The organism is Pseudomonas sp. 32_A, from assembly GCF_017490905.1.
Classification (GTDB): Bacteria; Pseudomonadota; Gammaproteobacteria; order Pseudomonadales; family Pseudomonadaceae; genus Aquipseudomonas; species Aquipseudomonas inefficax.
This window is the reverse complement of sequence record NZ_JAFGYI010000006.1, coordinates 57,103-164,626: the sequence shown is the minus strand read 5'-3', so window position 1 is coordinate 164,626 and position 107,524 is coordinate 57,103. Positions and strand designations below refer to the sequence as shown.

The 107,524-nt window shown below is 62.7% G+C and carries 122 protein-coding genes, 4 tRNA genes, 2 rRNA genes and 1 pseudogene (1 of these 129 cut by a window edge); 75 read left to right on the top strand and 54 right to left on the bottom strand.

The features are described from left to right. The 3 genes from J5M58_RS06305 to J5M58_RS06295 form a co-directional block, all read left to right on the top strand. Window positions 1-224 (top strand): 23S ribosomal RNA (locus J5M58_RS06305); the annotation flags it as partial. 143 nt (window positions 225-367) lie between these two features. Next, a 5S ribosomal RNA gene (gene rrf, locus J5M58_RS06300) occupies window positions 368-483 on the top strand. A gap of 278 nt (window positions 484-761) precedes the next feature. After that, window positions 762-2,570 carry an ABC transporter ATP-binding protein/permease gene (locus J5M58_RS06295; RefSeq protein ID WP_207877569.1) on the top strand — a complete coding sequence of 603 codons (1,809 nt, stop codon included), beginning with the start codon at window positions 762-764 and terminating at the stop codon, window positions 2,568-2,570. On the opposite strand, the gene J5M58_RS06290 is transcribed toward J5M58_RS06295, so the two are convergent. Continuing rightward, window positions 2,567-3,796, bottom strand: coding sequence for an MFS transporter (locus J5M58_RS06290; protein WP_207877568.1), 1,230 nt, complete (start codon window positions 3,794-3,796; stop codon window positions 2,567-2,569). The genes J5M58_RS06295 and J5M58_RS06290 overlap by 4 nt on opposite strands. A gap of 301 nt (window positions 3,797-4,097) precedes the next feature. Between J5M58_RS06290 and J5M58_RS06285 the strand changes: the two genes are divergently transcribed. Together J5M58_RS06285 and J5M58_RS06280 are read left to right on the top strand one after the other, a co-directional pair. Next, entirely contained in the window at window positions 4,098-6,332 is a 2,235-nt protein-coding gene (locus tag J5M58_RS06285; RefSeq protein WP_207877566.1) for a TonB-dependent siderophore receptor, read from the top strand. Window positions 6,333-6,503: 171 nt separating this feature from the next. Beyond that, the gene (locus J5M58_RS06280) at window positions 6,504-7,043 is read left to right on the top strand and encodes a histidine phosphatase family protein (RefSeq protein WP_207877564.1); all 540 of its coding nucleotides are present in this window, start codon (window positions 6,504-6,506) and stop codon (window positions 7,041-7,043) included. 3 nt (window positions 7,044-7,046) lie between these two features. On the opposite strand, the gene J5M58_RS06275 is transcribed toward J5M58_RS06280, so the two are convergent. Together J5M58_RS06275 and J5M58_RS06270 are read right to left on the bottom strand one after the other, a co-directional pair. Beyond that, complete coding sequence (locus J5M58_RS06275; RefSeq protein WP_112252290.1) at window positions 7,047-7,832, bottom strand: sulfite exporter TauE/SafE family protein; 786 nt, start codon at window positions 7,830-7,832, stop codon at window positions 7,047-7,049. Between the two features lie 262 nt (window positions 7,833-8,094). Next, window positions 8,095-8,688, bottom strand: coding sequence for a helix-turn-helix domain-containing protein (locus J5M58_RS06270; protein ID WP_112252292.1), 594 nt, complete (start codon window positions 8,686-8,688; stop codon window positions 8,095-8,097). A 113-nt stretch (window positions 8,689-8,801) separates the two neighbouring features. On the opposite strand from J5M58_RS06270, the gene J5M58_RS06265 reads away from it, so the two are divergent. From J5M58_RS06265 to J5M58_RS06255, 3 genes are all read left to right on the top strand, one after another. Continuing rightward, window positions 8,802-9,938 (top strand): FAD-binding oxidoreductase, encoded by a 1,137-nt coding sequence (locus J5M58_RS06265; RefSeq protein ID WP_207877562.1) that lies wholly within the window; start codon window positions 8,802-8,804, stop codon window positions 9,936-9,938. A 12-nt stretch (window positions 9,939-9,950) separates the two neighbouring features. Next, window positions 9,951-10,328, top strand: a complete 378-nt coding sequence (locus J5M58_RS06260; RefSeq protein ID WP_085593503.1) for a RidA family protein — start codon at window positions 9,951-9,953, stop codon at window positions 10,326-10,328. A 242-nt stretch (window positions 10,329-10,570) separates the two neighbouring features. Continuing rightward, window positions 10,571-11,635: a hypothetical protein gene (locus tag J5M58_RS06255; protein WP_112252294.1), complete on the top strand. Its 1,065-nt coding sequence runs from the start codon at window positions 10,571-10,573 to the stop codon at window positions 11,633-11,635. 112 nt (window positions 11,636-11,747) lie between these two features. On the opposite strand, the gene mcpA is transcribed toward J5M58_RS06255, so the two are convergent. Both mcpA and J5M58_RS06245 read right to left on the bottom strand, forming a co-directional pair. After that, window positions 11,748-13,634 (bottom strand): methyl-accepting chemotaxis protein McpA, encoded by a 1,887-nt coding sequence (mcpA, locus tag J5M58_RS06250; RefSeq protein WP_207877560.1) that lies wholly within the window; start codon window positions 13,632-13,634, stop codon window positions 11,748-11,750. Window positions 13,635-13,776: 142 nt separating this feature from the next. Further along, window positions 13,777-14,655, bottom strand: coding sequence for a LysR family transcriptional regulator (locus tag J5M58_RS06245; RefSeq protein ID WP_112252296.1), 879 nt, complete (start codon window positions 14,653-14,655; stop codon window positions 13,777-13,779). A 101-nt stretch (window positions 14,656-14,756) separates the two neighbouring features. Here J5M58_RS06245 and J5M58_RS06240 point away from each other — a divergent pair, with 101 nt between their 5' ends. Next, window positions 14,757-15,185 carry a PACE efflux transporter gene (locus J5M58_RS06240; RefSeq protein WP_112252297.1) on the top strand — a complete coding sequence of 143 codons (429 nt, stop codon included), beginning with the start codon at window positions 14,757-14,759 and terminating at the stop codon, window positions 15,183-15,185. 124 nt (window positions 15,186-15,309) lie between these two features. Here J5M58_RS06240 and J5M58_RS06235 read toward each other — a convergent pair whose 3' ends face one another. The 7 genes and pseudogenes from J5M58_RS06235 to J5M58_RS06205 all read right to left on the bottom strand — a co-directional run bounded on the left by J5M58_RS06235 (window position 15,310) and on the right by J5M58_RS06205 (window position 23,427). Next, window positions 15,310-16,362 carry a hypothetical protein gene (locus tag J5M58_RS06235; RefSeq protein ID WP_207877558.1) on the bottom strand — a complete coding sequence of 351 codons (1,053 nt, stop codon included), beginning with the start codon at window positions 16,360-16,362 and terminating at the stop codon, window positions 15,310-15,312. Between the two features lie 153 nt (window positions 16,363-16,515). Further along, window positions 16,516-17,184, bottom strand: coding sequence for a GntR family transcriptional regulator (locus J5M58_RS06230; protein WP_133970990.1), 669 nt, complete (start codon window positions 17,182-17,184; stop codon window positions 16,516-16,518). Between the two features lie 16 nt (window positions 17,185-17,200). After that, window positions 17,201-17,905, bottom strand: coding sequence for a FadR/GntR family transcriptional regulator (locus J5M58_RS06225; protein WP_112252301.1), 705 nt, complete (start codon window positions 17,903-17,905; stop codon window positions 17,201-17,203). Window positions 17,906-17,929: 24 nt separating this feature from the next. Next, window positions 17,930-19,260: pseudogene (locus tag J5M58_RS06220) on the bottom strand (C4-dicarboxylate transporter DctA). 262 nt (window positions 19,261-19,522) lie between these two features. Beyond that, entirely contained in the window at window positions 19,523-20,002 is a 480-nt protein-coding gene (locus J5M58_RS06215; protein ID WP_112252302.1) for an Lrp/AsnC family transcriptional regulator, read from the bottom strand. A 162-nt stretch (window positions 20,003-20,164) separates the two neighbouring features. Beyond that, the gene (locus J5M58_RS06210) at window positions 20,165-21,229 is read right to left on the bottom strand and encodes an ornithine cyclodeaminase (RefSeq protein ID WP_207877556.1); all 1,065 of its coding nucleotides are present in this window, start codon (window positions 21,227-21,229) and stop codon (window positions 20,165-20,167) included. A 449-nt stretch (window positions 21,230-21,678) separates the two neighbouring features. Continuing rightward, window positions 21,679-23,427, bottom strand: a complete 1,749-nt coding sequence (locus J5M58_RS06205; protein WP_207877554.1) for a sigma-54-dependent Fis family transcriptional regulator — start codon at window positions 23,425-23,427, stop codon at window positions 21,679-21,681. A gap of 224 nt (window positions 23,428-23,651) precedes the next feature. Between J5M58_RS06205 and J5M58_RS06200 the strand changes: the two genes are divergently transcribed. From J5M58_RS06200 to J5M58_RS06175, 6 genes are read left to right on the top strand one after another with little or no spacing between them, the layout of a single operon-like run. Next, window positions 23,652-24,746: an ABC transporter ATP-binding protein gene (locus tag J5M58_RS06200; protein WP_207877552.1), complete on the top strand. Its 1,095-nt coding sequence runs from the start codon at window positions 23,652-23,654 to the stop codon at window positions 24,744-24,746. Then, the gene (locus J5M58_RS06195; protein ID WP_112252306.1) at window positions 24,746-25,855 is read left to right on the top strand and encodes an ABC transporter ATP-binding protein; all 1,110 of its coding nucleotides are present in this window, start codon (window positions 24,746-24,748) and stop codon (window positions 25,853-25,855) included. Before J5M58_RS06200 ends, J5M58_RS06195 begins: the two co-directional genes overlap by 1 nt. Then, window positions 25,852-26,715, top strand: a complete 864-nt coding sequence (locus J5M58_RS06190; protein ID WP_112252307.1) for a carbohydrate ABC transporter permease — start codon at window positions 25,852-25,854, stop codon at window positions 26,713-26,715. Before J5M58_RS06195 ends, J5M58_RS06190 begins: the two co-directional genes overlap by 4 nt. Before the next feature lie 3 nt (window positions 26,716-26,718). Next, window positions 26,719-27,519 carry a carbohydrate ABC transporter permease gene (locus tag J5M58_RS06185; RefSeq protein ID WP_112252308.1) on the top strand — a complete coding sequence of 267 codons (801 nt, stop codon included), beginning with the start codon at window positions 26,719-26,721 and terminating at the stop codon, window positions 27,517-27,519. 12 nt (window positions 27,520-27,531) lie between these two features. After that, the gene (locus J5M58_RS06180) at window positions 27,532-27,804 is read left to right on the top strand and encodes a DUF2160 domain-containing protein (RefSeq protein ID WP_207877550.1); all 273 of its coding nucleotides are present in this window, start codon (window positions 27,532-27,534) and stop codon (window positions 27,802-27,804) included. A gap of 39 nt (window positions 27,805-27,843) precedes the next feature. Beyond that, a complete protein-coding gene (locus tag J5M58_RS06175; protein WP_112252310.1) occupies window positions 27,844-29,583 on the top strand; it encodes an ABC transporter substrate-binding protein in 1,740 nt (579 codons plus the stop codon). 185 nt (window positions 29,584-29,768) lie between these two features. Here the strand turns inward: J5M58_RS06175 and folD are convergent, their stop codons facing one another. After that, window positions 29,769-30,623 (bottom strand): bifunctional methylenetetrahydrofolate dehydrogenase/methenyltetrahydrofolate cyclohydrolase FolD, encoded by an 855-nt coding sequence (folD, locus tag J5M58_RS06170; protein ID WP_013971879.1) that lies wholly within the window; start codon window positions 30,621-30,623, stop codon window positions 29,769-29,771. Window positions 30,624-30,894: 271 nt separating this feature from the next. Here folD and J5M58_RS06165 point away from each other — a divergent pair. The 11 genes from J5M58_RS06165 (at window position 30,895) to J5M58_RS06115 (ending at window position 40,917) form a co-directional block, all read left to right on the top strand. After that, window positions 30,895-30,971 (top strand) — tRNA-Arg (locus J5M58_RS06165). Window positions 30,972-31,011: 40 nt separating this feature from the next. After that, a tRNA-His gene (locus tag J5M58_RS06160) sits at window positions 31,012-31,087 on the top strand. A gap of 52 nt (window positions 31,088-31,139) precedes the next feature. After that, window positions 31,140-31,224 (top strand) — tRNA-Leu (locus J5M58_RS06155). A 37-nt stretch (window positions 31,225-31,261) separates the two neighbouring features. Beyond that, window positions 31,262-31,337 (top strand) — tRNA-His (locus tag J5M58_RS06150). Window positions 31,338-31,893: 556 nt separating this feature from the next. Further along, entirely contained in the window at window positions 31,894-32,193 is a 300-nt protein-coding gene (locus J5M58_RS06145) for a DUF6388 family protein (RefSeq protein ID WP_207877548.1), read from the top strand. Window positions 32,194-32,440: 247 nt separating this feature from the next. Further along, window positions 32,441-33,754: a trigger factor gene (tig, locus tag J5M58_RS06140; RefSeq protein WP_112252312.1), complete on the top strand. Its 1,314-nt coding sequence runs from the start codon at window positions 32,441-32,443 to the stop codon at window positions 33,752-33,754. 91 nt (window positions 33,755-33,845) lie between these two features. Then, window positions 33,846-34,487, top strand: coding sequence for an ATP-dependent Clp endopeptidase proteolytic subunit ClpP (gene clpP, locus J5M58_RS06135; RefSeq protein ID WP_003259400.1), 642 nt, complete (start codon window positions 33,846-33,848; stop codon window positions 34,485-34,487). A gap of 108 nt (window positions 34,488-34,595) precedes the next feature. Continuing rightward, window positions 34,596-35,879, top strand: coding sequence for an ATP-dependent Clp protease ATP-binding subunit ClpX (gene clpX / locus J5M58_RS06130; protein ID WP_025338419.1), 1,284 nt, complete (start codon window positions 34,596-34,598; stop codon window positions 35,877-35,879). A gap of 163 nt (window positions 35,880-36,042) precedes the next feature. Beyond that, window positions 36,043-38,439 carry an endopeptidase La gene (lon, locus tag J5M58_RS06125; protein ID WP_087501118.1) on the top strand — a complete coding sequence of 799 codons (2,397 nt, stop codon included), beginning with the start codon at window positions 36,043-36,045 and terminating at the stop codon, window positions 38,437-38,439. Between the two features lie 151 nt (window positions 38,440-38,590). Beyond that, window positions 38,591-38,863 carry a nucleoid-associated protein HU-beta gene (gene hupB, locus J5M58_RS06120; protein ID WP_003250246.1) on the top strand — a complete coding sequence of 91 codons (273 nt, stop codon included), beginning with the start codon at window positions 38,591-38,593 and terminating at the stop codon, window positions 38,861-38,863. Window positions 38,864-39,045: 182 nt separating this feature from the next. Beyond that, a complete protein-coding gene (locus J5M58_RS06115; protein WP_207877546.1) occupies window positions 39,046-40,917 on the top strand; it encodes a SurA N-terminal domain-containing protein in 1,872 nt (623 codons plus the stop codon). A gap of 176 nt (window positions 40,918-41,093) precedes the next feature. On the opposite strand, the gene J5M58_RS06110 is transcribed toward J5M58_RS06115, so the two are convergent. Beyond that, a complete protein-coding gene (locus tag J5M58_RS06110) occupies window positions 41,094-42,134 on the bottom strand; it encodes a patatin-like phospholipase family protein (protein ID WP_112252434.1) in 1,041 nt (346 codons plus the stop codon). A gap of 179 nt (window positions 42,135-42,313) precedes the next feature. Between J5M58_RS06110 and J5M58_RS06105 the strand changes: the two genes are divergently transcribed. The 3 genes from J5M58_RS06105 to J5M58_RS06095 all read left to right on the top strand — a co-directional run bounded on the left by J5M58_RS06105 (window position 42,314) and on the right by J5M58_RS06095 (window position 44,264). Next, window positions 42,314-42,592 (top strand): hypothetical protein, encoded by a 279-nt coding sequence (locus J5M58_RS06105; RefSeq protein ID WP_003259403.1) that lies wholly within the window; start codon window positions 42,314-42,316, stop codon window positions 42,590-42,592. A 17-nt stretch (window positions 42,593-42,609) separates the two neighbouring features. After that, window positions 42,610-43,389: a CHAD domain-containing protein gene (locus J5M58_RS06100; protein WP_112252313.1), complete on the top strand. Its 780-nt coding sequence runs from the start codon at window positions 42,610-42,612 to the stop codon at window positions 43,387-43,389. A 77-nt stretch (window positions 43,390-43,466) separates the two neighbouring features. Further along, a complete protein-coding gene (locus J5M58_RS06095) occupies window positions 43,467-44,264 on the top strand; it encodes an acyl-CoA thioesterase II (RefSeq protein WP_207877543.1) in 798 nt (265 codons plus the stop codon). A gap of 135 nt (window positions 44,265-44,399) precedes the next feature. Here the strand turns inward: J5M58_RS06095 and J5M58_RS06090 are convergent, their stop codons facing one another. From J5M58_RS06090 to J5M58_RS06080, 3 genes are all read right to left on the bottom strand, one after another. Further along, window positions 44,400-44,768, bottom strand: a complete 369-nt coding sequence (locus J5M58_RS06090) for an Mpo1-like protein (protein WP_085600188.1) — start codon at window positions 44,766-44,768, stop codon at window positions 44,400-44,402. Window positions 44,769-44,843: 75 nt separating this feature from the next. After that, entirely contained in the window at window positions 44,844-46,322 is a 1,479-nt protein-coding gene (locus tag J5M58_RS06085) for a methyl-accepting chemotaxis protein (RefSeq protein ID WP_207877541.1), read from the bottom strand. Between the two features lie 254 nt (window positions 46,323-46,576). Further along, the gene (locus J5M58_RS06080) at window positions 46,577-47,374 is read right to left on the bottom strand and encodes a TatD family hydrolase (RefSeq protein WP_112252435.1); all 798 of its coding nucleotides are present in this window, start codon (window positions 47,372-47,374) and stop codon (window positions 46,577-46,579) included. Window positions 47,375-47,531: 157 nt separating this feature from the next. On the opposite strand from J5M58_RS06080, the gene J5M58_RS06075 reads away from it, so the two are divergent. The 4 genes from J5M58_RS06075 (at window position 47,532) to greB (ending at window position 50,504) form a co-directional block, all read left to right on the top strand. Continuing rightward, window positions 47,532-48,938 carry a transglycosylase SLT domain-containing protein gene (locus tag J5M58_RS06075; RefSeq protein ID WP_207877539.1) on the top strand — a complete coding sequence of 469 codons (1,407 nt, stop codon included), beginning with the start codon at window positions 47,532-47,534 and terminating at the stop codon, window positions 48,936-48,938. A gap of 113 nt (window positions 48,939-49,051) precedes the next feature. Beyond that, complete coding sequence (locus tag J5M58_RS06070) at window positions 49,052-49,489, top strand: DoxX family protein (RefSeq protein WP_085663149.1); 438 nt, start codon at window positions 49,052-49,054, stop codon at window positions 49,487-49,489. 221 nt (window positions 49,490-49,710) lie between these two features. Beyond that, the gene (locus J5M58_RS06065; protein ID WP_025338428.1) at window positions 49,711-50,019 is read left to right on the top strand and encodes a hypothetical protein; all 309 of its coding nucleotides are present in this window, start codon (window positions 49,711-49,713) and stop codon (window positions 50,017-50,019) included. A gap of 11 nt (window positions 50,020-50,030) precedes the next feature. Then, window positions 50,031-50,504, top strand: coding sequence for a transcription elongation factor GreB (gene greB / locus J5M58_RS06060; protein WP_063914016.1), 474 nt, complete (start codon window positions 50,031-50,033; stop codon window positions 50,502-50,504). A 126-nt stretch (window positions 50,505-50,630) separates the two neighbouring features. Here the strand turns inward: greB and J5M58_RS06055 are convergent, their stop codons facing one another. Together J5M58_RS06055 and J5M58_RS06050 are read right to left on the bottom strand one after the other, a co-directional pair. Further along, window positions 50,631-53,138, bottom strand: a complete 2,508-nt coding sequence (locus tag J5M58_RS06055) for an ABC transporter permease (RefSeq protein ID WP_112252317.1) — start codon at window positions 53,136-53,138, stop codon at window positions 50,631-50,633. Next, window positions 53,138-53,821 (bottom strand): ABC transporter ATP-binding protein, encoded by a 684-nt coding sequence (locus tag J5M58_RS06050; protein ID WP_016714756.1) that lies wholly within the window; start codon window positions 53,819-53,821, stop codon window positions 53,138-53,140. The genes J5M58_RS06055 and J5M58_RS06050 overlap by 1 nt, the downstream gene beginning before the upstream one ends. 10 nt (window positions 53,822-53,831) lie before the next feature. Between J5M58_RS06050 and J5M58_RS06045 the strand changes: the two genes are divergently transcribed. The 3 genes from J5M58_RS06045 to J5M58_RS06035 all read left to right on the top strand — a co-directional run bounded on the left by J5M58_RS06045 (window position 53,832) and on the right by J5M58_RS06035 (window position 55,875). Further along, complete coding sequence (locus J5M58_RS06045) at window positions 53,832-54,437, top strand: arylesterase (protein ID WP_112252318.1); 606 nt, start codon at window positions 53,832-53,834, stop codon at window positions 54,435-54,437. A 58-nt stretch (window positions 54,438-54,495) separates the two neighbouring features. Further along, the gene (locus J5M58_RS06040; protein ID WP_013971899.1) at window positions 54,496-54,786 is read left to right on the top strand and encodes a hypothetical protein; all 291 of its coding nucleotides are present in this window, start codon (window positions 54,496-54,498) and stop codon (window positions 54,784-54,786) included. A 111-nt stretch (window positions 54,787-54,897) separates the two neighbouring features. Then, on the top strand, window positions 54,898-55,875 hold the full coding sequence (locus J5M58_RS06035) for a L,D-transpeptidase family protein (RefSeq protein WP_112252319.1): 978 nt from the start codon (window positions 54,898-54,900) through the stop codon (window positions 55,873-55,875). A gap of 132 nt (window positions 55,876-56,007) precedes the next feature. Here the strand turns inward: J5M58_RS06035 and oprI are convergent, their stop codons facing one another. Next, window positions 56,008-56,259: an outer membrane lipoprotei OprI gene (gene oprI / locus J5M58_RS06030; protein ID WP_003259780.1), complete on the bottom strand. Its 252-nt coding sequence runs from the start codon at window positions 56,257-56,259 to the stop codon at window positions 56,008-56,010. Between the two features lie 508 nt (window positions 56,260-56,767). On the opposite strand from oprI, the gene J5M58_RS06025 reads away from it, so the two are divergent. Continuing rightward, window positions 56,768-57,049, top strand: a complete 282-nt coding sequence (locus J5M58_RS06025) for a GNAT family N-acetyltransferase (RefSeq protein ID WP_025338432.1) — start codon at window positions 56,768-56,770, stop codon at window positions 57,047-57,049. Between the two features lie 127 nt (window positions 57,050-57,176). Here J5M58_RS06025 and J5M58_RS06020 read toward each other — a convergent pair whose 3' ends face one another. Then, window positions 57,177-58,253, bottom strand: coding sequence for a 3-deoxy-7-phosphoheptulonate synthase (locus tag J5M58_RS06020; protein ID WP_013971901.1), 1,077 nt, complete (start codon window positions 58,251-58,253; stop codon window positions 57,177-57,179). 231 nt (window positions 58,254-58,484) lie between these two features. Between J5M58_RS06020 and J5M58_RS06015 the strand changes: the two genes are divergently transcribed. The 3 genes from J5M58_RS06015 (at window position 58,485) to cysB (ending at window position 61,158) form a co-directional block, all read left to right on the top strand. Then, complete coding sequence (locus J5M58_RS06015) at window positions 58,485-59,432, top strand: putative 2-dehydropantoate 2-reductase (protein WP_207877537.1); 948 nt, start codon at window positions 58,485-58,487, stop codon at window positions 59,430-59,432. Between the two features lie 124 nt (window positions 59,433-59,556). Further along, a complete protein-coding gene (locus J5M58_RS06010) occupies window positions 59,557-60,054 on the top strand; it encodes a universal stress protein (protein WP_015269711.1) in 498 nt (165 codons plus the stop codon). A gap of 129 nt (window positions 60,055-60,183) precedes the next feature. Next, window positions 60,184-61,158, top strand: a complete 975-nt coding sequence (gene cysB / locus J5M58_RS06005) for an HTH-type transcriptional regulator CysB (RefSeq protein ID WP_207877535.1) — start codon at window positions 60,184-60,186, stop codon at window positions 61,156-61,158. A 128-nt stretch (window positions 61,159-61,286) separates the two neighbouring features. On the opposite strand, the gene J5M58_RS06000 is transcribed toward cysB, so the two are convergent. The 5 genes from J5M58_RS06000 to J5M58_RS05980 form a co-directional block, all read right to left on the bottom strand. Next, entirely contained in the window at window positions 61,287-62,021 is a 735-nt protein-coding gene (locus tag J5M58_RS06000; protein WP_085624684.1) for a phosphoadenylyl-sulfate reductase, read from the bottom strand. 194 nt (window positions 62,022-62,215) lie between these two features. After that, window positions 62,216-63,559, bottom strand: coding sequence for an aminodeoxychorismate synthase component I (gene pabB, locus J5M58_RS05995; RefSeq protein ID WP_112252322.1), 1,344 nt, complete (start codon window positions 63,557-63,559; stop codon window positions 62,216-62,218). 211 nt (window positions 63,560-63,770) lie between these two features. Next, the gene (locus J5M58_RS05990; protein ID WP_112252323.1) at window positions 63,771-64,751 is read right to left on the bottom strand and encodes an alpha-L-glutamate ligase-like protein; all 981 of its coding nucleotides are present in this window, start codon (window positions 64,749-64,751) and stop codon (window positions 63,771-63,773) included. After that, window positions 64,751-66,286 (bottom strand): inactive transglutaminase family protein, encoded by a 1,536-nt coding sequence (locus tag J5M58_RS05985; protein ID WP_112252324.1) that lies wholly within the window; start codon window positions 66,284-66,286, stop codon window positions 64,751-64,753. Before J5M58_RS05985 ends, J5M58_RS05990 begins: the two co-directional genes overlap by 1 nt. Before the next feature lie 5 nt (window positions 66,287-66,291). Then, complete coding sequence (locus J5M58_RS05980; RefSeq protein ID WP_046615736.1) at window positions 66,292-66,828, bottom strand: ATP-dependent zinc protease; 537 nt, start codon at window positions 66,826-66,828, stop codon at window positions 66,292-66,294. A gap of 329 nt (window positions 66,829-67,157) precedes the next feature. Here J5M58_RS05980 and J5M58_RS05975 point away from each other — a divergent pair, with 329 nt between their 5' ends. The 6 genes from J5M58_RS05975 (at window position 67,158) to prpD (ending at window position 75,700) form a co-directional block, all read left to right on the top strand. Continuing rightward, the gene (locus tag J5M58_RS05975) at window positions 67,158-67,874 is read left to right on the top strand and encodes a GntR family transcriptional regulator (protein ID WP_112252325.1); all 717 of its coding nucleotides are present in this window, start codon (window positions 67,158-67,160) and stop codon (window positions 67,872-67,874) included. Continuing rightward, the gene (gene prpB / locus J5M58_RS05970; RefSeq protein ID WP_112252326.1) at window positions 67,871-68,761 is read left to right on the top strand and encodes a methylisocitrate lyase; all 891 of its coding nucleotides are present in this window, start codon (window positions 67,871-67,873) and stop codon (window positions 68,759-68,761) included. Before J5M58_RS05975 ends, prpB begins: the two co-directional genes overlap by 4 nt. Before the next feature lie 165 nt (window positions 68,762-68,926). Then, window positions 68,927-70,054, top strand: a complete 1,128-nt coding sequence (prpC, locus tag J5M58_RS05965; protein ID WP_112252328.1) for a 2-methylcitrate synthase — start codon at window positions 68,927-68,929, stop codon at window positions 70,052-70,054. A gap of 163 nt (window positions 70,055-70,217) precedes the next feature. Beyond that, window positions 70,218-72,806, top strand: a complete 2,589-nt coding sequence (acnD, locus tag J5M58_RS05960; protein ID WP_207877575.1) for a Fe/S-dependent 2-methylisocitrate dehydratase AcnD — start codon at window positions 70,218-70,220, stop codon at window positions 72,804-72,806. Between the two features lie 48 nt (window positions 72,807-72,854). Next, the gene (gene prpF / locus J5M58_RS05955) at window positions 72,855-74,045 is read left to right on the top strand and encodes a 2-methylaconitate cis-trans isomerase PrpF (protein WP_207877531.1); all 1,191 of its coding nucleotides are present in this window, start codon (window positions 72,855-72,857) and stop codon (window positions 74,043-74,045) included. Between the two features lie 170 nt (window positions 74,046-74,215). Continuing rightward, window positions 74,216-75,700, top strand: a complete 1,485-nt coding sequence (gene prpD, locus J5M58_RS05950; protein WP_207877528.1) for a 2-methylcitrate dehydratase — start codon at window positions 74,216-74,218, stop codon at window positions 75,698-75,700. Between the two features lie 176 nt (window positions 75,701-75,876). Here prpD and acnB read toward each other — a convergent pair whose 3' ends face one another. After that, entirely contained in the window at window positions 75,877-78,486 is a 2,610-nt protein-coding gene (gene acnB / locus J5M58_RS05945; RefSeq protein ID WP_112252331.1) for a bifunctional aconitate hydratase 2/2-methylisocitrate dehydratase, read from the bottom strand. Window positions 78,487-78,892: 406 nt separating this feature from the next. Here acnB and J5M58_RS05940 point away from each other — a divergent pair, with 406 nt between their 5' ends. Together J5M58_RS05940 and J5M58_RS05935 are read left to right on the top strand one after the other, a co-directional pair. Then, a complete protein-coding gene (locus J5M58_RS05940) occupies window positions 78,893-79,360 on the top strand; it encodes a DUF1289 domain-containing protein (protein WP_207877573.1) in 468 nt (155 codons plus the stop codon). A 72-nt stretch (window positions 79,361-79,432) separates the two neighbouring features. Continuing rightward, window positions 79,433-80,695 carry a hypothetical protein gene (locus J5M58_RS05935; protein WP_207877527.1) on the top strand — a complete coding sequence of 421 codons (1,263 nt, stop codon included), beginning with the start codon at window positions 79,433-79,435 and terminating at the stop codon, window positions 80,693-80,695. A gap of 40 nt (window positions 80,696-80,735) precedes the next feature. On the opposite strand, the gene queD is transcribed toward J5M58_RS05935, so the two are convergent. The 9 genes from queD to J5M58_RS05890 all read right to left on the bottom strand — a co-directional run bounded on the left by queD (window position 80,736) and on the right by J5M58_RS05890 (window position 84,900). Then, on the bottom strand, window positions 80,736-81,092 hold the full coding sequence (gene queD, locus J5M58_RS05930; protein WP_112252437.1) for a 6-carboxytetrahydropterin synthase QueD: 357 nt from the start codon (window positions 81,090-81,092) through the stop codon (window positions 80,736-80,738). Between the two features lie 63 nt (window positions 81,093-81,155). After that, complete coding sequence (locus J5M58_RS05925) at window positions 81,156-81,368, bottom strand: AlpA family transcriptional regulator (protein WP_207877526.1); 213 nt, start codon at window positions 81,366-81,368, stop codon at window positions 81,156-81,158. Between the two features lie 24 nt (window positions 81,369-81,392). Continuing rightward, window positions 81,393-81,569 (bottom strand): hypothetical protein, encoded by a 177-nt coding sequence (locus J5M58_RS05920; protein ID WP_207877524.1) that lies wholly within the window; start codon window positions 81,567-81,569, stop codon window positions 81,393-81,395. A 38-nt stretch (window positions 81,570-81,607) separates the two neighbouring features. Further along, on the bottom strand, window positions 81,608-82,105 hold the full coding sequence (locus J5M58_RS05915; RefSeq protein ID WP_207877522.1) for a hypothetical protein: 498 nt from the start codon (window positions 82,103-82,105) through the stop codon (window positions 81,608-81,610). Window positions 82,106-82,156: 51 nt separating this feature from the next. After that, window positions 82,157-82,354 (bottom strand): hypothetical protein, encoded by a 198-nt coding sequence (locus J5M58_RS05910; RefSeq protein ID WP_196171147.1) that lies wholly within the window; start codon window positions 82,352-82,354, stop codon window positions 82,157-82,159. Window positions 82,355-82,397: 43 nt separating this feature from the next. Next, window positions 82,398-82,976, bottom strand: a complete 579-nt coding sequence (locus J5M58_RS05905) for a hypothetical protein (protein ID WP_207877520.1) — start codon at window positions 82,974-82,976, stop codon at window positions 82,398-82,400. Further along, window positions 82,973-83,176, bottom strand: a complete 204-nt coding sequence (locus tag J5M58_RS05900; protein ID WP_207877577.1) for a hypothetical protein — start codon at window positions 83,174-83,176, stop codon at window positions 82,973-82,975. The genes J5M58_RS05905 and J5M58_RS05900 overlap by 4 nt, the downstream gene beginning before the upstream one ends. Beyond that, complete coding sequence (locus J5M58_RS05895) at window positions 83,173-83,892, bottom strand: hypothetical protein (RefSeq protein ID WP_207877518.1); 720 nt, start codon at window positions 83,890-83,892, stop codon at window positions 83,173-83,175. Before J5M58_RS05895 ends, J5M58_RS05900 begins: the two co-directional genes overlap by 4 nt. 84 nt (window positions 83,893-83,976) lie before the next feature. Next, the gene (locus J5M58_RS05890) at window positions 83,977-84,900 is read right to left on the bottom strand and encodes a DNA cytosine methyltransferase (RefSeq protein ID WP_207877516.1); all 924 of its coding nucleotides are present in this window, start codon (window positions 84,898-84,900) and stop codon (window positions 83,977-83,979) included. 52 nt (window positions 84,901-84,952) lie between these two features. Here J5M58_RS05890 and J5M58_RS05885 point away from each other — a divergent pair, with 52 nt between their 5' ends. Then, complete coding sequence (locus J5M58_RS05885; protein ID WP_207877514.1) at window positions 84,953-85,234, top strand: hypothetical protein; 282 nt, start codon at window positions 84,953-84,955, stop codon at window positions 85,232-85,234. A 63-nt stretch (window positions 85,235-85,297) separates the two neighbouring features. On the opposite strand, the gene J5M58_RS05880 is transcribed toward J5M58_RS05885, so the two are convergent. Then, entirely contained in the window at window positions 85,298-85,711 is a 414-nt protein-coding gene (locus tag J5M58_RS05880) for a hypothetical protein (RefSeq protein WP_207877512.1), read from the bottom strand. A gap of 667 nt (window positions 85,712-86,378) precedes the next feature. Between J5M58_RS05880 and J5M58_RS05875 the strand changes: the two genes are divergently transcribed. Further along, window positions 86,379-86,630: a hypothetical protein gene (locus tag J5M58_RS05875; protein ID WP_182336962.1), complete on the top strand. Its 252-nt coding sequence runs from the start codon at window positions 86,379-86,381 to the stop codon at window positions 86,628-86,630. Here J5M58_RS05875 and J5M58_RS05870 read toward each other — a convergent pair. The 17 genes from J5M58_RS05870 to J5M58_RS28295 form a co-directional block, all read right to left on the bottom strand. Then, complete coding sequence (locus tag J5M58_RS05870; protein ID WP_207877510.1) at window positions 86,607-86,942, bottom strand: hypothetical protein; 336 nt, start codon at window positions 86,940-86,942, stop codon at window positions 86,607-86,609. The two genes, J5M58_RS05875 and J5M58_RS05870, sit on opposite strands and share 24 nt — an antisense overlap. Further along, entirely contained in the window at window positions 86,917-87,282 is a 366-nt protein-coding gene (locus J5M58_RS05865) for a hypothetical protein (protein WP_207877508.1), read from the bottom strand. The genes J5M58_RS05870 and J5M58_RS05865 overlap by 26 nt, the downstream gene beginning before the upstream one ends. A gap of 72 nt (window positions 87,283-87,354) precedes the next feature. Beyond that, a complete protein-coding gene (locus J5M58_RS05860; protein ID WP_207877506.1) occupies window positions 87,355-87,873 on the bottom strand; it encodes a hypothetical protein in 519 nt (172 codons plus the stop codon). A 7-nt stretch (window positions 87,874-87,880) separates the two neighbouring features. Continuing rightward, window positions 87,881-88,498 (bottom strand): lambda exonuclease family protein, encoded by a 618-nt coding sequence (locus J5M58_RS05855; protein WP_207877504.1) that lies wholly within the window; start codon window positions 88,496-88,498, stop codon window positions 87,881-87,883. Between the two features lie 3 nt (window positions 88,499-88,501). Next, complete coding sequence (locus J5M58_RS05850; protein WP_207877502.1) at window positions 88,502-89,260, bottom strand: ERF family protein; 759 nt, start codon at window positions 89,258-89,260, stop codon at window positions 88,502-88,504. A gap of 7 nt (window positions 89,261-89,267) precedes the next feature. Then, on the bottom strand, window positions 89,268-90,395 hold the full coding sequence (locus J5M58_RS05845) for a hypothetical protein (protein WP_207877501.1): 1,128 nt from the start codon (window positions 90,393-90,395) through the stop codon (window positions 89,268-89,270). A 284-nt stretch (window positions 90,396-90,679) separates the two neighbouring features. Further along, on the bottom strand, window positions 90,680-90,895 hold the full coding sequence (locus tag J5M58_RS05840; RefSeq protein WP_186674270.1) for a hypothetical protein: 216 nt from the start codon (window positions 90,893-90,895) through the stop codon (window positions 90,680-90,682). After that, complete coding sequence (locus J5M58_RS05835; RefSeq protein WP_196177931.1) at window positions 90,892-91,095, bottom strand: hypothetical protein; 204 nt, start codon at window positions 91,093-91,095, stop codon at window positions 90,892-90,894. The genes J5M58_RS05840 and J5M58_RS05835 overlap by 4 nt, the downstream gene beginning before the upstream one ends. After that, on the bottom strand, window positions 91,092-91,511 hold the full coding sequence (locus tag J5M58_RS05830; RefSeq protein ID WP_207877499.1) for a hypothetical protein: 420 nt from the start codon (window positions 91,509-91,511) through the stop codon (window positions 91,092-91,094). Before J5M58_RS05830 ends, J5M58_RS05835 begins: the two co-directional genes overlap by 4 nt. A gap of 20 nt (window positions 91,512-91,531) precedes the next feature. Further along, the gene (locus tag J5M58_RS05825; protein ID WP_207877497.1) at window positions 91,532-91,903 is read right to left on the bottom strand and encodes a DUF551 domain-containing protein; all 372 of its coding nucleotides are present in this window, start codon (window positions 91,901-91,903) and stop codon (window positions 91,532-91,534) included. After that, complete coding sequence (locus J5M58_RS05820) at window positions 91,900-92,124, bottom strand: hypothetical protein (protein WP_207877495.1); 225 nt, start codon at window positions 92,122-92,124, stop codon at window positions 91,900-91,902. The genes J5M58_RS05825 and J5M58_RS05820 overlap by 4 nt, the downstream gene beginning before the upstream one ends. Window positions 92,125-92,230: 106 nt before the next feature. Then, a complete protein-coding gene (locus tag J5M58_RS05815) occupies window positions 92,231-92,719 on the bottom strand; it encodes an HNH endonuclease (RefSeq protein ID WP_207877494.1) in 489 nt (162 codons plus the stop codon). Between the two features lie 247 nt (window positions 92,720-92,966). Next, window positions 92,967-93,170 (bottom strand): hypothetical protein, encoded by a 204-nt coding sequence (locus J5M58_RS05810; protein WP_176509786.1) that lies wholly within the window; start codon window positions 93,168-93,170, stop codon window positions 92,967-92,969. 66 nt (window positions 93,171-93,236) lie between these two features. Beyond that, window positions 93,237-93,422 (bottom strand): hypothetical protein, encoded by a 186-nt coding sequence (locus J5M58_RS05805; RefSeq protein ID WP_207877492.1) that lies wholly within the window; start codon window positions 93,420-93,422, stop codon window positions 93,237-93,239. Next, a complete protein-coding gene (locus J5M58_RS05800) occupies window positions 93,419-93,604 on the bottom strand; it encodes a hypothetical protein (RefSeq protein ID WP_207877490.1) in 186 nt (61 codons plus the stop codon). Before J5M58_RS05800 ends, J5M58_RS05805 begins: the two co-directional genes overlap by 4 nt. A gap of 492 nt (window positions 93,605-94,096) precedes the next feature. After that, window positions 94,097-94,339: a hypothetical protein gene (locus J5M58_RS05795; RefSeq protein ID WP_207877488.1), complete on the bottom strand. Its 243-nt coding sequence runs from the start codon at window positions 94,337-94,339 to the stop codon at window positions 94,097-94,099. Then, the gene (locus J5M58_RS28295) at window positions 94,336-95,064 is read right to left on the bottom strand and encodes a helix-turn-helix transcriptional regulator (protein ID WP_207877486.1); all 729 of its coding nucleotides are present in this window, start codon (window positions 95,062-95,064) and stop codon (window positions 94,336-94,338) included. The genes J5M58_RS05795 and J5M58_RS28295 overlap by 4 nt, the downstream gene beginning before the upstream one ends. A 108-nt stretch (window positions 95,065-95,172) precedes the next feature. Between J5M58_RS28295 and J5M58_RS05785 the strand changes: the two genes are divergently transcribed. The 25 genes from J5M58_RS05785 to J5M58_RS05670 all read left to right on the top strand — a co-directional run. Further along, window positions 95,173-95,352 (top strand): Cro/CI family transcriptional regulator, encoded by a 180-nt coding sequence (locus J5M58_RS05785; RefSeq protein ID WP_207877484.1) that lies wholly within the window; start codon window positions 95,173-95,175, stop codon window positions 95,350-95,352. A 28-nt stretch (window positions 95,353-95,380) separates the two neighbouring features. Continuing rightward, on the top strand, window positions 95,381-95,575 hold the full coding sequence (locus tag J5M58_RS05780; protein ID WP_207877482.1) for a hypothetical protein: 195 nt from the start codon (window positions 95,381-95,383) through the stop codon (window positions 95,573-95,575). Between the two features lie 49 nt (window positions 95,576-95,624). Beyond that, the gene (locus tag J5M58_RS05775) at window positions 95,625-95,816 is read left to right on the top strand and encodes a hypothetical protein (protein ID WP_207877480.1); all 192 of its coding nucleotides are present in this window, start codon (window positions 95,625-95,627) and stop codon (window positions 95,814-95,816) included. A 116-nt stretch (window positions 95,817-95,932) separates the two neighbouring features. After that, a complete protein-coding gene (locus J5M58_RS05770) occupies window positions 95,933-96,841 on the top strand; it encodes a hypothetical protein (RefSeq protein WP_207877478.1) in 909 nt (302 codons plus the stop codon). Beyond that, window positions 96,831-97,634, top strand: coding sequence for a hypothetical protein (locus J5M58_RS05765; RefSeq protein WP_207877477.1), 804 nt, complete (start codon window positions 96,831-96,833; stop codon window positions 97,632-97,634). Before J5M58_RS05770 ends, J5M58_RS05765 begins: the two co-directional genes overlap by 11 nt. Continuing rightward, window positions 97,634-97,825 (top strand): hypothetical protein, encoded by a 192-nt coding sequence (locus J5M58_RS05760; protein ID WP_207877475.1) that lies wholly within the window; start codon window positions 97,634-97,636, stop codon window positions 97,823-97,825. The genes J5M58_RS05765 and J5M58_RS05760 overlap by 1 nt, the downstream gene beginning before the upstream one ends. Further along, on the top strand, window positions 97,825-98,142 hold the full coding sequence (locus tag J5M58_RS05755) for a hypothetical protein (RefSeq protein WP_207877473.1): 318 nt from the start codon (window positions 97,825-97,827) through the stop codon (window positions 98,140-98,142). Before J5M58_RS05760 ends, J5M58_RS05755 begins: the two co-directional genes overlap by 1 nt. Further along, window positions 98,139-98,399, top strand: a complete 261-nt coding sequence (locus tag J5M58_RS05750) for a hypothetical protein (protein ID WP_207877471.1) — start codon at window positions 98,139-98,141, stop codon at window positions 98,397-98,399. Before J5M58_RS05755 ends, J5M58_RS05750 begins: the two co-directional genes overlap by 4 nt. Then, window positions 98,392-98,790, top strand: a complete 399-nt coding sequence (locus J5M58_RS05745) for a recombination protein NinB (RefSeq protein ID WP_023379904.1) — start codon at window positions 98,392-98,394, stop codon at window positions 98,788-98,790. Before J5M58_RS05750 ends, J5M58_RS05745 begins: the two co-directional genes overlap by 8 nt. Next, window positions 98,790-99,392 (top strand): recombination protein NinG, encoded by a 603-nt coding sequence (locus tag J5M58_RS05740; protein WP_207877469.1) that lies wholly within the window; start codon window positions 98,790-98,792, stop codon window positions 99,390-99,392. The genes J5M58_RS05745 and J5M58_RS05740 overlap by 1 nt, the downstream gene beginning before the upstream one ends. After that, window positions 99,389-99,511, top strand: coding sequence for a hypothetical protein (locus tag J5M58_RS28290; protein ID WP_306795233.1), 123 nt, complete (start codon window positions 99,389-99,391; stop codon window positions 99,509-99,511). The genes J5M58_RS05740 and J5M58_RS28290 overlap by 4 nt, the downstream gene beginning before the upstream one ends. Beyond that, the gene (locus tag J5M58_RS05735) at window positions 99,508-99,903 is read left to right on the top strand and encodes an antiterminator Q family protein (RefSeq protein ID WP_207877467.1); all 396 of its coding nucleotides are present in this window, start codon (window positions 99,508-99,510) and stop codon (window positions 99,901-99,903) included. Before J5M58_RS28290 ends, J5M58_RS05735 begins: the two co-directional genes overlap by 4 nt. After that, window positions 99,900-100,226, top strand: a complete 327-nt coding sequence (locus tag J5M58_RS05730; RefSeq protein WP_207877465.1) for a hypothetical protein — start codon at window positions 99,900-99,902, stop codon at window positions 100,224-100,226. The genes J5M58_RS05735 and J5M58_RS05730 overlap by 4 nt, the downstream gene beginning before the upstream one ends. A gap of 167 nt (window positions 100,227-100,393) precedes the next feature. Continuing rightward, entirely contained in the window at window positions 100,394-100,729 is a 336-nt protein-coding gene (locus J5M58_RS05725) for a phage holin, lambda family (protein ID WP_207877463.1), read from the top strand. Continuing rightward, a complete protein-coding gene (locus J5M58_RS05720; RefSeq protein ID WP_207877461.1) occupies window positions 100,726-101,148 on the top strand; it encodes a structural protein in 423 nt (140 codons plus the stop codon). The genes J5M58_RS05725 and J5M58_RS05720 overlap by 4 nt, the downstream gene beginning before the upstream one ends. Continuing rightward, the gene (locus tag J5M58_RS05715; protein WP_368857197.1) at window positions 101,145-101,600 is read left to right on the top strand and encodes a lysis system i-spanin subunit Rz; all 456 of its coding nucleotides are present in this window, start codon (window positions 101,145-101,147) and stop codon (window positions 101,598-101,600) included. The genes J5M58_RS05720 and J5M58_RS05715 overlap by 4 nt, the downstream gene beginning before the upstream one ends. Next, on the top strand, window positions 101,597-101,854 hold the full coding sequence (locus tag J5M58_RS05710; protein WP_207877459.1) for a hypothetical protein: 258 nt from the start codon (window positions 101,597-101,599) through the stop codon (window positions 101,852-101,854). Before J5M58_RS05715 ends, J5M58_RS05710 begins: the two co-directional genes overlap by 4 nt. Before the next feature lie 3 nt (window positions 101,855-101,857). Further along, complete coding sequence (locus J5M58_RS05705; protein WP_207877457.1) at window positions 101,858-102,484, top strand: hypothetical protein; 627 nt, start codon at window positions 101,858-101,860, stop codon at window positions 102,482-102,484. Beyond that, window positions 102,444-103,901: a terminase family protein gene (locus tag J5M58_RS05700; protein WP_207877455.1), complete on the top strand. Its 1,458-nt coding sequence runs from the start codon at window positions 102,444-102,446 to the stop codon at window positions 103,899-103,901. Before J5M58_RS05705 ends, J5M58_RS05700 begins: the two co-directional genes overlap by 41 nt. Before the next feature lie 11 nt (window positions 103,902-103,912). Next, window positions 103,913-104,176, top strand: a complete 264-nt coding sequence (locus tag J5M58_RS05695; RefSeq protein ID WP_207877453.1) for a hypothetical protein — start codon at window positions 103,913-103,915, stop codon at window positions 104,174-104,176. Between the two features lie 2 nt (window positions 104,177-104,178). After that, window positions 104,179-105,867: a portal protein gene (locus J5M58_RS05690; protein WP_207877451.1), complete on the top strand. Its 1,689-nt coding sequence runs from the start codon at window positions 104,179-104,181 to the stop codon at window positions 105,865-105,867. Then, a complete protein-coding gene (locus J5M58_RS05685) occupies window positions 105,868-106,173 on the top strand; it encodes a hypothetical protein (RefSeq protein ID WP_207877450.1) in 306 nt (101 codons plus the stop codon). Window positions 106,174-106,175: 2 nt separating this feature from the next. Next, window positions 106,176-106,655, top strand: a complete 480-nt coding sequence (locus J5M58_RS05680) for a Gp49 family protein (RefSeq protein WP_207877448.1) — start codon at window positions 106,176-106,178, stop codon at window positions 106,653-106,655. Beyond that, a complete protein-coding gene (locus J5M58_RS05675; protein ID WP_207877447.1) occupies window positions 106,652-107,314 on the top strand; it encodes a hypothetical protein in 663 nt (220 codons plus the stop codon). Before J5M58_RS05680 ends, J5M58_RS05675 begins: the two co-directional genes overlap by 4 nt. Window positions 107,315-107,331: 17 nt before the next feature. Then, on the top strand, window positions 107,332-107,524 hold the beginning of the coding sequence (locus J5M58_RS05670; RefSeq protein WP_207877445.1) for a major capsid protein. The gene runs 803 nt beyond the window's last position; the window shows 193 of its 996 coding nt (coding positions 1-193); it begins with the start codon at window positions 107,332-107,334; its stop codon lies beyond the right edge, outside the window.

Below are 107,524 nucleotides of genomic sequence, written 5' to 3'. Positions count from 1 at the left end.
CTCTGGTGTTCCGGTTGTCACGCCAGTGGCATTGCCGGGTAGCTATGTTCGGAAGAGATAACCGCTGAAAGCATCTAAGCGGGAAACTTGCCTCAAGATGAGATCTCACTGGGATCTTGAATCCCCTGAAGGGCCGTCGAAGACTACGACGTTGATAGGTTGGGTGTGTAAGCGCTGTGAGGCGTTGAGCTAACCAATACTAATTGCCCGTGAGGCTTGACCATATAACACCCAAGCAATCTGCTACGCAGATTGCGGTGGTGAAGACGAAACGAACCGAAAGTTCGCACTGTTCACAAAAGCACCACAGATATCGCATATCCGAATTCGCTGGGCTGTCCATCTGGACATTCTGGCAACAGAATTTCTTGACGACCATAGAGCATTGGAACCACCTGATCCCATCCCGAACTCAGCAGTGAAACGATGCATCGCCGATGGTAGTGTGGGGTTTCCCCATGTGAGAGTAGGTCATCGTCAAGATTCATTTCGCAAAACCCCTATCTGCGCATGCAGGTAGGGGTTTTGTCTTTGTGGCCCGGAAGTCCCGGGCCGGCACAACCCTTCTCTGTGGGAGCGGGTTCACCCGCGAACACCGGCAAAGCCGGTGCCATCCACCGCGCTGCCTGCTTCGCGGCTAAAGCCGCTTCCACAGGGGCCCGCGTAGCTCTCAAAAGCAATCATGAAATGTGCGTCATTTATGCCTGACGAATCACAGGTCGATGCTACGCTCGCGGAAATACTCAGCACGGATACCCATCATGGAAATGAACTGGCACCAGGCGCTGGAAGAGAGCCTGAGCTGGCTGGCAATCGCCTCGTTCATCACCCTTGTCTGCTTCACGGCAGCCGCCGCACTGGCCGTACGTTATACGCGTTGGGGCAGCCAGTTCTGGCAGCTTGCCGGGCCCTATTTCAGTTTCAGGCGCAGTTGGCGGCCGTTGCTGGTGTTCGCCCTGCTGCTGGTACTGACGCTATTCTCCGTGCGCCTGAACGTGCTGTTCTCGTTCTGGTACAACGGCTTCTATAGCGCCTTGCAGGGCCTTGACCAAACTGCCTTCTGGTACCTGCTCGGCGTTTTCGCGGTGTTGGCCACAATCCATGTGCTGCGTTCGCTATTCACCTTCTATGTAAGCCAGGCGTTCAGCATCCAGTGGCGGGTCTGGCTGACCGAGCGCCTGACCGAGGACTGGATGCACGGCGATGCCTACTACCGTGGCCAGTTCCTCGCCCAGCCCGTAGACAACCCCGACCAACGTATCGAACTGGACGTCAACGCCTTTGTCAGCAATTCGGTGACCCTTGCCCTGGGCGCGGTCAGTGCGCTGGTTTCGCTGGTGGCATTTACCGGCATCCTCTGGGGGCTGTCGGCGCCGCTGGCTGTTGCCGGTGTGGAAATTCCCCGGGCGATGGTGTTTGCCGTGTACCTGTATGTCATCGTCGCCACCTGGATCGCCTTCCGTCTCGGGCGACCGCTGATCCGCCTGAACTTCCTCAACGAAAAGCTCACTGCCAACTTCCGTTACGCGCTGATGCGCCTGCGCGAGAACGCCGAGAACATCGCTTTCTACCAGGGCGCGCAGGTCGAGCGGGGAACCTTGCTGGGCCGCTTTGGTGCCTTGATCGTCAATGCCTGGGCGCTGGTGTTCCGGAACCTGAAATTCAGTGGTTTCAACCTGGGCGTGAGCCAGGTAGCGGTAGTGTTCCCGTTCATTCTCCAGGCACCGCGCTTCTTCAGCGGGGCGATCAAGCTGGGTGATGTCATGCAGACCTCCCAGGCCTTTGGCCAGGTGCAGGATTCGCTGTCGTTCTTCCGCGAGTCATATGATGCGTTTGCCCAGTACCGGGCTACCCTCGACCGTCTGACCGGCTTCCTCGATGCCAACGAGCAGGCGAGTGCTTTGCCGCGCGTCATCACCAAGGACCAGGAGCATGCCTTGGCGATAAGCCGTCTGCAGGTGCTGCGCCCGGACGGGCATGCCCTTATCGCCAACCTGGACCTTGACCTGCATGCCGGTCAGGCGCTGTTGATCAAGGGGCCGTCGGGCAGCGGCAAAACCACGCTGTTGCGTGCGCTGGCGGGCCTCTGGCCGTACGCCGAGGGTGAGGTCAGGCGGCCGCTGGGCCACCAGGCGCTGTTCCTGTCGCAGCGGCCCTACCTGCCGCTGGGTGACCTGCGCGCCGTTATCGCCTACCCAGCGGCCGGCAAGCCTGAGGATGAGTCGCGGATGCAACAGGCCTTGTGCCAGGTCAACCTGGCCCACCTGGCCGAGCGATTGGACGTCAGCTGTGACTGGTCACACATTCTCTCGGTCGGCGAGCAGCAGCGCCTGGCATTTGCCCGGGTGCTGTTCAACCGGCCACAGGTGGTGTTCCTCGACGAGTCCACCTCGGCCATGGACGAAGGGCTCGAGCATGCCCTGTATTCGCTGTTGCGCACGGAAATGCCGGCGGCGTTGCTGGTCAGTGTCGGGCACCGCAGCACGCTGGCAGGTTTCCATACCCATCGGCTGGAGGTGGATGGGCATGGTGGCTGGTCGCTACTGGAGCAGCAGCCAGTGCTGGCCTAGTTCGGCTTGCCGGTGATCGGCCCTGGCCTGAGCAATGCGACCCCGACCAAAGTGCTGCCGGCGCACGCTGCGCCAAGCAGGAATGTCGCCTTGAAGCCGACCCCGTCCCACAGCAGCCCGGCGACCACGCTGGCCGCCAGCAGCGCCACCCCGGTCAGCAGGTTGAACAGGCCGAAGGCTGTACCGCGCAGGTCGGCGGGGGCGCTGTCGGCAATCATGGCGGCAAACACGCCCTGGCTGAAGCCCAGGTGCAGCCCCCAGGCCGCCACCCCCAAGGCCAGGCCGCTCCAGCCCGGGAGCAGGGCCAGCAGCAGGTCGGCGGTAACCAGCAGCCCCAGCCCGGTCATCAGCACGCCGCGGCGGCCTACGCGGTCCGACAGTACCCCGGCGGGGTAGGCCGACAGCGAATAGGCCAAGGCCATGAGCACCAGCACCGCCGGCGCCCACAGCGGCGCCAGGCCCATGTCCTGGGCGCGCAGCAGCAGAAACGCCTCGCTGAAGCGGGCGAGGGTAAACAGCGTGGCCAGGCCGATCAACCGCCAGTAGGCCGGGCCCAGGCGGGCCAGCTCATGCAGCGCCAACGGTGAGCGCACTGGCCGGGTGGTGGCTGGCGTTTCAGGTTCGCGCACGAAGGCGATGAGGATGTATACCGCTACGAACGCCGGGATCACCGCCACCCAGAAAACCGTCTGAAAATGGCTCGCCGTCAGCCACATCAGCACGATCGCCAGCAACGGCCCCAGGAAGGCGCCCACGGTATCCAGCGCCTGGCGCAGGCCGAAGGCTGCACCACGCAGTTCAGCAGGCGTAACGTCGGCCACCAGCGCGTCGCGCGGCGCCCCACGAATGCCTTTGCCGACCCGGTCGACGAAGCGTGCCACGGTCAGCCACTCCAGCCCGGAGGCCATGGGGAACACCGGCTTGGTCAACGCCCCCAGGCCGTAGCCAAGCACCGTGAGCAGCTTGCGTTTGCCCAGCCGGTCGCTGAGGGCGCCGGAAAACACCTTGGTGATCGAGGCGGTCGCCTCGGCGATGCCTTCGATAAAGCCCACCGCCACTACCGAGGTGCCAAGCACGGTGACCATGTACAGCGGCAGCAGGGCGTGAATCATTTCCGAGGAAATGTCCATGAACATCGATACGAAGCCCAGCGCCCAGACACTGCGAGGGATCTTCGACAGGGACCTGGTGGCGTTCGTGGCGTGGCTTTCTTCATGGCTGCGCATCAGGAGGCTCGGCAGAGGGGCTACGATCGAAACTTTAGGAGCCCTCACGCAGGATGCAAATCGGCAGCTGCATGAAAGCACTGGTAGCCGGACTGCACCGCAGCGTCGGCAGCTCCATCGTGTCAGCAAAGTTCCGTTACAAACATGTAAACTTCGTAAATAAGATTTAAACTCATTTGCGAATCTCTATATTTACCATCCCTGTTGGCCACCAAACTGTGTTTGCGAGGCCGGTGGGCGAGGGCTCCCGGTTTCCGACAGGGATGTGCCGTTTCGCTCATGAATCGCAGGAGATGTACCCATGCAGTGCAAGACTTCACCCAACAGCCTGGCCCTGGCGTTCGTCGCGCTGGCGTCACCGGCCATGGTGGCCACCGTGGCCCAGGCCGAAGAACAGCGCACGGGTGAGGTGCTGGAGATGCCGGTTGCCGACAGCGCGCTGGTGATCCAGGACACCCTGGTCACTGCCGAGCGCGAGGCACGCCAGGCCCTGGGTACGTCGATCATCACCGCCGAAGACATCAAGCGCCATCCGCCGGCCAATGACCTGTCCGACATCATCCGCCGCGAGCCCGGGGTCAACCTGACCGGCAACAGCGCCAGCGGCGCGCGTGGCAACAACCGGCAGATCGACCTGCGCGGCATGGGCCCGGAAAACACCCTGATCCTCATCGACGGCAAGCCATCCAGCGCACGCAATGCCGTGCGCTATGGCTGGAACGGCGACCGCGATACCCGCGGTGAAACCAACTGGGTACCGGCCGAAGCGGTCGAGCGCATCGAGATCCTGCGTGGCCCGGCGGCCGCACGTTACGGCTCCGGCGCCATGGGCGGGGTGGTCAACATCATCACCAAGCGGCCCACCGACGAACTCAAGGGCAGCGTCAGCCTGTACACCCAGCTGCCGAAAGACAGCGCCGAGGGCGCCAGCCGCCGGGCCAACTTCAACCTCGGCGGCGGCCTGACCGACAACCTCGGCTTCCGCCTGTACGGCGGCCTGGCCAAGACCGATGCCGACGACCTGGACATCAACGCCGGGCATGCCACCAGTGCGCTGGTGGCGGGCCGCGAAGGCGTGCGCAACAAGGACATCAATGGCTTGCTGAGCTGGAAGCTGAACGACGAGCACCGCCTCGAGGCCAGTGCCGGCTATAGCCGCCAGGGCAATATCTTTGCCGGCGACACCATGAACAGCAACGGCGGTGGTGACGTCGAATTCGTGTCCAGCCTGTACGGCCACGAAACCAATGTGATGCAGCGCAGTACCTACGACCTGACCCACCTGGGCGATTTCACCTGGGGGACCAGCAAGACCGTGCTGGCCTACGAATACGTGCGCAACTGGCGCCTCAACGAAGGCCTGGCAGGCCGCACCGAAGGCGCCCCCAATGCCGAAGGCGCCGCCATGTCGCGCCTGCGCAACACACGCCTGAGCAGCGAAGTGAACCTGCCATTCGCCATGGGCAGTACCGAGCATGTACTGACCCTGGGCGGCGAGTACCTGTACGAAACGCTCAATGACCAGGGCTCGCTGCGCCCGCAAAGTTCGGACCCCACGGGTAATGACGGGCTTGTCGGTTTCGACCGTAGCAGTTCGAAGATGACCGCTCGCAGCTATGCACTGTTCGTCGAGGACAACATCATTGTCGGCGATACCACCATTACCCCGGGCCTGCGTTTCGACCACCACGAAACCTTCGGCGACAATTTCAGCCCCAGCCTGAACCTGTCGCACAAGCTGACCGAAGCACTGTCGGTCAAAGGCGGCATCGCGCGCGCCTACAAGGTCCCGAACCTGTACCAGTCCAACCCCAACTACCTGCTGTACAGCCGCGGCAATGGTTGCAGCGTGCAGCAGACCAACAACGGTGGCTGCTACCTGCAGGGCAACGCCGACCTCAAGCCCGAGATCAGCGTCAACAAGGAAATCGGCCTGCTGTACGACCGTGGCACCTGGCGCACCAGTGCCACGTACTTTCGCAACGACTACAAGAACAAGATCGTCGGTGATACCGATGTGCTGTACGCCATCGGCACCGGCAGCCGCGTGACCCAGTGGGACAACGCCGGCAAGGCGCGGGTGGAAGGTATCGAAGGCAACCTGTTCATCGAGTTGACCCCGGCCCTGGACTGGAACACCAACCTGACCTGGATGCTCGACAACGACAATCGCGAGACCGGCGAACCGCTGTCGGTGATACCGGAATACACCGTCAACACCACCCTCGACTGGCGCGCCACCGACAAGCTGTCATTCCAGGTGGCAGCGACCTACTTCGGCAAGCAGAAGTCGCCGACCTTCAATGACCGCACCCAGCAAGACTACGACAAGGCCGCGCAACAGGACGTGGAAGCCTACGGCCTGATGGATGTGAGCGCCGGGTACAAGTTCAACGCCAACTACGACGTACGGGTGGGGGTGAACAACGTGTTCGACAAACAGATCCTGCGTGGTGGCAATGCCAGTACTTCGGGCGCCAATACCTATAACCAGCCGGGCAGGGCGGTGTTCGCTGCGCTGAACATCAACTTCTGATCCAACGGGCCGCTGTGCGGCCCATTCGAGCGCATCGACCTCAAACCATGCGCTATCCCTGTGGGAGCGGGCGTGCCCGCGAACACCGGCGCAGCCGGTGCCATGTTGTTGCGGCAAAAAGTGCCAAGGCATGTTAAACCATGCGCCCCAACCCGCCGCGAGAGAAACCCGGTGAAAGCCGTCCGCCTGACCCTGATCTGCCACGCCCTTACCCAGGCCCAGAAGAGCGGGCGCCTGCACCGTGCCGACGATGGCATCCTGCCGTTGGGCCAGCAGCCTTTCGCCGACCTTTTCGGTGTGCGGGTGCTGACTGCACCAGAGCGGCGAGCCTGCGAGACGGCGGCGTGGTTTTCGGGGCCGGTGCAGGTCGAGCCGGCCTTGGCCGATTGCGACCTGGGGCGTTGGCAAGGGCTGACGCTGAAGCAATTGCAGGCCGAGCAACCGCAGGCGATGGCCGAATGGCTGCAGGCCCCGGCCAGTGATGTGCACGGCGGCGAGTCGTTCGCCGTGCTTTGCCAGCGCATCGCCGCCTGGCTGGCAGCCTTCGACAGGCCGGGTGAATGGGTGGCGATTACCCACCCGATGGTCGTGCGCGCCGCGCTGGTGCACGTACTTGGCTGCCCGATGAGCGCCAGTCAGCGGGTCGACGTGTTGCCGCTGTCGCGCCTGGAGCTGAGCTTTACCGGGCAGTGGCGCCTGCGCCTTGGCTGAAGCTCAGAACGCCAGCTTGTAGCCGATCAGCAGCAGCATCGCCGCCAGGCAAGGACGCAGCACGCGGTCGGAAATCCGCCCGGTGAGGTGGCTGCCCAGGTAGATGCCTGGCAGCGAGCCCAGCAGCAGGTAGCCCAGCAGCGACCAGTCCATGTTGCCCATGCCGGCATGGCCCAGGCCCGCCACCAGGGTAAGTGGCACGGCGTGGGCGATTTCGGTACCGACCAGGCGGCGGGTGACCAGGAACGGGTACAGCAGGAACAACGCCACGGTACCCAGTGCGCCGGCGCCGATGGAGGTGAGGGTGACCATCACCCCCAGCACCACGCCGGTGAGCACGGTAAGGGTGTTCAGGCTGCGGTCGCTGAGGTGGTAGTGGTCACCGGCATGGCGGCTGGCGAAGGCCTGCAGGCGCGATTTGAACAGGATGGCCAGCGCGGTCAGGATCAGCACCACCGCCAGGCCTTGCTTGATGATGGCGTTCAGCGCCGAGGTGTCGGTGTGCAGGGTGCTGAGGAACCACAGGGTCAGCGCCGCCGCGGGCACGCTGCCCAGGCTGAGCAGGCCGGTGATCTTCCAGTCGACGTTCTTGTTGCGCGCATGCACCCAGACGCCACTGGCCTTGGTGATGGCGGCATAGAGCAGGTCGGTGCCGACGGCCGTTGCCGGGCTGATGCCAAACCACAACAGGATCGGGGTCATCAGCGAGCCGCCACCGACGCCGGTCATCCCGACGATAAAGCCCACGACCAGGCCCGCAATGGTGAAACCGAAAGAACCTACATCCATACGCTACTCGACTGCCCAACTTTGCCCGTTATCGGATGCAGCCAGCATATAGATTTTTTTATAGCCAAATAGACTTGTTCGTTATTAGGTTATAACCGGGTCAGGGGTTGCAGAGGTTCCCTGTGGGAGCGGGTTTACCCGCGAAGCAGGCGCTGCGGTGGATGGCACGGGCTTCGCCCGTGTTCGCGGGTAAACCCGCTCCCACAGGGGATCTCGCCAGTTTTCAGATTTTCAGCTAGGCAGTTGCTCTCATGAAAGCCTGTCAACGATCAGTCATCACCACCATCACATGCGCATCTGCGCCATCGTCACTTTCCGACAGGTAGATATGCCCCACCTGGCTGTCGAAATACGCCGTCTCCTGCGGCCCGATGCTCACTGCTTCGCCGGTTTCGAACTCGATACGAACGCGACCGCTGAGCACCAACGCGAACTCTTGCCCGGGGTGGCGGATAAAATCGTCGAACTGGCCGCGTTCACGGGCAATGATGCGGGCATAGGCGGGTGTCATGCGCCTTTCGGGGAAGTCGCCGGCGAGCGGGTGATAGTCATAGGTGCCGGTCGAGTAACCCGCCGCCGCTGGCAGCGAATCGACCACCACCGTCACCGGCACTGGCGCCGTGACCGTGCCGCTGGCGCGCAATAACTGGGCAATGTCGACATTCAGCGCCCGGGCGGCGGCGGCGAGTTTTTCATAGCTGACCGACACCTGCGCCAGCTCCATCTTCGACAGGGTGGACAGCGGTACGCCACTGGCTTCGGACAATTGCTTGAGGGTCATCTGGCGCGCCTTGCGCACCTGGCGCAGGCGCTGGCCGACTACGGCACGGTCCAGCAGGGGTAGGGCAGCGGGCATTCGGGGTCTCGGTATGCGGCGTTGGTCGGGCATCTTACCTTGGACCCTTGCGTATTCGTAAATTCTCATATATTAGAATTCTCATAAATGATAATTTGCTGGCAGGAGCGTGCATGACCCCGATCTACGACACCCTGATCATCGGCGCCGGCATTGCCGGTGCATCCCTGGGTTATCGCCTGGCCGGCCGGCAGAAGGTGCTGCTGCTCGAGCGCGAGGCGCAGCCTGGCTACCATTCCACCGGGCGTTCGGCAGCCATGTTCATGGAGGCCTACGGTACCCCGCAGATCCAGGCGCTTACCCGCGCCAGCCGGGCCTTCTACGAAGCACCACCGCAAGGGTTCTGCGAGCACCCGCTGCTGGAACCGCGCGGCTGCCTGTACGTCGCCAGCCTGGAACAGCAGGCGCTGCTCGAGCAGACCCATGCGCAGAACCTGGCCAACGGCACCGAGGTCAGCCTGCTCGACCGCGACGCCGCCCTGGCCTTGGTGCCGAGCCTGCGTGGCGAGAACCTGGCCGGCGCGGTGCTCGAAGCGGGTGCCATGGACCTGGACGTGCATGCCCTGCACCAGGGCTTCTTGCGTGGATACCGCGCCGCTGGCGGCGAACTGCGCTGCAACGCCGAGCTGATCCAGGCGTGGTACCTGGATGACCTGTGGCAGGTGGAATTGGGCGATGGTAGCCGCGTGCAGGCACGCCAGTTGGTCAATGCCGCTGGCGCCTGGGCCGACCGTGTGGCCGAGCAGTGCGGGGTGGCGCGTATCGGCCTGCAACCCTGCCGGCGCAGTGCCTTCACTTTCCCCGGCCCGTCAGACCAGGACTTCGCCCACTGGCCGGCGGTAATCGGCGTGGACGAAAGCTTCTACTTCAAACCCGATGCCGGCCAGCTGCTGGGTTCGCCGGCCAATGCCGACCCGGTCGAACCCCAGGACGCCGCGCCCGAGGAGCTCGACGTGGCTTTGGGCATCTACAACATCGAAGCCATGACCACCCTGGTGATCCGCCGGCCAAGCCACACCTGGGCCGGGCTGCGCTCGTTCGTCGCCGATGGCGACTTGGTGATCGGTTTCGATGCGCACGCGCCAGCGTTCTTCTGGCTGGCGGCACAAGGTGGCTATGGCATCCAGTCGGCGGCGGGCGCCTCGCGCCTGGCCGCCGACCTGCTGCTGGGCCAGCCGCTGTGTCCTGGCCTTGTCAGCCAGGGGGTGGTGCCCGAGCGCCTGTCCCCGGCCCGTTTCCAGCAATCCTGAAAGGAGCATTCCATGAGCAATGATATCCAGCGTTTCCCCAGCAGCCTGCCGTTCCCGTTCTCCCGTGCGGTGAAAGCCGGCGGCTTCCTGTTCCTGTCCGGCCAGGTGCCGATGAGTGCTGGCGGCGAAGTGGTGCGCGGTGACATCCAGGCCCAGACCCGCGCCGCCTGCGAACGCATCGGCGAAAGCCTGGCGGCCTGCGGCGCGCGCTTCGACCAGGTGGTCAAGGCCACGGTGTGGCTGTCGGACATGAGCCACTTCGCCGGCTTCAACGAGGTGTACAAGGAGTTCTTCGGCGCAGCGCTGCCGGTGCGCTCGACCGTGGCCTCGGCATTGGCGCTGGGGGTGGATGTTGAGATCGAAGTGCAGGCGTTTGTCGGCGACGCCTGAGCGGGCAGAAATCTGCGCATGAACAACTGCTTGCGCAAAACCAGGAAGATTGCTTGGCCCTGTGGGAGCGGGTTTACCCGCGAACACCGGCGTAGCCGGTGCCATGCAGCGCGGTGCCTTCTTCGCGGGTGAACCCGCTCCCACAGGGCCAGCGCTGCATTCAAGGACAGTGGATTACCTGTAGGAGCGGCGGTCTGACTTGCCCGCCAAAAAGCAAAACAACAATAAATCCAGAGGTTCACATGCAAGAGCAGCTGAAGATAGCCGGCGCGTTTGTCGGCGTGATCGTGGGGGCGGGGTTCGCTTCGGGCCGGGAACTGTTGCTGTTCTTTGTCGATTTCGGTGTGTGGGGGCTGGTCGGTGCACTGGTAAGCGCAGCCCTGTTCACCTTCCTCGGTATGGCCCTGGCCGGGCTGGGCAATCGCCTGCAGGCCACTTCGCACAAGGATGTGATCCAGGCCATCTGCGGCCGTCACCTGGGCCTGTTCGTCGACTGGCTGATCACCTTTTTCATGTTTGCCGTCACCGTGGTCATGCTGGCAGGTGGTGGTGCCTTGCTGGAGCAGCAGTTCGGCATCCCGGCGCTGACCGGCAGCGTGCTGGTGACGCTGGTGGTGGTGGGTATCGTGTGCCTGGACGTGCGCAAGGTGATCCTTGCCATCGGTGCCATCACACCCTTACTGATCCTGGTGGCCTCGGCGATTGCGCTGTACGCCGTGTTCAGCCGGCAGCAGAGCTTCGCCCAGCTCGACCAGCTGGCCAGCCAGCAACAGGCGGGCACCCGTCACTGGCTGCTGGGGGCGTTCCTGTACGTGTCGTACAACATCGTTGCCGGCGCGCCGATCCTGGCCATCCTGGGCGGCTCGGCCAAGGGCGAGAGAACCGCGGTATGGGGTGGGCTGCTCGGTGGTGCAGCACTGGGTGGGCTGATGCTGGTGATGAGTGCCGGGCTGTTGTCGCGCCTGGACAGCGTGGCTGACTTGCCGATGCCGATGCTGTCGATCGCCAACGAAGTATCGCCACTGCTGGGGCTGGTGATGTGCCTGATCATCTTCGGCATGATCGTCAACACAGCGGTGGGTACGTTGTTCTCGTTCCTCTCGCGGCTGATGCCGGCGGGTACGGCGAAGTTTCGCTGGGGTTCGGTGGTGACCGGAGTGGTGGCGTTCGGCTGCAGCCTGGTGGGGTTCATCAGCCTGGTGGGTGAGGTGTACCCGCTGTTCGGCTACCTGGGCTTCGTGCTGATGGCGGCGGTGCTGCTGGCCTGGGTGCGGCGGGGTAAAGTGGTTAAAGCGGCGGTGGCGTAGGGGGCTGCTGCGCAGCCCTATCGCGACACAAGGCCGCTCCCACAAGGATCGCATGGCACCTGTGGGAGCGGCCTTGCGTCGCGATTGGGGCGCAGAGCGCCCCCCTGGGCCATCAGATCCTGAAGCTGCCTACCAGCTGCTTCAGTCGCCCGGCCTGCTGGGCCAGTTGGTCGCAATGGCGCAGGGTCTCGTTGAGGTTCTCCACCCCTTGCTGGTTCAGGGCGTTGATCTGGGTGATGTCCAGGTTGAGGCTCTCGACCACGGCGGTCTGCTCTTCGGTAGCGGTAGCCACCGACTGGTTCATGCCATCGATCTCGCCAATGCGCTGGGTCACGCTGGCCAGGCGTTCGCCTGCCTGGTTGGCCACCTGCACGGTCTGTTCGCTGGAAACCTGACTGGTATTCATGGTGTGCACCGCTTCGCGCGAGCCCACCTGCAGGCTGGTGATCATGCGGTGGATTTCTTCGGCCGATTCCTGTGTGCGGTGCGCCAGGTTGCGTACCTCGTCTGCCACCACGGCAAAGCCACGGCCGGCCTCACCGGCACGGGCCGCTTCGATGGCGGCGTTCAGCGCCAGCAGGTTGGTCTGCTGCGAGATGCCCTTGATCACGTCGAGGATCTTGCCGATCTCGTCAGTGCTGGCGTTGAGCGTTTCGATTTGCGCGCAAGATTCGCTGATGCGCTGCGACAGGGCGGTCATGGCGCTGATCGCTTCTTCGACCACTTCACGGCCACCGTGGGCCTGTTCGCTGGCTCCGCTGGCATGCTGCGAGGCATCGGCGGCGTTGCGGGCGATTTCCTGGGTGGCGGCCCCCAGCTCGTTGATTGCTGCGGCCACGCTGTTGGTGCGCATGCTTTGCTCTTCGGAACCGATGATCGACGCATTGGAGGCGTTGACCACCTTCTCCGACAGGTCGTGCACCAGGCGGGTTGCAGAGGACACTTCGCTGATCGAGGCATGAATGCGCTCGACGAAGCGGTTGAACGAAGTGGCCAGCTCGCCGAACTCGTCCTTGTTCTGCACCGTCAGGCGGCGGGTAAGGTCACCTTCGCCCTCGGCGATGTCGCGCATGGCGCGGCCCATGGTGGTCAGCGGGCTCATCAGCACCGGGATCAGCAGGCCAAGCAGGCCGGCGATGGCAGCCACGGCGATGAGCATGGCGATGATCGCCGAGGTGCGGAACTGGCTGAGCGCGGCGTAGGCCTTGTCCTTGTCGATCGACAGGCCGATGTACCACTGTGCCGAAGGCAGGCCGGCCACCGGGGCGAAGGAGATGATGCGGTCCTGGCCATTGAGGGTGACATCCTGCATGCCGGCGGCGACTCGCAGGTTGCTGCCCGGGTAGATGTCCTTGAGGTTCTTCATTACCTGGTCTTTGTCGGGGCTGACGATCACCTGGCCATTGCTGTCGGCCAGGAAGGCGTGGCCGATGCCGCCGAAATCGACCGAGTTGATGATCTCGACCAGGGTATCGAGGGTGACGTCGCCGCCGACCACACCGATCAGCTCGCCATTGCCCTTGCTTTTCACTGGCGTGGCGATGGTTACCATCAGGCCGCCGACAGCACCCTGGTACGGGGCGGTCAGCACGGTCTGCCCGGCGCTGGCCGCGGCGCCGTACCACGGGCGCTGACGTGGGTCGTAACCGTCGGGCATCTGCGTATCGGGGCGCTGGGTGAACACACCGTTGGCCTGGCCCAGGTAGGTGAACAGGAAATTACGCGTGTAGGACGGCTGCTCGATCAGCCCGGCCAGGGTATCGCCGGCGCCTTGCTGGGCGATGTCCTGGGCCAGGTTTTCCAGGACCAGGATGCGCCCGCTCATCCAGTTCTGCACGCTGCTGGCGGTCAACGCGCCGGACTGCTGCACCGAAGCTTCGATGTTCTGGCGGATGGTGTTGCGTTGCAGGTAGTCGTTGTAGAGCGTGAACAGGGCAAATGCCAGGACCACGACGCCGCAGGCGCTGAGCAGGATCTTGTGGCGAAATTTCAGGTTCATGTTTCGAGACCTTGAGCCAATGAGGGGAGGGCGCAGTGCGCTCATGACGCATTGCGCAACCTATCGTTCGGGATATCGGCTCAAGGGGTAAAAGATTGAAGTGCTTACAGAAATTTCTTACGGTCGTTTCGACAGACGGTATTCACTGGCTACACAACTGCTCGATCAACAGGCGTGCAGCCTGCTGCAGCGGTTGTTGCTTGCGCCAGAAGATGTGTACCGGCAACTGCAGCTCGTTGCGGGTGTTGCGAAAATCCAGGCGCACCAGGCGCCCGCTGGCCAGCAGCGGCGCGACCCGCGACAACGGCAGGTCGCCCCAGCCCAGGCCGGCCTCCACCATCTGCAGGGCGAGGTCGAAGCTGTCGGTTGACCAGTGCGTGGCGCCTATCAACGGGCGTGGGTCGGCCAGCGGCAGGTCACGGCTGCGCACCAGGATCTGGCGCACCCGGGTCAGGTCTTCCAGGTAGTGGATCCGCCCCTCACGCAAGGCCGGGTGGGTGGGGGACAAGGTGGCCACCAGCGACTCCATGCCGATGTGCTGGAAGCCGCGACGGGCATCGACCTGCAGCCCGGCAAAGGCCACGCAGAGGTCGGCGTGGCCGCTGTCCAGCAAGTGCACGGCCTCTTCCTGCGGGGCGCTGAGCAGGGCGATGTCCAGCAGCGGGTGCCGCTCACCCAGGCGTGCGATGGCCGCCAGCAACGGGCGGTGGTCGATGTCCGGCACCACGGCCAGCGTCAGGCTGCTCTCCAGCCCTTGGGACAGTTCCAGGGCATGCACCTGCAGCAGCCCCAGTTGCTCGGCGATCAACCGGGCATGGGGTTCCAGCGCCATGGCCTGGGCAGTCGGGCGAACTTCCCGTGGGCCACGCTCGAACAGGCTGTAGCCCAGTTCGGCCTCGAGGTTGCCGATGGCCATGCTCACGGCCGAAGGGACCCGCTGCAGAGCGCGCGCGGCGGCGGAAAACGAACCGCGGTCGAGCACGGCGAGAAACAGTTGGATATTGTCGCTGGAAAAGTTCATGGCAGCCTCCTGTCAGTCGATCTGACAGCTGCTGACTTTTGCTGTCAAGCACGATGAAGCATGATCGCGCCCCATCGCTTTGTCATTGGAGGTAATCCCGGGTGCAGGGAATCAAACGCAAATTGGTCTACGTGACTTTCTATGAACTGATCGGGCTGTGCATGTCGACCCTCGGGCTGGCCTACCTGTCGGATACCCAGGCGTCGCATACCGGGCCTCTGGCGGTGATGATCACCACCATCGCCATGCTCTGGAACCTGATCTACAACACCCTGTTCGAGCGGTGGGAGAGCCGCCAGGTCAAGCGCGGGCGCAGTGTGGCACGGCGGGTAGCGCATGCCATCGGCTTCCAGCTGACCCTGGTGGTGTATTTGATCCCACTAATTGCATGGTGGCTGGACATGACATTGCTGGAGGCGTTGCTGGTGGACATGGCGTTCATCGTGCTGGTGCCGTGCTACACCTTTGCCTACAACTGGGCGTTCGACCGGATCTTTGGCTTGCCCAGCTCTGCGTTGGCTACGGCCTGACACGTTACCTGTGGCGGCCTCTTCGCGGGTGAACCCGCTCCCACAGGGATATCACAGGCTTTGAATGCTGTGAACGACCCTGTGGGAGCGGGTTTACCCGCGAAGAGGTCGGAACAATCAACCACTAGGGTGGCAGGCGAATGATCAAAGGCTCCTGCTGCTTCACCTGCTGCTCGACCGGTTGCTCCGTCGGCCTCGGTGCACTGGCCAGCAAGCTGTCCTCGACCTGCCCCGACAGGTAGTACACCCCCGACATGGCCCCGCTCTGGCGATTCTCCATCAGTTCCTGCCACTCCTGGTTCAGCGCCACGTTGAGGATCACCCGCAACTGCTCGACCATCTGCGGGTGTTCGCGGTCATGGGTCATCATCCCGTAGCCAGCCGCCGCAATCGAAATCATCGCCCCCGCCACCTTGCCCACCGCCGACGCCACGGCACTGGCGATGCCGCGCGGTGCCAGGGTGGCGCCGAGCTTTTCGCTGGCCTGGTTGGCCACCGAGTTCAGCCCGACATCGGTTTTTCCGGGGCCTTTGCTGGCCTGCAGGTGCTGGCGCATGGCTTGCCACGCCGGTTGCTGGGCCAGCGACTTGGCCCGCAGCAGTTGGTACAGGCTGGCATTGCGCGCATCCGGCGGCCCCAGGGCGATGGCGGGAATGCGGTTGAGGCGCTGGCTGAACTGCTCGGGGGGCGCGTTGTAGCGGCTGATGATCGCTGGCAGCTGCTGGCCGAGGAGTTGCAAGTACAGCTCGCTGGCACGGTCGCGGATGCCTTCGGGGTTGATCTGCTCGGCCACCGGTTCGATCACCCGCTTGTGGTACTGCTCCTGCAGGTACAGCGCCAGGCGCTTTTCCGCCGGCTCCCGGCCTTCACCGCTGTCGATCTTGTACCAGGCCACCTTGAGGGTCAGCCACTGCTGGGTCCAGTAGCCGGTAAACCAGGGGATGAAGTCGCTTTCGGTGCGCTGCTGTACCTGTTCCTTCCACACCCGCATGGAGCGCCGCGCATAGTCGTTGGCCGAGCTGCCGGCGCCGACCGAGGCTTCGATCAGTTCCTGGTCGATGCGTTGCCAGGCGGCGGGGGTGAGCACCACCGGTGGTGGCGGCACAGGTGGGGCCTTGCCTGCGCAGCCGACCAGGGCCAGCAGCAGGCACAGCAGCAGGAGGGCTCGAATGCTCACGCAACCGCCTCCCTGGTAGAGGCTGGGATGGTTCTCGGAGTATAGGGTGGGGAGTGATGGGCTGCCGTGCAGCCTATCGGCCGTTCAGGATCAACGCAGATTTCTGCGTGAACGCGGTCCCACAAGGACCGCGTTCACCAGAAAGAGCATGGGTCATTCCAGGTCGAGCTTTTCTTCCAGGCGGTCGAGGTGCTTGTGCATCAGCCCCAGCGCCGCCTCGGCATCGCCGTGCTCCACGGCATCGATGATCGCCGCATGTTCCTGCCACGCGCAGTGATCGCAGCATGGCGACTCGTAGCGGGCGATGATCAGCGAGGTCATCGGCACCAGGCCATTGAGAAACCGCGCCAGTGGCGCATTGGCGGCCACCTGCGCCAGTTTCAGGTGAAACTCGCCACCCAGGCGGATCGCTGCACAACGCTCGCCGTTTTCATGGTGCTGGCGCTCGCGCTCCACCAGTTGTCGCAGCTGGCGAATCTGCGCCGGCCGGGCGCGTTGCGCAGCCAGGGTGATCAGCGTGGTTTCGGCCAGGCGCCGGGCGCTGAGTACCTGGCGTGCCTGCTCCGGGTCGGGCGCGGCCAGATGCGCAGTGTGGCTGGGGCGTTGCACCACAACCTGCTGGTCGGACAGGCGCCCGAGTACGCGGCGGATCACTGTACGGCTGACACCAAAGGCATGGCCCAGTGCCTGTTCGGGCAACAGGCTGCCAGGTGGCAGGCGCTGTTCGAGGATGGCATCGAACAGCCGCGGGTAGATCTGCTCGGCCGACAGGCGGGTTTCGCCGGCCGCGAGCAGGGCCGGCAAGTGAGGGGCGGCGTTCATGGTCGCTCTCCTGGGGTCATGGATGCGGGTGTTCTTCCGGGATGTTCAGCGGGATGCCCATGCGCAACCCTTCGGCCAGGATGTGCTGGCGCATCTGGGCACTGGCCTGGGCGCTGCTGCGCTCACGTATGGCGCGCACCACCGCTTCGTTTTCCTTCAGCCGCGCGGCCAGGTGCTCTGGCGAATTGCGCAGCATGTCGGCGCTCTGCTTGAGGGCATTGCCGGTCTGTTGCACCACGCTCTGGAAGATCGGATTGGTGGTCAGGGCGAACAGCGCTTCATGGAAGGCGATGTAGGCCCTGACGCCGGCTTCGCTGTCATCGGCCTCCAGCGCTTCACGCATGTCCATAAGGGTCAGGCGCAACTGGCCGATGTCCTGGCTGTTGGCCGACTGCGCCACCAGGCCGACGATGAAGGGCTCAAGGGTGTAGCGCAGCTCCAGTACGTCGGCCAGGCTGGCTGCGGTGCTGGTGTCCAGGCCCGGTTCCTGCGCGGCGGCATCGGCATCCAGTACCAGTACGCCCTTGCCCGGTAGCGAGCGCACCAGGCCCAGGGTTTCCAGCACAGTCACCGCTTCGCGCAGGCTGGGGCGGCTGATGCCCAGTTGTTCGGCCAGTTCGCGCTGGCCTGGCAGCATGTCGCCGGTACGCCATTGGCCTCGGGCCAGGGCCTGGCGCAGTTTTTCCACCACTGAGTTGACGACGGTCGATGAGCTGATCACGGTTCGCTCCTGGAAGGGCCGGCATCAGTGCCGGCCACGTTCGCTCAGAATTCCTGTTGATGAGGGTTGGGCTGCTTGCGTGGCGTGGGCGCGAAGCCGGGCTTGCCATCGAGCACGTTGTGCGCACGTTCCAGGTCGATGTCCTTCTCCCAGCGGGCAATGGCCACGGTGGCCACGCAGTTGCCGATCAGGTTGGTCAGCGCCCGGCCGATGCCCATGAACCAGTCCACCGCCAGTACCAGTACCAGGCCGACCACCGGGATCGCTGGCACGGCGGTCAGGGTAGCGGCGAGGATCACCAGCGCCGAGCCTGGGATGCCATGAGCACCCTTGGAAGTCACCAGCGACACCAGCAGGATGGTCAGCAGGTCGGTCATCGCCAGTGGCGTGCCGGTGGCGTTGGCAATGAACACGATGGCCAGGGTCAGATAGATGGAGAATCCATCGAGGTTGAACGAATAGCCGGTGGGGATCACCAGGCCGACGGTGGAGCTGCCGATACCCAGGTGCTCCAGCTTGCGCATGATCTGTGGCAGTACGGCGTCGGACGAGGCGGTGCCCAGCACGATGGTCAGCTCTTCACGCAGGTACTTGATCAGTGGCAGCAGCTTCAGGCCCGACAGGCGCATGACCGTGCCCAGTACGATCAGTACGAAGCCGGCACAGGTCAGGTAGAACAGCGCCACCAGCCCGCCCAGGTGTTGCAGCGATTCCAGGCCGTACTTGCTGGTGGTGAAGGCGATGGCGCCGAACACGCCGATCGGTGCCAGGCGCACGATCATGCCCATGATGCGGAAGATCACGTGGCTCAGTTCGTTGATCAGCCGCGAGATGCCGGCTGCCGAGTCGCCCACCAGGTTCAGCGCGCTGCCGAACAGTACCGAGAACAGCAGCACCTGGAGGATGTTGTTGTCGGCAAAGGCGCCGATCACCGAGGTGGGGATCAGGTCCATGAAGAATGCCGTGGCACCGTGGATATGCTGGCCACGCTCTGCCAGGCTGCTGGCGTCGGCGCTGGACAGCTGGTCCAGGTGGATGTTGGCGCCGCTGCCGATGCCGCTGGTGAAGGCGAACACCAGGCCGATCACCAGCGCCAGGGTAGTCAGCACTTCGAAGTAGATCACCGACTTCAGGCCGATGCGCCCGACCTTCTTCAGGTCGCCGGCACCCGAGATACCGCTGACCACCACGCAGAACACGATCAGGCCGATGAGCATCTTGATCAGCTTGATGAAGCCGTCGCCAAGGGGTTTGAGTTGCAGGGAGAGGTCGGGGAAGCTGAGACCGCAGGCGATGCCGAGGGCAAGGCCGAGCACGACTTGAAGGAAGATCGAACGCGAGCACCATTTGAGCATGGGAGGGATCTCTGATCGGTGTCCTTGCTTCGGTAGCCGCACGGGGCGAAAGAGCGCAGGACTTAATTATTGTGGTCTTACCGGTTTGTTCAGCGCGAAGCCATGAAAGCGCGAAAAATCTGACATTGCAAGGGTTTTCGGCCTTACCGGTCTGACCAGTTGTGGGGCGTTCCGGCCTGTCAGGCTCTAGTTCGGTGCGTGCCGTGAATGACTACACGTGAACCAGAGCAGGGTTTGGCCAGCGCCTGGGACACTATTGCAATCAGCGGGCCATTGACTGGACCTCGGCCAGCACCGGATGTGCCACCAGCTTGTCGATGTGCAGGGTGTCGTCGTTCATCCAGCTTTCGCTGAGCAGCCGGTAGTGCTCCATGTCGCGGCAGCGCAGGCGCAGGCTGTAGTCGAAGTGGCCGCTGATCAGCTGGCATTCGTGCACTTGCGGGCAGTTGCGCAGAGTGGCTTCGAAGGCCTTCTGCGCGGCCCGTCCACTTTGGTTGGACAGGGCGACCAGCACCAGCAGCGACACCCCGGGCGCGACCTTCTGCAGGTCGATGATCGCCCCGTAACCGCGGATCACGCCACGGCGCTCCAGCTTGCGTACACGCTCCAGGCAGGGGCGCGGGGTGAGGTGGACGAGGCTGGAAAGTTTCTCGAAGGTGATGCGGCCGTCGTGGCGCAGGATGTCGATGATCGCTTCGTCGATGCGGTCGAGGGGGTGGGCGTTGGCGTCCTTGGTGTCCATGCGCTTGGGCTTCGTTCGGAAGAGGGCATTGGACAGGTTAGGCGGTAAAGGGGGCCGCTGCGCGGCCCATCGCGACACAAGGCCGCTCCTACAAGGGATATGCGGTCCTTGTGTAGGAGCGGCCTTGTGTCGCGATGGGCTGCGCAGCAGCCCCAATGTCTATCAGGCGCAGACAGAACCAGCCTTGGGCACCGCCCGCAATTCCACCACCCGCGGCTGCAACAACCCATACAAATCCTTCGGATCCTCCAGCACCGGCACCAGCCCGATGTCTGTGCCGATATCCAGCGCTTGCGCCGTATCCAGCACGTAGCGCAACGCCGAATAATCCTCCAGTGCAAACCCCACCGAGTCGAACAGCGTCACCTGTTCGGCGCTCTCACGCCCGCTGGCCTCTCCGGCAACCACCCGCCAGAACTCGGTCACTGGCGAGTCCGCCGGCATCTGCTGGATCTCGCCTTCCACCCGGCTCTGCGGCTCGTACTCGACGATCACCCGGGCCCGCTCGACGATCGCCCGGTGCAGCTCGGTCTTGCCCGGGCAGTCACCGCCCACGGCATTCAGGTGCATGCCTGGCTCGATCATCTCCGGGATAAGGATGGTGGCGCAGGCCTTGTCGGCGGTAACCGTGGTGACGATATCGGCGCCGCGCACCGCTTCGGCCACGGAGCTGGCGATGCTCAGCTTGAGCCCGGGGCGGTTGGCCAGGTTGGCGACCAGTTTGGCCGAGGCGGCCGGGTCGATGTCGTACAGGCGGATTTCATCGATGCCCAGCAGGGTATTGAAGGCGATGGCCTGGAACTCGCTCTGCGAGCCATTGCCGATCAACGCCATGCTGCGACTGTCTGCGCGCGCCAGGTAGCGGGCGGCCAGGGCCGAGGTGGCCGCAGTGCGGATGGCGGTGGTCAGGGTCATTTCGCTGAGCAGCAACGGTGCACCGGTATCGACGCTCGCCAGGGCGCCGAAGGCCATCACCGTGGGCAGGCCATGGCGAGTGTTCTTCGGGTGGCCGTTGACGTACTTGAAGGCGTAGCGGCTGGCGTCCGAGATTGGCATCAGCTCGATCACGCCGTCCGCTGAATGGTTGGCCACCCGGGCGCATTTTTCGAAGGCATGCCAGCGTAGGTAGTCCTGGCGGATGTAGTCGGCCATTTCCAGCAGGCAGGTGGGCAGGCCTTTGCGGTTGACCAGGCGGGCCAGGTCTTGCACATCGATATAGCGGGTCATGAGGGGTCTCCCTGCGGCGACGCTTCCAGAGTGGGCTCTGGTTTCATTGTGCGGCGGAAGGGGAGGTAAAGCTGGCTGTAATGGGCTGTGGCAGCAGCGGCTTTGGCTGATTACGCTGCGCTGGCAGCCGAATCGGCTGTGGCTGCCTGTACCGGCCCTATCGCCGGCAAGCCGGCTCCCACAGGGATATCACCGGCCTTGAGAGCGCGCTGTAGGAGATAGCCCAGCCCTTTGGGCCGCGCTGTCGCACAGATAACTGAATTCGCAAGCGATCCTCGTACCCTGTGGGAGCGGCTTTAGCCGCGAAGAATCCAACGCGGTGCATGGCACCGGCTGCGCCGGTGTTCGCGGCTAAAGCCGCTCCCACAGGTCCCTGCTAATTCAATGACTTATGTGCAGTTCTATGAGAGCTGGCTTGCCGGCGATGAGGCCAGTGCAGGCCAAGGCAATCATCGCTCACGCAGCCGCTTGTACAGCGTGGTGCGGCTGATCCCGAGCCCGCGCGCCACCGCCGAGAGGTTGCCGTTGGCTTGCTCCACCAGCGTGTGCAGGTCCGCCTCTTCGGTCGCGACCGGCAAAGGCACCTGCGCCTCGGCGAGAAAACCCGCAGGCAGGTGTTCCAGGCCGACAGGCCCATTGCCCGCCAAGGCCAGCGCCACCTGCAGCACACTCACCAGTTCACGCATGTTCCCCGGCCAGGGGTGCCGATCGAGCAGCTCGATAACAGCCGCAGGCAGCCGAACTGGTTGCCCGGGGTCGCGGTAGCGCGCATGCACTTGCTCGATCAGCTGCCGGCGGTCACTGCGCTCGCGCAGCGGCGGCAACACCACTGCCAGCCCGGCGATGCGGTAAAACAGGTCCTGGCGAAAACGCCCGGCGCGCACTTCTTCGGTCAAGTCGCGGTTGCTTGCCGACACCACGCGGATATCCACCGCCACCGGTTCGCCGCTGCCCAATGGCTGGATACTGCGCGTCTGCAGCACGCGCAACAGGCGGGCCTGGGTGGGTAACGGCATGTCGCCGATTTCGTCGAGGAACAGGATGCCGTGGTGGGCCTTGCGGATCAGCCCCGGGTTGCCCTTCTGGTGGGCACCGGTGAACGCGCCCTTGTCGTAGCCAAACAGCTCCGACTCCACCAGCTCGGCCGGGATCGCCGCGCAGTTGACGGCGATCAGCGGCTGGCTGGCGCGGCTGCTGGCCCGGTGCAGGGTCTCGACGAATACCTCCTTGCCTACGCCGGTTTCACCCTGCACCAGTACCGGAATGTCCTTTTCCAGCAGCAGGCCGGCCTGCGCCAAGGCCTTCTCCAGGCGTGGCTCGGCGCTGCTGGCGGCGGGGCGGCCGGGGGCTTCGCGCGGCAGCTGCCACTGGCAATGAAAGCGGTTGCGCCCGATGGCTTGCAGGGCGAAGGGCTGTTGCTGGGGATGGCCGAGCAGCTGTTGCAGAGGCAACTGGAACAGTTGCGCGATGTTCTGCTGCAGCGGGTTGCCCCCAAGCAGGGTGTCGGCCCGGTGATTGGCGGCCAGAACCCGCCCGTGCTCATCGAACACCAGCAGACCGGCCCAGGGGCTGTCGAGGTTGTCGGAGGCGCTGTTGAAGATCAGTTGCGCGTGCTGGCCGGCATGCTCGGCGAGGATCAGGCGGTTCTCCAGGCTCTGGCCCATCATGCGTACCAGGCCCAGGGTCTGGCTGGCGGGCAGGTAGCCGTCGCTGGCCACATCGAGCACCCCGACCAGCTGCCGCTCGGCATCGAACAACGGCGCGGCGGCGCTGGACATATAGCGGTTCTGGCGCAGGAAGTGCTCGTCCTGACCCACATGGATCGCCTCGGCGCAGACCAGCGCGGTGCCCAGCGCATTGGTACCGACACCGCGCTCGTGCCAGTGGGCGCCGGCGCTGAAGCCGTGCTGCTGGCGCGGCTCGATGAAACGCCGCGAGCCCCAGCTGTCGAGCAGGCAGCCGCTGGCATCGGCCAGCATCACCAGGTAGCTGGCATTGCCCAGCAGGTGCGCATATTGCGGCAGCACCGCTTCGCGGGTCAGGCGTAGCAGGGCCTGGCGCTGCTCCAGCAGGGCGTTCAGCTCGGCGCGGGTCAGGCAGTCGAAGTCCGGGGCGTGCTGGGGTTGCAGGCCGTGGTCGCGGCAGCGGGCCCAGGAGGCCTGGATCAGTTGGGCATGGGGCGAAGCGGATGCGGCCATGGGCCTGTCCTGTGTGATTGTTGTCATGGGGCCGACCGCTGTTCAGTGTCGTGCACGGTTGTTCAATGTCAAACCGGCAAGTGTTCAGTTGTTCAGTGCTTGTGTTCACTTGTGAACCTGCGATTGGCCGGTGTTGCCAGCAAGGCCCCGGGCCAGACGGTCGCGGCGCAACTGGCACGAAACTGGCTGTGCCCGGCAGACAAAAACCACAAGAAGGCCACGCCATGTCCCTGGTGCTGGAACAGGTCAGCCGCAGCGTCGACAACCAGGCCTGGATCGTCGATGCCTCACTGCGTTTCGAACCCGGCTCGTTCAACGTGCTGCTGGGTCGCACCCTGGCCGGCAAGACCAGCCTGATGCGCCTGATGGCCGGGCTCGACCGCCCGGACCGGGGGCGGGTGCTGATGGATGGCCAGGATGTGACGGGCATGCCGGTGCGCCAGCGCAATGTGTCGATGGTGTATCAGCAGTTCATCAATTACCCGACTCTCAGCGTGTACGAGAATATTGCGTCACCGCTGCGCCAGGCACGCATGGCCGAGCCGCAGATTCGCCGGCGGGTTCAGGAAACTGCCGAAATGCTGCGTATCGAACACTACCTGCAGCGCCTGCCGCTGGAGCTGTCCGGTGGCCAGCAGCAACGCACGGCGATGGCCCGGGCGCTGGTCAAGGATGCCTCGCTGATCCTGTTCGACGAGCCTCTGGTCAACCTCGACTACAAGCTGCGCGAGGGCCTGCGCCAGGAGCTGCGCGAGCTGTTCGCGGCGCGCCACTGCATTGCCGTGTATGCCACCACCGAGCCCAACGAGGCGCTGGCTCTGGGCGGCACCACCACCCTCGTGCATGAGGGCCGTATCGTCCAGAGCGGGCCTACTGCCGAGGTCTACCAGCGCCCATGCAGCGTGCTGGCTGCCGAGCTGTTTTCCGAGCCACCGATCAACCTGGTGCCTGGTCGTATCAGCGGCAATGACGTGAGCCTGGCTCAGGCCGTGCACTTTGCCCGCAATGCCGACTTGCAGCCGCTTGCCGAGGGTGACTACCGCTTTGGCGTGCGGCCCAGCCACATCAGCCTGGTGCCGGCCCACGACGACGACCTGGAGCTGGCGGTGCTGGTGGAACTGGCCGAGATCAGTGGTTCAGAGACCTTCCTGCATGTGCGCAACGAACACTGGCGCATGATCCTGCACCTGCCAGGGGTGCACGAATACCAGGTGGACACGCCGATCCGCGTGTTCATCCCCACCCACAAGCTGTTCGTGTTCGACAGTGCCGGGGCGCTGGTGCAGGCCCCGGGGCTGCGCCAGGCAAGGAGAGGGTGATGGCCGAGATCCGCCTGCGCCAACTGGCGCACAGCTACAACCGCCAGCCCGCCAGCGAGGCGGACTATGCCCTGCACGCGCTGGAGCATGTGTGGGAGCAGGGCGGTGCCTACGCCTTGCTCGGGCCGTCCGGCTGCGGCAAGTCGACCTTGCTCAACATCATCTCCGGGCTGCTGACACCATCCCACGGCGAGGTGCTGTTCGACGGCAAACCGGTCAACCAGTTGTCACCGCAGGCCCGCAACATCGCCCAGGTGTTCCAGTTTCCGGTGGTGTACGACACCATGACGGTGTTCGACAACCTGGCCTTTCCCTTGCGCAACCAGGGGCTGGACGAAGCCCGGGTGCAGGCCCGGGTGGAGGAGATTGCCGAGGTACTCGACCTGTCGGCCGTGCTGCGCAAGAAGGCACGCAACCTCAGTGCCGACGAAAAGCAGAAGGTCTCCATGGGCCGTGGCCTGGTGCGCGATGACGTCTCGGCGATCCTCTTCGACGAGCCGCTGACGGTGATCGACCCGCACCTGAAGTGGAAGCTGCGGCGCAAGCTCAAGCAGATCCACGAGCAGTTCAACATCACCATGATCTACGTCACCCACGACCAATTGGAGGCCTCGACGTTCGCCGACAAGATTGCGGTGATGCACGGCGGGCGCATCGTCCAGTTCGGCACCCCGCGCGAACTGTTCGAGCGACCGCGGCATACCTTCGTCGGTTACTTCATCGGCAGCCCGGGGATGAACCTGATCGAGGTACGCGCCGAAGCGGACGGGGTGGCGTTCGGCGATATTCACCTGGTGCTGCCTGGGCAACTGCGGGAGCACCTGCGAGAGCGCCTGGCGGCCACAGGCGGTGGACGCCTGCAGGTAGGCATCCGCCCGGAATTCGTGCAGCTGTGGGACAGCCCGTTCGATGACGCTTACCCGGCCCGGGTGCTGGACGTCGAGGACCTGGGCACCTACCGCATCGTCACCCTCGAACTGGGCGGTGTCGCACTCAAGGCACGCCTGGGCGAGGACCGCCCGCTGCCGGTGGCCCAGGCCTGGGTCAGCCTGCCGGCGCAGTGGCTGATGCTGTACCTGGACGATGAGCTGCTGGAGGCCGGGCCATGAACAAGGTGCCGAACAACAAGGCCTGGTGGCTGGTGCTGCCGGTGTTCCTGCTGGTGGCATTCAGTGCGGTGGTGCCGATGATGACGGTGGTCAACTACTCGGTGCAGGATATCTTCGACCAGACCAACCGCTACTTCGTCGGCGCCGACTGGTACCGCCAGGTGCTGCGCGACCCGGCACTGCACGATGCGCTGCTGCGCCAGTTCATCTATTCCGCCTGCGTGCTGCTGATCGAGATCCCGCTGGGCATCGCCATTGCCCTGACCATGCCGACCAAGGGGCGCATGGCCTCGGTTTGCCTGATCGTCATGGCCATCCCGCTGCTGATCCCGTGGAACGTGGTCGGCACCATCTGGCAGATTTTCGGCCGGGCCGACATCGGCCTGCTCGGCGCCACCCTGGCCAGGCTCGGGGTCAGCTACAACTACGCCGGCGACCCGTTCGACGCTTGGCTGACCGTGCTGGTGATGGACGTGTGGCACTGGACATCGCTGGTGGCGTTGCTCTGTTATTCGGGGCTGCGCGCCATCCCCGACGTGTACTACCAGGCTGCGCGCATCGACCGCGCCTCGGGCTGGGCGGTGTTCCGTCATATCCAGTTGCCCAAGCTGAAGAACGTGCTGCTGATCGCGGTGATGCTGCGCTTCATGGACAGCTTCATGATCTACACCGAGCCCTTCGTGCTGACCGGTGGCGGGCCCGGCAACGCCACCACCTTCCTCAGCCAGACCCTCACGCGCATGGCTGTGGGGCAGTTCGACCTGGGCCCGGCGGCGGCATTCTCGCTGGTGTACTTCCTGATCATCCTGCTGGTTTCGTGGCTGTTCTACACAGCCATGACCCATGCCGACAAGGACTAGGCCATGAGCACGCGCAAATCGCTGGCCCTGCTGCTGTACTTCTTCTTCCTGCTGGTGCCGATCTACTGGCTGCTGAACATGTCGTTCAAGAGCAACACCGAGATCCTCGGTGGCCTGACCCTGTGGCCGCAGGCGTTCACCCTCGACAACTACCGGGTGATCTTCACCGATGCCAGCTGGTACAGCGGCTACATCAATTCGCTGTACTACGTGTGCCTGAACACGCTGATTTCGCTGCTGGTGGCGCTGCCAGCGGCATATGCCTTCTCGCGTTACCGCTTCCTCGGTGACCGGCACCTGTTCTTCTGGTTGCTGACCAACCGCATGGCGCCACCGGCGGTGTTCCTGCTGCCGTTCTTCCAGCTGTATTCGTCGATCGGCCTGTTCGACACCCATATCGCCGTAGCCCTGGCGCACTGCCTGTTCAACGTGCCGCTGGCGGTGTGGATCCTCGAGGGGTTCATGTCTGGTGTGCCGAAGGAAATCGACGAAACGGCCTACATCGACGGCTACAGCTTTCCGCGCTTCTTCGTGAAGATCTTCGTCCCGCTGATTGGCTCCGGCATCGGCGTGACGGCGTTTTTCTGCTTCATGTTCTCCTGGGTCGAGCTGCTGCTGGCGCGCACCCTGACCTCGGTGAACGCCAAGCCGATCGCCGCGGTGATGACCCGTACCGTGTCGGCCTCGGGCATCGATTGGGGAGTACTGGCGGCGGCAGGGGTACTGACCATCCTGCCGGGCATGCTGGTGATCTGGTTCGTGCGCAACCATGTGGCCAAGGGCTTCGCCCTCGGCCGGGTGTGAGGAGGGCAAGGCATGGAGTGGATGGCCTGGACCTTGCCGACGGCGCTGTTCTTCGCCGCCATTGGTGTGCTGCTGCTGGGCATGACCCTGCTCGAACTGCGCCGCCCCTGCGTGGAGCGACGCGGTTTCCTGCCGCTGGTCACCAGCCGTGGCGACCGCTTGTTCATCGGCCTGCTGGCCAGCGCCTACCTGCATTTGCTGGTGGTTGGCGTCAGCGAGTGGCCATTGTGGGTGGCCTCGCTGCTGTCGCTGGCGTGGCTGGTGGTGGTGCTGCGCTGGGGCTGAGCGAGCGGCCCTGTGGGATAACTGAAACGGGAGATCACAATGTTCGACAACAAGTACAACAGGCGACATTTGACCCTGGCCGCGTTGCTGGTACTGGCCAGTGCGCAGGGCACGGCCTGGGCCGACCAGTACGAGGACGCGGCAAAGAAGTGGCTCGGCAGTGAGTTCAAGCCTTCGACCCTCACCCCTGAGCAGCAGCTGGCCGAGTTGAAGTGGTTCATCAAGGCTGCCGAGCCGTTCCGTGGCATGAAGATCAACGTGGTGTCGGAAACCATCACCACCCATGAATACGAGTCCAAGGTGCTGGCCAAGGCCTTCAGCGAGATCACCGGTATCCAGCTGACCCACGACCTGCTGCAGGAAGGCGACGTGGTGGAAAAGCTGCAGACACAGATGCAGTCGGACAAGAACATCTACGACGGCTGGGTCAACGACTCCGACCTGATCGGCACGCACTTTCGCTACGGCAAGGTGGAATCGATCACCGACCTGATGGCCAACGAAGGCAAGGCCTACACCTCGCCGACCCTGGACCTGAAGGACTTCATCGGCATTTCCTTCACCACCGCGCCGGACGGCAAGGTTTACCAGTTGCCCGACCAGCAGTTCGCCAACCTGTACTGGTTCCGCGCCGACTGGTTCGAGCGGCCTGAACTGAAGGCCAGGTTCAAGGAGAAGTACGGCTACGAGCTGGGTGTGCCGGTGAACTGGTCAGCCTACGAGGACATCGCCAAGTTCTTTACCGAAGACGTCAAGGAAATCGACGGCAAACGCGTCTATGGCCACATGGATTACGGCAAGAAAGACCCGTCGCTGGGCTGGCGCTTCACCGATGCCTGGTTCTCCATGGCCGGTGGCGGCGACAAAGGTTTGCCCAATGGCTTGCCTGTGGACGAATGGGGCATTCGCGTGGAGGATTGTCACCCGGTGGGCTCCAGCGTGACCCGTGGCGGCGACACCAACGGCCCGGCTGCCGTGTATGCCACGCAGAAGTACGTGGACTGGATGCGAGCCTATGCGCCCAAGGAAGCCCAGGGCATGACCTTCTCCGAAGCCGGCCCGGTGCCGGCCCAGGGCAACATCGCCCAGCAGATCTTCTGGTACACCGCGTTTACCGCCGACATGACCAAGCCGGGTTTGCCAGTGGTCAATGCCGATGGCACGCCGAAGTGGCGCATGGCGCCTTCGCCGAAGGGGCCGTACTGGGAGGAGGGGATGAAGTTGGGCTACCAGGACACCGGTTCGTGGACCTTCTTCAAGTCTACCCCCGAGAAGCAACGCCTGGCTGCCTGGCTGTACGCCCAGTTCGTCACCTCCAAGACCGTGTCGCTGAAAAAGACCATCGTCGGCCTCACGCCAATTCGTGAGTCGGACATCAACTCCCAGGCCATGACCGAGCTGGCGCCCAAGCTGGGCGGGCTGGTGGAGTTCTATCGCAGCCCGGCGCGGGTACAGTGGACGCCAACCGGTACCAACGTGCCGGACTACCCGCGGTTGGCGCAGTTGTGGTGGAGCCACATCGCCGAAGTGGCCAGCGGCGAGAAGACACCGCAGGAAGCCCTGGACGGCCTGGCCCGCGACCAGGACCGGATGATGGAACGCTTGCAGCGCTCCAACGCCCAGGCGACCTGTGCACCGAAGCTGAACCCGGAGAAGGATGCCCAGTACTGGTTCGACCAGCCCGGTGCGCCGAAGCCGAAACTGGCCAACGAAAAGCCCAAGGGCGAGACGGTCAGCTACAGCGAGCTGCTGAAGTCGTGGGAAGCGGCCAGGAAGTGATCGGCTGAGACCTTCGCCGGCTTCTTCGCGGGTAAACCCGCTCCCACAGAGAGATCGCCATCTTCTGGGGCGGCGCGCATCCTGTGGGAGCGGGTTCACCCGCGAAGAGGCCGGCAAAGCCAATAAATAAATCACAGGCAAAAAAACGGCACCTGCCAGAGGTGCCGTTTTCATGTCACGCGGTATTACTTGTGCAGCTCTTCCGCCGCATACAGCGTGTTTTCCAGCAGGCACGCCCGGGTCATCGGCCCGACGCCGCCCGGCACCGGCGTGATCCAGCCTGCACGCGGCAGGGCAGTCTCGTAGACCACGTCGCCGACAAGCTTGCCGTCTTCCTGGCGGTTGATGCCCACGTCAATGACGATGGCACCTTCCTTGATCCACTCACCCTTGACCAGGCCTGGCTTGCCTGCGGCCACTACCACCAGGTCGGCGCGGCCGACATGGCCGGCGAGGTCCTTGGTGAAGCGGTGGCAGACGGTCACGGTGCAGCCGGCCAGCAGCAGCTCCATGGCCATCGGGCGGCCAACGATGTTGGAGGCGCCGACGATGACCGCGTTCATGCCGTACAGGTCCTGGCCTGTGCTTTCCAGCAGGGTCATGATGCCCTTCGGCGTGCACGGGCGCAGCAGCGGGATACGCTGGGCCAGGCGGCCGATGTTGTATGGGTGGAAGCCGTCCACGTCCTTGTCCGGGCGGATGCGCTCGAGCAGCAGCGAGGCGTCCAGGTGCGCCGGCAGCGGCAGTTGCAGCAGGATACCGTCGACGGCCGGATCGTCATTGAGGCGGTCGATCAGCTCGGTCAGGGCCTGCTGCGTGGTTTCGCTGGGCAGGTCGAACGCCTGCGAAATGAAGCCGACCTCTTCGCAGTCCTTGCGCTTGTGCGAGACATAGACTTGGGAGGCGGGGTCGGTGCCGACCAGGATCACCGCCAGGCCCGGCGTACGCAGGCCTTGCTGGCGACGCTCCACGACACGTTGAGCGATCTGCTGGCGCAGGCTGGCGGCGATCGCCTTGCCATCGATTAGGTGTGCAGTCATAGACGCGTGATTAACCATCGAGAAGGAAACAATTAAAGAGGGCGTATTCTCGCACGACACGGGCCAAGGGCAAAGGCGGGTGGTCGGGCAAATCCCCTAAGCCCTTAAATAATTTAAATTTTTTTGAGAAAGGTGTTGACGACTTTCAGGCTCGCCTATAAGATTCGCCGCACTTGTCGGGCACAGCCTAGCACTGGTTGGCTAAGTCGGGCAGAATGAGTGGTTTAACAGTTACCTGTTAAGGTCTCGTTCGGTTAGGCTTCAAGCTTAAGCGCCCGTAGCTCAGCTGGATAGAGCATCCGCCTTCTAAGCGGATGGTCGCAGGTTCGAGTCCTGCCGGGTGCGCCATTAGGCAGCTTTGGCAAGCAGGTAGTTGTAATGCAATATGGTGGGCGTAGCTCAGTTGGTAGAGCGCTGGATTGTGATTCCAGTTGTCGTGGGTTCGATTCCCATCGTCCACCCCATATTCTTCAAAGGCGCCTCGATAGCATCTGGCGCCTTTGTTTTAAGCGTTACGCGGACGTGGTGAAATTGGTAGACACACTGGATTTAGGTTCCAGCGGCGCAAGCTGTAAGAGTTCGAGTCTCTTCGTCCGCACCATGCTTCTGTAAAAGCTGTATCGCAAGACCGCAATATGGTGGGCGTAGCTCAGTTGGTAGAGCGCTGGATTGTGATTCCAGTTGTCGTGGGTTCGATTCCCATCGTCCACCCCATATTTTGAAAGGCGCCTTGGTCGTGAGATCGGGCGCCTTTTTGTTTTGGGCTTGTGTGGCTGCGGTGTGCATGTCTTGGGTGTTCTGGCGCCTGTGGGATCGAGCGCCGCCCGCGCGGCGCTTCGCGGGGCAAGCCCGCTCCCACATTTGTTGCAACGTGCCGAACTTGTCAGGCCATGGTTGTCAGCCTTGGTGGGATGGCTGTATTTCTGGGTTGGCGCTGCTGCCGCCTCACTGGTCTCAAGCCTTGCACCAAGACTGGCAACGCCTCTCCCACAGGCATGGCCACGTTGCAACAAATGTGGGAGCGGGCTTGTCCCGCGAAGCGCCGCGCGGGCGGCGCTCGACCTCACAGGCGCAGAAAGTGTCAAGGCGAATACCCGCGAAGCGCCGCGCGGGCGGCGCTCGATCTCCAAGGCGCCACAAGGCCCACGCCAGGAACTTAGCGTCCGCGACGCAATTCCCCCTTGCAATCCTCTGGTGGCACCCCAATAAAAGCTGTTAGATTTCAGCCGGTTGAAACACCGGCCCAGCTGGCCGGCAGAGGAACAACCCGATGATCGCAAAAGAAGCCCGTCAGGCCCTGGCGCTACAGCGCTTTGCCGAGGCCAATCCGCAGTTGCTCGAGGAGATCCGCGACCTGGATGCGCGCGAGCAGGCCCAGCAGATCGAGTGGGCGTTCGAGGATGCGGCCGAGGAGCAGGGTATCCAGCCTTGGGAGTTGGCCCTGCAACTGATCGCCGAAACCCCCGAGCAACTGCAGGCCATGCGCCTGGAGACGCACCGCGAGGTAGCCGAGGCGCTGGGGATGGAGTGGGAGGAGTACTGCCAGTTCAACGAAATCGATCCTGACTAAAGGAAGCGAATTCGTTCGTGGCAGTTGTTTGACAAGGTATTTCGGCTGCAGGTCGCCCCGGGCGTCGTGCGGCCCCCATTGAAGCAGGCTCGGTGCTATGTCATGCGGGCCTTGAAAGTTAATCGACCGGCGTGGTTTCCCGTCGTCCCGAGTGGGGTGACTTCTGCTGCGCGACTCACTAGAATGCTTGCCCTTGATTCTGGAGTCGGGCAAACGCCGGCTAACGTCTGTGCAACGAGGAATATCCATGCAAGTTTCTGTTGAAAACACTTCCGCTCTCGAGCGCCGCATGACCATCGCCGTTCCGGCCGAGCGCGTCGAGAACGAAGTCAACAAGCGTCTGCAGCAGACTGCCAAGCGCGCCAAGGTTGCCGGCTTCCGCCCAGGCAAAGTGCCGATGAGCGTGATCCGTCAGCGTTTCGAAGCCGATGCCCGTCAAGAGGCTTTCGGTGACCTGGTCCAGGCTTCCTTCTACGAAGCCATCGTCGAGCAGAAGCTGAACCCGGCTGGCGCCCCTGCGGTAGAGCCGAAGTCCTTCGAAAAGGGCAAGGACCTGGAATTCGTCGCCATCTTCGAAGTGTTCCCGGAGTTCACCGTTGGCGGCCTCGAGTCGATCAGCGTCGAGCGCCTGAGCGCCGAAGTGGCTGACGCCGACCTGGACAACATGCTGGAAGTGCTGCGCAAGCAGAACACCCGCTTCGAGGCCGTCGAGCGCGCCGCGCAGAACGACGACCAGGTCAACATCGACTTCGTCGGCAAGGTCGACGGTGAAGTGTTCGCCGGTGGTTCGGCCAAGGGCACTCAGCTGGTGCTGGGCTCCGGCCGCATGATCCCAGGCTTCGAAGACGGCCTGGTTGGCGCCAAGGCTGGTGAAGAGCGCGTTGTCAACGTGACCTTCCCTGAGGACTACCAGAACCTGGACCTGGCTGGCAAAGCCGCCGAGTTCACCATCACCGTCAACAGCGTTGCCGCCCCTGTGCTGCCAGAGCTGAACGAAGAATTCTTCGCCCAGTTCGGCATCAAGGAAACCACTCTGGAAGGCTTCCGCACCGAAGTTCGCAAGAACATGGAGCGTGAACTGCGCCAGGCCATCAAGGCCAAGGTGAAGAACCAGGTAATGGATGGTCTGCTGGCAGCCAACCCGATCGAAGTGCCGAAAGCCCTGCTGGAAAACGAAGTCAACCGTCTGCGCGTGCAGGCTGTTCAGCAGTTCGGTGGCAACATCAAGCCAGAGCAACTGCCAGCCGAGCTGTTCGAAGAGCAAGCCAAGCGCCGTGTGGTCCTGGGCCTGATCGTGGCCGAAGTGGTCAAACAGTTCGAACTGAAGCCGGACGAAGGCAAGGTTCGCGAAATGATCGAAGAAATGGCTTCGGCTTACCAGGAGCCTGAGCAGGTCATCGCCTGGTACTACAAGAACGACCAGCAACTGAACGAAGTCCGTTCGGTTGTGCTGGAAGAACAAGTTGTAGATACTGTTCTGCAGAAAGCGACTGTGACCGACAAGTCGGTCTCGTACGAAGATGCCGTTAAACCAGCACAGGCTCCAGCCGCCGCTGAGTAACGGGCTTCTCTCGTAGGAAACCCCCACAAGCCAGCCTTCGAGCTGGCTTGTGCGTATTCAAGCCATGACTATTTGGGAGTGAGCGCAGGACATGTCCCGCAATTCTTATATTCAGCAGAGCTCTGACATCCAGGCCGCAGGCGGCCTGGTCCCGATGGTTATCGAGCAGTCCGCCCGTGGCGAACGCGCTTACGACATCTACTCGCGCCTGTTGAAGGAGCGTGTGATCTTCCTGGTTGGCCCGGTAGAGGACTACATGGCCAACCTCGTCGTCGCGCAACTGCTGTTCCTTGAAGCGGAAAACCCGGACAAGGATATCCATCTGTACATCAACTCGCCGGGCGGTTCCGTCACCGCCGGCATGTCGATCTACGACACCATGCAGTTCATCAAGCCGGACGTCTCGACCATCTGCATCGGCCAGGCCTGCAGCATGGGCGCCTTCCTGCTGGCTGCAGGTGCCAAGGGCAAGCGTCACTGCCTGCCGAACTCGCGCGTGATGATCCACCAGCCGCTGGGCGGTTTCCAGGGTCAGGCCACCGATATCGAGATCCACGCCCAGGAAATCCTCAATATCAAGGCCCGCCTGAACGAGCTGCTGGCTTACCACACCGGCCAGGATCTCGAGACCATCAAGCGCGACACCGAACGTGACAACTTCATGAGCGCCTCGCGCGCGGCCGAGTACGGCCTGATCGACTCGGTCTACGACAAGCGGCAACTGGCCTCCTGAACCGGGGTGCCAGAGCAGGTGGGCGCGGAAAGCGCCTACCTGCGGACTTGAAAAAGCCCGCAATTGCCTTCATCTTGTGTTGCAAGCCTACCGGATTGGATCGATCGAATGACTGACACCCGTAACGGCGAGGACAGCGGCAAATTGCTTTATTGCTCCTTCTGCGGCAAAAGCCAGCACGAAGTGCGCAAACTGATTGCCGGGCCCTCGGTATTTATCTGCGACGAGTGCGTCGACCTGTGCAACGACATCATCCGTGAGGAGGTGCAGGAAGCCCAGGCCGAGAGCAGCGCGCACAAATTGCCTTCGCCGAAAGAAATCAGCGGTATCCTGGACCAGTACGTCATTGGCCAGGAACGCGCGAAGAAGGTGCTTGCCGTAGCGGTGTACAACCACTACAAGCGCCTGAACCAGCGTGACAAGAAGGGTGATGAAGTCGAACTCGGCAAGAGCAACATCCTGCTCATCGGGCCGACCGGCTCGGGCAAGACCCTGCTCGCCGAAACCCTTGCACGCCTGTTGAACGTACCGTTCACCATTGCTGACGCCACCACCCTGACCGAAGCCGGTTACGTGGGTGAGGACGTCGAGAACATCATCCAGAAGCTGTTGCAGAAGTGCGACTACGATGTGGAAAAGGCCCAGATGGGCATCGTCTACATCGACGAGATCGACAAGATCTCGCGCAAGTCGGACAACCCGTCCATCACCCGTGACGTCTCGGGCGAGGGCGTGCAGCAGGCTCTGCTGAAGCTGATCGAAGGCACCGTGGCTTCGGTTCCGCCGCAGGGCGGCCGCAAGCACCCGCAACAGGAATTCCTGCAGGTCGATACCCGCAACATCCTGTTCATCTGCGGTGGCGCCTTCTCGGGCCTGGAAAAGGTCATCCAGAACCGCTCCACCAAGGGTGGCATCGGTTTTGGCGCCGAAGTACGCAGCAAGGAAGAGGGCAAGAAGGTTGGCGAGTCCCTGCGTGAGGTCGAGCCGGACGATCTGGTCAAGTTTGGCCTGATCCCGGAATTCGTCGGTCGCCTGCCGGTACTGGCAACTCTCGACGAGCTGGACGAGGCTGCGCTGATGCAGATCCTCACCGAGCCGAAGAACGCCCTGACCAAGCAGTATGCCAAGCTGTTCGAGATGGAAAGCGTCGACCTCGAGTTCCGCAGCGATGCGCTCAAGGCCGTGGCACGCAAAGCCCTGGAGCGCAAGACCGGCGCCCGTGGCCTGCGTTCGATCCTCGAGGGCGTGCTGCTCGACACCATGTACGAGATTCCTTCGAAGAAGGATGTCAGCAAGGTGGTGATCGACGAGAGCGTCATCGATGGCACCTCGCAGCCGCTGATGATCTACGAGAACAGCGAGCCGCAAGCCAAGGCCGCGCCGGACGCCTGATCCAGGCAATGGCCGGTTGACGGTTGCAAGCAAGAAGGGGCCTACGGGCCCCTTTCTGCTTTTCCTGCGCTAGCGCTTGTAATTTCCCAAGCGTGCCCCCACATTAGGTCCAAGCATCATTTCCACCGGTTTCCGGCCATAAGGCCGCTGTAGAGGCGAAATCATGAAGACCACCCTCGACTTGCCTCTTTTGCCATTGCGCGATGTCGTTGTTTACCCGCACATGGTCATCCCGCTGTTCGTGGGGCGCGAAAAGTCCATCGAAGCCCTCGAGGCGGCGATGACGGGCGAAAAGCAGATTCTCCTGCTGGCCCAGAAAAACCCGGCCGACGATGACCCGGGCGAAGACGCCCTGTACCGCGTCGGTACCGTTGCCACCGTATTGCAATTGCTGAAACTGCCCGATGGTACCGTCAAGGTGCTGGTCGAGGGCGAGCAGCGCGGCGCCGTGGAGCGTTTCAGCGAAGTGGAAGGGCACATCCGTGCCGAAGTTTCGCTGATCGATGAAGTCGACGCCGCCGAGCGCGAGTCGGAAGTGTTCGTGCGCACGCTGCTGTCGCAGTTCGAGCAGTACGTGCAGCTGGGCAAGAAAGTCCCTGCCGAAGTGCTGTCGTCGCTGAACAGCATCGAAGAGCCGGGGCGCCTGGTCGACACCATGGCCGCGCACATGGCGCTGAAAATCGAGCAGAAGCAGGAAATCCTCGAAATCGTCGACCTGCCGACCCGTGTCGAGCACGTATTGGCGCTGCTGGATGCCGAAATCGACCTGCTGCAGGTCGAAAAGCGTATCCGCGGTCGGGTCAAGAAGCAGATGGAGCGCAGTCAGCGCGAGTACTACCTGAATGAGCAGATGAAGGCCATTCAGAAAGAACTCGGTGACGGCGACGAAGGCCACAACGAAGTCGAAGAGCTGAAAAAGCGCATCGAAGCTGCTGGCTTGCCCAAGGACGCACTGGCCAAGGCCCAGGCCGAGCTGAACAAGCTCAAGCAGATGTCGCCGATGTCGGCCGAGGCCACTGTGGTGCGCTCCTACCTTGACTGGCTGGTGCAGGTGCCGTGGAAGGCCCAGAGCAAGGTGCGCCTGGACCTGGCCAAGGCCGAGGAAATCCTCGATGCCGACCACTATGGCCTGGAAGAGGTCAAGGAACGCATCCTCGAATACCTTGCCGTGCAAAAGCGCGTCAAGAAGATCCGCGGCCCGGTACTGTGCCTGGTCGGCCCGCCTGGCGTCGGCAAGACCTCGCTGGCCGAGTCGATCGCCGCTGCCACCAACCGCAAGTTCGTGCGCATGGCCCTGGGTGGTGTGCGTGACGAGGCCGAGATCCGTGGCCACCGCCGTACCTACATCGGTTCCATGCCTGGCCGCCTGATCCAGAAGATGACCAAGGTAGGGGTGCGCAACCCGCTGTTCCTGCTGGACGAAATCGACAAGATGGGCAGCGACATGCGTGGCGACCCGGCCTCGGCACTGCTCGAAGTGCTCGACCCGGAGCAGAACCACAACTTCAACGACCACTACCTGGAGGTCGACTACGACCTCTCGGACGTGATGTTCCTGTGCACCTCGAACTCGATGAACATCCCGCCGGCATTGCTCGACCGGATGGAAGTCATCCGCCTGCCGGGTTACACCGAAGACGAGAAGATCAACATCGCCGTCAAGTACCTGGTGCCCAAGCAGGTCAAGGCCAACGGCCTGAAGAAGGAAGAGCTGGAGGTCGACGTTTCGGCGATCCGCGACATCATCCGCTACTACACCCGCGAAGCCGGTGTGCGTGGCCTGGAGCGGCAAATTGCCAAGGTCTGCCGCAAGGTGGTCAAGGAACATACCGGGCAGAAGCAGGTCAAGGTCAAGGTGGCCAGCGAGCAGCTGGAACACCTGCTGGGCGTGCGCAAGTTCCGCTACGGCCTGGCCGAGCAGCAGGACCAGATCGGCCAGGTTACCGGCCTGGCCTGGACCCAGGTGGGCGGCGAACTGCTGACCATCGAAGCCGTGGTCATCCCCGGCAAGGGCCAGCTGATCAAGACCGGTTCGCTGGGCGACGTCATGGTCGAGTCGATCACCGCCGCGCAGACCGTGGTGCGCAGCCGTGCCCGCAGCCTGGGTATCGCCGCCGACTTCCACGAGAAGCATGACGTGCATATCCACATGCCTGAAGGCGCCACGCCGAAGGACGGCCCAAGTGCCGGTATCGGCATGTGCACCGCGCTGGTGTCGGCGCTGACGCAGATTCCGGTACGTGCCGACGTGGCCATGACCGGCGAAATCACCCTGCGTGGCCAGGTGCTGGCCATTGGCGGGTTGAAGGAAAAACTGCTGGCGGCACACCGTGGCGGGATCAAGACGGTGATCATTCCCGAGGAGAATGTTCGCGATCTGAAGGAGATTCCGGAAAATATCAAACAGGATCTGCAGATCAAACCGGTCAAATGGATTGACGAAGTCCTGCAAATTGCGCTGCAATACGCCCCGGAGCCCTTGCCAGATGTGGCTCCGGAGATTGTCGCGAAAGATGAAAAGCGCGACGGCGATGCTAAGGAAAGAATCAGCACGCACTAGTAGTTTTTTGCTGGGGGGCTTTCCTTGACAGTTTTTTCGGGGCCTTGCTATAAAGCGGCACGCTATTGTCATCAGGCCACCCAGCGCACGTTTCATAAGCTTTTCATTACATACTTAGAAACAAACTCAATAGAGAATAAGGGGACTTAGAGTGAACAAGTCGGAACTGATTGACGCTATCGCCGCATCTGCTGACATCCCGAAAGCTGTAGCCGGCCGTGCGCTGGACGCAGTCATCGAATCCGTCACCGGCGCCCTGAAGCAAGGTGACGATGTGGTACTGGTTGGCTTCGGTACCTTCTCGGTCAAGGAGCGCGCAGAGCGCACCGGCCGCAACCCGCAAACCGGCAAGGCGATCAAGATCGAAGCCGCCAAGGTTCCAGGTTTCAAGGCCGGCAAAGGCCTGAAAGACGCCGTCAACTAAGTCGTCTTTCAGCCGGACCCGGCCCTGGCCAGGTCCGAGTACGGTGACGGCGGGGCGCAAACGTTCCCGCCTGACACGTTTGCTAAGCAAAGGCGCATCCTCGGATGCGCCTTTCTTTTATCAGGTTTCTACCCACGCTCCGCGGTTGTCGACGCAGTGGTACAGCCGTTTCTGGGGGACGCATGCTGCAAAATATCAGGGACAATTCACAAGGTTGGATTGCCAAGACCATCATCGGCCTTATCGTCGTGTTGATGGCGTTGACCGGCTTCGAAGCCATTTTCCAGGCCGCCACCCATAGCCAGGACGCCGCCAAGGTGAACGGCCAGACCATCAGCCAGAACGAGCTGAGCCAGGCGGCCGACATGCAGCGCCGTCAGCTGATGCAACAGTTGGGCAAGGATTTCGACCCGGCGCTGCTGGATGACAAATTGCTGCGCGAAGAGGCACTGAAGGGCCTGATCAGCCGCAAGCTGCTGCTGCAGGGTGCCGAAGATGCCAAGTTCGCCTTCTCCGAGGCCGCGCTGGATCAGGTGATCCTGCAGACGCCGGAGTTCCAGGTGGACGGCAAGTTCAGTGCGGACCGTTTCGACCAGGTCATTCGCCAGATGGGCTATGGCCGCATGCAGTTCCGCGACATGCTCGCCGAAGAAATGCTCATCGGCCAGCTGCGCACCGGCCTGGCCGGCAGCAGCTTCGTCACCGACCAGCAGGTCGATGCCTTTGCTCGCCTCGAGAAGCAGACCCGCGACTTCGCTTCACTGACCTTCAAGGCCGACCCGGCCGCGGTCAAGGTCAGCGATGAAGAGGTCAAGGCGCATTACGACAAGCACGCCAAGGAGTTCATGTCGCCAGACCAGGTAGTGATCGACTACATCGAACTGAAGAAGGCGGCGTTCTTCGATCAGGTCAAGGTAACCGACGAAGAGCTCAAGGCCCAGTACGAGAAGGAAATCGCCAACCTCGCCGAGCAGCGCCATGCCGCGCACATTCTCATCGAGGTAAACGACAAGGTCACCGACGCCCTGGCCAAGGCCCGCGCCGAAGAGATCGAACAGCGTCTGGCCAAGGGTGAAGACTTTGCCGCGCTGGCCAAGGAGTTCTCCCAGGACCCGGGTTCGGCCAATAGCGGCGGTGACCTTGGCTTCGCTGGCCCAGGCGTTTACGACCCGGCGTTCGAGGATGCGCTGTACAAGTTGCAGGATGGCCAGGTCTCGGCGCCAGTGCGCACCGAGTTCGGCTACCACCTGATCAAGCTGCTGGGCGTGCAGGCGCCGGAAGTGCCGAGCTTCGCCAGCCTGAAGGACAAGCTGACCCGTGACTTGAAGATCCCGCTGGTCGAGCAGCGTTACGTAGATGCCAGCAAGCAGCTGCAGGATGCCGCCTACGAGGCTTCCGACCTGGCCCAGCCGGCCCAGGACCTGAACCTGAAGGTGCAAACCTCCGCAGCCTTCGGCCGCGAGGGTGGTGAAGGCATCACTGCCAACCGTTCGGTTGTGCAGGCCGCATTCTCCGAAGAAGTGCTGGAGGAGGGTGCCAACAGCACCGCCATCGAGCTCGACCCGGAAACCACCGTGGTGCTGCGCGTCAAGGAGCACCGCAAGCCTGAGCAGCTGCCGCTGGAAGCCGTGGCCAGGAACATCAGCGAGCACCTGGCCAAGGAAAAGGCGACAGCCGAGCTCAAGGCCAAGGCGGACAAGCTGATTGCCGGCCTGCGTGACGGTTCCATCGCAGCGGGCAGTGTGCACGAAGGGCAGGGCTGGAAGGCCTATGAAGCAGTTACCCGCGGCGAGGACGGTATCGACCCGGCCGAGCTGCAGGCGCTGTTCCGCCTGGGCAAGCCGCAAGCCAAGGACAAGCCGGTTTATGGCAGCGTCGTGCTGCGTGACGGTAGCCTGGTGGTACTGCAGCTCAAAGGTGTCAACGAAGGCGCTGCTGCCACCGACGAAGAGAAGCAGCAAATTCGCCGCTACCTCGCGTCGCGTGCTGGCCAGCAGGACTTCGCGGCGTACCGCAAGCAGCTGGAAGCCAAGGCGGACATCACCCGTTACTAAGGTGATGGAAGCATGAACGAACAGGCCGCCCAGTGCGGCCTGTTTCGTTTCTGTTGTCTGTGCCGGCCTCTTCCGGGTAAACCCGCTCCCACAGGTTCAACACAGGTTTCATGTACTGTGGTGAACCTGTGGGAGCGGGTTTACCCGCGAAGAGGCCAGCACAAGCAGCACAAGGCCTAGCGCTTCACCCCTTCATAGCTATCCAGCGTATCCCGCGCAATCTCCCGCCCCAGGGCAATCAGCTCCGGCGCCTTGTAGAACTCGAAAAACCGGCACACCCGTTTGGGCACGTTGATCAGCACATCCGGTGGATAGCCGGCAATCTTGTATTGCGCCAACGAGGTCTGCATGACCTCGAAGCTCTGGTTGATCAGGTCCAGCAGTGAAGCGGGCCCCACGTTGTCGATGATGAACGAGCCGGTCGCCGACTTCGGCGCGCCCTCGCGCTCCGGCGCCGCCGCCGGTTGCTGGCCCTCCGGGTCGGCGGCATCGGCCAGCCACGGGCTCGGCGGCGCCAGCCCTTCTGCGACGATTTCCTGCTCGATGCGGATCAGCTCCTCCGCCGGCTTGCGCCGGAACGGCAAGCGCGAGCCCAGCGAGCTGAGCAGTGCATCGAAACGCATCTTGAACGCCGCCGGGCGCTCGATCACCGGTAACTGGTACTGCTTCTGGTTGGTGGCGTTGAGATTGACCGCGATGATCAGGTCGCAGTGGCTGGACACCACCGGCACGATCGGTAGCGGGTTGAGGATGCCGCCGTCGACCAGCATGCGGTTGCCTTGCATCACCGGGGTGAACAGGCTCGGGATGGCTGCCGAGGCACGCATGGCCTGGTGCAGGCAGCCCTCCTGGAACCAGATCTCCTGTTGGTTGGTGAGGTCGGCTGCAACCGCTGTGTAGGGGATGCGCAATTGCTCGATGTTGATCTCGCCGACGATCTTGCGGATTTGCCCGAACACCTTGTCGCCGCGAATTGCGCCGAGACGAAAACTGACATCGACCAGGCGCAACACATCCAGGTAGTCGAGGCTCTCGATCCAGTTGCGGTACTCTTCCAGCTTGCCGGCGGCATAGATGCCGCCGATCACCGCGCCCATGGAGCAGCCGGCGATGCAGGCAATGTCGTAGCCGCGGCGCTCGATCTCCTCGATCACTCCGATGTGTGCATACCCCCGGGCTCCACCCGATCCCAGTACCAGTGCCACGCGTTTGCTCATGAACATTCCCCGGCCAGTGCAACCATGGTCCTACAATGCACCCATCGCCACCTGTGCTTCAATGTGCATCGCGCTGAGCTACTGTAATAAAACTGGCTGGGCCAAGCCGGCTGGGCAGGGCACTTTTCAGCTGCCAGGGCGTCGAACAGCCAATGTTTTTTTCCATTGAGGTATTACTAATGAAAGCCTGGATCTGCCTTCCACTGATTGCCTTGGCCCTCGCTGGCTGCGCGGGCAAGACGGCCTACCGCGAGAGTTGCGCGACCCAACTGGATGCCGCCTGGAAGGAGCTGGACCTGGCCAAGGCCGAAGGCTTTGCCGGTGCCGTGAGCTACTCCAAGGCCTTGTCGCTGCTGACCGGGGCCAAGACCCAGCAGCAGTTCGAAGGTTATGAAAGTTGTACCAGAAAAGCCGAAAAGGCCCGTTTCTACATTCGTGAGTCTCGCGCCGGGCGCTGACCAAGGAGCGTCTTTCAATGTCTGCCATGCTCGATCATGTGGTTGCCCAGATAGTGGCCTTGCACGTGCGCCTGCTGGCCTGTCGCGAGCGCCTGGCTGCCGATACGGACAGCGAGGCCTTGCATGACCTGCGCACCACCCTGCGGCGCCTGCGCAGCCTGCTGCGGCCACTGCGTGGGTTACCGGGGGTGGAGCAGCTGGAGGACGCCGCCAGGTCGTTGGGTACCCTCACCACGCCGTTACGTGACCGTGAGGTGCTGGCGGCCGAACTGATCGGGCGTGGTTTTGCCGAGGCCGGGCAGCGGCGTCTGGAAGGGCGTGACAGGACCTTCGCCAGTGTTGCCGCCAGCCCGCAGCTGACCCGGGTGCTGGCGATTGTCGACGCGTTTCCGCTGTTCCTGCGGGCAGCCGGCCGCGAAGGGCTGGTCAAGGGGCTGGAAAAGCGTATCGACAAACGCCTGGTCAAACAGTGGCGCAAGTTGCACAAAGCACTGCAGGACCCGGCCCACGACCGCCACCGCCTGCGTTTGTTGATCAAGCGAGCGCGTTATGGCGATGAGGCTTATCCGCAGCTCGACCATGCGGGCAAACAGTTGCGGCGCTTGTTGAAGCAGGCTCAGGGCGACCTGGGTGACTGGCATGATCGCCTGCAATGGCTGCTGCAGGCTCGCGACCATGCCGACCTGGCACCATGCAAGGCCGCCTGGGAGCAGGAATTGCACGAGGCCGAGCGCCATTCGGATGTAACGCTGGATGCACTGCAGCAGGCGTTGGCGCGGCGAAAGCCCGAAAAATGACCGATATGCGGGCTGATCGGCAAGGGTTTGCTGGCTAGGATGGGCAGACCTTTTTCGCTGCAGGCAGGAGCCGGCCAATGAATTTCAACCAACTGCTCGACGCCGTGCGGGCCAACCCCGATGCTGTGAGCATCCCGCCAAGCTGGGCCCAGGGGCGCGCTGCCTTTGGCGGGCTGATGGCGGCCATGGTTTATGAAGCCATGCGCCAGAAAATCTCCGATGGCCGCCCCGTGCGTTCATTGGCCATCAGCTTTGTGGCGCCGGCCGCGGCGGATGTGCCAATCCGCTTCGACGTTGAGGTGCTGCGTGAAGGCAAGGCTGTCAGCACCTTGCTGGGCCGTGCCGTTCAGGGCGGCCAGGTGGTGACCCTGGTGCAGGGCAATTTCGGTGCAGGGCGGCCGTCGGTGGTCGATGTGCCGGCGTTGCCGGCGGCGGAAATGAAAGCGCTCGAAGACGCCGCTCCCGAGCTACCCCATATCAAAGGCGTTACCCCGGAGTTCATGCAGCATGTCGCCTTGCGCTGGGCGGTGGGCGGGTTGCCGTTCAGTGGCAATCAGTCGCGCCAGATGGGCGGTTGGGTACGTTTGCGCGGAGTGGCAGCAGAGCCGGTCAACGAGGCGCACCTGCTGGCGTTGGTCGATGCCTGGCCACCGAGCCTGATGCCGTTTCTCAAGCAGCCTGCTGCCGGCAGCACCTTGACCTGGACCATCGAATTCATGCAACCCACGGCGCAGCTGTCGACCCTGGACTGGTGCCGTTATTGTGTGGAAACCGAACATGCGCGGGATGGTTACGGGCATGCCGCCGCCGCGTTGAGGACGGCCCAGGGCGAATTGCTGGCCTTGAGCCGGCAGACGGTTACCGTGTTTGCCTGACCGAGCCCGGGAGCGCGTTGCGCTCCTATCGCGACACAAGGCCGCTCCCACAGGATCGCGTGAATCTCAGGAGATGCGCGATCATGTGGGAGCGGCCTTGCGTCGCGATTGGGCTGCAGAGCAGCCCCAATAGCATCAATGCCGATGCTTGTGTCGTTCCCGCCAGGCCTTCCACCAGGCCCCGCTCAGCAAGAAGCGCGGAAAGGTGATGAATTGCTCGGTCAGCAGGCGTTGCACAGCATCCTTGCGGTTGGCGAAGGGCTCGGGTTGCTCTGCTTCCAGGCGATGGCCCTGGCGCTGCAGGCCCAGGCCAGCGATCAAGGCAATGATGCCAACGGCAATCTGGCCCAGATCCAGGCCGAACAGCCCGGACAGAATCAGCAACGCGCCAAGGATGAACAACGGCACGGCGATCAGGTGCAGCACCAGGTTGGCCGGGTGGCGGTGGTTGTGGTGGTAGCCGCGCCATTGCCAGGCGGGCAGGTTGGGCAGGCGTTTGCTCATGGGCATTTCCTCTCGGTCATGCCCAAAGCTTAGTGCGCCCCCCAGGCGGGAGCCAATCGAGGCTGGCTATGGTGACTATAGCTTGAGCTGGCCAATGGCCTTGTTCAGTTCACCGGCCAGGGTTGCCAGTTCGCTGCTGGTGGTCGCGGAGCCCACGGTCTGTTGCACGGTCTGTTCGGTGACATCGCGAATGCTCACCACGGCGCGATTCATTTCCTCGGCCACCTGGCTTTGCTGCTCGGCAGCCACGGCAATCTGGGTATTGCTTTCGCGCATCTGTGCCACGGCACCCGTGATCTCGGCCAGTGCTTCGCCGGCTTCCTGGGCCTGCCTGACGCAGTCGTCGGCCTTGTACGAGCTTTCCTGCATGAACTCCACTGCATCGCGGGTGCCCGACTGCAGGGCCGAGACCATGGTGGTGATCTCGTCGGTGGAGGTTTGCACACGCTTGGCCAGGTTGCGCACTTCATCGGCCACCACGGCAAAGCCGCGGCCCAGGTCGCCGGCGCGCGCTGCTTCGATGGCGGCATTGAGGGCCAGCAGGTTGGTCTGCTCGGCGATGCTGTGGATCACACTGACCACGCCATTGATCTTCTGGCTGTCTTCGGCCAGTTGGCGAATCATCTCGGCAGTTTGCTGCACGCCGCTGGACAATCCGGAAATCGAGTCCTGCACTCGGCTGACCACCTCCTGGCCGCTACCGGCCAAGGTGTCGGCTGTTTGTGACAGATCACGGGTGGCGCCAGCATGCTGGGCGATGTGGTGCACCGTAGCCGACATTTCGTTGATGGCGGTAGCGGCCTGGTCGGTCTCGCTCTGCTGGCCGAGCATGCCGTGGCGCACATCGCTCATGCTCGCGGCCAGGCGAGCGGCGCCGGAGTCCAGTTGCGCAGCGGTGTGGGCGACGGTACTGACCACGCGGTGGTAGGTCGCCTGCATGGCATTGAAGGCCCCGGCCATCTGGCCGACCTCGTCGCCACAGGCCAGCGGCACTCGGGCCGAAAGGTCGCCGGTTTTTTCCACGTGCAGCATCACGTCCTTGAGGGTGTTGAGCTGGCTGAGCAGAAAGCGGATCAGCAGCTGCGAGGCGCCGAGCATGGCCAGCATCAGGATCAGTACACATACCGCGTAGTTGCTGAAGCGGTCGAAGAACACCTGGCGCAGGCTTGGCGACTGGGCCAGCACGGCCATTTGCTGATCGCCGTTGCGCAGTACCTGCGCGCCCTGTAGCGGGTTGTCGCCCAAGAGCCGGGCGGCGGGCAGCTCGACCCAGCCTTGGGCATCGCGCAGGGCTTCGAGGGGTTCGCCCGCGAAGGTGGGCGTTTGCCCGGCGGTCCAGCTGATGACGTTGGCCGGGCGGGGCAGCGGCTGGCCGGCCGGCCATGCAGCCAGCAGTTGTGCCTGTGCAGCTGCCTGGGCCTGCGCGGCCTCGGCGCGTGCGCGCTGCTCCAGGTGTACGGCATAGAGCACCAGCAGCAAGGTCGTGACAAAGGCCACCGCGTTGACGGCCCAGAACTTGTACTTCAGGGAAACATTGCTAAGCCAGGCACCCATGGGCAGGTCTTCTCTGAGTTGAGCGGAAACAATATTGGCAAGGTGCCATCATTGTGCCTGCGCAAGCCATGGCCTTTCTTGATATGTATCAAGAAAATTCCTGCGCCTGTAATAGGTTTTCTTGGGACAACTAATTTGTACTGCCTGTACAGGCCTCATCGCCGGCAAGCCAGCTCCCACAGGTACTGCACATGGCTTGAAGTCGATGCGATCGATGTGGGAGCTGGCTTGCCGGCGATAGTGCCCCTACAGGTTCAGGGGAGTTGGAAAAACGCCCGCGCCGTCGCTGTGGTATGCGCCGCCGTATGCTCGGCCGATTCACCCCGGTGCAAGGCCACTTCGCGCAACACCTCCGGCAGGAACGCCGGTTCGTTGCGCCCGTTCTTAGGCTTGGGCCGCAGGCTGCGCGGCAGCAGGTAAGGCGCATCGCTCTCCAGCATCAGCCGCCCCTCGGCAATGTTGCCCACCAGCGGGTGCAGGTGGGTGCCACGGCGTTCGTCGCAGATCCAGCCGGTAATACCGATGTGCAAGTCCATGTCCAGGTAGGCGAACAGCGCATCGCGTTCGCCGGTGAAGCAGTGCACTACTGCTCCGGTCAGGTGGTCGCGGTAATCCTTGAGGATCGCCAGCAGGCGTTCGCTGGCGTCGCGTTCGTGCAGGAACACCGGCAGGCGCAGCTCGGCAGCCAGCGCCAGCTGTGCCTCCAGGGCTTTTTCCTGGAGTGGGCGAGGGGAGAAGTCGCGGTTGAAATCCAGGCCGCATTCACCCACGGCGCGTACCCGTGGGTCACTCAACAGCTGGCGCAACTGGCACTCGCTGCCGGCATCCCAGGCCTTGGCATCGTGAGGGTGCACGCCTGCCGTGGCGAACAGGTGCGCGCCGCTGGCATCCAGTTGCTGGCAAAGCTCCAGCGCCTGTTCGCTGACCGCCAGGCTGGTGCCCGTGAGCACCATCTGCATGACCCCGGCTTCGAGGGCGCGCTCGACGATTGCCGCCTGCTGGTCGTGGAAACTGCTGTTGGTCAGGTTGACGCCGATATCGATCAGTTGCATGGTGCTACCTCGTGCCGCGGGGCGGCCAGCATAGCAAAAACCGTGTTTTTCTGAAAAAACCAAGAACTTCATGCTGTTGCCATGGTCTTTTGCCGTCATTTCTCTCCTGGCGATGCAACCCCATGGATGCCGCCCACCGACCACGGACACGTTTCGCATGCAGCGATGCTGGCTCATTTTCCTGCTGACGTTTGGGCTGACCTTGACCGGGCCTGTCCATGCACGCGCGCCGGGCCCGCAGCAGAACATTGCGCCGGCCAAGGTCCGTGACCTGCAACAGATTCGCACCAGCCAGGTGTTGCGGGTGCTGGTCAACCAGAGCCGCAACAGCTCCGGTGAGGTCAAGGGTGAGCCGGTCGGCATCGAATACTATCGCCTGCGTGCCCTGGAACATTATCTCAATGCCCGCGCCGCCGACGGCCAGGAGATTCAGCTCAAGCTGATCCCCCGGGCCAAGGAGCAGCTGCTGGGCGCCTTGGCCCGTGGCGAGGGTGACCTGGCCGCGCCGGGCGAGCTGCTCGACCCCGCTGTAGTGCGCGGGGTCAGCAGCAGCGCACCGGTGCTCGACCGGGTGCAGTTGCTGCTGGTGGGGCGCAAGGGCGAGCGCAGCTTCAGCCATGTCGAGCAGCTGTCCGGGCGTACCGTGGCCCTGACCAGCGCCAGTGCCGCCGGCCCGTTGATCCAGCAGGTCAACCAACAGCTGGCGCTGCGCAAGCGCGCGCCGATCAAGGTTGAGTGGGTCGACTCGACCCTGGCGGTGGAGGACGTGCTGGAAATGGTCCAGGCCGGCATCTATCACCTGACCATGGTCGAGCAGCCGATCGCCCGGCGCTGGGCCCGGGTGATGCCGCGCCTGCGCCTGGACAGCCGCGTGCAGCTGGGGGCGCCGCAAGCCATGCGTTGGTATGTTGGGCACGATGCGCCGCAGTTGCTGGCCACGGTCGATCGCTTTCTGCAGGGCTACCGCGCGCCGGACAACCAGGACGCCGCGTTCGAGCGCATCTACCGCCGCCAGTACCGGGTGCACGACCCGCTGGTCAGCAAGAATCGCCAGCGCCTGACCGCGCTGCGTGCCGTGCTGCAGAAGCACGGCGAGGCGCAGCAGATCGACTGGCTCAACCTGGCCGCGCTGGCCTTCAAGGAATCGACGCTCAACCCGGCAGCGCGCGGCACCGGCGGGGCCCATGGCCTGATGCAGATCACCCCATCGGCGGCGCAGCGCGTGGGGGTGAGCAACACCGCCACGGTGGACGGCAATGTCCAGGCCAGTGCCCGCTACCTGGCACTGATCCGGCGCAAATTCTTTGCCAGCGCCAAAATCAACGAACGCGAGCGCATGGCTTTCGTGCTGGCGGCCTACAACCTGGGCCCCGAACGGGTCCAGGCCATGCGTGCCGAAGCGCGGCGGCGCGGGTTGAATGGCGACCAGTGGTTCTTCCAGACCGAACGCATCGCCATGGAGCAGGTGGGCATGGGGCCCGTCAACTTCGTCAATAGCGTCAACAAGTACTTTGTAGCGTTCAATCGGGAGCGTGCTGCGCTGGAGCGTGTGGCGAAGCGCTGATAAATCGATTTTGTCGATTGTTATGTTGGGTTTTTTGCGATTTTCATATCTATTGAATCGATTATGATGACGCCCATCCCAACACAACTTTCCCGCTTCAAGGAGTCTTCGACATGAACAACGCTACCCTCAACGCTCTGTTCTCTACCCGCGCCGGTGCTGGCCTGAGCGTCATCCGTATCTTGGTCGGCATCATCTTCATCGCGCACGGTGCGCAAAAACTGTTCGGCATGTTCGGTGGCTATGGCCTGGAAGGCACCGGCCAGTGGATGGAGAGCATCGGCCTGGCCCCGGGTTACCTGATGGCGCTGCTGTCCGGTAGTGCCGAGTTCTTCGGTGGCCTGGCCCTGGTGATCGGCCTGCTGGCCCGTCCCGCAGCCCTGGTGCTGGCAGTGACCCTGGTGGTGGCCATCTTCTCGGTGCACATCGGCAATGGCCTGTTCATGTCCAACAACGGTTACGAGTTCGGCCTGGCCCTGCTGGCCGGTACCGTCGCGGTGCTGATTGAAGGCGCTGGCCGCTTCTCGCTGGACCGCCTGATCGCTCGCTGATACACCACGAACGCCAAGATACAAGCCTCAGGCCGATCACTTTCGGCTTGAGGCTTGTATCTTGGCGCTTGTAGCTCTAGCATACCGCCTGCGCCGATTTAAACAGCTACTTGCGGGGCGCAGGAAGCCCCCCCCGGGTCATCCGAAATACCGCTAAAGCGCTGGTTCGGTGACGCCTCCCACCGCTGCCCAGCGGGTTTCGCGAGGCGGAGAGAAGCTCCATGAGTTGCCCACGTACCAGTGTCTGTTTGAGCCCCTTGCCTGCCAGCCAGGCGTCCCGCACACCGCGCATCCTGCTCGGCGGCCAGCATCAACCCACGCTTTTACGTCACCTCGAAGGCCTGTCCCGGCGCAAGGGCCAGGCGCGTGCATTTCTGATCCAGTTCGCCGATACCGGCTGCCACCTCGCGCAGTATGGCAATGACCGTTTCGACCTGGCCGTGATCCAGGCTCCGGCACCGGACGAGGCCGCCGAAATCATCGGCCACCTCACCCGTATCGCGCGTCAGGGCCTGATTACCCGCCGCTGAGGAGCGCGCTGTTGAGTACCAACATCATCACCACGGAAGGCCATGAGGCGCTGAAGAAAGAGCTGGACCACCTGTGGCGAGTGTACCGCCCGGAAATTACCCAGAAGGTTACCTGGGCGGCATCGCTGGGCGACCGCAGCGAGAACGCCGACTACCAGTACAACAAGAAGCTGCTGCGCGAGATCGACCGTCGGGTGCGTTACCTGCGCAAGCGCCTTGAGGATGTAAAGGTAGTGGCCTACTCGCCGCAGCAGGAAGGCAAGGTGTTTTTCGGGGCCTGGGTGGAGATCGAGAACGATGAGGGCGAGACGATGAAGTTTCGCATTGTCGGTTATGACGAGATCTATGGGCGCAATGACTACATCTCGATCGACTCGCCCATGGCTCGTGCCCTGCTGAAGAAGGAGGAGGGTGACGAGGTGGTGGTGCACACGCCTACCGGTGAAGCGACCTGGTATGTGAACAGCATCACATACGGCCAGTGAGTTGATGTTGCCTGTGCTGGCCTCTTCGCGGGTAAACCCGCTCCCACAGGTCCAACACAGGTTTCAAGTACTGTGGCGAACCTGTGGGAGCGGGTTTACCCGCGAAGAGGCCGGCACAGGCTGTCATCAACTCTCGCGTAAAACCGCCAACGGGCTGGCATTCAACGCCCGCCGCGTTCCCAGCACCCCCGCACCACCCACCAACAGCGCCCCTGCCAGCGGCAACACCAGCAACCACACATGCGGGCTCCATTGCAGGTCGAAGGCATAGCGGTACAGCACCAAGGTAATCAGCTCGCACCCGACCGCCGCCAGCAAGCCGCTGGCCGCCCCCAGCAAGCCGAACTCGATCCGCCGTGCCTTGACCAGCAATGGCCGCGCCGCGCCCAACGCACGTAGCAAGGCACCCTGGCGAATGCGCTCGTCCAGCGTCGCCTGCAAACCAGCGAACAACACCGCCAGCCCGGCTGCCAGCACGAACAGCAACACATACTCCACTGCCAGGGTGACCTGGGCGAGGATGCTGCGCAGCTGATCGAGCAAGGCGTCCACCTGCAGGATGGTCACCGCCGGGAATGCGCGTGACAGCGCCACCACATCCAGGTCATGGCCCGGTGCCAGATAGAAGCTGGTCAGGTAGGTGGTCGGCAACCCCTGCAGCGTGCCGGGTTGGAATATCATGTAGAAGTTCGGCTGGAAGCTGTCCCAGTGCACGCTGCGCAGGCTGCTGACCCGGGCCTGGCGCTGCTGGCCGCCGATATCGAAGGTCAGCAGGTCGCCCAGTTGCAGCTTCAGGCTGCTGGCCAGTTCCGCCTCTACCGACACACCGGGGGTTTCATCTTCGGCGGGCAATGCCTGCCACCAGTTGCCGCTCGCCAGGGCGTTGCCTTCGGGCAGTTCGGCCGCCCAGGTCAGGCTGAGGTCGCGCTGCACGGCGCGTTCGCCTGCCGAGTCCTTGCTGACCACCTGCTGCACCGGTTGCTCGTTGATACGCACCAGGCGGCCAGGTGTTACCGGGTAAAGCGGCGCCGAGGTGGCGTTGACCTGCTGCAGGTGTCGGGCGAAGGGCTCACGGTCATCCGGCAGGATGTTCAGGGCGAAATGGTTGGGTGCATCCTTGGGCAACTGCGCTTGCCAGGTGTCGAGCAGTTCCGCGCGCAGCAGCGCGACGAGGGCCATGGCCAGCAGGATCAGGCCAAAGGCCAGAGCCTGGCCGGCAGCGGCCATGGGGTGGCGCAGCAGTTGGCCCAGCCCCAGGCGCCAGGTCAGAGGGGCCCCGGCCAGCAATTGGCGCAGGCTGCGCAAACCGAGCAGCAGCAGGCCACCGAGCAGCAGCGCGGCGACCAGGCCACCACCGAGCAGGGCGAAGGTGAGCAGCAGGTCGAGGCTAAGGCGCCACATGATCAAGCCCAGGGCGAACAGGGCCGCGCCGTACACCAGCCAGCTGCTGGGCGGTATCGGCAGCAGGTCGCGGCGTAGCACGCGCAGCGGTGGCACCTGGCCCAGCGCCGCGATTGGCGGCAGGGCGAAACCAGCCAGGGCCACCAGCCCGGTAGCGATACCGGCCATTGCCGGGACGATGCCGCCTGCAGGTACTACGCTTGGCAGCAGGCCATGCAGCAGGCGGAACAGGCCCAGTTGGGCCAGCCAGCCGAGCAGGGCGCCGGCCAGCGCGGCGACCAGGCCAAGCATGGCCAATTGCAGGCAGTACAAGCCCAGTGCCTGGCGGCGCGAAAGGCCGAGGCAGCGCAGCAGGGCGCTGGCGTCCAGGCGGCGTGCGGCATAGCGGCTGGCCGACAGGGCCACGGCGACGCCTGCCAGCAGCACTGCTACCAGGCTGGCCATGTTCAGGTAGCGCTCGGCCTTGCCCAGTGCGCCGCCGACCTGCTGGTTGCCATCGCGGGTGTCGCGCAGGCGCTGGTTGGCGGCCAGGTCCTTTTTCAGTGCCTCGCGGTACCGGGCCAACGTTTCGGCATCGCCGCGCCACAGGTCGCGGTAGGTGACCCGGCTGCCCGGCTGGATCACGCCGGTGGCATGCAGGTCGGCCAGGTTCATCATTACCCGTGGGGTAAGGCTGTAGAAATTGTTGGCGCGGTCCGGTTCGTAGGTCAGCACGCGGCTCATTCGCAGCGTCTTCATGCCCACATCGATGCTGTCGCCAACCTTCAGCCCCAGCGCCGCCAGCAGGCGTGGTTCAACCCATGCTTCCCCAGGTGCCGGGCCGCCTCCCGGGGTTTCTGCGCCATACGGCGCCGCGGCGCTACGCACTTGCCCGCGCAGCGGGTAGGCACCATCGGTAGCCTTGACGCTGGACAGCTGGATGCCGTTGTCGCCGCCGACCACGCTGGTGAACTCGACCACCTGGGCGTGGCGCAGGCCGAGCGCCTTGCCAGCCTCGATCTGCTGGTCGCGGGCCGGGGCGCTGCCCTGCAGCACCAGGTCGGCACCGAGGAACTCGCTGGCGCGCAGTTGCATGGCGCCGTTGAGGCGGGCACCGAAATAACCGATGGCAGTACTCGCCGCCACTGCCACCAGCAGGGCGAAGAACAGCACGCGCACTTCGCTGGCGCGAATGTCGCGCAGCAGCTGGCGCAGGGCCAGGCCGCACAGGCGGGACAGCGGCATGTGGGTCATCAGGCCTCCACCGGGGCCACCAGGCGGCCCGCATCCAGGCGGATCTGGCGACGGCAGCGCCGGGCCAGGCGTTCGTCATGGGTAACCAGCACCAGGGTGGTGCCGCGCTCCTTGTTCAGTTCGAACAGCAGGTCGCTGATGCGCTCGCCGGTGTGGCTGTCGAGATTGCCGGTGGGTTCGTCGGCGAACAGCACTGCCGGTTGCGCGGCGAAGGCGCGGGCGATGGCTACCCGTTGCTGTTCGCCGCCCGAAAGCTGGCGCGGGGTGTGGCTCAGGCGCTTGCCCAGACCGACCCGTTCGAGCAGGGTGCGCGCGTGTTCGCGGGCATCGCGGCGGCCGTCCAGCTCCAGCGGCAGCATGACGTTTTCCAGGGCGTTGAGGCTGTCGAGCAGCTGGAACGACTGGAACACGAAGCCCACATGCTCGGCGCGCACCCGCGCGCGTTGGTCTTCATCCAGCGGCCCCAGGTCGTGGCCAGCGAGGATGACCTTGCCGGCACTGGGCTGGTCGAGGCCGGCAAGCAGGCCGAGCAGGGTCGACTTGCCCGAGCCCGAGGCGCCGACGATGGCCAGGCTGTCGCCCTGGGCCAAGTCGAGGGACAGTGCGTGCAGGATGGTCAGGTCACCTTCCGCGCTGGGGACCACTTTGCTAAGGTTCTGCGCAACGAGAATGCTGGGGCCCATGGAGAATCCGATGCGAGTGTGGTGGTTGAGTGCCGGTCTGGCCCTGTATTGCCTGGCCCAGAGCGCGGCGGCGGGAACATTGCTGGTTGTCGGCGATAGTATCAGCGCCGGTTTTGGCCTGGATACCCGCCAGGGCTGGGTTTCCCTGTTGCAGACCCGCCTGAAGGATGAAGGTTTCGACGACAAAGTGGTCAATGCATCGATCAGTGGCGATACCAGTGCAGGTGGCCAGGCGCGGCTGCCGGCGCTGCTTGCAGCGCACAAGCCGAGCCTGGTGGTGCTGGAGCTGGGCGGCAATGATGGCCTGCGCGGGCAGCCGCCTGCGCAATTGCAACAAAATCTTGCCTCGATGATCGAGAGTTCGCGCAAGGCCGGTGCCAAGGTCGTGCTGCTGGGCATGCGTCTGCCACCCAATTATGGCGTGCGCTACACCACCGCCTTCGCCCAGGTGTATGAACAGCTGGCGAGAGAAAAACAGGTTCCGCTGGTGCCGTTCTTTCTCGAAGGGGTAGGGGGCGTGCCTGAGTTGATGCAGGCGGATGGCATTCACCCGGCTCAGGCCGCCCAGCAGCGCCTGCTGGAAAATGCCTGGCCAGCGATAAAACCCTTGCTGTGACGCTTTAAACGGCGCCGGCTTTCGGCTAATGTTGCGCCCCCCGTTTCGAGTGCCACCGATGCCGCGCCCTGCCTGGTCCCTGTATGCCTACCAACTGATCGAGCCTGATGAGCAGCTCGACCTGTTTGCCTGCCAGGAAATCCGCGTTCACCTCGTGGCCCGTCAGCTCGAGCTGGGCGTACCGGCCGACCGCACGCTGTGCGGTGGTCTGCTGCCGGCGCAACCACGCTGGTCGGGGGTGCCGCGCTCGATCTACCGTGACGGCCGCCTGTGCGACCTGTGCCGCGCCATCCTCGATGCCCAGCGGCGCGGCATGCGCCCGGTGTGGCCGGAGCTGCAGGGCGGCTGAACACCGCGCCTTTCATCATCTGAAACGCTTGCATGGCGCCAATGCCTCCCGCTTGCATCGGCGCGGGTGTACAATCGATTCTCTTGACCCACCTTTCGAAGGATTTACCGGATGTTGCCGCGCTTTCCTGCCGTCACCCGTAGCCTGTCCCTGGCCGCCCTGCTGGTAGCAGGCCCCGCTGTTGCGCTGGAGCTGCCACTGCCACCACCCGGTGAAGACATCATCGGCCAGGTGCAGGTTATCAAGGCAAAGTACGAGGACACGTTCGCCGATATCGGCACTGCCAACGACCTCGGCTACCTGGAAATGATCGCCGCCAACCCTGGGGTGGACCCGTGGCTGCCAGGTGCCGGCACCGAGATCATCCTGCCGACCCGCTACATCCTGCCGCCTGGCCCGCGTGAGGGCATCGTCATCAACCTGGCCGAGTACCGCCTGTACTACTTCCCGAAAGGGCAAAACGTGGTGCATACCTTCCCGCTGGGGATCGGCCGTGAGGGCTGGGGATCGCCGATCGCCAATACCAAGATCACCGCCAAGACGCCGAACCCGACCTGGACCCCGCCGGCGTCGATCCGTGCCGAGCACGCGGCTGACGGCGACATCCTGCCGAGCGTGGTGCCGGCCGGCCCGGACAACCCGCTGGGGCCGTTCAAGTTCACCCTCGGCGTGCCGGGCTACCTGATCCATGGTTCGAACAAGAAGTTCGGCATTGGCATGCGTACCAGCCACGGTTGCTTCCGCATGCTCAACAACAACGTGCTGGAGTTGTCGAAGATGGTCCCGGTGGGTACGCCGGTGCGCATCATCAACGAGCCCTACAAGTTCGGTATCAGTGGCGGCAAGGTCTATCTGGAGGCGCACACGCCGCTGGACGACCAGGGTAATCCGTCGGTGGTCGATAAACACACTGCTGTTATCAACGCCTTGCTCAAGCGTGAGGATCTGGCCAATAACCTACGCATGAACTGGGACATGGTGCGTGATGTGGTGGCCGCTGAAGATGGCATGCCGGTGGAAATTGCCGTGCCGACTGAAAGCCAGGGTGGCGCACCGATGGTTTCGAGCATTCCGCCCGAACTGCAGTAAGGTAATTGCGACACACCCGGGCCTGCCTTAGTGCAGGCCTTTTCGTTTCTGCCTGGCGCGTTTGCCTTGTGCGCAGGCAATAAAAAAGCCGACCCACAAGTGGGTCGGCTCCATAACAATCCGTGAGGATTATTACTTGCGGCTGGCTTTGTCCAGCATACGCAGAGCGCGCTCGTTGGCTTCGTCAGCGGTCTGCTGAGCCTTCTGAGCGGCTGCCAGTGCGTCGTCAGCCTTACGGTAGGCTTCGTCTGCACGAGCTTGAGCGCGAGCTGCTGCGTCTTCAGTCGCAGTCAGACGAGCTTCGGTTTCTTTGGATACGCTGCTGCAACCGGTAGCCAGAACTGCGGCCAGAGCCAGAGCAGAGAATTTCAGAACGTTGTTCATCGTGTTCCCCTTCAAGGACTTTCTATTAAATAGCCATCTCTCGGAAAAGAGAAACTGGCCGGCGTACATAGTACCCATTACTTGTAGTAAGTAAACTGACTAAGCGCAAGAACTGCAAAAAAAATGTTGCTTGACGCCTTTCCGACAAGATTTGCGACACGCTTGTGAAAAAAACGTACAGGGTTCGCAAGCGACTGTAGTACAGGAACTTTTTTGTTGAACTAAGGGTGACTTTAACTGTCCTTCAGCGTCTTAAGCCCTAGTACATCCGGTGGCTGCCGGGCCGGCAGGCAAGAATGGCACTTGGCTGCATTTTCGCCATTTTTAACCGCCACCACCTTGAGCAATCCCGCCTGCGGCGCCTACTATCTTGTGAGTGCCAGGGGATCCGAACGATTGCAATCGTCCAGTGGTCGAAGGGGCAACAGGTGGCGTAGAGGATTCTGTGCCGGATAAACCACCATCGGTTAAGGTATGGGTCTGCCGAGAAGACCTGCGAGGAGTAGTGATGAGCGAAGCGCTGACCATCCACCATGACCAGGCCGGTCATCAGTTCGAGACCAATGTGGACGGTCATCGTGCCTATCTGACGTACATGGACCTGGGCAAGCAGACGCTGGACATCTATCGCACCTTCGTACCCAACGCCCTGCGCGGCCGCGGGATTGCTGCTGCCCTGACCGAACGGGCCCTGGAGTATGCTGAACAGATGGGCTACACGGTGATTCCGTCCTGCTCGTACGTGGAGCGCTACATGGAGCGCCAGCAGCGGCATTCGAGCAAGGTCTGATTCTGAAAAAAAGCGGGGCCGCTTCGCGCCCCATCGCGACACAAGGCCGCTCCTGCAGGGTTATGCGATTTCCTGTAGGAGCGGCCTTGTGTCGCGATGGGGCGCGAAGCGGCCCCGCTTTCTTTTATCAGCCGCGCTTACGCTGCGGCAGCACATCCTTCAGCTTGGCCCGCATGCTGCGCAGGGTCTTCTCGGTAGCCGACCAGTCGATGCAGGCATCGGTGATCGAAACGCCGTACTGCAGCTCGTCCAGGTTCTTCGGAATCGATTGGCAGCCCCAGTTCAGGTGGCTCTCCACCATCAGGCCGATGATCGACTGGTTGCCTTCGAGGATCTGGTTGGCGACGTTCTCCATCACCAGCGGTTGCAGGGCCGGGTCCTTGTTGGAGTTGGCGTGGCTGCAGTCGACCATGATGTTGGCCTTGATCTTGGCCTTGGCCAGGTCCTGCTCGCAGAGGGCGACGCTGACCGAGTCGTAGTTCGGCTTACCGTTGCCACCGCGCAGCACCACGTGGCCGTACGGGTTGCCCTTGGTGGTGACGATCGAGACACCGCCTTCCTGGTTGATGCCGAGGAAGCGGTGCGGCTTGGAAACCGACTGCAGGGCGTTGATGGCGACGGTCAGGCCGCCGTCGGTGCCGTTCTTGAAGCCGACCGCCGAGGACAGGCCAGAGGCCATTTCGCGGTGGGTCTGCGATTCGGTGGTGCGGGCGCCGATGGCCGACCAGCTGATCAGGTCCTGCAGGTACTGCGGGGAAATCGGGTCGAGCGCTTCGGTGGCGGTTGGCAGGCCCATTTCGGCCAGGTCCAGCAGCAGCTTGCGGCCGATGTGCAGGCCATCCTGGATCTTGAACGAGTCATCCAGGTACGGGTCGTTGATCAGGCCTTTCCAGCCGACGGTGGTGCGCGGCTTTTCGAAATACACGCGCATGACCAGGTACAGCGTGTCGGACACTTCCTCGGCCAGCACCTTCAGGCGCTCGGCGTACTCGTGGGCGGCCTTGATGTCGTGGATCGAGCAAGGGCCGACCACGACGAACAGGCGATGGTCCTTGCCGTCGAGAATATTGCGCACCACTTCACGGCCGGCAGTCACGGTCTGCAGGGCCTTGGCGCTGAGGGGGATTTCCTTCTTGAGCTGATCGGGGGTGATCAGGGTCTCGTTGGAGGCAACGTTCAAGTCATCGATCGGTAAATCAGCCATCGTGTTACTCGTCAGGTCACGGTGCCGGCCGCCAACTATCCCCGTGCGGCCCAGCAGCAAGAATAATCGCAGCGGGGAGCCGAACCTTAGCGCGTTACAGGTGGCGCGACAATGGGCTGGGCCCAGTCCGTGTGGGGTTTTTCCGAGATGGCAGGTGTTTGCCATGCATGGGCTGCCCAGCGCTGCGCAACCTGTGTAAAAAGAGGGCTGACTTTATACCTGGAGATCGGCATGCATCCGCACACACCACGTATCGGCATCATCGGCAGTGGCGCCATCGGCGGCTTCTATGGGTTGATGCTGGCCCGAGCCGGCTTCGATGTGCATTTTCTGTTGCGCAGCGAGTACGAGGTTGTCCGCGAGCAGGGGTTGACCCTGGACAGTGCCGTGCATGGCAACTTGCAGATAAAGGTGCAGGCCTATGCCAGTGCCGCCGACATGCCGCCCTGCGACTGGCTGCTGGTGGGGGCCAAGGCCACCAGCAATGACCAGTTGGCACCACTGATCGTGCAGGCGGCCGCACCGGGTGCCAAGGTGGTGCTGCTGCAGAACGGCCTGGGCGTGGAGGAGCAGTTGCGCCCGGCCTTGCGTAGCGACATGCACCTGCTCGGCGGCCTGTGTTTCATCTGCGTCAACCGCCAGGCGCCCGGCGTGATCCGCCACCAGGCCCTGGGCGCGGTCAACCTCGGCTACCACAGCGGGCCGGCCAACGATGGTGGTGTCGAGCTGGTCAATGAGGGCGCGGAGCTGTTCCGGGCTGCGGGCATCGACTCGCAGGCCATGCCCGACCTGGCCCAGGCACGCTGGCAGAAGCTGGTGTGGAACGTGCCCTACAACGGCCTGTCGGTGTTGCTCGGTGCCAGCACCACGCCGCTGATGGCCGACAGCCATGCTCGCGCCCTGATCCAGGCCTTGATGGCCGAGGTGGTGCAGGGTGCGGCGGCGTGTGGCCATGTGTTGCCCGAGGGCTATGCCGAGCACCTGTTCCAGGTGACCGAGCGCATGCCCGACTACTGGCCCAGCATGTACCACGACCATGTCCACAAACGCCCGCTGGAACTGCAGGCCATCTATGCCGAGCCGTTGGCACAGGCGCGCGCGGCAGGCTGCCGCTTGCCGCGCATGGAGATGCTGTACCAGGCGCTGGCTTTCATCGACCGAGGTGCACAGCCTCGCTGAGCGTGGCTTTGGTCCTGCCACGGCTCTCCAGCCCGCGTCGGCAGCGCGCCGGACGGCAAAGCGTGCGTCCGGCGCGCTGCTAAGCTGAAGCTTGCCCTGCCGCAGCGGCAGTCGAGGAGGTCGAATGATCCACTCCATGCTGTACGCCACCGACCTCGGTGTCTACGCCCCTTTTGTCATGCAACACGCGCTGGCGCTGGCGCGCACGTTCGGCGCCGAGTTGTATGTGATCCACGCGGTAGAGCCCATGGGCCAGTTCGCTGAATCTCTGCTGCAAAGCTACCTCGATGAACAGACGCTCGACCAGTTGCACAGTCAGGGGGTGAACACGGTGATGGCCAATATCGAGCAGCGTGTACTGGAAAACTTTCGCGACGAACTGGGCGAGGAGGCCGACCTGGCGGTGATCAAGGCGGTGCGGGTACGCCAGGGCGACCCGGCGCAGGTGATCCTCGACCAGGCGCAGCGGCTGAGCGTCGACCTGCTGATTTTCGGCAGCCACAGTGCTGGCGCCGGCGTGGATGTGCCATTGGGGCGCACGGCGGTAAGGCTGCTGCAGCTGTCGCCGGTACCGGTGTACATGGTGCCGCTGGCACAGCATTTGGGGCGTAGGAAAGCATGAAGATGGCCGTAGGCCATTTCGGGGTGGCATGTAACAAAATAGTTCTAGATTTATTTCCAGAACCACTAATATAGTTATATATCGTCGCTGCCTGCTGCCGCGGACTCATCGCTGAACCGAGGGGAACCTATGAAGCTTCAACAACTGCGCTACATCTGGGAAGTGGCGCACCATGACCTCAACGTCTCCGCGACGGCGCAGAGCCTGTATACCTCCCAGCCAGGTATCAGCAAGCAGATCCGCCTGCTCGAGGATGAGCTGGGTGTTGAAGTCTTTGCCCGCAGCGGCAAGCACCTGACCCGCGTTACCCCGGCCGGTGAGCGCATCATCAATACCGCCGGTGAAATCCTGCGCAAGGTCGAAAGCATCAAGCAGATTGCCCAGGAGTTCTCCAACGAGAAGAAGGGCACGCTGTCCATCGCCACCACCCACACCCAGGCGCGTTACGCCTTGCCGCCGGTGATCAGCAACTTCATCAAGCAGTACCCTGAAGTGTCCTTGCACATGCACCAGGGTTCGCCCATGCAGATTGCCGAAATGGCCGCGGACGGTACCGTCGACTTTGCCATCGCCACCGAGGCGCTGGAGCTGTTCGGCGACCTGATCATGATGCCGTGCTACAAGTGGAACCGTTGCGTGGTGGTGCCGCAAGGTCACCCACTGGCCAAGCTGCCGAAGCTGACCCTGGAAGCAGTCGCTGAATACCCGATCGTCACCTATGTGTTCGGGTTCACCGGGCGCTCGAAGCTGGACGAGGCGTTCAACCACCGTGGCCTCACGCCAAAAGTGGTGTTCACTGCGGCAGACGCCGACGTCATCAAGACTTATGTACGCCTGGGGTTGGGCGTGGGTATCGTCGCCGGCATGGCCGTGGACGCCAAGCTCGACAGCGACCTGGTAGCACTGGATGCCAGCGAGCTGTTCGAAGCCAGCGTCACCAAGATCGGCTTCCGCCGTGGCACCTTCCTGCGCGGCTTCATGTGCGACTTCATCGAGAGGTTCGCCCCGCACCTGACCCGTGAAGTGATGGCCAAGGCCATTCAATGCCATAACAAGCAAGAGCTGGAAGAGCTGTTCGAAGGTGTCGAACTGCCGGTGCACTGATCCAGAAATATAGGGGGCCTCACGGCCCCTGTGGGAGCGGGTTTACCCGCGAAGAAGGCGACGCGGTGTATGGCACCGGCTTCGCCGGTGTTCGCGGGTGAACCCGCTCCCACAACGGCCCCAGTCGTTTATGCCTTGCTGATCAGGTTGCCAGCGTGCAACCCGCATTCCTTCTGCGTCGACTCTTCCCACCACCAACGCCCTTCACGCTCATGCTGGTTAGGCAACACCGGCCGGGTGCAGGGCTCGCAGCCAATGCTGATGAAGCCGCGCTCGTGCAGGCTGTTGTACGGCAGTTCCAGCATGCGGATATAACCCCACACTTCTTCGCTGCTCATCTGCGCCAACGGGTTGAACTTGTACAGGGTGCGCTCGGGGGTAGAGAAGGCGCTGTCGATTTCCACTGCCGCCACCTGGCTGCGAGTGCCCGGGCTCTGGTCGCGGCGCTGACCGGTGGCCCAGGCGCTGACGGTGGCAAGCTTGCGACGCAGCGGCTCGATCTTGCGGATGCCGCAGCACTCGCCATGGCCGTCCTTGTAGAAACTGAACAGGCCCTTTTCCTTGACGAACGGGTCGAGCTTGGCACGGTCGGGGCTGAGGATTTCGATCGGCAGGTTGTACTGCTCGCGCACCTGGTCGATGAACCGGTAGGTCTCCGGGTGCAGGCGGCCGGTGTCGAGACTGAACACCTTGACCTGCTTGTTCAGCTTCCAGGCCATGTCCACCAGCACCACATCCTCGGCGCCGCTGAAGGAGATCCACAGGTCATCACCGAAGTGCTCGAAGGCAAGCTTGAGGATGTCTTGCGGGGACTTGTTGGCATAGGTCGCGGCCAGGGCGGCGACGTCGAAGGGTTGGCTCATCAGGCGGTTTCCATCTTGGCTGTGGCGCTGTGCGCTCGTAGTGAGGTGATGGTAACAAAAAATGGCGGGGTAGACGGGCCGATATCGGTGGCGCCTGCTTCGCGGGTAAACCCGCTCCCACAGGTATGATGCAGCCCTTCGGATATGCACAGAACCTGTGGGAGCGGGTTTACCCGCGAAGCAGGCGCCACCGATCACAAGCCTTGCAGGGTCTCCATCAACACCCGCACCTTGGCAATCGACTCTTCATATTCGGCCTGCCACTCGGAGTCGGCCACCACCGCGCCGCCGCCCCAGCAGCTGACCTGTCCGCCCTTGACCAGCAGGCTGCGAATGGCAATCGAGCTGTCCATCTCGCCGCGCACATCCACGTAGAGCAGTGAGCCGCAGTACAGCGCCCGGCGCGCCGGCTCCAGTTCGTCGATGATCTGCATGGCGCGGATCTTCGGCGCGCCGGTGATCGAACCGCCGGGGAAGCTGTCGCCGATCAGGTCAAGGGCGTCCTTGTCGCTGGCCAGCTGGCCGGTGATGCTGCTGACCAGGTGGTGCACATTGGGGTAGCTCTCCAGGCTGAACAGCTCCGGCACCTTCACCGAGCCAATCTCGCAGGTACGCCCCAGGTCGTTGCGCAGCAGGTCGACGATCATCAGGTTTTCCGAGCGATCCTTGGGGCTATGCAGCAGCTCCTCGGCATTGCGCATGTCTTCGGCCGGGTTGCTGGCGCGCGGGCGGGTGCCCTTGATCGGCCGGGTTTCCACCTGGCGCTGGCTGACGCGGATGAAGCGCTCGGGCGAAAAGCTCAGCAGGGCGCTGCCGTCGGCCAGTTGCTGGTAGCCGGAGAAGGGCGTGGGGCAGGCTTTGCGCAGGGCCTGGTAAGCGTGCCACGGGTCGCCCTGGCAGGGCGCGCGGAAGCGCTGGGTAAGGTTGATCTGGTAGCAGTCGCCCGCCTGAATGTAGCGCTGCACCCGGTCAAAGGCGGCCTTGTACTGTTCGGGCTGAAGGTCGCCGGCCATCGGCGCGAGTAGTTGGAAGCTGCCACGTTCCGCGTTGTCGACACCTTCGAACAGGGCGATCAGGCGTTCCCGTTCGCTGCCCGGCAGGCTCGGGTGGAACACCAGTTGGCTGGTCGCGCACTGGTGGTCGGTAACCAGTGCCCAGGCGTACAGGCCCAGTTGCGCATCTGGCAGGCCAAGGTCGTCCACAGCCTGGCTGGGCAGGTGTTCAAGCCGGCGGCCGAAGTCATAGCTCAGATAGCCGATCAGGCCACCAGCAAACGGCAGCTCGCTGCCTGCGGGCAACTGGGCATGGCCTAGTTGGGCCAGGCCGGCGCGCAGGCGCTGGAGGAAGGTGCGGCCATCTTCGTCGGGCTGTGCCTGCAGGTGTTGCAGCGGCCAGGCGCTGAGCAGGTCGAAGCGCCCGCGCTCGGCGCCGGGGCGGGCGCTGTCCAGCAGGATCGCGCCGGGGGCCTGGCGCAGGCGAGCGAAATAGGCGGCAGGGTCGGGCTGGTAGGGCAGGGGGTGGAGCGTACAGGTCGGCATCAGTGTGGACGGCGATGTAAAAGCGAGGAGGGCGATTGTAGACCTGTGCAGGAAATGCGCCTAGCACTGGGCGCGACATTCAACATTGTGTTTGGCATCTGGGGCTGCTCTGCAGCCCAATCGCGACACAAGGCCGCTCCCACAGGATTGCGCGATCTCCTGTCGGAGCGGCCTTGTGTCGCGAATGGGCCGCAAAGCGGCCCCCGGGTTGCTAGCGCGGATGCACGTGCCCGAACAAACCTTGCGATACACGCACGCGCTGTTCGGCATCTTCGCTGATGCCATCCTTGGCCAGCGCTTCCAGGTGCGCCTCGATGGCGTGGGTACGCTGGGTCAGGCCGCAGTCGTTGGCGATCTGGATGTTCAGGCCAGGGCGGGCATTGAGTTCGAGAATCAGCGGCCCCTTGTCCTGATCCAGCACCATGTCGACACCGATGTAACCCAGGCCACACAGCTCGTAGCAACCGGCGGCCAGCTTCATGAAGCCGTCCCAGTTCGGCAGTTGCACGCCATCCACCGCGTTGGTGGTGTCCGGGTGCTTGCTGATGATGTTATTCAGCCAGGTGCCGCGCAGGGTCACGCCGGTGGCCAGGTCGACACCCACGCCGATGGCGCCCTGGTGCAGGTTGGCCTTGCCGCCGGACTGGCGGGTCGGCAGGCGCAGCATGGCCATTACCGGGTAGCCCATCAGCACGATGATGCGGATGTCCGGCACGCCTTCGTAGCTGATGCTCTTGAAGATCTGGTCGGGGGTGACCCGGTACTCGATCAGCGCACGGTCGCGATGGCCGCCCAGCGAGTACAGGCCGGTGAGGATGCTCGAGATCTGGTGCTCGATTTCCTCGTGGCTGATGATCTTGCCCGACACCGTGCGGTAGCGGTCCTCGAAGCGGTCGGCGATCACCAGGATGCCGTCACCGCCGGCGCCTTGCGCCGGCTTGATGACGAAATCGCTGCGCCCGCCGATGATCTGGTCGAGCTTGTCGATCTCTTTCTCGGTCTCGATGATGCCGTACATTTCCGGCACATGGATACCGGCCGCCAGGGCGCGCTCCTTGGTGATGATCTTGTCGTCGACGATCGGGTACAGGTGGCGCTTGTTGTACTTCAACACGTAGTCCGCGTTGCGCCGGTTGATACCCATGATGCCCCGGGCCTCCAGGGCTTTCCACGTCTTGATCAGGCCAAACATCAGGCGTCAGCCTTCTTCAGGAATGCCTTGAAGCGCACGAGCTCGGTCAGGCGGTAGCCGCGGTAGCGACCCATCGCCAGCATGAAGCCCACCAGGATCAGCAGCACGGCCGGGAAGGTGAACACGAAGTACACCAGCTCCGGCACCATCATCAACAGGTGCGCCAGGGAAGCGGCGAACAGGGTGCCGATGGCCACTTTCATGGCATGGCCGCCGCCACGCTCTTCCCAGGTAATGGACAGGCGCTCGATGGTCATGGTCAGGATCACCATCGGGAACAGCGCTACCGACAGCCCGCGCTCCAGGCCCAGCTTGTGGCTGAACAGGCTGATGGCGGCAATCAGTACCACGACGAAGGTCAGTACCACCGACAGGCGTGGCAGCATCTGCAGTTTCAGGTGTTCCAGGTACGAGCGCAGCGACAGGCCCAGGGCGGTGATGACCGTGAACAGCACGATGCCGAAGCCCAGCTGGGTCTCGCGGAAGGCCAGGGCGATCAGTACCGGGGTGAAGGTACCCAGGGTCTGCAGGCCGATCAGGTTGCGCAGCACCAGGATCACCAGCACGCCGATCGGGATCATCACCATGATCATGAAGGTTTGCTGGGTCTGCAGCGGCAGGCCGTACAGCGAATATTCGAGGAAGTCGGCGTCGGTATTCTCGTCGGTCAGCTTGGCCAGGCGGATGGCGTTCATCTCGCTGTTGTTCATGCTGAAGGTAACGTTGGCCTTCTTGCCGCCATCGACGGTGATCAGGTTGTCGTCACCGGTCCACCACAGCAAGCGATCGCTGGGCAGGCCCTGCTCGCCAGTGTCCGGGTTGAAGTACAGCCAGTCGTTGCCGTTGAAGCTGCGCAGCCACAGTTCCGGGGTTTGCGGGGTGTCGGCGACCAGGCGGATGGTGTGCACCTTTTCCATCGGTACGTGGGCGATCGACAGCAGCAGGTCGATGACCTGGGCTTTCTTCATGGCCGTGGTGTCGCCGGCCAGCAGCAGCTTGACGTTGTCGTCGTTGAGGTTGTTGACCCGCTTGATGGTCTCGCTGACGAAGGTCTCGACGTCGGCCGAATGCTGGCGGATCGGCGCCATCAGGGCCTCGGCGGCGATCTTCTCGGGGCCTTCCACTGCCAGGCTGTCACGGAAGGTCGGGCCTTTGACCGTGGTCTTCTCGTTGCTGTAGCGCTTGGTCAGTACCAGGCGGTAGTAGAGGGTCTGGTTGCCGCTGGCGCGGCGGGCCGACCAGGTGACCTTGCGGTTGCCGTCGGCACGGTTGACGCTCACCCCGTAGTTGTTGGAGATGAAGCTCTCGTTGAGGCTGACGTAGTCGCGGTTCAGCGGTGGCACGAACATCTGCACCTTGACCGGGTCCTTGGTGCTGGCCACGAACTCGACCTTGGCGTCGATGTTCCACAGGTCGTCGGTTTCATCCTCGGTTACCGGGATGCCGAGTACGAAGATCTGATAAGCCGTGACCGCCACGCCCAACAGCACCAGCACGGTGATCAGGACTTTCAGATGGAGGGTAAGAGAGCGCATCGGGATTACTCTGCTTTGGGAGCGTCGGTGGCACAGGCAGGTTTGCCGGCCGCGTATTTAAGGCTTGGGTCGACCAGCGCGTCGAAGTGCTTGAGCGCCTCGGAGCCGATCAGCAGCGGGAACTGGAAGGCGCTGCGGTCGGTGAGGTTGACTTCGATGGTGCGCACGGCCTGGCCCATGCAGATTTCAAGTTCGATGACCGGGCGTGCGGTGTAGGCCTTGCCCGATTCAGCATCATAGTCGCCGGCCCGGCGCTTGATCTTGCTTACGCGTGCCAGCGGGCGTTCGATAGGGTGCGAATGGGCGGCGTCGATGGCCAGGTAGAAGCGCACCCAGCTTTCACCGTTGCGCTTGAAACGCTTGATGTCGCGGGCGCTGAGCGAGGCGGTCTTGGCGCCGGTGTCGAGCTTGGCGGCCACTTCAAGATCCAGGTCGCCCAGGCGTGCATATTCGTTGAGACCGTACACGGTCTTGCCTGCGGCCTGGCCAAGGGCCGGCAGCAGTGTGAGGCAGAGCAGCAATAATGCGGGTGTAAGTCTCATATTCCTGGCGCGGTGCAGTGCAAGGTTCGGGGCTGTTTTCAAAGCCATGTTCAGGGCCGTGTTCAGGGCAAGGCGACTGGCAGCGACTGCGCAAGCTTCCTCGTTCATCTGTCAACAGCATGAATGGATGACAGACAGGCTATCCATACTCCAACGGAGGCGCGGCATTCTATCACGCCGGCGCCTTGACGCCAGCGGTGCGCGTTCAGACAGCATCGGGCAGGCGTTAGTTCGTTCTTAGACGATTGTCGACAATATTCATTTTGTCTTTGACTGCAACGGTCGAATTAGCTAATTTCTGGCAAAGAGATTTGCAAGGTGTCGACAATATGCAAGACCTATCCACCCCCAGCCCGGGGCTGGCAGACGAAACGGAAACCTTGTCCGAAAACGTCTTCCGGCGCATCCAGGCGGCCATCGTCAAGGGCGATATCGCCCCCGGCAGCAAGATTTCCGAGCCGGAGCTGGCGCGCACCTACGGCATCAGCCGCGGGCCGCTGCGCGAGGCCATCCACCGCCTCGAAGGCCAGCGTCTGCTGGTGCGCGTGCCGCATGTGGGGGCGCGGGTGGTTTCGCTCAATCACGCCGAACTGATCGAGCTGTACGAAATTCGCGAATCGCTGGAAGGCATGGCCTGCCGCCTGGCCGCCGAACGCATGAGCCAGGCCGACATCGACGAACTGCGCCGGGTGCTCGACACCCACGAGCGCGATGCCGCTTTCCAGGCCGGCCTGGGCTATTACCAGCAGGAAGGCGACTACGACTTCCATTACCGGATCATTCAGGGCAGCGGTAACCAGACCTTGGTCAAGATGCTGTGTGGCGAGCTGTACCAGCTGGTGCGCATGTACCGCATCCAGTTCTCGGCCACGCCCAACCGGCCGCGTCAGGCCTTTGCCGAACACCACCGCATTCTAGATGCCATCGCCGACCGAGACGGCGAGCTGGCCGAACTCCTGATGCGCCGCCACATCGGCGCGTCCAAGCGCAATATCGAGCGTCACTATCTGGACGCCTACAACAATAGCCCACGAGGTGAGAAATGACTGTGAAGAGCACCCCCGGTCAGCGTTTCCGCGACGCCGTTGCCGCTGAACATCCGCTGCAGGTGGTTGGCGCCATCAACGCCAACCATGCCCTGCTGGCCAAGCGCGCCGGCTTCAAGGCCATCTACCTGTCCGGTGGCGGCGTCGCCGCTGGTTCGCTGGGCCTGCCGGACCTGGGCATCAGCGGCCTGGACGATGTACTCACCGATGTGCGTCGCATCACCGATGTGTGCGACTTGCCGCTGCTGGTGGATGTCGACACCGGTTTCGGTGCTTCTGCCTTCAACGTCGCCCGTACCGTGCGCTCGATGAGCAAGTTCGGCGCTGCCGCCATCCATATCGAGGACCAGGTTGGCGCCAAGCGCTGCGGCCACCGCCCGAACAAGGAAATCGTCAGCCAGCAGGAAATGATCGACCGCATCAAGGCCGCAGTCGACGCCCGTACCGATGACAGCTTCGTGATCATGGCACGTACCGACGCCCTGGCCGTCGAGGGCCTGAACGCCGCCCTGGACCGCGCCGCCGCCTGCGTCGAGGCCGGTGCCGACATGATCTTCCCGGAAGCCATCACCGAACTGCAGATGTACAAGACCTTCGCCGACCGGGTGAAGGCACCGATCCTGGCCAACATCACCGAGTTCGGCGCCACGCCGCTGTACACCACCGAGGAGCTGGCCTCGGTCGATGTGTCGCTGGTGCTGTACCCGCTGTCGGCGTTCCGCGCCATGAACAAGGCGGCCGAGAACGTGTACACCGCGCTGCGCCGTGACGGTACGCAGAAGAACGTGATCGACACCATGCAGACCCGCATGGAGCTCTACGATGCCATTGGTTACCACGCCTTCGAGCAGAGCCTCGATGCGCTGTTTGCCCAGAAGAAAGGCTGAAGATTAAAGGCGTTCGTTGGCGCTGCCGGCCTCTTCGCGGGTAAACCCGCTCCCACAGGGATCCCACATACCTGTGGGAGCGGGTTTACCCGCGAAGAGGCCGGCACAGGAAAACCCGATTAGCCAGCAAGATTTCCATAACAAGTTCAAGAAAGGAGAAACACCATGGCCGAAGCAAAAGTACTCAGTGGCGCAGGCCTGCGCGGCCAGGTGGCCGGCCAGACCGCGTTGTCGACCGTGGGCCAGGCCGGTGCCGGGCTGACCTACCGGGGTTACGATGTGCGTGACCTGGCCGCCGGTGCCGAGTTTGAAGAAGTCGCCTACCTGCTGCTGTACGGCGAGCTGCCGAGCAAAGCCGATCTGGCCGACTACAAGCGCAAGCTCAAGGGCCTGCGTGACCTGCCGCAAGCCCTGAAGGAAGTGCTCGAGCGCATCCCGCGTGACGCCCACCCGATGGACGTGATGCGCACGGGTTGCTCGGTGCTTGGTACCCTCGAACCCGAACTGACCTTCGATGAGCAGCGCGACAAGACCGACCGCCTGCTGGCGCTGTTCCCGGCGGTGATGTGCTACTGGTACCGCTTCACCCACGACGGCGTGCGTATCGACTGTACCAGCGACGAAGACACCCTCGGTGGCCACTTCCTGCACCTGCTGCACGGCAAGAAGCCGAGCGAGCTGCATGTCAAGGTCATGAACGTGTCGCTGATCCTCTACGCCGAGCACGAATTCAACGCCTCGACCTTCACCGCGCGTGTCTGTGCCTCGACCCTGTCCGACCTGTATTCCTGCGTTACCGCTGCCATCGGTTCGCTGCGCGGCCCGCTGCACGGCGGTGCCAACGAAGCGGCGATGGAACTGATCGAGCGCTTCCAGAGCCCGCAGGAAGCCACTGCCGAGCTGCTGTGCATGCTCGAACGCAAGGACAAGATCATGGGCTTTGGCCATGCCATCTACAAAGAGTCCGACCCGCGCAACGAGGTGATCAAGGGCTGGTCGAAACAGCTCGCCGACGAAGTGGGTGACAAGGTGCTGTACCCGGTTTCCGAAGCCATCGACAAGACCATGTGGGAGCAGAAACGCCTGTTCCCCAACGCCGACTTCTACCATGCCTCGGCGTACCACTTCATGGGCATCCCGACCAAGCTGTTCACCCCGATCTTCGTCTGCTCGCGTCTGACCGGCTGGGCGGCGCACGTCTTCGAACAGCGCGCCAACAACCGCATCATCCGCCCGAGCGCCGAGTACGTCGGCGTCGAGCAGCGCCAGTTCGTGCCGATCGAACAGCGCTGAATAGATATAGAGAGGCAACCCGTTTCCCCTGTGGGAGTGGGCGTGCCCGCGAATGCGCCCGTAGGGGCAACCGCTTTGCACCTGCTGACGCATTCGCGGGCACGCCCGCTCCCACAGGGGGCGGTGAAACCTTCCGAATCCTGTGACCGAGCCTGATTCCATGATGAACACTGCATTCCGCAAGCACCTGCCTGGCACCGACCTGGACTACTTCGATGCCCGCGCGGCGGTCGAGGCCATCAAGCCCGGCGCCTACGATGGCCTGCCTTACACCTCTCGGGTACTCGCCGAAAACCTGGTGCGCCGCTGCGATCCGGCTACCCTCGACGCGTCGCTGGGCCAGCTGATCGAGCGCAAGCGCGACCTCGACTTCCCGTGGTTCCCGGCCCGCGTGGTGTGCCACGACATTCTCGGCCAGACCGCGCTGGTCGACCTTGCCGGCCTGCGTGACGCCATCGCCGACAAGGGCGGCGACCCGGCCCAGGTCAACCCTGTGGTGCCGGTGCAGCTGATCGTCGACCACTCGCTGGCCGTCGAGTGCGGTGGCTTCGACCCGCAGGCCTTCGAAAAGAACCGCGCCATCGAAGACCGCCGCAACGAAGACCGCTTCCACTTCATCAACTGGACCAAGAAGGCGTTCAAGAACGTCGACGTGATCCAGCCGGGCAACGGCATCATGCACCAGATCAACCTGGAGAAGATGTCGCCGGTGATTCACAACGATCGTGGCGTGGCCTACCCGGACACCTGCGTCGGCACCGACAGCCACACCCCGCATGTCGACGCCCTGGGCGTGATTGCCATTGGCGTGGGTGGCCTGGAAGCCGAGAACGTGATGCTTGGCCGTGCATCGTGGATGCGCCTGCCGGAAATCGTCGGTGTCGAGCTGACCGGCAAGCTGGCACCGAACATCACTGCCACTGACCTGGTGCTGGCCCTGACCGAGTTCCTGCGCAAGCAGAAAGTCGTCGGCGCCTACCTGGAGTTCCACGGCGAAGGTGCCCGTGCCCTGACCCTGGGCGACCGCGCCACTATCTCCAACATGGCCCCGGAATATGGCGCCACTGCGGCGATGTTCGCCATCGACCAGCAGACCATCGACTACCTGCGCCTGACCGGCCGCGAAGAGCAGCAGGTCAAGCTGGTGGAGACCTATGCCAAAGCCACCGGCCTGTGGGCCGACAGCCTGGGCGGCGCGGTCTACGAGCGCACCCTGAGCTTCGATCTGTCGAGCGTGGTGCGCAACATGGCCGGCCCGTCCAACCCGCATGCCCGCGTCGCCACCAGCGACCTGGCGGCCAAAGGCATCGCCGGCAACTGGGAAGAAGTGCCGGGGCAGATGCCCGATGGTGCGGTGATCATTGCCGCCATCACCAGCTGCACCAACACCAGCAACCCGCGCAACGTGATTGCCGCGGGCCTGCTGGCGCGCAATGCCAACAAACTGGGCCTGGCCCGCAAGCCGTGGGTCAAGTCGTCGCTGGCGCCTGGCTCCAAGGCCGTGCAGCTGTACCTGGAAGAGGCGGGGCTGGAGAAGGAACTGGAGCAGCTCGGCTTCGGCATCGTCGCCTTTGCCTGCACCACCTGCAACGGTATGTCCGGCGCCCTGGACCCGGTGATCCAGCAGGAGATCATCGACCGTGACCTGTACGCCACTGCCGTGCTGTCGGGCAACCGCAACTTCGACGGGCGTATCCACCCGTATGCCAAGCAGGCCTTCCTCGCTTCGCCGCCACTGGTGGTGGCCTACGCCATCGCCGGTACCATCCGCTTCGATATCGAGAAGGATGTGCTGGGCGTGGTCGATGGCAAGGAAATCCGCCTCAAGGACATCTGGCCCAGCGACGAAGAGATCGACGCCGTGGTGCGCGCCGCGGTCAAGCCGGAGCAGTTCCGCAAGGTGTACATCCCGATGTTCGCCATCGAGGAAGACCGTGGGCCGAAGGTGGCGCCGTTGTACGACTGGCGCCCGATGAGCACCTACATCCGCCGCCCGCCGTACTGGGAGGGCGCCTTGGCCGGTGAACGTACCCTGCGCGGCATGCGCCCGCTGGCAGTGCTGCCGGACAACATCACCACCGACCACCTGTCACCGTCCAACGCCATCATGCTGGACAGTGCTGCCGGCGAATACCTGGCCAAGATGGGCCTGCCGGAGGAGGACTTCAACTCCTACGCTACCCACCGTGGCGACCACCTGACGGCCCAGCGCGCCACCTTCGCCAACCCCAAGCTGTTCAACGAAATGGTGCGCAAGGAAGACGGCAGCGTGAAGCAGGGCTCGCTGGCGCGTATCGAGCCGGAAGGCAAGGTCACCCGCATGTGGGAGGCGATCGAGACCTACATGGAGCGCAAGCAGCCGCTGATCATCGTCGCCGGCGCCGACTACGGCCAGGGCTCGTCCCGCGACTGGGCGGCCAAGGGGGTGCGCCTGGCCGGTGTCGAGGCGATCGTCGCTGAAGGCTTCGAGCGCATTCACCGCACCAACCTGGTGGGCATGGGTGTGCTGCCGCTGGAGTTCAAGCCGGGCACCGACCGCAAGACCCTCGGCCTGGATGGCAGCGAGACCTATGACGTACTGGGCGCGCGTACGCCACGGGCGACGCTGACCCTGGTGGTGACCCGCGCCAACGGCGAGCGCCTGGAGGTACCGGTGACCTGCCGCCTGGACACCGCCGAGGAAGTGTCCATCTACGAGGCTGGTGGGGTGCTGCAGCGCTTTGCCCAGGACTTCCTCGAAGCGAGCGCCTAATCAAGAGCAGCGCGCTCCCACAGGGGCTGTGCAAGACAGGAATTGAACATGGCACATGTACCGCAAATAAAAATCCCCGCCACCTACATCCGTGGCGGTACCAGCAAAGGCGTGTTCTTCCGCCTGCAAGACCTGCCCGAGCGGGCGCAAGTCCCTGGCCCGGCCCGTGACGCACTGCTGCTGCGGGTGATCGGCAGCCCCGACCCGTATGGCAAGCAGATCGACGGCATGGGCGGCGCCACTTCGAGCACTAGCAAGACCGTGATCCTGTCGCAAAGCATCAAGCCCGATCACGATGTCGACTACCTGTTCGGCCAGGTCAGCATCGACAAGGCCTTCGTCGACTGGAGCGGTAATTGCGGCAACCTCTCCGCCGCGGTCGGTTCGTTCGCCATCAGCAGCGGCCTGGTCGACCCCGCGCGCATTCCGCGCAACGGCATCGCCACCGTGCGCATCTGGCAGGCCAATATCGGCAAGACCATCATTGCCCATGTGCCGATCACTGAAGGTGAAGTGCAGGAAACCGGCGACTTCGAGCTGGACGGGGTGACCTTCCCGGCCGCGGAGGTGCAGTTGGAGTTTCTCGACCCGGCGGCCGACGAAGATGGCGACGGCGGGGCGATGTTCCCCACCGGTAACCTGGTCGATAACCTCGAGGTGCCGGGTGTCGGTACGTTCAAGGCGACCCTGATCAATGCCGGTATTCCGACCATCTTCGTCAATGCGGCGGATATCGGCTACACCGGCACCGAACTGCAGGATGCCATCAACGGCGACCCGCAGGCGCTGCTGCGCTTCGAGACGATTCGCGCTTATGGCGCCGTGCGCATGGGCCTGATCGACAACGTCGACCAGGCTGCCGGGCGTCAGCACACGCCGAAAGTGGCTTTCGTCGCGCCGCCGAGCACCTACACTGCGTCCAGTGGCAAAGTGGTGCAGGCAGGTGATATCGACCTGCTGGTACGGGCCTTGTCGATGGGCAAGCTGCACCATGCAATGATGGGTACGGCCGCGGTGGCCATCGGTACCGCGGCGGCCATTCCGGGCACGCTGGTCAACCTCGCCGCAGGCGGGGGCGAGCGCAGCGCCGTGCGTTTCGGCCACCCCTCGGGCACCCTGCGGGTTGGGGCCGAGGCGCGTCAGGTGAATGGTGAATGGACAGTGACCAAGGCAATCATGAGCCGCAGTGCTCGCGTGCTGATGGAGGGCTGGGTTCGCGTGCCTGGCGATAGCTTCTAACGCACCACTGGCGCTCGGCTTTAGTTCGTTGGGGCCGCTTTGCGCCCCTTCGCTGGCTTGCCCGCTCCCACAGGTAATCACAGATTCCGAAGGCTGTGGTGTACTTGTGGGAGCGGGCGAGCCCGCGAAGGGCTGCACAGCAGCCCCGGCAATTCTGAAGGGAGCTGGATATGAGCGCCAACGTAGACCTCAATGCCCGCCCGGACTACGACCGGGTGCTGCAAACCCTCGCCGAATACGCCCTCACGTACCGGGTCGACTCCGCCGAAGCCCTGGATACCGCGCGCAACTGCCTGATGGACACTCTTGGCTGTGGCCTGCTGGCCCTGCGCTTCCCCGAATGCACCAAACTCCTCGGCCCCCAGGTAGAAGGCACCGTCGTGCCCAATGGCGCCCGCGTGCCCGGCACCGCCTACCGCCTCGACCCGGTCAAGGCCGCCTGGGACATCGGCTGCACGGTGCGTTGGCTGGACTACAACGATACCTGGCTGGCCGCCGAATGGGCCCACCCCTCGGACAACCTCGGCGGCATCCTGGCCGTTGCCGATCACCTGTCGCAGAAGCGCGTGGCCGCAGGTGAAGCACCACTGCTGATGCGCGATGTGCTCGAAGCCATGGTCATGGCTCATGAGATCCAGGGCGTGCTGGCGCTGGAAAACGCCTTCAACCGCGTTGGCCTCGACCACGTGATACTGGTCAAGGTGGCCTCCACTGCAGTGTGCGCCAGGCTGATGGGGGCCAACCGTGAGCAGATGCTGAGCGCCTTGTCCCACGCCTTCGTCGATGGCCAGGCGCTGCGTACCTACCGCCATGCGCCCAACGCCGGTTCGCGCAAATCGTGGGCCGCCGGTGATGCCTCCAGCCGTGGCGTGCGCCTGGCGGATATTGCCTTGCGTGGCGAGATGGGCGTGCCGGGCGTGCTTACTGCGCCGCAGTGGGGCTTCTACGATGTGCTGTTCAGCCACACCAACAAGGACCTTGCGCTCAAGCCATCCGAGCAGCAAGAGCTGCGCCTGCCGCAAGCCCTGGGTAGCTACGTGATGGAAAACGTGCTGTTCAAGGTCAGTTTCCCTGCCGAGTTCCACGCCCAGACCGCCTGCGAGGCCGCGATAACCTTGCATCCACTGGTGCGTAACCGCCTGCATGAGGTTGACCGTATCGTCATCACCACCCAGGAATCGGCGATCCGTATCATTTCCAAAAGCGGCGCGCTGGCCAACGCCGCCGACCGCGATCATTGTCTGCAATACATGGTGGCGGTACCGCTGATTTTCGGTCATCTGGTGGCCGAGCATTACGAAGACGCCTTCCATGCCAACCACCCAAGCATCGACCGTCTGCGCGAGAAGATGGAGGTGGTGGAAGACCCGCGCTTCAGCCGTGAGTACCTGGAGCCGGACAAGCGGTCAATCGCCAACGCATTGCAGGTGTTTTTCAAGGATGGCAGCAGTACCGAGCAGGTGGTGGTGGAATACCCGATCGGGCATCGCCGGCGGCGAGGGGAGGGCATACCGTTGCTGGAGGCGAAGTTCAGGGACAACCTGGCGACGCGCTTTGCGCGGCAGCGGTGCAGGGAGATAGTGGATGTGTGCAAGGACCAGCAGAGGCTTGAGGGGATGGCGGTGCACAGGTTCGTCGACCTGTTCGTGATCTGAGATTGCCAGTGCTGGCTTCTTCGCGGCTAAAGCCGCTCCCACAAGGTCTTGCGCAGCCCTTGAAAACTGTGGGGTCCCTGTGGGAGCGGCTTTAGCCGCGAAGAGGCCGGTACAGGTTCAAACAAGAAAGCCCCGGCATCTCTGCCGGGGCTTCCTGTTACATCCTACAACTCAGCTTACGCCTGAACCACCGGGATCTTGGCGTTGGCTGCCGCTTCGCGGAACTCGGCGATCTGGTCGAAGCTCAGGTAGCGGTAAACGTCGGCAGCCATGCTGTCGATGTCCTTCGCGTACTGCATGTACTCTTCGACGGTCGGCAGCTTGCCGATGATCGAAGCGACAGCAGCCAGTTCGGCCGATGCCAGGTACACGTTGGTGGCGTCGCCCAGACGGTTCGGGAAGTTACGGGTCGAGGTGGAGACCACGGTCGAACCGGTCTGCACACGTGCCTGGTTACCCATGCACAGCGAGCAGCCTGGCATTTCCATGCGCGCGCCGGCCTTGCCGTAGATGCCGTAGTAGCCTTCTTCGGTCAGCTGGTGAGCGTCCATCTTGGTTGGCGGAGCCAGCCACAGACGGGTCGGGATACCGCCCTTGACCTTGTCCAGCAGCTTGCCGGCGGCGCGGAAGTGGCCGATGTTGGTCATGCACGAACCGATGAACACTTCGTCGATCTTCTCGCCCTGTACCGAAGACAGCAGGCGGGCATCGTCCGGGTCGTTCGGCGCGCAGAGCACAGGCTCCTTGACGTCGGCCAGGTCGATCTCGATGATTTCGGCGTATTCGGCATCGGCGTCGGCCGACAGCAGCTCAGGCTTGGCCAGCCAGGCTTCCATGGCCTGGGCGCGGCGCTCCAGGGTGCGGGCATCGCCGTAGCCTTCGCCGATCATCCAGCGCAGCAGGGTGATGTTGGACTGCAGGTACTCGGCGATGGCCTTCTCTGGCAGCTTGATGGTGCAACCGGCAGCGGAACGTTCGGCCGAGGCGTCGGACAGCTCGAAGGCTTGCTCGACAGTCAGTTCGTCCAGGCCTTCGATTTCCAGGATGCGGCCGGAGAAGGCGTTTTTCTTGCCCTTCTTCTCGACGGTCAGCAGGCCTTGCTTGATGGCGTAGTAAGGGATGGCGTGGACCAGGTCACGCAGGGTGATGCCTGGTTGCAGTTTGCCCTTGAAGCGCACCAGGATCGACTCTGGCATGTCCAGCGGCATGACGCCGGTGGCAGCGGCGAACGCTACCAGGCCAGAACCGGCCGGGAACGAGATGCCGATCGGGAAGCGGGTGTGCGAGTCGCCACCGGTGCCCACGGTGTCAGGCATCAGCATGCGGTTCAGCCAGCTGTGGATGATGCCGTCGCCCGGGCGCAGCGACACGCCGCCACGGGTGCGTATGAAGTCTGGCAGGGTGTGGTGGGTGGTGACGTCGATCGGCTTCGGATACGCCGCGGTGTGGCAGAACGACTGCATTACCAGGTCAGCGGAGAAGCCCAGGCATGCCAGGTCCTTCAGCTCGTCGCGGGTCATCGGGCCAGTGGTGTCCTGGGAACCGACAGTGGTCATCTTCGGCTCGCAGTAGGCACCTGGGCGTACGCCCTGGCCTTCAGGCAGGCCGCAAGCGCGACCAACCATTTTTTGCGCCAGGGTGAAGCCCTTGCCGGTGTCGGCAGGCTGCTCTGGTTTCTTGAACAGGTCCGATGGGCCCTGGCCCAGCTCGGCGCGGGCTTTTTCGGTCAGGCCACGGCCGACGATCAGCGGGATACGGCCGCCAGCGCGGACTTCATCCAGCAGAACTTCGGTCTTCAGGGTGAAGCTGGTAACCAGTTCGTCGCTGCCGTGACGGCGTACTTCACCTTTGTATGGGTAAACGTCGATGACGTCGCCCATCGCCAGGTTGGTGCAGTCGAATTCGATCGGCAGGGCGCCGGCGTCTTCCATGGTGTTGTAGAAGATCGGGGCGATCTTGGTGCCGAAGCAGAAGCCACCGGCGCGCTTGTTCGGTACGTACGGGATGTCGTCGCCGAAGAACCACAGCACCGAGTTGGTGGCGGATTTGCGCGAGGAACCGGTACCGACCACGTCACCGACGTAGGCAACCGGGAAGCCCTTGGCCTTGACGGCTTCGATCTGGGCCAGCGGGCCGACCGAACCAGGCTGCTGCGGCTCGATGCCGTCACGGGCCATTTTCAGCATGGCCAGGGCGTGCAGCGGGATGTCAGGGCGCGACCAGGCGTCCGGGGCAGGGGACAGGTCGTCGGTGTTGGTTTCGCCAGGCACCTTGAACACGGTGAGGGTGTACTTGTCGGCGATGGCCGGACGCGAGGTGAACCACTCGCCGGCAGCCCAGGACTCCAGCACGGCCTTGGCGTGAACGTTGCCGGCCTTGGCTTTTTCGGCCACATCGTGGAAGGCATCGAACATCAGCAGGGTGTGCTTGAGCTGTTCGGCCGCGACGGCGCCCAGTTCGGCGTCATCCAGCAGCGCGACCAGCGTTTCGATGTTGTAGCCGCCCTGCATGGTGCCCAGCAGTTCGGTGGCGTGCTTGCGGTCGATCAGAGGCGACTTGGCTTCGCCCTTGGCGACGGCGGAGAGGAAAGCGGCCTTGACGTAGGCAGCTTCGTCGACCCCTGGCGGTACGCGGTTGGTGATCAGGTCTACGAGGAAGGCTTCTTCGCCGGCCGGCGGGTTTTTCAGCAGCTCGACCAGGCCTGCAGTTTGTTCGGCGTTCAGCGGCTGGGGCACGATGCCCAGGGCGGCACGCTCTTCGATGTGTTTGCGGTAGGCTTCAAGCACAGTTATTTCCCTCATCAGTGGTCCCTAAAGGGGGTCCGGGACGCTCATCCAGCATTCGATGCACCCATGCGCTGCCACGGCTTTGTGGGCCGCCCAGCCAGAGTCGCAAAGAATCCTTACAGAAGCTGCTTTCAAAGTTTTACGCCAGCAGAACGGGGAGCTGATGAGGGCTGGCACGGGCATGCGAGGGTTGCATGGCCCGGGCCAACGCCGTTCTACCGGATGAACTGTGCTCGTGACGCTTTGAAAACAGCTTCCAACGGACATTGTTGCCTTTGAAAAGGCCGGATGATTCTACGGCAAAAAAAGCCCGAAAGTAAGGCGGCGATGATGACTTTAACGAGTGACCCTGGTTAGACAAAGGGCTAACATGAGCCCGTGTTCCACCGCCAAGCTGTTGTTTTTCATGTCCAACAAGTCCATCAAGACCCCTTGCGTCGGCCTGTGCTCCACGGTTTACGGAGACACGGTGTGCCGTGGCTGCAAGCGTTTCCACCACGAAGTGATCAACTGGAACGGCTACGACGATGCGCAGAAGCGCGCGGTGTGGCTGCGCCTGGAGCAGTTGCTGGTGCAGGTGATGATGGCCAAGCTGGAAGTGTTCGACAAAGGCTTGCTGCGCCAGCAACTGGAGCAGCGCTCCATCCGCTTTGTCGAGCAGCAGTCGGAGTATTGCTGGGCGTACCAGCTGATTGCCCGCGGGGCGCGGATGATCCGCGACCTGGAGGCCTATGGCATGGTGCTGCTGCCGGAGTTTCGCGATTGGGAGCTGCCACAGCTGCGCGATGCCATCGACCGCGAGTTTTTCCTGCTGTCCGAGGCGCATTACCAGCGCTACATCGCTCCGGCGTTTCTTGGTCAGGCACTGCTGTAAGGCCTTCCTTCTGCCTTCCATCGGCTGCGATCGATAGCGTTCGGCTCACTTCCTCCATACAAGTGAGCGGTCATGAGCGACTACATTCATTATCCCGAGTTTTCCTTCCTGGCACGTTGCTGGTGGCAGTTGTCCGACCATCTGCTCAACCCGGCGCAATGGGATGATTCGCTCGACAAGCTTGCCCCTCTGTGGCTGCACACCGGCGGCGCCGCGATTCATAACGACCACTGGTACAATTACCTGCGGGCCGAGCCCGCTGGCCAGGGGCCTTTGCAACTGGGAGCCGAGGACTTTACCACCCCGGCGCACGTCTACGGCGAGCTGTTCTGGTTTGGTGCCTACGTGAAAGGTTCTGACCGGCACACTTCAACGCTCGGTTACGAAATCAGGCCGTATGACAGGGCCTGGAAGCCACTCAACCGAATCGTGCGTAGCAACCCCAGCCCGTTGTCGGGCTATGCAGGAATAAAGGATCAGGTTGAACCAGCAGCGGGCAGCGCCCGGTTGAGCTCACCGACGCATCTGTGGACGCTCGAAGGCATGAGTACCAAGGCTCTCCAGCGTGGCGCGCGTATCTGCAATGTGCTGCTGCTCGATGCTGATGGCCGGCAAGCCAGGCGCCTGGAGAACCGGGAGGCCTGGCTGATCAATACCCGGAATGGCCAGCTTGGCCTGATGGCACTGGAAATCCTCGACTTCGCGCATGAGGCCCGGGATGTAGCCTGGGGTTCGGGCTTGCGCCGAATCGCAAGCAAGTATGAATTCAAGCCCGAGTACGGCTTTATCGCACGCGCCTGGTGGCGCCCCGAGGCGTTGTCTGGCGCAGCGGACACCGCCAGCGATGAGCAGGCCGGACTGGTGGTGGCGCGATTCGATCAAGGCCACGAGTGGAACCCCAGAGCAGCGCTGGAGGTCGAGCTCGGTGATGTACTGCAGGACCATTGGCGCAGCGATGAGGCTCGCCCGGCCTGCCAGCGCTTCTGGTTTGCCGTCTATGAGGAGAATGGCGCTTACGCTTATGAAATCTGGCCACTCGATGCGCGGGGGCGACGGTTGAACTTTACCTTGAAGCACGAGCGGGGCTGGAGCCTGAGCCTCGCTCGGCGATGGGAAAAAGATCGCGCCGAGCCGGCATTCCTCTGGCGCCTGGACGGGGTAAGCCCGGCATCACTGCAACGGGGAGCTCGCATCAAAGGGGTGAAGTTGAAACATATCAGTGGCCCGGACCTGAAGATGGTCTACCCGCAGGGTCAGCGCACTCTGGACACGGTATGGCTGGGAGGGGAAGGTACTCTCGAGCTGGAAGTGCTAGAGGTGTCAGCCAGGTGCTAGCGCCTGAAAAGGGCGCTCGTGCAGCGCCCTTGGTTCGCAGTCAGTCGCCAGTGTACTCGCAGCCACTGGTGCAGGTCTCGTGGATGCGCACCTTCGACAGCTCCGGCATCAGCGGCTTGACCTGGTCCCAGATCCACTTGGCGATCACTTCGCTGGTGGGGTTTTCCAGGCCCGGGATATCGTTCAGGTAGTTGTGGTCCAGCTGCTCGTAGATTGGCTTGAAGATCGCCTTGACCTCGGCGAAATCGCGGATCCAGCCGGTATGCGGGTCGAGCGGGCCGGTCAGGTGCAAGCCGACCTTGAACGAGTGGCCGTGCAGGCGGCCGCATTTGTGCCCGGCAGGGACGTTGGGCAGGCGGTGCGCCGATTCGAATGTGAACTCTTTGAAAATTTCCACTGGTGGACCTGTATAGCTGGTGGGGTAAGGGCTTGAGCGGAAATTGGTGTTTCAATGTACTGCTCAATGTACTGATTGGTCGTCGCTGGGGTCGAAAGAGGTCATCCACTGAGTGATGTCCGACTGGCGCCAGGCAACCGAATTGGGGCCTATCTTAACCTGTTTTGGGAAGGTGCCTTCCCTGATTCTGCGATAGACGGTGTTACGGCCGATGCCGGTCACGTGCAGCACCTCGTCGAGGCGCAGGAAGCGGTCGATGTTCTCTGTGGTGCGCATGGTGTTCTCCTTTATATAGCAGGGTCAGGCCGTGAAGTGGTGCCCGACCTTCGCCGCGCGGGCGGCTTCCTCGGTGCGGAACATGCGCCTGGTCTTGCTGGTGCTGCCCAAGGCGTTGTACTCGACATCGACCCACCAGGCGCCGAACTTACGGTACGGCTCGCCGAGGATCTTCGTGACGTAGCAATCGATCAGGCTCATGGATGGTCTCCACGCCGCCGGTGGCGGCAGGTTGGTGGTCAGGTGGGAGTCTTTTCGAGCACTGCGTCAGCCACCTTGATAGCGGCTTGGGCATCGTTGACGTAGGCGGGGTCGAATCCGCCGGCGTAGTGGATGACGCGCTGGCAGGCGTCCAGCTCTTTGCGTGCCAGGCGCAGGGCATGGACAAGCTCGTCTTGCAGCGCGCCTTCGGCTCGCCCGATATCCCAGAACTCCTGGCCCCAGTGGCCAGCTGGTGGAGGATTGTTGTTCTGCTTGCCGAGAGCCATGGCGCCGATGACGGCGTCACATAGCAGGCGCTTGTATATGTTCTCGCCATCCAGACCCAGGCCACCGCGCCGACGCAGGGTGCTGACGACCTCGTCGACGTTCAGGCCGCTATCCTTGAGCACAATGTCGAGCTCTGGCTTGTTCGGGGTGTAGATGACCAGGGCGAGCTTGGCTTCGGGCCAGAGGTCGGCCGCAATGCGCTCCAGGCAGTCATTGGCGGTTTGATGAAATTGCTGAGTTGCGGACATAGGGAATCCTCGCCCGCGCATGTCGGCGGGCTTGAGTTGTAGGGGATGGGGTTAGGCGAGTTCGGCCGCGAATGCGTCGACCAGGGCCTGGCTGGTGAAGTTGATCGGCAAGGCGTCAGTGCTCTTGCCATCGCTGATCAGGACCCAGCCATTCTTGTAGAGGGTGCAGGTGTTGCGGCCAAGGCGGACGCGGGCGATCGGCAGTCCGCCGAACGGAAGCCAGCGGTTGATGCGGTAGATCAGCTTCATCGCGGCCCCCTGTAGATCAGATAGGCCATGTAGGCGAGGGCGATCATGGCGCCACCTGCTTGCGGTAGCCGGCGTCATGAAGAGCAGCGATAGCGCACTCGACATACTCGCGGGCAGTGAGGAGCTCACCTGCACTGAAGTCCAGCTGGGCATCCGCTGTCATCTGGTCGATTGCAGATTTCCGCTCCTCCGCCGCGATCTGTTCAGGCGTTCGACGAGGGCGAACACGCTTTGCCTCGTCTCGATACATGGCAATCTTCCTGCCGCACTGAACCACGCAGAAGTCCTCGCGGCCTTCCGGGTCTTCGCCTACGGCAACGCAAACCCCGTCGTGCCAGTTTTTGAAGTCTTCGCAGGCGAATGACGCTTCAACCAGGGTGCCAACAGGCGGAAGACCTTCACCATCCCAGCGCGCCGACCGCGGCGTGATGTACTGCACCTGGCCCCGGGTGAAATTGTGCCGGTGATCGCCACTGCCGCCCCCATACGGATAGGCGCGATCTTCGGCGCCGACAACGGCGTACTGGTCCATGCTGATCCACACTTCGGTGATGCCGTGGTGGGCGACTAGACCATGCCCGTCTGCCCACTCGGGCGCCTTGCTCCAATCGATCTTGCTCACAGCTGATACCTCTCATCAATCCAGCGCCCAGGCGCCAGAGCGGGTGTAGGTTCGGGTTGGGTTTCGTGCGGGGAGAGCTGGCGGTGGTGATGGGTAACGCAAGGCGTCGTCTGCTCGGCCTTGTGTTGGCTCATCCACGAGGCGCCGATCAGCGCGCCAATGGCGCCGTATGTGAGAGCCTCAATCAGCCAGCTGATCACGGCTCGATCCTCTTGAACTCGACGACCCAGACCCAAGGGTTGGCGTTCCAGGAGTCAGCCCCGTTGATGGATATCCAGAGCTCGCGCCAGGCGTCGAACGGGTCAGCCCAGTTTCCCGGCCCTGGCTCGCTCTTGAATGGGTGGTAGTAGTATTCGCCGTCGCCGTGGTGAATGCGGTGTATGCCCTCGGCGACGTAGCGGCTTTCGAAATCCGTCTCGCCCTCGCCATCTTGCAGGCGCTCAACGCGCACGGCGGTGATCTCCAGCAGGATGCGGCTGGCCCAGCGGGGCATGTGGATCGATGGGCGCCCCCGGCCCTGCGAGACCATTGAACATCCTGTCTGCCGGACGCATCCATCTGCTGGATACATGATGGGCTCACCCTGGCTCAGGTCACGCGGCGCAATCGAATCGAGTTGAGCATCTGCCAGCCACGCCTCACGCACCCACAGGCGGTCGCCTGGTTCGCCAAATGGGCAAGCACCTAGCTCACCGACCTTTTCGGCGCACTCCTGCTCGGTTCTGCCATGGACGACGAAACCATAGCGTGGGTGATGTTGGCCTACGGCAACCCAAGGCTCCGCGCTGTCTGGATACTCCAGGCGTGGGATCTGGTCGCCTTTGACTGGCCGGCGGGTGACAGTCTTCTGGCCGTTGAGGATGGCGCGGACCATCGGCACGCTGAACAGGATCGGGCGTTCCTTTGCTTGAGACATAGCTTCGCCTTTGCCGCCATATCGCGGCACTGAATAGAGGGGAGAGGGGTTACAGCTGGGTGGAGTACAGACGTGCTCTTTCGGTCATGCGGCCTTCATCAAGGCCTCGATGACTCGCTGACCGGCCAGCGGCGGTACCGCATTGCCGGCCATGTGCATGGTCAGCCGGTGATTGTCCGGCCGTAGGGTGTCAGCTGGGAACGACATCGCGGCCAGGGCCTCGCTGGCGCTGAGCATCCGCATGCGGTCACCGTCGACCAGGGCCCAGCGATCGAGGGTGGTGATGGTGCCGATCGGCCGGTTAATGTCGCGGCCGGTGGTGCCGGAGCCCTTGCCGTAGTAGGGCATGATGAAGCGCTCGCCGAAGCGCTGTCGGCCGTTGCGCACCCGGTCGAGCGTGGCCTGAGCCCGGCCTGGTTTGTCGATCTGCGACCAGCGCCCGGCGTCGAAGTCGAGGAAGCTGGCCGCTGGCACGTGTCGTTCCTGCGGCAGCTGCAGCATCAGCGGCGCCTTGCTGCGGGTCAGAACCATGAACAGGCGCACCCTGTGCTGCGGCACACCCAGGTCGGCGCAGTCCACGATGTGCGGCGCCGCCTGATACCCCAATGCCTGCACCGCTTGCAGCCAGGCCGGATAGAGCACCCAGTCGGTGAACTCTGGCACGTTCTCGATCACTGCAGCTTGCGGCCGGTGGAACTCCAGAGCTGATACCGGCGCCCAGGCCGTCGATCGCGAAGCGTCATGCTCAGGGTTGCCCGACTTCTTGCCGCGGGCCTTGGCATGGCCCTGGCAGCAGGGTGATGCGAGCAGGATGTCGTGTGCCGGTACTTGTTCCCAGCGGGCCTGGTGCAGGTCTTGGCATACATGCTGCGTCTCGGGATGGTTGGCGCTGTGCCATTCAACGGCCACCGGCCAGTGGTTAGCCGCCCAGAGAACCTGGACGCCTGCGGCGCGCGCGCCGGTGCTCCATCCGCCGAGGCCGGCGAACAGGTCGATTGCTGTGGTCATAGTGTTTATCCCGGCGCTATATTGCCGGCTTCGCTTTTATGGAGTTGGTGACATGGTTCAGGAAATGCCTATCGAGTTCTTGGACTCGACCAACCTGGAGCTCTACGATTCGATTTCAATATCGGTAATAGAAACCGGCCAGGAAATTCTGCTGTGGGAAAGAGATTCACTTCCTAAGCCGCTCGGCAATGTGGTGCAAGATGAGGATCGTCTTCAGTTCCAGGCGAAGACGGCTCTATCAAATGAGCAGGTGACGTTTATCAGTGCAAAGCTGCGAGAAAGGATCAGGTCGAAAGGATTTCATCACTCGATTACTGATCAGCTGAACCGCTGAGATCGCCCTCGCCGGGGAGGCGTTATCGTTGAATAGGGGAAGGCGCTGGCGGGCAGCTCGGTGTCAGGCCGCGCGGACCTTGAAGGTGAGCATGGCGGTCGCGTCGTCGTTGAAGCACTCGGCCAGCTCTTGATAGGCCCGGTACTTGGCCTGACTGCGAGTTGCTGCCCAAATGCGCCGCACGTAATGGCGAGCATCGCCAAGCATGTAGCGGACGTCATCCCAGTCGTACATGCCGTTGGTGAGGACTTCCCACTGCTTGAGCGGCAGCTTCTCGGCCATCTCGCCGTACTGCATTTCCCATGTGGGGTGGTAGTTGCGGATGCGCTTCTTCGGGTCTTCGTCGAGGATCACGCCGATGTAGTGGCCACGGTCGGCCATGATGACGCCTGGCTCGCCGTTGGCGATAACCCGGCGCCCGATCTCTGCTGGCACATCATAGTGGCGGCGGACGTAGTCGCAGTTGTAGTTGCTCATGGCTTTCTCCATGCATGCGCCGCCCTCCGTGCTGGTGGCGGCATGGTGGCAATTTGATGTCTGATCAGGTATTAAGTTTTGATATAGGCCAACCAAGAGGGAATGCAATGTTGACTCATATGGATATCGTCGCTGGCGCCGTCGCCACACTTCATGGCGATCAACTCAAAAATGATCCCCTGGTCTCTGGCCACAACTGGCCAACAGATGGGGTCATTGGAATGAGGCCCTTCCTGTGTATCCGCTCTGTCAATGGATGCTCTGAATGGCTTGAACTGACCAAACAATGGAGCAGGCATAGGCTGTGTATTGATAGCTGGAAGAATCCAGGTTCAGGTCAATGGAACACGCTTAAATCATACGTAAACGATGCGAGGCGTGTCATTTCGGGGCCCGACGACTCTTTCATAAGTGCTTCGCAGAAAGAAATTCCATATCTCGCACCAGGGCGGCCATCTATTTGTGCTCTAGGTGTTCGAGCCGTACTTGACAAGGTGGCTAGCTACTAGTTTTGCTGGCGCCGGCGGCAATAGATGCCCTACGGTTTGTTTCATGACATTCTCCCAGCATGCGCCGCCCTCCGTGGCCGGATGCGGCATGGTGGCAATTTGGTTTGGGTTGGGGTATTACGGGTGACCGGCACGGGGCCGGGCATGGGGAGGCCAGCGTGACTATCGACTTCAGCAAAGGGCGTTACGAAGTTTTCAAGGGGCGGGTGCCTGGGCAACTGCCGATTGGCCGAATTGACGACGATGAGTATGTCCGCTCGCCATCCAACGAGCTTTTGTATCGCGTGGACGGTGATGAGTTCTACGACATCAAGGGGAATTATCTGGGGGAGATTGTCGAATCTGGCCCAGGGCGCGCGATGGTTGTGGACAGCAACCACTACTGTCTATTCGTGATCGCACCCGAGTAGGATTTGGTCGCGACCCAAGCGAAGCGCTTGTGCAGCACTGAACTGCTGAAGCTTCCGCGCCACAACCGGTGATACCGTGATTTCGTGGCGCGGAGGTGTCAGCAGCGGCATAGCGCCACCCGGGCCAAGCCCATGCAGGTGATGAATCATCAGCGTCATCGCCTCGCCCTGTTCCTCGATCCCGGCCCACTCCATCAGCTCCAGCAGGGCCTGTTTAGTCCCTGGTCGAACCTTCAAGCGCAGGTCTTCTTCCTGCACTCTCGCGGACTTGGCGCGCCGGCGCTCGTCACGCTGCTGCTGCGTCAGGGCCATCACTGCCTCCATTGCGCACGAAGGTGGTGCCCGGCCCGATGGCGAGCAGGTCGCATACCCGGTTGATGATCTTGAGCGCTGCGTCGAACACCTTGGCGTCGTCCGGCTCACGGGCCAGGCGCTTCATGTTCGGCTGGTGCTCGAGGCAGACCTTGTCGACCAGGCGCCGGGCAAGCCTACGCAGGTGGTCGGCGCTATCATGCACGCGCAGGCTCAACGCGAAGGCCAGGGCCACATCATCAGGCCGGTACTGGCCGCCGCTGCGGGTGTTGTACAGCTTCTTGACCGGCCGATTCATCCAGGCCGGCAGGGTTACGACTCCAGAGGGTGCTTTCTGCATGTCTGTGCTCCGTGAGGCCGCTTGGCGGCAGGTGGAACTGTTCTTGCCGCCGGCGCTGGCGAACCTGATTTTTCAAACTGGACCGTCGCATCGCTTCCCCTCAACCTTCGGGTATTCGACGCCGAATAGGTGGATGACCCGGCAGAATTTTCGGTCAGAGATGCCAAGCTTGGCCTTGGCCTGGGCTCGGTTTAGGCCTGCATCACGAAGCTCGGCGATCTTGGCGGCAAGAGCTTTGTCCTCGGCGGGGTCTGCATAAGCCCTGTTCTTTTCGCCACGGAAACGGCGAGGGTCGGGCTGGAACGCAAACCCTCCGTCCTGGGCGGCGCGGTAAAGTGTGGTTTGTGCCAGACCGGTTCGCTCCATAGCTTGGGCGTAGGTCATGGTCTTGGCCATTTCCCGAAGCTCGGCCAGCTGCTTCTGCCGTTTCAGAGCCTTCTGGCTCGGCGGCTTTGGCTGGGTAGCTCGTACCTGTTCAAGGTCGCGGTGCGGGCGGTGCGGTGCGTACTGGAAGCCGTCGAGAACGATGATGCTGCCTCCAGAGGCCAAGAAGGCCGCTTGTGCGGCCTCCAGGTCTATTGATTGATTCATGCTCACCTCATGCTGCGATTCCGAGCACGCGATTCATGCGCTCGTCGAGGATTTCGTAGAAGGTCTTCACGCGCTCGGAGAGCTTGCGGATCATCGCCTCGTCCCGGTAGGCACGCTTCACGAACAGCGGCATGCCCGGCCAGTAGCAGATGAAGTCGATCCACTCGCGCTCCGATACCCACAGGCCGCCCTGGCACTGGGCTACGTGTTCTTTCGGGATCTCGCCGCCCAGGATCACATCGACCTGCAGCTTCGGCAGCTTGGTCTTGATCTCGGTCAGGCCCTTTTCGCCTACCAGGGCATCTGGCGAGTAGCCGATGCCGTGGTTGAGGATGATCCCCACCTCGGTCGTTTCGACCTCTTCGCTGTCGCGGTATAGGTTGCGAGCAACGCCTTCCAGTTCATGGCCGCGCTCGGTATGCCGATTTCCGCTGAACGGATCGGCCGCTTCGCCAGTGATGCGCTCGCCGATCAGCGTGTTCATGTAGGTGAAGGCGCCGGTACCGAATCCGGCCTCGCCATTGCCGTTCACCAGCAGGCAGTCCAGTTCGCTGCAGGTGATGATGCCCAGGCGCAGGTCGAGCCAGGCTTGGGTGCCTTGTTCGACATCTGAGATGATCTGCATGGTTTACTCCTGCGGCCGGTTGGCCGATTTGGTGAGGCGAGCGAGCACAACGTCGAACTCGGATTTGTAGACGTTGGCAGCGCAGCCGTACTTGGCGGTGAAGTTGTCGACCAGCACCTGGCTGCATTTTTTCAGCAGCTCTTCGAGTTGGGCGGCTTGGCGCGGGGTAATGACCGGCTCGTCAGGCGCCTGCGTCGGTACGGCTCCTTGGCCGTCATCGTCTTCGCCGGTGGTGGTGAAGTTCAGAAGAGCGCCTGCCGTGTAGCGCTTCCCGTAGCTGACAGAACTGGCAACGGCCTGGACGGCATTCTTGCTGCCGGTAGCATCGGCTGGCAGGAGGATTGATGTCGTTTCCCGATGACCGTCTCGATGACTAAGCACGCCCTCAACTTCGATGCCTTTGTCGGCGCGTGGAATTCGGAAGGTCAGTGCAAAGCCATGCCTCGCCAAGATGGGCTTCAACTCTTCGTTAATGTCCTCCCATAGGGCGTAGGTAGATTGGACGTTCTTGTACTTGTCCTTGATTGCGCCGCGCTCACGGATAACCGGAAGCTCTTCCTGCATGGCGGCGAGGGCGGCATCGAACGCTTGCTGAGCCTGCTGTGCTTGGTGCTGGCGGTGCATTGCCATCAATCGCTCCATCTTGTCGATGTCTGCATTGGGCGACATTGCGACTTGCTGGATGATCTGCAGGATGGTCACCGACTCGGCAGCTACAGCCGGCGGCTGGGATTGGGTTTCGACCCTGGCTACTTGGCTCATGGCTACCTCAGAAGTTGATGGTGACGTTCGGTACTTCGCGGCGGGCAATCTTGAGCACGATGGCCCTGGCCAATTCCTCGGTAATGTTCAGTGACATCAAAGCGGTTTTGGCCTCGCCCATAACCTTTGCCTTGTGGGCCTGGTCGCGCTCGCGGGCTTCTTGCTGACGCAGGATCTCGGCGGCAGCGGCATCAGCGCGGCGGCGCTCGTCCTGGCGGGCCTGCTCGGCTGCTTCCTCTTGCCGGCGGGCGGCCGCTTGACGCTCCTGCTCCATCCGCTGCTCGGCGGCAACGCGGTCGGCTTCAGCCTGGACCCGGGCACGTTCGGCTTGCTCCGCCTGCAGCTTGAGCTGGAGACGCTGGTTCTCGGCTTCGCGCTCTTGCGCAGCGGCCTGGTCAAGCAGCTCCTGCTCACGGCGGGCTGCCGCTTCGCGTTCTGCTTGCTGCTGCTGGGCCACGCGCTGGCGCTCCGCCTCGACGGCGACCTCCTGCGCTGCCCGGATGCGGTCCTGCTCAGCGCGCTCTTCTGCTTCGCGGCGCAAGCGCTCCAACTCTGCCTGCTCAGCCTCACGCTTCTGATGTTCCTCGAAAGATGCCTTGAGCTTTGCCAGTGCTGTGGTTTTTGCGCGATGCGCTTCGGCCTCGAACTCTTCGAATTTCTCGTCGACGATGATCTTCTCTTCCAGCTCGCGGAAGAGCAGGGCGAATGGTTGCGGGGTTCCACCGATCAGACCAAGACCGCAATCCTCAATGTGTCGAATCATTGAGTTGTGGCGCTCGACTCGCGCGTCCTCCTTGGCTTGCCAGTCATTCAGAGGTTGGCGAACGCGGTCGCGGAGGGCGTCCATCTCATTCACGAACTCGCGCAGTTCAGCCTCAACTACCTTTGGCATCTCCTTCAGGCGTTTCAGGTACTCGCGCCCCGGCTTTTCGACAGCCGTCTTGTGCCGGCTGACCTGGGCCGCCAGGGATGCAACACGCTCACGACCCTTGCGAGTTGTCAGGTCAGGGATTTCGCCTTCGGCGCCTGCCTTTGCGATTTCGATGAAGCGCTTTAGGCCGCCAGTCACGTAGATAGCGGGAGCATTCTCTTCGCTGATTTGGTCGATCTCGACCAGTTGAAGTTCTGCGGACATTGGTGCACCTCGCGCCAGGCCGGCGCCGTCAGTTGGAATAGGGAATCGCCAGGTCACCCAGGCACGGAGGTACGCTCCAGGCCCTGGCTGCGGTGGATGGTTGCGCGCTCTCGCCGCTTACGCTCCGGGTAGGTCCGGTTATCCCCTAAGGGCCCGCCGGGCTCGGGTGTGTGTTCAGGAAGTGATGCTGCCGGCCAGTGCGCTGGCGAGCATGAAGAAGGTGCAGGCGAAGAGCATGGAGAAGGAGCCGCGCCAGAACGCCCAGCGCCTGGCCTGCTGGCGGCTCACGTGCGAACCTCGTAGGCCAGGGTGCACATGCCGCAGAGGTAGGCCCGGCCAGACCAAGCCGCAGGGTTCTCGATGTGCGCCATGCGCGCCTGATTCATGGCGTCCTCCATGGTCAGGCCCTTGAACACCAGCAGGATTCGATCGTCTGGCACGGCCTGGGCGACCTCGGCCACCTGGTCGTCGATGATCGACGGGAAGATCGGCGTAGTCATGCAGCCTCCTTGCGCCGAACGGCAATACGCCGAATGCGCTCGCAGTAGTGTTTGAACTCGTTGGAGTCGATGGCCAGAAGAGAGAAGTAGGCGACGACCATGGATTCGGCCTTCGCATCCTCCACCGGGCCGGAGCCCGGCAGAAGCATCGTCTCGATTGCGGCCTCAATGGCGCTCACCGCCACGCTGTGAGGATTCATTCCGCGTCCTCGGACTGGGCCAGGACTGCTTCCTTGGCGAAGGGCGTAAGCAGCTGGCGGGCGATCTCTTCCAGCGCCGACTCAGGGTTGGCCACGCTCATGATCTCCTCGGCTGCCGCTGCTGCATCACTGGTGACCTTGCAACGCGCCGCCAACACCAGCCGGCCCAGCACCGAGTTGCTGATGCCGTTCAGGCCCAGCTGGCCCATCACGAATTCATCCACCGCCTGAGCGAAGCGCTCGTAGGTCACGCCGCGCTGGCGGAAGTTGCGCTGGAACACTACGTCACGGCGCGCCATCAGCTCTGCGATACCGTCGTCGATCCAGCGTGCCTCCGCCTGCTCAGCCGCGCTTTCGCTCACCGCCGGAGGCAACTGGTTGTCGTACTGCCATTGTGCTGCTCGAAGTGCGCCCATGGTCGCCTCCAGTCGGTGGGTTACTCGGTGGGTGGGGTGAGGTGTGGCTGCCAGTGGGTCACGCGATGCTCGAAGCGCGAGCCATCGCCGTAACGCCAGTCAATGCCGTTCCAGTAGAGGAAGCGGGCGCCGTTGAAGGCGCTCTGTGCTTTCCGTGCTGGCGTGTAGGCGATTACCCGAGCCTTACCGCCACCTTTGGGCAGCTCAGGCATGCGCTCAGAGCACTTGATCCAGCCTTTGCCCTGAGCCTGAATCGCGGACAGGGCGACCGCATGTCCGGCCACCGCCTTGTGCTCGGTCAGGGCGGTAACGCTCACGATCGTGAGGGAAGAACCGCCTTTGGCAGTCCATGATCCGTCAGGGTTCTGCTTCACATCGATAGGGGTGCTCATGGCTTCACCCTGGCGGCGAGCATGGCGTCGGCAGCCTGGTAGGCGCAGTCAGCCATGTAGGCGATCGCCTTGCTGTCGTTGCTGTCGATCATTGATGGGTTGGCCGCAAAACCTGCAAGCGCCTTCGCGGCGAAGTAGTCGCGCAAGCTCATGCCGTTGAAGTCGGCGTCGTGATGCAGGCCAGGTACCGGAAAGGCTGGCTCAGTGAATTCCTTGCTCATAGTTGATCCTCAGGACCGCATTGGCCAGGAGCCAGGCGCAGGGTGACCAAGCCCACCGTGAAAGGTGGCCTGGCGCCTGCCTAATGCGGTCGAAAATTGGAAGTGGTTAGAGGTGGCAAGCGAACTCGCCGTGGAGCCTTTCCCGGGCTGCAGCAACTTGCTCTGCCGCGACCTGGACGTTGTGGAAATGACCGAGGATGTGAACCACCTTGTTGCAAGTGATTGAGGCTCGCCACATGCCCTCATGCTTGTCCCAAGTGACGCCCTTGACGCCGCTGACGCTGCGGTAGGAGCGACTGGTGTTCTGACTGTTCTGCGCCGCTGTGGCTTCACGCAGGTTCGCCCAAGCGTTGTTATTCTGGTTTCGATCAATATGATCGACCTGATCAGCCGGCCACGCTCCAGTCATGTAGAACCAAGCGAGGCGATGGGCGCGATAACCCTTCTTATCGATGGTTACGTACACGCCCTTGTCCAGGCAGATGTATCCGGCAGGCTTTCCAGCTACTCGGGTTCCTTTCGATTGGAGCCAGGAGAAGACCCCACTTTCAGGGTCGTAAACCAATAGCTCGCGCAGGCGCTCATGCGTCAGCATTTGCGTCTCCTTGAGTCAGAGTGAAGGGAGGGGGATGGAGATAATGTTCGGCTTGGTGAGCCTTACGATGCATAAGGCTAACGGTGATGCGCTTTACGATGTGTCTGCATCGGGGTGTGATCTGCATGACGTTTGCCGCCCATTGCTCTCGCGCTGGAAGACGGTACTCAGATCACATCCCGATCCACCCTGCGATGGGGAGCAGGGCATCGGGCAGTTAACGTCATGCTGACGCGGCGCTGGTTGTTCAGTTGAACGGCTTGCGACAGTCAGCGCAGAACACTCGACCCGTGCCGCTGTGGCCAAGCTTCGTTTCGTGCTTGCAGCGCTGGCGCTGGGCTTGCAGTGCCAGCTCGTAGGTGAGGAACCAATCACCCTTGGTGGCGACCTGTTCAGGACTGCCAATTGCGGCTTCCACTGGCTTGTTGGCGCTGTTGAGTATCCAGGCCATTGTCTTGCCCTCCAGGGCGGTTGATTTCCCGTCTGGCCCTGTCGCCAAGGCCAGCCAGTGAAATCGTCATGCTGCGAACAGCTCTTGTTGCTCCGGTACCGGCATCAAGAAAGCCACCAGATCCTCGCTCGGCCATTCCGTGACGTCCGTCCAGTCGGGGTGGAGCACCTTGAGCTCGGTAGGGTGCAGCCACCGGCCTTTCTGCTTGTCTGGGCTGATGCAGAACTTGAAGCCCTGGTCGCGCAGGCTCATGCCGCCGCCTTGCAGTCAGCGGCTGTCATCCGCTGCCCATCTTCCATCTCGACCACGCAAACGCCGTTGGTGTAGCCGCGCTCGGCGTTGATGCGGTTCGCCTCGCGAATGCAGGCGGCCAAGTCGTTGTCGGCGAACAGCTCGCGCTCGCCGGCAAGAGTGATTCGAAGGACTTTGTTCATGCTGTGTTCCTCCAGTTGATTTCCAATGCCGGCTCAGTGAACCGGCATCAGTAAATCTTTCTGTCCCATTACCGCCGGGGTGGCGGGGCGCACTGCTTGCCGGGTCGTTCGCGCGGTTCGAGCCTTTCGCTCTCGATCAGCCGTACAGGTTGTTCCTGTCGTGGGCGGGCTATCTGACCCGTCTGATCGCCGGTCGCCGGTAGAGGCAATGCGGTCTATTCACCAGTTCCAGAGCTGGCATGGGGATCGAATTTATTGCTCGCGCTGTACCGTTGCCGGGATCGATCCGCGAGGTTCCCATCAATGTGAAAGAGCGGCGAGGCTTTAGGGCCTCGGCCTGGCGGTGTGCGCCGGCTGTGAGTTGAAATTTAAGCGCACTGAAAACATTCGTCAAGCGTGCTGAACAAATATTTTTCAGTGTGCTGAAATTTTCAGGATCGCGCAGACACAATAAAGCCCGCGCTTGGCGGGCTTTATTGGGATCAGGCGGGCTTAAAGATTTTTTGCAGCAAGCCAAATCAGGCCAGCGATACCTACCAGGAGGGTGGCAATCTCTTCTTTCCGGGCTTTTTCGCCATAAACGATTGAAGCCAGACAGGATGCCAGACAGATGAACAGGCCGACGCAGAACGCGACGCCGGCATACTTGAGATCGAACATGTACGCAGCGACATCAAGAACAATGGCAGCCAGGCCAATCATGAAAGCGTTTTCGAGTCGCTGCTTTGTGATCATCGGCGTGGAGCCCTGCGAACGGTTGACCACCAGAATACACGGCCGAGCATCGAGATCTCGCGGAATTGATCAGTAGTCATGACCTCGTCCGGATATTCCTCGGAGTTCTCGCTACGGATGCGCACCGAATTGCCCGGGAGCGAGTAGAGGTATTTGACGCGGAGCATGCCATCTTGATTGAAGGCGTAGATCTCGCCGTCAACGATGTGCGTGAAGCTGGTGTCGAAGCCGATCGCGGCGCCGTCAAGGATGAGGCGCTCCATCGACCGGCCTTTCACCCTGGCCACGGCAGCGCAATCAGGCTGCACTCCAGCAGCTCTCAGTGTGTCCTTCGAGAATCGAAGCTTGCGGTCAGCAACCTCTACTACTTCAGTCATGCCATTTCCTGCGGCGAATTCGACCTCGGCATAGTATGGCAATTCGACTTCATCATCATCCAGAGGATCGTCTGCATCCCACGCAGATACGAGTCCAATCAGTTCGCCTTGGGAGTGGAGCGGACCTGCCTCGACTGATTTCTCCGGGCCGGTTCCAAAAGTCAGCCACTCAGGGCGGAACCCCGTGGCCTTGGCGAGCGCGAACACGCTCTCGGCCTTGAGAGTTTTGCTCTCGCCACTGATCCACTGCGTGACAGCCGAAGGGGCCACACCGCAAAGGTTGGCGATCTCGCTCTTTGATTTCCCGCTGAGCGATATGGCGCGGGCAATTCGTTCATTTCTGTTCATCAGAAAATGTTAAGCCACCTTAATTTAAGCAGGTAAAAAACATCTGCTGCAATTGCGTCCGCGCTTTAAGTGTGCTGAAATCACGCTATTGCTACGCGAGGACTCGCAATGAACATGACCGACGCCATCAAGCATTTCGGCTCGAAGACCAAGCTGGCCGCGGCTCTCGGGATCAACCCCAGCGCGGTAACGCAGTGGGGAGAAACCGTGCCTGAGAGCCGGCAGTACCAGCTTCAGGTGATGACCAAGGGCAAGCTCAAGGCTTCCTCGACCAAATCCGCCGCTTAACCACCTTCAACCCAAGGAGCTTTTCCGCATGAGCGACCTGACACGACCCAGTGAGAAGAACATCAACCAGATGAAGGTCCTGTTGGACGACAAGTTCGATGGCCTTCTGGAGTACGCCGCCCAGATCCACGGCACCAAGAAAGCCGTCCTGGCGCGCGAAGTCCTGAAGTCCTGGCTGCTTGATGTTGTTGGTAATTCTATCCGCGACGACCGCGCGGCCTGAAGCGAAACCGTAGGGACCCAGTAGGGACCCGCGAAGGACCGGAGGCGATATGCCAGAAAAGCAGGGCATGGAGCTTGGCGAGTTGCTCGACCCGGAAGAGTTGAAATTGCTGGAGGCCGAGGCCGCAAGACGGGGAATGACCCCAAGCGAGCTTGCAAAGCTCGGGATTCAGCAGGAACTGACCAGGCGCACCAGGCCAAGGGCAATGACGGGAACGATTCAAGCGTTCCGCAGGCGGTAGGAAGCCCGGAGGCCGGGCACAAAAAAAGCCGACGGGCAAGGCCGGCTCTTTCAAACATCAATTTCGCGAGACCCATTATGGCAGCACTACATGCGATAAGCAAAGGTCGGTTGAGGATGCAGCTCACTGAATTGGCTGGAAGCGCTGTTGCCGTTTACCCGGCTTTCAGGCGTGTTCTGGGTCTGAGCGCTTCGGCTGCTCAGTTTCTCTCGCAGGCCGTTTACTGGACTGAACGCACCGGTGACGGCTGGTTCTACAAGACCGAAGCCGAGTGGGAGGAAGAGATCGGCCTGTCCAGCAAGGAGGTCCGGACCGCCAGAAAGAACCTGGCTGGCATGCACCTGCTGGAAGAGGTTCGCAAGGGCGTCCCGGCCAAGATGCACTTCCGTGTCGATACCGATCTTCTGCTCGAATACCTGAGCGGTGAAAAGTCAGTTCCAGTTCTGCCCAAAGAGCACAACAAGTCCTGCCCAAAAGGAACAACTGGTTCTACCCAAAAGGCACAACAAGTTATGCCCAAAGGGTCTGACAAGTGCGACCGAAACGGCACAACTATTACAGAGATTACACAAGAGACTACAGCAGAGACTACGGCATTGGTGCTCGCTCCGGCGTCGCCGAAGCGCGCCGCGAAATCGACCGATGCTGAACTGGCCCGCCAGGAAGCATGCCGATCGATCTGGTCGGCTTACTCGATGGCCTACACCAATCGCTACGGTGTTCAGCCTGTCCGCAACGCCAAGGTCAACCGTCAGGTGAACGACCTCCTGAAGCGCCTGGGAGCCGAGGCGGCCAGCGTCGCTGAGTTCTTCGTCTCGATCAACGATGGCTACCTGATCCGCTCCTGTCACGAATTCGGCTCGCTGCTGGCCAAGGCCGAGGCCTACCGCACCCAGTGGATGACTGGCCGCCAGATGAACGCCACCACAGCTCGGCAGCAAGAGCAAACCCAAGCCAACTACAGCGCCGCCGAGCGGGCCCTGGAAGCGCTTCGAGCCAAGAGGGCTGCAACCCATGCTGAGTGAAGACCAGCAAGACCAATTGCTGCTCTCCCTGTTCGCCACCGCCGAGGTGATGGGGCAGCAGCTCACCCAGGGCGCTGCGCTGCTCATGGTCGAGGATCTGCGCGAGTACAGCGAATCCGTGCTGACCAATGCCCTGCGCACCTGCCGTCGTGAAGGTGGTCGACTGACCGTGTCCGCGATCCTAAAACATGCCCAGGCCGCTGATGGACACCCAGGCAAGGACGAGGCCTGGGCCATTGCCCTATCGGCCAGCGACGAAAGCGAAACGGTGGTGATGACTGCCGAGATCCGCCAGGCCATGTCCGCGTCAAGTCCAGTGCTTGAGGCTGGCGATAAGGTCGGCGCCCGTATGGCCTTCATGAGCGCCTACGAGCGCCTCGTTCTCGCCGCGAGGGCTGAGGCAACCCCGGCCAAGTGGGAAGTCTCTCTTGGCTATGACCCGGCACGGCGCGTCACTGCTATCGAGTCTGCAGTGCGATCGAAGCTGATCAGTCAGGAAGCAGGAGCCAAGCATCTGGCTCACCTGTGTATTGCGCCTACATCCGAGGATGGACGTGCCATCGCAGGACTTATCACTGGCGAGGTGCGAGCCAAGGCCGGTCCTAAGGTACGCGAAAAGCTGGCCGAGGTGCGTTGCATCATCGAGGCTGCCAAAGCCAAGAAAGACCGCCAGCGCGCCAAAGAGGCCCAACGACGCCGCGTCGAAACCTACTTGCGCAAGCGGCAGACACGCGCCGCTGTCGCTCAGTTGAACATCAAGCGCGCCGGGCAGCCGGCCGGGGAGGGGGTGTGATGGCTACCCAAGAGCAAATCGACAAGCTGGTGAGCGCCTGCGACTCCTTCTGCCGTCTCTACGGGCGCCTCTGGGATCTCGTTGAGCCGGATGGCGCCGGCTTCCTGTCGCCAGAGTCGGTCAAGGACTACGACGCCATTCACAGCAGCATGCGCGCTGCGCTCGACGACATTCGCGGGGAGAAGCACTGATGGAGACCAACAAGATGCGCGAGCAGTTCGAGGCAGCCTATGTCGAGGAAATGGCCGCGTACTGCGGCCAGGATATCCGCCGGCGCGCCAAGGCCAATCTCGAATGGCGACAGGAGAACGGAGACTACCGTGACCCAATGGTGCGCCTGGCGTACTGGGCCTGGCAGGCCTCCCGCGAGGCCTTGGTGGTGGAGCTTCCTGCGCGCCAGGTCTACGAAAGCCATGCAGACACCAGCAGCTTCAAGGACGGATTCAATCGCTGCCACACCGAATCTCGCGACCTGATCGAGGCCCAGGGCCTGAAGGTGGCTCCATGACCAACCTGAACAGCATGTCACCTGCGGCGCGGTCCGCAGCAATGCGAGGCGGTATGGACGGCTGGGGCCAGGTCGGCGGGCAGTCAGGCCACATCCGCTACATGGAGGTCAGGAAGAAGCGCCCAGGTCGCCAGCCGAAATGCTGGTGCGGCTGCGGGACCAACAAGACCCACCGCGGCCTGGCGAATGGTGTGTGCCTGATTTCAGGCTGCGAGATGGCAATCCGTCGTTGGGTGAAGGAGGGGAACCGTGGCTGAGTTCGCCATTCGCAGCAGCCAAGACCTGAACCGCCTGTACGGCGCTCTGCACGCCATCGACCTCACCAAGCCGAAGGTGGTGGTCATCAAGGACGAGAAGCGCCCGGACGTCTGCAACCGGAAGATGTGGGCAATGCTCCGCGACGTCTCCCAGCAGGTGGAGTGGTACGGCCGCAAGCTCACCGACGAGGACTGGAAGCACATCTTCAGTGCAGCGGTGCAGAAGCAGGACGCGGTGCCCGGGATCGATGGGGGTTTCGTCGTCCTGGGCGTCTCGACCCGCAAGCAGTCGCAGAAGTGGTTCAGCGACCTGTTCGAAGTGATGCATGCCTTCGGCGCCGAGCATGGCGTGCGCTGGACTGAGCCGGATCGGTGGGGAGGGCAGTACTGATGCTGGCCAAGGAGATCAAGCCGAAGAAGTGCAAGGCGCCAGGTTGCGGAAAGCTCTTCAAACCGACCATGACCACGCAGAAGGTGTGCAGCATCGCTTGCGCCAAGGCCATGGCCAAAGACCCGAAGCTGCAGAAGATCGCGGCCAAGGCCATCACCAAGCAGGCTCGCCAGGACCTGCAGGAGCGCCGAGAGAAGCTGAAGACCCGTCGAGAGCACATGGCCGAGGCGCAGACCGCATTCAACGCCTACATCCGCGAGCGCGACGCCGGCCTTCCATGCATCAGCTGCGACTCGTTGCCGAGCGACCATGACCTCATCACCGGCAGCCGCTGGGACGCCGGCCATTACCGGTCAGTGGGCGCCTGTCCGGAGCTGCGCTTCGAGCCGCTGAACGTCCACCGCCAGTGCGTGAAATGCAACCGGAACCTGTCGGGTAACGCGGTCGAGTACCGAATCCGTCTCGTGAAGCGTATCGGCGCCGACAAGGTTGATTGGCTCGAAGGGCCTCATAGGCCCCAGCGCCTGACCATCGAAGACCTGCAGGCCATCAAGGCCCTGTACAGGCAAAAACTCAAAGACTCCCGGAGGGCAGCAGCATGAACTGGACACCAACCGACAGCGCCCAGCTGCTGATCCTGGGCATGTTCATCTTCGCCAGCTACGCCATTGTGCGCGGCATGGTCATATTGCATCGCCGGAAGAAGGAGCAGGGCCAATGAGCAAACGCGAGAGCTTGAAGAAGGCCATGAAGCCCATGGGCGATACCGAATACCTGCTCGAGCAGTGGGGCTGGTGGCGCATGAGCGGTATGGGGGTGCCACGCTACGTGTCGCCGGCATTTGCCCTGATGCGCGATAACGTCCAGCAGATCAGCAGTCGGAGCCACTGCATCACTGACGACCTTGCCGGTGTCGTTGATGGAGCCGTGGCCAGGCTGACCCGCCGCGACCAGCAGATGGGCGATTGCATCTGGCTATACTTCGGCGCCAAGTGGCCAGCCATCCGCGTCGGGCGTGAGTTCGGCATCAGCGAGGCCAAGGCTCGCGAACTGATCAAGGCCGGGGTAGCATGGGTGGATAGCTCGCTGGAGATGATGAGGGAGGCGGCATGAATCCGAGGGACGCGATTTGCAGAAGTGCGGCAGGAGCAGCCGCCAAGGCTGCTGATGATTACCTGTTGCATGAGGTCATGCAAAGGCTTGGCCGAATCATTGGATTGCCTGATCTTCGCGAACTGGTAGCGCAAGGCCGGTTAAAAATTCACCGATACGAGCAAGCTAAGTTCAACAAAGCTTATCTGGACGAATCGTTGGTTGCTGTGTGGCACGACCCCGAGATAATGGTTGACGGCCTGGAGGTTCGAGTCAGTCTGCGGTGCGGCAATCCTGAGTTTAAGGCGTTCGCCGATCAGACCGGAGAAGGTTCGCCTCTCTAGCTGCTGGCCGATTGACATCCGCGCGGATCAGTAGCACTATTCGCCTCATATTGCGGTTTTACCGCTTCCAACAAGCCCAGCCATCGCGCTGGGCTTTTTGTTACCCATCATTCAGCCCGCCACTGCGCGGGCTTTTTCATTTCTGCCCCGGAGAGGGGATATCGAGTATGTCCAACATGCCAGATAAACCAGACACCTGGGCGGTGCTGCTTGCTTGGCTGAGCTCGCATGCGCCGCTGCTGTACGCCGGCGCCCTCTCGTTCGGTATGGCCCTGCTCAGGATCATCTACGGGGGTGGAACTCGCCGCCAGGCTGTGCTGGAGGCATCGCTCTGCACGCTGCTGACTGCCGGCGCCTTCCCGCTTCTGGAGTACTTCGGCCTGCCGCAGAATCTCGCTGCTGGCCTGGGCGGCGGTATCGGCTTCATCGGCGTGAAGAAGATCGCCGACTTTGCCGATCGCTTCGCTGACTTCAAGCTGCCTACCAAAGGTACCGGGCAATGAGCACTCCGCGCGGCATACGGAACAACAACCCGGGCAACATCGATTACAGCCCGGCCAACAAGTGGAATGGTCAACTCGGGCTGGAGGAAGGTGTGGACAAGCCGCGGTTTGCCCGGTTCGACACGCCGGAGAACGGCATTCGGGCCCTGGGCAAGCTGCTGCAGACCTACCAGCGCGTCTACGGGCTGAACACCGTGGCCAAGATCATCAGCCGCTGGGCGCCGTCCAGCGAGAACGACACCGCCGCCTACGTACGGTCGGTCGAGCGCCGTACCGGTACCGCGCCAGGCGCCAAGATCCAACTGACCGATCCGGCCACGCTCAAGGGCTTCGTCGTTGCGATCATCGCCCATGAGAACGGCAGCAACCCATACAGCGATGCCGTGATCAGCGAAGGCGTGCGACGGGCGCTGTCGTGACCAAGTGCCTGCTGGCAGTCATCGCTGGGCTTTCCATCGTCACGATCCTGGCGTTTTGGCGGCTTGACCATGTCAGCACCGAGCTCGATGCCAAATCGTCGCGTATCGATGAGCTGGAAGCTTCCATCGAATCACGCAAGAACACCCAGCGCCTGCTGGCCCAGCTCGACACCCAGCACACCCAGGAGCGCGAACGTGCGAACCAGACCAATGCCAGCCTTCGTGCTGATGTCGCTACTGGCAATCGCCGGCTGTCAGTCCTCACCGCCGGCTTGCTTGCCGCAGGATCTGCCTCCGCCACCGGGCTGGGTAATGCAAAAACGCGAGCCGAGCTTGACGCAGCGGCTGCTGAACGAATTGTCGCCATCGCCAACGACGGCGACGACGCCATCCGACAACTGAATGCCCTGCAGGACTATGTCCGCACGGCCTGCCCAGGAGCAGTTCAATGAGCCAGTACGAAATCAAAGACCCCGATGGTCAGGTGCACCGCATCGAAGCCGTCACCCACGTTCTCGACTCCAACGGCCTGACTTTGTACGCGTCGGCCGGCGTCGTCGTGGCGATCTTCCCCAAGTTCTCCTGGATGCGCCAGCAACAGGCGGTGGTGAAGGAGCCCGTGAGCACAGGTGAGGCTGGAAACACCGAGCCCGAGGAACCAGCCCACGGCGCCGAAGTGGCATCCCCGGTCGCCGCCGGCGAGTAAGAAATGACTGACAAGATCGCAACTGACTGGGAGCGCATCGAGCAGCTGTACCGCGCTGGCACCCTCTCTGTGCGAGAGATCGCCTCGACCTGCAGCGTCTCCCACGTGGCCATCCATAAGCGTGCAAAGCGTGATGGGTGGGAGCGTGACCTGCAGGCGAAGATCAAGGCCAAGGCCGATTCGCTGGTTAACACCGAGCTGGTTAACACCGAAGTTAACAAAGAAGCGCTGGTAACCGAGAGGCGGATCGTCGAGGCGAATGCCCAGGTAATCGCCAGCATTCGGATTGCACACCGGACTGACATCGGTCGGTATCGCAAGCTGGCGAACACTCTGCTCGAAGAGCTTGAGGGAATTACCGAAGAGCGAGCCACCATCAAGGAGCTGATTGACCAGCTCAAAGACTCAGATGAGGCCGACGGCGCGCTTCTTGACCTGGCGAGCAAGATCGCCAGCCTGCCGAACCGCACAAAGGTCATGAAGGAGCTTGGCGAGACGTTGAAGAACCTGATCGCACTGGAGCGCCAGGCCTACAACGTCGATGCCGAGCAGCCGCAAGACGACCGCAGCAAACTGACGGAAGACGAACTTGACCGCCGTATCGCAAAGCTCTCGGGTATCGCGGGCTGAGAAGCTTGAGCTGCTCGCCCTGCTTGAAGAGAAGGCGCGGCGCAATGCTCAACGGCAGCACCTGCTTCAGTTCGAGTCGCTGTATGACTGGCAACTCAAGTACGTTCGGGCGACGGCCAGCCACCGCTCATGCATGCTCATGGCGGCCAACCGGGTCGGCAAGACGCGCACCGGGCTGACGATCGATGCCATCCACCTGCTGGGCGACTATCCGGAAGACTGGGAGGGTCACCGCTTTGGCCACGCGCCCCTGTGCTGGCTGCTGGGCTACTCGATGGAGAAGACCCGCGACCTGCTGCAGAAGCCGCTCTTTGGCACGTTGGAGCAGGGCAAGTGGACTGGCGGCCTTATCCCGGCTGACCGCATCGTTGGCCACCTGTCGGCTACCGGCACCTCCGGGGCCATGCGTGAAGTCAGGGTCAGGCACAGCAGTGGCGACATTGCCACGGTGCAGTTCTGGTCCTACAGCCAGGGCCAGCACGCGATTATGGGCGACAGCGTCGATTGGTATCACATCGACGAAGAGCCCGAAGACAAAGAGATTTACCCACAGGTCATCACGCGAACCGCTACCGGTGACCTGGGCAGGGGCGGCAGGGGCATCCTGACCTTCACCCCGGAGAACGGTCGCACCGAGCTGGTCGTCAAGTTCATGGACGACCCGGCAGACGGCCAGTACATGCAGCGCGCCACCTGGGATGACGCACCGCACCTCAACGAAGAAACCAAGCGCGAATTGCTGGCGGCATACCCGGCCTGGCAGCGCGACATGCGCACGAAAGGTGAACCATTGCTCGGTACCGGCCTGATCTTTGACTTCGGTGACGAGGCGATCAAGTGCGCGCCGTTCCCATGCCCAGATCACTTCTGGGTCATCAATGGTCTGGACTTCGGCTGGGATCACCCGCAGGCACATGTGCAGCTGTGGATCGATATGGAGGCAGACGTTATTTACGTCGCTCACGCCTGGAAGCAATCGCGGGTCACGCCGGTGACCGCCTGGGGCTCGGTCAAGTCATGGGCCCAGCATGTGCCCACTGCCTGGCCAAGCGACGGCCTGCAGTCCGAGAAGTCCTCGGGCGACGAGCAGAAGAAAGCCTACGTCGATGCGGGCTGGAACATGCTGCCGGAGCACGCCACCTGGCCAGATGGCGGCGTCGGCGTTGAGGCAGGCCTGGTCCAGATGTACGAACGCATGACCACGGGTCGCTGGAAGGTGTTCAGCCACCTCAGCGGCTTCTTCGAAGAGAAGATGAACTACCACCGGGATGAGAAGGGCCGGATCGTCAAGCTTGGCGACGACATCCTGGCTGCTGCCCGGTACGCCTACATGATGCGTCGCTTTGCCCGTCAGCGGTTCCAGTGCAAGCCGGTGACGCACGGCGTCCACCAATCTAATTACGACCCTTTCAACTGAGGACTGCACCCATGGGCGGAGCAATCAAACAGGCGGCCAACGTTGCAACGCTCGGGCTGAGCGATGCAGTGCTCGGCGACAGCTTCGACACGCCAAAGACCAACACCACCACCGCCGAAGAGGTGAAGGGTAGCGACGTGTCGACCGCTGACGCCGAGGGTAACGCCGCAGACAAGCGCCGCCGGGCTAAGGCTGCTGGTCTCACATCGACCATCTTGGGTGGGGCGAGCGCTGCAGCAGCACCGACCGCCACCAAGACCCTGTTGGGGCAATAACCATGGCTGACACTCTGCGCCAGAGGGCCGAGAAGCGCCTAGGTATGCTCAAGAATGAGCGCTCCTCCTGGGAGACGAACTGGCAAGAGCTGTCCGACTTCATCCAGCCGATGCGCTCGCGCCTGCTCTGTGATCAGCAGGTCAACAAGGGCGACCGCCGCAACAACAAGATCATCAACAACGAGGCCACTGAGGATAGTGGTGCGCTTGCCGCAGGCATGATGTCAGGCCTCACCTCTCGTTCGCGCCCTTGGTTCAACCTGGTGGTGCAGAACAAAGAGGCCATGGAGTTCGGCCCGGTCAAGAACTGGTTGTTCGAGGCATCCGAGCGCATGCGCGATGTGCTGCTGCGCTCGAACTATTACAACTGCCAGCACGTTTCCTACTTGGAAATGGGCGTATTCGGGACTGGTGCCATCTGGATTGACGCAGATCCAAAGACCGGCATCCGCTGCGAAGTGTTCACCGCCGGCGAGTATTACGTGGCCAACGGCGCCGATGGCAAGTGCAACTCGTTCTACCGCGAGTTCAAGCTTACAGCCGCGCAGATGGCCGAACGCTTCGGCAAGGAGAACCTCAGCACTCAGGCGCAGAACGCCTTGAATGAGTCTCGCCAGGACCAGTGGTTTGACTGTATCCAGATGGTTGAGCCCAATGCCGACCACGTTCCCGACTCCAAGGTAAGCCGCAAGCTGCCGTTCATTGGTCTGGTGTGGGAGAAAGCTGCGCCATCCGACAAGGTGCTGGAGCAGAAAGGGTTCCACGAATTCCCGGTGGCCGTGATGCGCTGGGATGCTCTGCCGGGCGACTGCTACGGTACCGGGCCAGGCCGCCGCTGTCTTGGTGATATCAAGGCCCTGCAGCTGTACGAGCGCAACTCGGCACGGTTGGTTGAGACTGGCGCCAACCCAGCTATCCAGGCGCCGTCCAGCCTGCGCGGACAGCCGAGCTCCACCACCCCTGGATCGATCACCTACGTTGACCAGGTTGGCGGCCAGAACCAGATGGCGCCAATCTACACCCCGGATGCGAAATGGCTTCAGTTCATCGAGGCCAAGATCTCCAAGCACGAGGCGCGCATCCGTCGCTCGTTCTACACCGACCTGTTCCTGATGATCAGCCAGATGGATGACGTCAGGACGGCGACCGAGATCAACGCCCGTCGCGAAGAGAAGATGTCGATGCTCGGGCCAGTGGTTGAGCGCGTCGACTACGAAGGCCTGGACCCGATCATTGAGCGCGTGTTCGGCATCATGCTGCGTCAGTCGATGCCTATCTGGGCTGGATTGATCGACGGCGAGCCGCTGCTCCCTGAGCCGCCAGAAGAGCTGGGAAGCACCGTGGTCGAGGCTGATTACATCTCGATCCTGGCCCAGGCGCAGAAAGCCTCGGCAGTCACCGGCCTGGAGCGCATCGCGTCGACCATCGGCAATCTGTCGGCCGCCTTCCCAGAGGTACGCGACAAGTTCGACGCCGACCAGTGGGTGGACGAGTACGGAGAATCCATTGGCGTCGTGCCAACTGTCATCCGTGGCGATGAAGAGGTTGCGGCGATCCGCGAGCAGCGCGCCCAGCAACAGCAGGCGGCCGAAGCCCAGCAGGCCATGGCCAGTGGCGTCCAGGCCGCGAAACTCCTATCCGAAACTCAGATCACGGGCGACAACGCGCTCGGCCAGATCCTCGGAGCGTAAATGTTCGACGACGAAGACATCTCGCAGCAGCGGGAGGACGCCGCGCGCCTGGCGCAAAAGCGCCGTAACGCCGACGTACGAGCCCAGATGGCCACGCAGACCGGCCGCCGCTTTGTTTGGCAGCTGCTGACCGCGACCCGCTTCGAGGGTCGCACAACCCTTTTCGATACCCATGGCGGCCGGCAGAGCTACCTGCTTGGCGCCTACGAGGTTGGCCGATCCTTGGCCGACGAGATCCGAACCCTGATCCCTGAGCAGTACCTGCTGATGGTTCAGGAAAACACCACGGTCAGCAAAGAGGAATGACCATGAGCGACAAAGCAATTGAGCAAGCAATCCAGGCCAAGGGCCTAAACGCGCCGCGCATTCGCCCGGCAGACATCGAGGCGAACATTGGCAGCGAGCACTACTTCACCGGTTTCGACGGTGCTGCTCATACCGGCGAGCACGCCAAGTACGCTGAAGACTGGGAAGTGCCACGGACCATCCAGGCATTGAATCTGGTTACATTCTGCGTCCTGGTCTTGCGCAACGGCTTCACCGTCACCGGTGAGAGTGCCTGCGCCAGCCCGGAGAACTTCGACGCCGAGATCGGCCGCCGCATCGCCCGAGAGAACGCTGTGGCCAAGGTATGGCCGCTGATGGGTTATGAGCTGCGCAGCAAACTGGCCGCGCAGAACGCGCCGTCGCAGGACTGCCCGCATGCCGCACCTCACCGCTACTGCGCCGAGTGCGTAGAAACCCCTTGTCCTATCGGGCTTGGCAAGTGCAAAGGGGGTGAAGCATGAGCCTCTTCATCCACGGCCGTCTCGGCCACTTCCTCATGAACGAATCGAACACCGATGGTGGTCCTGCAGGTGGCGCCACCCCACCCGCAAGCGACCCGGCAGCTCCGCCGTCGCAACCGCCTGCTGCTGATCCGGCGCAGGCACCGCAGCAAGACCCAGCCGAGAAGCCAGCAGAGCCACCGGCCCCGGTAGTCCCTGAAGCCTACGCGTTCGCCAACCTGCCAGACGGCTACTCCATCAGCGAAGAGCAACTGGCCGCTTTTTCGCCAGTGCTGAAGGAGCTGGGTCTGACCCAGGAGCAGGCTGACAGGCTCGTTGCATTCGATGCCCAGCGATCCCTGGCGGCCCAAGAGGCAAGCCAGCAGCAGGCCATCGAGTTCCGCAACAAGCAGGTCGGCGAGTGGGAAGCCGCTCTGCGCAGCGATGCCGCGTTCGGGGGCGCCAACTTCGACGCCAACGTCGCGGTAGCGCAGCAGTTCTTGACCGACTTTGGATCTCCAGAGCTCTCTGCCTTCCTCGCGGAATCTGGCTTGGGGTCGCACCCCGAAGTCGTCCGCTTGTTCCACAAGGCTGGCAAGGAGCTGGGCGAAGGCAGGTTGCACCGCACCACCACCGAAGTACCTAAATCCGAAATGTCCATCGTTGACGCCTTCCGTTAAGGCAAAAGGAGTAATTCATGGCAATTCTCGCCTCCACCATGCCGACGCTGATCGACAAGTTCAGCCGGGAAGACAGCACCAAGAAGATCATGAAGATCGTCGAGCTGATGGCAAAGCAGAACGACATCCTCATGGACGCCGAGTACATGGAGTGCAACGACGGCTCCAAGCACAAGACCACCATGCGCTCGGGCATCCCTGAGCCAACCT

Coding starts and splice junctions, on each gene's coding strand:
- J5M58_RS05720 (WP_207877461.1), top strand. CDS start 100,726: ATGAGCACTCCGCGCGGCATACGGAACAACAACCCGGGCAACATCGAT.
- J5M58_RS06210 (WP_207877556.1), bottom strand. CDS start 21,229: ATGACCCGCTATATCGATGTGCAAGACCTGGCCCGCCTGGTCAACCGC.
- J5M58_RS05690 (WP_207877451.1), top strand. CDS start 104,179: ATGGCTGACACTCTGCGCCAGAGGGCCGAGAAGCGCCTAGGTATGCTC.
- J5M58_RS05800 (WP_207877490.1), bottom strand. CDS start 93,604: ATGAACAAAGTCCTTCGAATCACTCTTGCCGGCGAGCGCGAGCTGTTC.
- J5M58_RS06115 (WP_207877546.1), top strand. CDS start 39,046: ATGCTGCAAAATATCAGGGACAATTCACAAGGTTGGATTGCCAAGACC.
- J5M58_RS05810 (WP_176509786.1), bottom strand. CDS start 93,170: ATGGCCTGGATACTCAACAGCGCCAACAAGCCAGTGGAAGCCGCAATT.
- J5M58_RS05870 (WP_207877510.1), bottom strand. CDS start 86,942: ATGGCCCTGACGCAGCAGCAGCGTGACGAGCGCCGGCGCGCCAAGTCC.
- J5M58_RS05835 (WP_196177931.1), bottom strand. CDS start 91,095: ATGAATCCTCACAGCGTGGCGGTGAGCGCCATTGAGGCCGCAATCGAG.
- J5M58_RS05980 (WP_046615736.1), bottom strand. CDS start 66,828: ATGAGACTTACACCCGCATTATTGCTGCTCTGCCTCACACTGCTGCCG.
- J5M58_RS05710 (WP_207877459.1), top strand. CDS start 101,597: ATGAGCCAGTACGAAATCAAAGACCCCGATGGTCAGGTGCACCGCATC.
- prpD (WP_207877528.1), top strand. CDS start 74,216: ATGAGCGCCAACGTAGACCTCAATGCCCGCCCGGACTACGACCGGGTG.
- J5M58_RS28290 (WP_306795233.1), top strand. CDS start 99,389: ATGAACTGGACACCAACCGACAGCGCCCAGCTGCTGATCCTGGGCATG.
- J5M58_RS05895 (WP_207877518.1), bottom strand. CDS start 83,892: ATGTCTCAAGCAAAGGAACGCCCGATCCTGTTCAGCGTGCCGATGGTC.
- J5M58_RS05830 (WP_207877499.1), bottom strand. CDS start 91,511: ATGGGCGCACTTCGAGCAGCACAATGGCAGTACGACAACCAGTTGCCT.
- J5M58_RS05765 (WP_207877477.1), top strand. CDS start 96,831: ATGCTGAGTGAAGACCAGCAAGACCAATTGCTGCTCTCCCTGTTCGCC.
- J5M58_RS06195 (WP_112252306.1), top strand. CDS start 24,746: ATGGCCGAGATCCGCCTGCGCCAACTGGCGCACAGCTACAACCGCCAG.
- J5M58_RS06075 (WP_207877539.1), top strand. CDS start 47,532: ATGCAGCGATGCTGGCTCATTTTCCTGCTGACGTTTGGGCTGACCTTG.
- J5M58_RS05915 (WP_207877522.1), bottom strand. CDS start 82,105: ATGTCCGCAACTCAGCAATTTCATCAAACCGCCAATGACTGCCTGGAG.
- J5M58_RS06285 (WP_207877566.1), top strand. CDS start 4,098: ATGCAGTGCAAGACTTCACCCAACAGCCTGGCCCTGGCGTTCGTCGCG.
- J5M58_RS06265 (WP_207877562.1), top strand. CDS start 8,802: ATGACCCCGATCTACGACACCCTGATCATCGGCGCCGGCATTGCCGGT.
- J5M58_RS06295 (WP_207877569.1), top strand. CDS start 762: ATGGAAATGAACTGGCACCAGGCGCTGGAAGAGAGCCTGAGCTGGCTG.
- J5M58_RS05760 (WP_207877475.1), top strand. CDS start 97,634: ATGGCTACCCAAGAGCAAATCGACAAGCTGGTGAGCGCCTGCGACTCC.
- J5M58_RS06015 (WP_207877537.1), top strand. CDS start 58,485: ATGCATCCGCACACACCACGTATCGGCATCATCGGCAGTGGCGCCATC.
- J5M58_RS06180 (WP_207877550.1), top strand. CDS start 27,532: ATGGAGTGGATGGCCTGGACCTTGCCGACGGCGCTGTTCTTCGCCGCC.
- J5M58_RS05825 (WP_207877497.1), bottom strand. CDS start 91,903: ATGAGCACCCCTATCGATGTGAAGCAGAACCCTGACGGATCATGGACT.
- J5M58_RS05840 (WP_186674270.1), bottom strand. CDS start 90,895: ATGACTACGCCGATCTTCCCGTCGATCATCGACGACCAGGTGGCCGAG.
- J5M58_RS05855 (WP_207877504.1), bottom strand. CDS start 88,498: ATGCAGATCATCTCAGATGTCGAACAAGGCACCCAAGCCTGGCTCGAC.
- mcpA (WP_207877560.1), bottom strand. CDS start 13,634: ATGAACCTGAAATTTCGCCACAAGATCCTGCTCAGCGCCTGCGGCGTC.
- J5M58_RS06045 (WP_112252318.1), top strand. CDS start 53,832: ATGCGAGTGTGGTGGTTGAGTGCCGGTCTGGCCCTGTATTGCCTGGCC.
- J5M58_RS06035 (WP_112252319.1), top strand. CDS start 54,898: ATGTTGCCGCGCTTTCCTGCCGTCACCCGTAGCCTGTCCCTGGCCGCC.
- J5M58_RS05985 (WP_112252324.1), bottom strand. CDS start 66,286: ATGCGCTCTCTTACCCTCCATCTGAAAGTCCTGATCACCGTGCTGGTG.
- J5M58_RS06215 (WP_112252302.1), bottom strand. CDS start 20,002: ATGGACACCAAGGACGCCAACGCCCACCCCCTCGACCGCATCGACGAA.
- prpB (WP_112252326.1), top strand. CDS start 67,871: ATGACTGTGAAGAGCACCCCCGGTCAGCGTTTCCGCGACGCCGTTGCC.
- clpP (WP_003259400.1), top strand. CDS start 33,846: ATGTCCCGCAATTCTTATATTCAGCAGAGCTCTGACATCCAGGCCGCA.
- lon (WP_087501118.1), top strand. CDS start 36,043: ATGAAGACCACCCTCGACTTGCCTCTTTTGCCATTGCGCGATGTCGTT.
- J5M58_RS06200 (WP_207877552.1), top strand. CDS start 23,652: ATGTCCCTGGTGCTGGAACAGGTCAGCCGCAGCGTCGACAACCAGGCC.
- J5M58_RS06190 (WP_112252307.1), top strand. CDS start 25,852: ATGAACAAGGTGCCGAACAACAAGGCCTGGTGGCTGGTGCTGCCGGTG.
- J5M58_RS05775 (WP_207877480.1), top strand. CDS start 95,625: ATGCCAGAAAAGCAGGGCATGGAGCTTGGCGAGTTGCTCGACCCGGAA.
- pabB (WP_112252322.1), bottom strand. CDS start 63,559: ATGCCGACCTGTACGCTCCACCCCCTGCCCTACCAGCCCGACCCTGCC.
- J5M58_RS06255 (WP_112252294.1), top strand. CDS start 10,571: ATGCAAGAGCAGCTGAAGATAGCCGGCGCGTTTGTCGGCGTGATCGTG.
- J5M58_RS06065 (WP_025338428.1), top strand. CDS start 49,711: ATGAGTTGCCCACGTACCAGTGTCTGTTTGAGCCCCTTGCCTGCCAGC.
- J5M58_RS06145 (WP_207877548.1), top strand. CDS start 31,894: ATGATCGCAAAAGAAGCCCGTCAGGCCCTGGCGCTACAGCGCTTTGCC.
- J5M58_RS06110 (WP_112252434.1), bottom strand. CDS start 42,134: ATGAGCAAACGCGTGGCACTGGTACTGGGATCGGGTGGAGCCCGGGGG.
- J5M58_RS06025 (WP_025338432.1), top strand. CDS start 56,768: ATGAGCGAAGCGCTGACCATCCACCATGACCAGGCCGGTCATCAGTTC.
- J5M58_RS05935 (WP_207877527.1), top strand. CDS start 79,433: ATGAGCGACTACATTCATTATCCCGAGTTTTCCTTCCTGGCACGTTGC.
- J5M58_RS06090 (WP_085600188.1), bottom strand. CDS start 44,768: ATGAGCAAACGCCTGCCCAACCTGCCCGCCTGGCAATGGCGCGGCTAC.
- J5M58_RS05820 (WP_207877495.1), bottom strand. CDS start 92,124: ATGAGCAAGGAATTCACTGAGCCAGCCTTTCCGGTACCTGGCCTGCAT.
- J5M58_RS05675 (WP_207877447.1), top strand. CDS start 106,652: ATGAGCCTCTTCATCCACGGCCGTCTCGGCCACTTCCTCATGAACGAA.
- prpC (WP_112252328.1), top strand. CDS start 68,927: ATGGCCGAAGCAAAAGTACTCAGTGGCGCAGGCCTGCGCGGCCAGGTG.
- J5M58_RS05750 (WP_207877471.1), top strand. CDS start 98,139: ATGACCAACCTGAACAGCATGTCACCTGCGGCGCGGTCCGCAGCAATG.
- J5M58_RS05805 (WP_207877492.1), bottom strand. CDS start 93,422: ATGAGCCTGCGCGACCAGGGCTTCAAGTTCTGCATCAGCCCAGACAAG.
- J5M58_RS05735 (WP_207877467.1), top strand. CDS start 99,508: ATGAGCAAACGCGAGAGCTTGAAGAAGGCCATGAAGCCCATGGGCGAT.
- J5M58_RS05940 (WP_207877573.1), top strand. CDS start 78,893: ATGTCCAACAAGTCCATCAAGACCCCTTGCGTCGGCCTGTGCTCCACG.
- J5M58_RS05695 (WP_207877453.1), top strand. CDS start 103,913: ATGGGCGGAGCAATCAAACAGGCGGCCAACGTTGCAACGCTCGGGCTG.
- cysB (WP_207877535.1), top strand. CDS start 60,184: ATGAAGCTTCAACAACTGCGCTACATCTGGGAAGTGGCGCACCATGAC.
- J5M58_RS06020 (WP_013971901.1), bottom strand. CDS start 58,253: ATGGCTGATTTACCGATCGATGACTTGAACGTTGCCTCCAACGAGACC.
- J5M58_RS28295 (WP_207877486.1), bottom strand. CDS start 95,064: ATGAACAGAAATGAACGAATTGCCCGCGCCATATCGCTCAGCGGGAAA.
- J5M58_RS06230 (WP_133970990.1), bottom strand. CDS start 17,184: ATGAACGCCGCCCCTCACTTGCCGGCCCTGCTCGCGGCCGGCGAAACC.
- J5M58_RS05850 (WP_207877502.1), bottom strand. CDS start 89,260: ATGAGCCAAGTAGCCAGGGTCGAAACCCAATCCCAGCCGCCGGCTGTA.
- J5M58_RS06100 (WP_112252313.1), top strand. CDS start 42,610: ATGTCTGCCATGCTCGATCATGTGGTTGCCCAGATAGTGGCCTTGCAC.
- clpX (WP_025338419.1), top strand. CDS start 34,596: ATGACTGACACCCGTAACGGCGAGGACAGCGGCAAATTGCTTTATTGC.
- J5M58_RS06040 (WP_013971899.1), top strand. CDS start 54,496: ATGCCGCGCCCTGCCTGGTCCCTGTATGCCTACCAACTGATCGAGCCT.
- J5M58_RS06205 (WP_207877554.1), bottom strand. CDS start 23,427: ATGGCCGCATCCGCTTCGCCCCATGCCCAACTGATCCAGGCCTCCTGG.
- J5M58_RS06260 (WP_085593503.1), top strand. CDS start 9,951: ATGAGCAATGATATCCAGCGTTTCCCCAGCAGCCTGCCGTTCCCGTTC.
- J5M58_RS05730 (WP_207877465.1), top strand. CDS start 99,900: ATGAATCCGAGGGACGCGATTTGCAGAAGTGCGGCAGGAGCAGCCGCC.
- J5M58_RS05685 (WP_207877450.1), top strand. CDS start 105,868: ATGTTCGACGACGAAGACATCTCGCAGCAGCGGGAGGACGCCGCGCGC.
- J5M58_RS06185 (WP_112252308.1), top strand. CDS start 26,719: ATGAGCACGCGCAAATCGCTGGCCCTGCTGCTGTACTTCTTCTTCCTG.
- J5M58_RS06270 (WP_112252292.1), bottom strand. CDS start 8,688: ATGCCCGCTGCCCTACCCCTGCTGGACCGTGCCGTAGTCGGCCAGCGC.
- oprI (WP_003259780.1), bottom strand. CDS start 56,259: ATGAACAACGTTCTGAAATTCTCTGCTCTGGCTCTGGCCGCAGTTCTG.
- J5M58_RS06070 (WP_085663149.1), top strand. CDS start 49,052: ATGAACAACGCTACCCTCAACGCTCTGTTCTCTACCCGCGCCGGTGCT.
- J5M58_RS05975 (WP_112252325.1), top strand. CDS start 67,158: ATGCAAGACCTATCCACCCCCAGCCCGGGGCTGGCAGACGAAACGGAA.
- tig (WP_112252312.1), top strand. CDS start 32,441: ATGCAAGTTTCTGTTGAAAACACTTCCGCTCTCGAGCGCCGCATGACC.
- J5M58_RS06050 (WP_016714756.1), bottom strand. CDS start 53,821: ATGGGCCCCAGCATTCTCGTTGCGCAGAACCTTAGCAAAGTGGTCCCC.
- J5M58_RS05785 (WP_207877484.1), top strand. CDS start 95,173: ATGAACATGACCGACGCCATCAAGCATTTCGGCTCGAAGACCAAGCTG.
- J5M58_RS05725 (WP_207877463.1), top strand. CDS start 100,394: ATGTCCAACATGCCAGATAAACCAGACACCTGGGCGGTGCTGCTTGCT.
- J5M58_RS05795 (WP_207877488.1), bottom strand. CDS start 94,339: ATGATCACAAAGCAGCGACTCGAAAACGCTTTCATGATTGGCCTGGCT.
- J5M58_RS06010 (WP_015269711.1), top strand. CDS start 59,557: ATGATCCACTCCATGCTGTACGCCACCGACCTCGGTGTCTACGCCCCT.
- J5M58_RS06055 (WP_112252317.1), bottom strand. CDS start 53,138: ATGACCCACATGCCGCTGTCCCGCCTGTGCGGCCTGGCCCTGCGCCAG.
- J5M58_RS06085 (WP_207877541.1), bottom strand. CDS start 46,322: ATGGGTGCCTGGCTTAGCAATGTTTCCCTGAAGTACAAGTTCTGGGCC.
- J5M58_RS05880 (WP_207877512.1), bottom strand. CDS start 85,711: ATGAGCAACTACAACTGCGACTACGTCCGCCGCCACTATGATGTGCCA.
- J5M58_RS06080 (WP_112252435.1), bottom strand. CDS start 47,374: ATGCAACTGATCGATATCGGCGTCAACCTGACCAACAGCAGTTTCCAC.
- J5M58_RS05705 (WP_207877457.1), top strand. CDS start 101,858: ATGACTGACAAGATCGCAACTGACTGGGAGCGCATCGAGCAGCTGTAC.
- J5M58_RS05770 (WP_207877478.1), top strand. CDS start 95,933: ATGCAGCTCACTGAATTGGCTGGAAGCGCTGTTGCCGTTTACCCGGCT.
- J5M58_RS05780 (WP_207877482.1), top strand. CDS start 95,381: ATGAGCGACCTGACACGACCCAGTGAGAAGAACATCAACCAGATGAAG.
- J5M58_RS05865 (WP_207877508.1), bottom strand. CDS start 87,282: ATGCAGAAAGCACCCTCTGGAGTCGTAACCCTGCCGGCCTGGATGAAT.
- J5M58_RS05680 (WP_207877448.1), top strand. CDS start 106,176: ATGAGCGACAAAGCAATTGAGCAAGCAATCCAGGCCAAGGGCCTAAAC.
- J5M58_RS06275 (WP_112252290.1), bottom strand. CDS start 7,832: ATGGATGTAGGTTCTTTCGGTTTCACCATTGCGGGCCTGGTCGTGGGC.
- J5M58_RS05925 (WP_207877526.1), bottom strand. CDS start 81,368: ATGCGCACCACAGAGAACATCGACCGCTTCCTGCGCCTCGACGAGGTG.
- J5M58_RS05860 (WP_207877506.1), bottom strand. CDS start 87,873: ATGAATCAATCAATAGACCTGGAGGCCGCACAAGCGGCCTTCTTGGCC.
- J5M58_RS06175 (WP_112252310.1), top strand. CDS start 27,844: ATGTTCGACAACAAGTACAACAGGCGACATTTGACCCTGGCCGCGTTG.
- J5M58_RS05845 (WP_207877501.1), bottom strand. CDS start 90,395: ATGTCCGCAGAACTTCAACTGGTCGAGATCGACCAAATCAGCGAAGAG.
- J5M58_RS05920 (WP_207877524.1), bottom strand. CDS start 81,569: ATGAGCCTGATCGATTGCTACGTCACGAAGATCCTCGGCGAGCCGTAC.
- J5M58_RS06095 (WP_207877543.1), top strand. CDS start 43,467: ATGAATTTCAACCAACTGCTCGACGCCGTGCGGGCCAACCCCGATGCT.
- J5M58_RS06105 (WP_003259403.1), top strand. CDS start 42,314: ATGAAAGCCTGGATCTGCCTTCCACTGATTGCCTTGGCCCTCGCTGGC.
- J5M58_RS05815 (WP_207877494.1), bottom strand. CDS start 92,719: ATGCTGACGCATGAGCGCCTGCGCGAGCTATTGGTTTACGACCCTGAA.
- J5M58_RS05740 (WP_207877469.1), top strand. CDS start 98,790: ATGCTGGCCAAGGAGATCAAGCCGAAGAAGTGCAAGGCGCCAGGTTGC.
- folD (WP_013971879.1), bottom strand. CDS start 30,623: ATGACTGCACACCTAATCGATGGCAAGGCGATCGCCGCCAGCCTGCGC.
- J5M58_RS06245 (WP_112252296.1), bottom strand. CDS start 14,655: ATGAACTTTTCCAGCGACAATATCCAACTGTTTCTCGCCGTGCTCGAC.
- prpF (WP_207877531.1), top strand. CDS start 72,855: ATGGCACATGTACCGCAAATAAAAATCCCCGCCACCTACATCCGTGGC.
- J5M58_RS05910 (WP_196171147.1), bottom strand. CDS start 82,354: ATGAAGCTGATCTACCGCATCAACCGCTGGCTTCCGTTCGGCGGACTG.
- J5M58_RS06000 (WP_085624684.1), bottom strand. CDS start 62,021: ATGAGCCAACCCTTCGACGTCGCCGCCCTGGCCGCGACCTATGCCAAC.
- J5M58_RS06290 (WP_207877568.1), bottom strand. CDS start 3,796: ATGCGCAGCCATGAAGAAAGCCACGCCACGAACGCCACCAGGTCCCTG.
- J5M58_RS05890 (WP_207877516.1), bottom strand. CDS start 84,900: ATGACCACAGCAATCGACCTGTTCGCCGGCCTCGGCGGATGGAGCACC.
- acnD (WP_207877575.1), top strand. CDS start 70,218: ATGAACACTGCATTCCGCAAGCACCTGCCTGGCACCGACCTGGACTAC.
- J5M58_RS05755 (WP_207877473.1), top strand. CDS start 97,825: ATGGAGACCAACAAGATGCGCGAGCAGTTCGAGGCAGCCTATGTCGAG.
- J5M58_RS05885 (WP_207877514.1), top strand. CDS start 84,953: ATGGTTCAGGAAATGCCTATCGAGTTCTTGGACTCGACCAACCTGGAG.
- J5M58_RS05990 (WP_112252323.1), bottom strand. CDS start 64,751: ATGTTTGGCCTGATCAAGACGTGGAAAGCCCTGGAGGCCCGGGGCATC.